The 111,220-nt window shown below is 70.3% G+C and carries 110 protein-coding genes, 2 tRNA genes and 1 pseudogene; 34 read left to right on the forward strand and 79 right to left on the reverse strand.

Annotated features, from left to right (window positions below; all coding sequences use genetic code 11):
* Positions 1-77 precede the first annotated feature (77 nt).
* The 4 genes from IE311_RS25870 to IE311_RS25885 all read right to left on the reverse strand — a co-directional run bounded on the left by IE311_RS25870 (position 78) and on the right by IE311_RS25885 (position 5,202).
* Positions 78-2,765, reverse strand: a complete 2,688-nt coding sequence (locus IE311_RS25870; RefSeq protein ID WP_189834222.1) for an ATP-binding protein — start codon at positions 2,763-2,765, stop codon at positions 78-80.
* A gap of 258 nt (positions 2,766-3,023) precedes the next feature.
* A complete protein-coding gene (locus IE311_RS25875; RefSeq protein ID WP_030210572.1) occupies positions 3,024-3,347 on the reverse strand; it encodes an STAS domain-containing protein in 324 nt (107 codons plus the stop codon).
* A gap of 126 nt (positions 3,348-3,473) precedes the next feature.
* A complete protein-coding gene (locus IE311_RS25880; RefSeq protein ID WP_189834223.1) occupies positions 3,474-4,322 on the reverse strand; it encodes a 3-hydroxyacyl-CoA dehydrogenase family protein in 849 nt (282 codons plus the stop codon).
* Positions 4,323-4,563: 241 nt separating this feature from the next.
* Entirely contained in the window at positions 4,564-5,202 is a 639-nt protein-coding gene (locus IE311_RS25885) for a TetR/AcrR family transcriptional regulator (protein WP_189834224.1), read from the reverse strand.
* 89 nt (positions 5,203-5,291) lie between these two features.
* Between IE311_RS25885 and IE311_RS25890 the strand changes: the two genes are divergently transcribed.
* Genes IE311_RS25890 through IE311_RS25900 form a run of 3 tightly spaced genes read left to right on the forward strand, consistent with a single transcriptional unit; the run spans position 5,292 to position 7,430 of the window.
* Complete coding sequence (locus tag IE311_RS25890; RefSeq protein ID WP_189834225.1) at positions 5,292-6,065, forward strand: ABC transporter ATP-binding protein; 774 nt, start codon at positions 5,292-5,294, stop codon at positions 6,063-6,065.
* A gap of 29 nt (positions 6,066-6,094) precedes the next feature.
* Entirely contained in the window at positions 6,095-6,844 is a 750-nt protein-coding gene (locus IE311_RS25895) for an ABC transporter permease (RefSeq protein ID WP_189834226.1), read from the forward strand.
* A 13-nt stretch (positions 6,845-6,857) separates the two neighbouring features.
* Positions 6,858-7,430, forward strand: a complete 573-nt coding sequence (locus tag IE311_RS25900) for a cob(I)yrinic acid a,c-diamide adenosyltransferase (RefSeq protein ID WP_189834227.1) — start codon at positions 6,858-6,860, stop codon at positions 7,428-7,430.
* Here the strand turns inward: IE311_RS25900 and IE311_RS25905 are convergent.
* Positions 7,350-8,030, reverse strand: coding sequence for a hypothetical protein (locus IE311_RS25905; RefSeq protein WP_189834228.1), 681 nt, complete (start codon positions 8,028-8,030; stop codon positions 7,350-7,352). The two genes, IE311_RS25900 and IE311_RS25905, sit on opposite strands and share 81 nt — an antisense overlap.
* A 152-nt stretch (positions 8,031-8,182) precedes the next feature.
* On the opposite strand from IE311_RS25905, the gene IE311_RS25910 reads away from it, so the two are divergent.
* The 3 genes from IE311_RS25910 to IE311_RS25920 all read left to right on the forward strand — a co-directional run bounded on the left by IE311_RS25910 (position 8,183) and on the right by IE311_RS25920 (position 11,997).
* Positions 8,183-9,379 carry a sensor histidine kinase gene (locus IE311_RS25910; protein WP_189834229.1) on the forward strand — a complete coding sequence of 399 codons (1,197 nt, stop codon included), beginning with the start codon at positions 8,183-8,185 and terminating at the stop codon, positions 9,377-9,379.
* On the forward strand, positions 9,376-10,032 hold the full coding sequence (locus IE311_RS25915; protein ID WP_189834230.1) for a response regulator: 657 nt from the start codon (positions 9,376-9,378) through the stop codon (positions 10,030-10,032). The genes IE311_RS25910 and IE311_RS25915 overlap by 4 nt, the downstream gene beginning before the upstream one ends.
* Before the next feature lie 120 nt (positions 10,033-10,152).
* The gene (locus IE311_RS25920; protein ID WP_373313971.1) at positions 10,153-11,997 is read left to right on the forward strand and encodes a glycoside hydrolase family 18 chitinase; all 1,845 of its coding nucleotides are present in this window, start codon (positions 10,153-10,155) and stop codon (positions 11,995-11,997) included.
* A 61-nt stretch (positions 11,998-12,058) separates the two neighbouring features.
* Here IE311_RS25920 and IE311_RS25925 read toward each other — a convergent pair whose 3' ends face one another.
* From IE311_RS25925 to IE311_RS26045, 25 genes are all read right to left on the reverse strand, one after another.
* Entirely contained in the window at positions 12,059-12,505 is a 447-nt protein-coding gene (locus IE311_RS25925; protein ID WP_189834231.1) for a DUF2550 domain-containing protein, read from the reverse strand.
* A 146-nt stretch (positions 12,506-12,651) separates the two neighbouring features.
* The gene (locus IE311_RS25930; RefSeq protein WP_033206798.1) at positions 12,652-13,026 is read right to left on the reverse strand and encodes a F0F1 ATP synthase subunit epsilon; all 375 of its coding nucleotides are present in this window, start codon (positions 13,024-13,026) and stop codon (positions 12,652-12,654) included.
* A 111-nt stretch (positions 13,027-13,137) separates the two neighbouring features.
* Complete coding sequence (gene atpD / locus IE311_RS25935) at positions 13,138-14,580, reverse strand: F0F1 ATP synthase subunit beta (RefSeq protein ID WP_189834232.1); 1,443 nt, start codon at positions 14,578-14,580, stop codon at positions 13,138-13,140.
* Entirely contained in the window at positions 14,580-15,497 is a 918-nt protein-coding gene (locus tag IE311_RS25940) for a F0F1 ATP synthase subunit gamma (protein WP_189834233.1), read from the reverse strand. Before IE311_RS25940 ends, atpD begins: the two co-directional genes overlap by 1 nt.
* A 20-nt stretch (positions 15,498-15,517) precedes the next feature.
* Positions 15,518-17,116 (reverse strand): F0F1 ATP synthase subunit alpha, encoded by a 1,599-nt coding sequence (atpA, locus tag IE311_RS25945; protein WP_189834234.1) that lies wholly within the window; start codon positions 17,114-17,116, stop codon positions 15,518-15,520.
* 139 nt (positions 17,117-17,255) lie between these two features.
* Positions 17,256-18,071 carry a F0F1 ATP synthase subunit delta gene (locus IE311_RS25950; protein ID WP_189834235.1) on the reverse strand — a complete coding sequence of 272 codons (816 nt, stop codon included), beginning with the start codon at positions 18,069-18,071 and terminating at the stop codon, positions 17,256-17,258.
* The gene (locus IE311_RS25955) at positions 18,068-18,613 is read right to left on the reverse strand and encodes a F0F1 ATP synthase subunit B (RefSeq protein ID WP_189834236.1); all 546 of its coding nucleotides are present in this window, start codon (positions 18,611-18,613) and stop codon (positions 18,068-18,070) included. Before IE311_RS25955 ends, IE311_RS25950 begins: the two co-directional genes overlap by 4 nt.
* A 38-nt stretch (positions 18,614-18,651) precedes the next feature.
* Positions 18,652-18,885, reverse strand: coding sequence for an ATP synthase F0 subunit C (gene atpE / locus IE311_RS25960; protein ID WP_010474382.1), 234 nt, complete (start codon positions 18,883-18,885; stop codon positions 18,652-18,654).
* 87 nt (positions 18,886-18,972) lie between these two features.
* Complete coding sequence (gene atpB, locus IE311_RS25965; RefSeq protein ID WP_189834237.1) at positions 18,973-19,782, reverse strand: F0F1 ATP synthase subunit A; 810 nt, start codon at positions 19,780-19,782, stop codon at positions 18,973-18,975.
* Between the two features lie 222 nt (positions 19,783-20,004).
* Entirely contained in the window at positions 20,005-20,418 is a 414-nt protein-coding gene (locus IE311_RS25970) for a hypothetical protein (protein ID WP_189834238.1), read from the reverse strand.
* Between the two features lie 262 nt (positions 20,419-20,680).
* Positions 20,681-21,994, reverse strand: coding sequence for an MraY family glycosyltransferase (locus IE311_RS25975; RefSeq protein ID WP_189834239.1), 1,314 nt, complete (start codon positions 21,992-21,994; stop codon positions 20,681-20,683).
* A gap of 118 nt (positions 21,995-22,112) precedes the next feature.
* Complete coding sequence (locus IE311_RS25980) at positions 22,113-23,360, reverse strand: serine hydroxymethyltransferase (protein ID WP_189834240.1); 1,248 nt, start codon at positions 23,358-23,360, stop codon at positions 22,113-22,115.
* Between the two features lie 104 nt (positions 23,361-23,464).
* Positions 23,465-24,112 carry an arsenate reductase/protein-tyrosine-phosphatase family protein gene (locus tag IE311_RS25985; RefSeq protein WP_187622533.1) on the reverse strand — a complete coding sequence of 216 codons (648 nt, stop codon included), beginning with the start codon at positions 24,110-24,112 and terminating at the stop codon, positions 23,465-23,467.
* Complete coding sequence (locus tag IE311_RS25990; RefSeq protein WP_189834241.1) at positions 24,109-24,756, reverse strand: L-threonylcarbamoyladenylate synthase; 648 nt, start codon at positions 24,754-24,756, stop codon at positions 24,109-24,111. The genes IE311_RS25985 and IE311_RS25990 overlap by 4 nt, the downstream gene beginning before the upstream one ends.
* A gap of 49 nt (positions 24,757-24,805) precedes the next feature.
* Entirely contained in the window at positions 24,806-25,651 is an 846-nt protein-coding gene (gene prmC, locus IE311_RS25995; RefSeq protein WP_015036198.1) for a peptide chain release factor N(5)-glutamine methyltransferase, read from the reverse strand.
* 57 nt (positions 25,652-25,708) lie between these two features.
* Positions 25,709-26,785, reverse strand: a complete 1,077-nt coding sequence (gene prfA / locus IE311_RS26000) for a peptide chain release factor 1 (protein WP_189834242.1) — start codon at positions 26,783-26,785, stop codon at positions 25,709-25,711.
* A 97-nt stretch (positions 26,786-26,882) separates the two neighbouring features.
* Complete coding sequence (rpmE, locus tag IE311_RS26005) at positions 26,883-27,101, reverse strand: 50S ribosomal protein L31 (RefSeq protein WP_189834243.1); 219 nt, start codon at positions 27,099-27,101, stop codon at positions 26,883-26,885.
* Positions 27,102-27,259: 158 nt separating this feature from the next.
* Positions 27,260-28,357 carry an LCP family protein gene (locus IE311_RS26010; protein ID WP_189834244.1) on the reverse strand — a complete coding sequence of 366 codons (1,098 nt, stop codon included), beginning with the start codon at positions 28,355-28,357 and terminating at the stop codon, positions 27,260-27,262.
* Between the two features lie 204 nt (positions 28,358-28,561).
* Positions 28,562-30,604 carry a transcription termination factor Rho gene (gene rho / locus IE311_RS26015; RefSeq protein ID WP_268257208.1) on the reverse strand — a complete coding sequence of 681 codons (2,043 nt, stop codon included), beginning with the start codon at positions 30,602-30,604 and terminating at the stop codon, positions 28,562-28,564.
* Between the two features lie 415 nt (positions 30,605-31,019).
* Entirely contained in the window at positions 31,020-31,937 is a 918-nt protein-coding gene (gene thrB / locus IE311_RS26020) for a homoserine kinase (protein ID WP_189834246.1), read from the reverse strand.
* Between the two features lie 336 nt (positions 31,938-32,273).
* A complete protein-coding gene (gene thrC, locus IE311_RS26025) occupies positions 32,274-33,344 on the reverse strand; it encodes a threonine synthase (protein ID WP_189834247.1) in 1,071 nt (356 codons plus the stop codon).
* A gap of 6 nt (positions 33,345-33,350) precedes the next feature.
* Entirely contained in the window at positions 33,351-34,640 is a 1,290-nt protein-coding gene (locus IE311_RS26030; protein WP_189834320.1) for a homoserine dehydrogenase, read from the reverse strand.
* Between the two features lie 137 nt (positions 34,641-34,777).
* Positions 34,778-36,169, reverse strand: a complete 1,392-nt coding sequence (gene lysA, locus IE311_RS26035) for a diaminopimelate decarboxylase (protein ID WP_189834248.1) — start codon at positions 36,167-36,169, stop codon at positions 34,778-34,780.
* A gap of 18 nt (positions 36,170-36,187) precedes the next feature.
* Positions 36,188-37,198: an ArgS-related anticodon-binding protein NrtL gene (nrtL, locus tag IE311_RS26040; protein ID WP_189834249.1), complete on the reverse strand. Its 1,011-nt coding sequence runs from the start codon at positions 37,196-37,198 to the stop codon at positions 36,188-36,190.
* A gap of 197 nt (positions 37,199-37,395) precedes the next feature.
* Positions 37,396-38,001: a response regulator gene (locus IE311_RS26045; protein WP_373313973.1), complete on the reverse strand. Its 606-nt coding sequence runs from the start codon at positions 37,999-38,001 to the stop codon at positions 37,396-37,398.
* Positions 38,002-38,050: 49 nt separating this feature from the next.
* Between IE311_RS26045 and IE311_RS26050 the strand changes: the two genes are divergently transcribed.
* Positions 38,051-38,122, forward strand: a tRNA-Arg gene (locus IE311_RS26050).
* A gap of 216 nt (positions 38,123-38,338) precedes the next feature.
* Here IE311_RS26050 and IE311_RS26055 read toward each other — a convergent pair.
* The 13 genes from IE311_RS26055 to IE311_RS26115 all read right to left on the reverse strand — a co-directional run bounded on the left by IE311_RS26055 (position 38,339) and on the right by IE311_RS26115 (position 45,697).
* A complete protein-coding gene (locus IE311_RS26055) occupies positions 38,339-39,712 on the reverse strand; it encodes a tyrosine-type recombinase/integrase (RefSeq protein ID WP_189834251.1) in 1,374 nt (457 codons plus the stop codon).
* Positions 39,709-39,879, reverse strand: a complete 171-nt coding sequence (locus tag IE311_RS26060) for a helix-turn-helix transcriptional regulator (RefSeq protein ID WP_189834321.1) — start codon at positions 39,877-39,879, stop codon at positions 39,709-39,711. Before IE311_RS26060 ends, IE311_RS26055 begins: the two co-directional genes overlap by 4 nt.
* Before the next feature lie 11 nt (positions 39,880-39,890).
* Positions 39,891-41,294 (reverse strand): replication initiator protein RepSA, encoded by a 1,404-nt coding sequence (gene repSA, locus IE311_RS26065; RefSeq protein WP_308439827.1) that lies wholly within the window; start codon positions 41,292-41,294, stop codon positions 39,891-39,893.
* Positions 41,295-41,299: 5 nt separating this feature from the next.
* Positions 41,300-41,479, reverse strand: coding sequence for a hypothetical protein (locus tag IE311_RS26070; RefSeq protein ID WP_189834334.1), 180 nt, complete (start codon positions 41,477-41,479; stop codon positions 41,300-41,302).
* A 91-nt stretch (positions 41,480-41,570) separates the two neighbouring features.
* A complete protein-coding gene (locus IE311_RS26075) occupies positions 41,571-42,119 on the reverse strand; it encodes a GGDEF domain-containing protein (RefSeq protein WP_189834252.1) in 549 nt (182 codons plus the stop codon).
* A 5-nt stretch (positions 42,120-42,124) separates the two neighbouring features.
* A complete protein-coding gene (locus tag IE311_RS26080) occupies positions 42,125-42,355 on the reverse strand; it encodes a hypothetical protein (RefSeq protein WP_189834253.1) in 231 nt (76 codons plus the stop codon).
* Position 42,356: 1 nt separating this feature from the next.
* On the reverse strand, positions 42,357-42,683 hold the full coding sequence (locus tag IE311_RS26085) for a SpdD-like protein (RefSeq protein WP_189834254.1): 327 nt from the start codon (positions 42,681-42,683) through the stop codon (positions 42,357-42,359).
* A gap of 12 nt (positions 42,684-42,695) precedes the next feature.
* Positions 42,696-42,851: a hypothetical protein gene (locus tag IE311_RS26090; RefSeq protein WP_189834255.1), complete on the reverse strand. Its 156-nt coding sequence runs from the start codon at positions 42,849-42,851 to the stop codon at positions 42,696-42,698.
* 19 nt (positions 42,852-42,870) lie between these two features.
* Positions 42,871-43,062 carry a mobile element transfer protein gene (locus tag IE311_RS26095; protein WP_189834256.1) on the reverse strand — a complete coding sequence of 64 codons (192 nt, stop codon included), beginning with the start codon at positions 43,060-43,062 and terminating at the stop codon, positions 42,871-42,873.
* A 5-nt stretch (positions 43,063-43,067) separates the two neighbouring features.
* Entirely contained in the window at positions 43,068-43,244 is a 177-nt protein-coding gene (locus tag IE311_RS26100; protein ID WP_189834257.1) for a hypothetical protein, read from the reverse strand.
* 23 nt (positions 43,245-43,267) lie between these two features.
* The gene (locus IE311_RS26105) at positions 43,268-43,933 is read right to left on the reverse strand and encodes a DUF2637 domain-containing protein (protein ID WP_189834258.1); all 666 of its coding nucleotides are present in this window, start codon (positions 43,931-43,933) and stop codon (positions 43,268-43,270) included.
* 79 nt (positions 43,934-44,012) lie between these two features.
* Positions 44,013-45,362 carry an FtsK/SpoIIIE domain-containing protein gene (locus IE311_RS26110; RefSeq protein WP_189834259.1) on the reverse strand — a complete coding sequence of 450 codons (1,350 nt, stop codon included), beginning with the start codon at positions 45,360-45,362 and terminating at the stop codon, positions 44,013-44,015.
* A 2-nt stretch (positions 45,363-45,364) separates the two neighbouring features.
* The gene (locus IE311_RS26115; protein ID WP_189834260.1) at positions 45,365-45,697 is read right to left on the reverse strand and encodes an SCO3933 family regulatory protein; all 333 of its coding nucleotides are present in this window, start codon (positions 45,695-45,697) and stop codon (positions 45,365-45,367) included.
* A gap of 153 nt (positions 45,698-45,850) precedes the next feature.
* Between IE311_RS26115 and IE311_RS26120 the strand changes: the two genes are divergently transcribed.
* Positions 45,851-46,645, forward strand: coding sequence for a GntR family transcriptional regulator (locus IE311_RS26120; RefSeq protein ID WP_189834261.1), 795 nt, complete (start codon positions 45,851-45,853; stop codon positions 46,643-46,645).
* Positions 46,642-47,322: a YdcF family protein gene (locus tag IE311_RS26125; protein ID WP_189834262.1), complete on the forward strand. Its 681-nt coding sequence runs from the start codon at positions 46,642-46,644 to the stop codon at positions 47,320-47,322. Before IE311_RS26120 ends, IE311_RS26125 begins: the two co-directional genes overlap by 4 nt.
* Here IE311_RS26125 and IE311_RS26130 read toward each other — a convergent pair.
* Together IE311_RS26130 and IE311_RS26135 are read right to left on the reverse strand one after the other, a co-directional pair.
* Entirely contained in the window at positions 47,315-47,689 is a 375-nt protein-coding gene (locus IE311_RS26130; protein ID WP_229902164.1) for an ankyrin repeat domain-containing protein, read from the reverse strand. The genes IE311_RS26125 and IE311_RS26130 overlap by 8 nt on opposite strands.
* A 649-nt stretch (positions 47,690-48,338) precedes the next feature.
* Positions 48,339-48,644: a hypothetical protein gene (locus tag IE311_RS26135; RefSeq protein ID WP_229902165.1), complete on the reverse strand. Its 306-nt coding sequence runs from the start codon at positions 48,642-48,644 to the stop codon at positions 48,339-48,341.
* 347 nt (positions 48,645-48,991) lie between these two features.
* On the opposite strand from IE311_RS26135, the gene IE311_RS26140 reads away from it, so the two are divergent.
* Together IE311_RS26140 and IE311_RS26145 are read left to right on the forward strand one after the other, a co-directional pair.
* Complete coding sequence (locus IE311_RS26140) at positions 48,992-49,396, forward strand: hypothetical protein (RefSeq protein WP_189834263.1); 405 nt, start codon at positions 48,992-48,994, stop codon at positions 49,394-49,396.
* An 87-nt stretch (positions 49,397-49,483) separates the two neighbouring features.
* Positions 49,484-49,573 (forward strand) — tRNA-OTHER (locus IE311_RS26145).
* A gap of 91 nt (positions 49,574-49,664) precedes the next feature.
* On the opposite strand, the pseudogene IE311_RS37460 reads toward IE311_RS26145, so the two are convergent.
* A pseudogene (locus tag IE311_RS37460) lies at positions 49,665-49,787 on the reverse strand (site-specific integrase); the annotation flags it as partial.
* Between the two features lie 277 nt (positions 49,788-50,064).
* Positions 50,065-51,651 carry an ImmA/IrrE family metallo-endopeptidase gene (locus IE311_RS26150; RefSeq protein ID WP_189834264.1) on the reverse strand — a complete coding sequence of 529 codons (1,587 nt, stop codon included), beginning with the start codon at positions 51,649-51,651 and terminating at the stop codon, positions 50,065-50,067.
* Between the two features lie 748 nt (positions 51,652-52,399).
* On the opposite strand from IE311_RS26150, the gene IE311_RS36840 reads away from it, so the two are divergent.
* Together IE311_RS36840 and IE311_RS26160 are read left to right on the forward strand one after the other, a co-directional pair.
* The gene (locus IE311_RS36840) at positions 52,400-52,888 is read left to right on the forward strand and encodes a hypothetical protein (protein WP_229902166.1); all 489 of its coding nucleotides are present in this window, start codon (positions 52,400-52,402) and stop codon (positions 52,886-52,888) included.
* Between the two features lie 498 nt (positions 52,889-53,386).
* Complete coding sequence (locus IE311_RS26160; RefSeq protein ID WP_189834265.1) at positions 53,387-55,294, forward strand: hypothetical protein; 1,908 nt, start codon at positions 53,387-53,389, stop codon at positions 55,292-55,294.
* Between the two features lie 48 nt (positions 55,295-55,342).
* On the opposite strand, the gene IE311_RS26165 is transcribed toward IE311_RS26160, so the two are convergent.
* The 14 genes from IE311_RS26165 to IE311_RS26230 all read right to left on the reverse strand — a co-directional run bounded on the left by IE311_RS26165 (position 55,343) and on the right by IE311_RS26230 (position 68,150).
* On the reverse strand, positions 55,343-56,392 hold the full coding sequence (locus IE311_RS26165) for a hypothetical protein (RefSeq protein WP_189834266.1): 1,050 nt from the start codon (positions 56,390-56,392) through the stop codon (positions 55,343-55,345).
* Between the two features lie 127 nt (positions 56,393-56,519).
* On the reverse strand, positions 56,520-58,007 hold the full coding sequence (locus IE311_RS26170) for a tyrosine-type recombinase/integrase (RefSeq protein WP_189834267.1): 1,488 nt from the start codon (positions 58,005-58,007) through the stop codon (positions 56,520-56,522).
* Positions 58,004-58,195, reverse strand: coding sequence for a helix-turn-helix transcriptional regulator (locus tag IE311_RS26175; RefSeq protein ID WP_189834268.1), 192 nt, complete (start codon positions 58,193-58,195; stop codon positions 58,004-58,006). The genes IE311_RS26170 and IE311_RS26175 overlap by 4 nt, the downstream gene beginning before the upstream one ends.
* A 330-nt stretch (positions 58,196-58,525) precedes the next feature.
* Positions 58,526-60,505, reverse strand: a complete 1,980-nt coding sequence (locus IE311_RS26180; protein ID WP_308439828.1) for a YfjI family protein — start codon at positions 60,503-60,505, stop codon at positions 58,526-58,528.
* Between the two features lie 86 nt (positions 60,506-60,591).
* Positions 60,592-61,050 carry a hypothetical protein gene (locus IE311_RS26185; protein ID WP_189834269.1) on the reverse strand — a complete coding sequence of 153 codons (459 nt, stop codon included), beginning with the start codon at positions 61,048-61,050 and terminating at the stop codon, positions 60,592-60,594.
* A gap of 3 nt (positions 61,051-61,053) precedes the next feature.
* A complete protein-coding gene (locus tag IE311_RS26190) occupies positions 61,054-61,662 on the reverse strand; it encodes a hypothetical protein (protein WP_189834270.1) in 609 nt (202 codons plus the stop codon).
* Between the two features lie 15 nt (positions 61,663-61,677).
* Complete coding sequence (locus tag IE311_RS26195) at positions 61,678-61,872, reverse strand: hypothetical protein (RefSeq protein WP_033206753.1); 195 nt, start codon at positions 61,870-61,872, stop codon at positions 61,678-61,680.
* 23 nt (positions 61,873-61,895) lie between these two features.
* Entirely contained in the window at positions 61,896-62,147 is a 252-nt protein-coding gene (locus IE311_RS26200) for a hypothetical protein (RefSeq protein WP_189834271.1), read from the reverse strand.
* A 139-nt stretch (positions 62,148-62,286) separates the two neighbouring features.
* On the reverse strand, positions 62,287-64,512 hold the full coding sequence (locus tag IE311_RS26205; protein WP_189834272.1) for a cell division protein FtsK: 2,226 nt from the start codon (positions 64,510-64,512) through the stop codon (positions 62,287-62,289).
* A 76-nt stretch (positions 64,513-64,588) separates the two neighbouring features.
* Positions 64,589-64,921 (reverse strand): hypothetical protein, encoded by a 333-nt coding sequence (locus IE311_RS26210; RefSeq protein WP_189834327.1) that lies wholly within the window; start codon positions 64,919-64,921, stop codon positions 64,589-64,591.
* A complete protein-coding gene (locus IE311_RS26215) occupies positions 64,921-66,012 on the reverse strand; it encodes a DNA cytosine methyltransferase (protein ID WP_189834273.1) in 1,092 nt (363 codons plus the stop codon). The genes IE311_RS26210 and IE311_RS26215 overlap by 1 nt, the downstream gene beginning before the upstream one ends.
* Positions 66,009-66,659 carry a GGDEF domain-containing protein gene (locus tag IE311_RS26220; RefSeq protein ID WP_189834274.1) on the reverse strand — a complete coding sequence of 217 codons (651 nt, stop codon included), beginning with the start codon at positions 66,657-66,659 and terminating at the stop codon, positions 66,009-66,011. The genes IE311_RS26215 and IE311_RS26220 overlap by 4 nt, the downstream gene beginning before the upstream one ends.
* Positions 66,656-67,672, reverse strand: a complete 1,017-nt coding sequence (locus tag IE311_RS26225; protein ID WP_229902168.1) for a DUF2637 domain-containing protein — start codon at positions 67,670-67,672, stop codon at positions 66,656-66,658. The genes IE311_RS26220 and IE311_RS26225 overlap by 4 nt, the downstream gene beginning before the upstream one ends.
* 184 nt (positions 67,673-67,856) lie before the next feature.
* Entirely contained in the window at positions 67,857-68,150 is a 294-nt protein-coding gene (locus IE311_RS26230) for a hypothetical protein (protein ID WP_189834275.1), read from the reverse strand.
* A gap of 712 nt (positions 68,151-68,862) precedes the next feature.
* On the opposite strand from IE311_RS26230, the gene IE311_RS26235 reads away from it, so the two are divergent.
* Together IE311_RS26235 and IE311_RS26240 are read left to right on the forward strand one after the other, a co-directional pair.
* Complete coding sequence (locus IE311_RS26235) at positions 68,863-69,633, forward strand: helix-turn-helix domain-containing protein (protein WP_189834276.1); 771 nt, start codon at positions 68,863-68,865, stop codon at positions 69,631-69,633.
* Positions 69,630-70,103, forward strand: a complete 474-nt coding sequence (locus IE311_RS26240; protein ID WP_189834277.1) for an NUDIX hydrolase — start codon at positions 69,630-69,632, stop codon at positions 70,101-70,103. Before IE311_RS26235 ends, IE311_RS26240 begins: the two co-directional genes overlap by 4 nt.
* On the opposite strand, the gene IE311_RS26245 is transcribed toward IE311_RS26240, so the two are convergent.
* The 5 genes from IE311_RS26245 to IE311_RS26265 form a co-directional block, all read right to left on the reverse strand.
* Positions 70,091-70,660, reverse strand: coding sequence for an HD domain-containing protein (locus IE311_RS26245; RefSeq protein WP_189834278.1), 570 nt, complete (start codon positions 70,658-70,660; stop codon positions 70,091-70,093). The two genes, IE311_RS26240 and IE311_RS26245, sit on opposite strands and share 13 nt — an antisense overlap.
* Before the next feature lie 11 nt (positions 70,661-70,671).
* Positions 70,672-71,118 (reverse strand): GntR family transcriptional regulator, encoded by a 447-nt coding sequence (locus IE311_RS26250; RefSeq protein ID WP_189834329.1) that lies wholly within the window; start codon positions 71,116-71,118, stop codon positions 70,672-70,674.
* A gap of 58 nt (positions 71,119-71,176) precedes the next feature.
* On the reverse strand, positions 71,177-72,103 hold the full coding sequence (locus IE311_RS26255) for a hypothetical protein (RefSeq protein ID WP_189834279.1): 927 nt from the start codon (positions 72,101-72,103) through the stop codon (positions 71,177-71,179).
* A gap of 1,123 nt (positions 72,104-73,226) precedes the next feature.
* On the reverse strand, positions 73,227-73,628 hold the full coding sequence (locus tag IE311_RS26260) for a DUF5958 family protein (protein ID WP_229902169.1): 402 nt from the start codon (positions 73,626-73,628) through the stop codon (positions 73,227-73,229).
* A 238-nt stretch (positions 73,629-73,866) separates the two neighbouring features.
* The gene (locus tag IE311_RS26265; RefSeq protein ID WP_189834280.1) at positions 73,867-74,340 is read right to left on the reverse strand and encodes a hypothetical protein; all 474 of its coding nucleotides are present in this window, start codon (positions 74,338-74,340) and stop codon (positions 73,867-73,869) included.
* Here IE311_RS26265 and IE311_RS26270 point away from each other — a divergent pair.
* Positions 74,339-74,734 carry a hypothetical protein gene (locus IE311_RS26270; RefSeq protein ID WP_189834281.1) on the forward strand — a complete coding sequence of 132 codons (396 nt, stop codon included), beginning with the start codon at positions 74,339-74,341 and terminating at the stop codon, positions 74,732-74,734. The two genes, IE311_RS26265 and IE311_RS26270, sit on opposite strands and share 2 nt — an antisense overlap.
* Positions 74,735-75,614: 880 nt before the next feature.
* Here the strand turns inward: IE311_RS26270 and IE311_RS26275 are convergent.
* Entirely contained in the window at positions 75,615-75,974 is a 360-nt protein-coding gene (locus tag IE311_RS26275) for a hypothetical protein (RefSeq protein WP_189834282.1), read from the reverse strand.
* A gap of 1,055 nt (positions 75,975-77,029) precedes the next feature.
* Positions 77,030-77,374, reverse strand: coding sequence for a hypothetical protein (locus IE311_RS26280; protein ID WP_189834283.1), 345 nt, complete (start codon positions 77,372-77,374; stop codon positions 77,030-77,032).
* Positions 77,375-77,654: 280 nt separating this feature from the next.
* Between IE311_RS26280 and IE311_RS26285 the strand changes: the two genes are divergently transcribed.
* The gene (locus tag IE311_RS26285; protein ID WP_189834284.1) at positions 77,655-78,098 is read left to right on the forward strand and encodes a DUF6325 family protein; all 444 of its coding nucleotides are present in this window, start codon (positions 77,655-77,657) and stop codon (positions 78,096-78,098) included.
* Positions 78,099-78,138: 40 nt separating this feature from the next.
* Positions 78,139-78,429: an SHOCT domain-containing protein gene (locus tag IE311_RS26290; protein ID WP_189834285.1), complete on the forward strand. Its 291-nt coding sequence runs from the start codon at positions 78,139-78,141 to the stop codon at positions 78,427-78,429.
* Positions 78,430-78,569: 140 nt separating this feature from the next.
* Here the strand turns inward: IE311_RS26290 and ku are convergent, their stop codons facing one another.
* On the reverse strand, positions 78,570-79,604 hold the full coding sequence (gene ku / locus IE311_RS26295; protein ID WP_189834286.1) for a non-homologous end joining protein Ku: 1,035 nt from the start codon (positions 79,602-79,604) through the stop codon (positions 78,570-78,572).
* A 59-nt stretch (positions 79,605-79,663) separates the two neighbouring features.
* Between ku and ligD the strand changes: the two genes are divergently transcribed.
* The 7 genes from ligD to IE311_RS26330 all read left to right on the forward strand — a co-directional run bounded on the left by ligD (position 79,664) and on the right by IE311_RS26330 (position 90,276).
* Entirely contained in the window at positions 79,664-80,560 is an 897-nt protein-coding gene (gene ligD / locus IE311_RS26300; protein ID WP_189834287.1) for a non-homologous end-joining DNA ligase, read from the forward strand.
* 149 nt (positions 80,561-80,709) lie between these two features.
* The gene (locus IE311_RS26305; protein ID WP_189834288.1) at positions 80,710-81,570 is read left to right on the forward strand and encodes an ATP-dependent DNA ligase; all 861 of its coding nucleotides are present in this window, start codon (positions 80,710-80,712) and stop codon (positions 81,568-81,570) included.
* 1,067 nt (positions 81,571-82,637) lie between these two features.
* Complete coding sequence (locus tag IE311_RS26310) at positions 82,638-84,758, forward strand: HEAT repeat domain-containing protein (RefSeq protein ID WP_189834289.1); 2,121 nt, start codon at positions 82,638-82,640, stop codon at positions 84,756-84,758.
* A gap of 332 nt (positions 84,759-85,090) precedes the next feature.
* Positions 85,091-85,873 carry a hypothetical protein gene (locus IE311_RS26315; protein ID WP_189834290.1) on the forward strand — a complete coding sequence of 261 codons (783 nt, stop codon included), beginning with the start codon at positions 85,091-85,093 and terminating at the stop codon, positions 85,871-85,873.
* Positions 85,870-87,144, forward strand: a complete 1,275-nt coding sequence (locus IE311_RS26320) for a sensor histidine kinase (RefSeq protein ID WP_189834291.1) — start codon at positions 85,870-85,872, stop codon at positions 87,142-87,144. Before IE311_RS26315 ends, IE311_RS26320 begins: the two co-directional genes overlap by 4 nt.
* Before the next feature lie 215 nt (positions 87,145-87,359).
* Positions 87,360-88,739 carry an FtsW/RodA/SpoVE family cell cycle protein gene (locus IE311_RS26325; protein ID WP_189834292.1) on the forward strand — a complete coding sequence of 460 codons (1,380 nt, stop codon included), beginning with the start codon at positions 87,360-87,362 and terminating at the stop codon, positions 88,737-88,739.
* Positions 88,740-88,800: 61 nt separating this feature from the next.
* Positions 88,801-90,276 carry a penicillin-binding transpeptidase domain-containing protein gene (locus IE311_RS26330; RefSeq protein WP_189834293.1) on the forward strand — a complete coding sequence of 492 codons (1,476 nt, stop codon included), beginning with the start codon at positions 88,801-88,803 and terminating at the stop codon, positions 90,274-90,276.
* A gap of 148 nt (positions 90,277-90,424) precedes the next feature.
* On the opposite strand, the gene IE311_RS26335 is transcribed toward IE311_RS26330, so the two are convergent.
* Both IE311_RS26335 and IE311_RS26340 read right to left on the reverse strand, forming a co-directional pair.
* Complete coding sequence (locus IE311_RS26335; protein WP_229902170.1) at positions 90,425-91,321, reverse strand: hypothetical protein; 897 nt, start codon at positions 91,319-91,321, stop codon at positions 90,425-90,427.
* A gap of 59 nt (positions 91,322-91,380) precedes the next feature.
* Positions 91,381-92,490 carry a ferritin-like domain-containing protein gene (locus IE311_RS26340; protein ID WP_189834295.1) on the reverse strand — a complete coding sequence of 370 codons (1,110 nt, stop codon included), beginning with the start codon at positions 92,488-92,490 and terminating at the stop codon, positions 91,381-91,383.
* Between the two features lie 203 nt (positions 92,491-92,693).
* Between IE311_RS26340 and IE311_RS26345 the strand changes: the two genes are divergently transcribed.
* The 4 genes from IE311_RS26345 to IE311_RS26360 all read left to right on the forward strand — a co-directional run bounded on the left by IE311_RS26345 (position 92,694) and on the right by IE311_RS26360 (position 96,362).
* The gene (locus IE311_RS26345; RefSeq protein ID WP_189834296.1) at positions 92,694-93,629 is read left to right on the forward strand and encodes an AurF N-oxygenase family protein; all 936 of its coding nucleotides are present in this window, start codon (positions 92,694-92,696) and stop codon (positions 93,627-93,629) included.
* Positions 93,630-93,724: 95 nt separating this feature from the next.
* Positions 93,725-94,447, forward strand: a complete 723-nt coding sequence (locus IE311_RS26350) for a TetR/AcrR family transcriptional regulator (protein WP_189834297.1) — start codon at positions 93,725-93,727, stop codon at positions 94,445-94,447.
* A 56-nt stretch (positions 94,448-94,503) separates the two neighbouring features.
* Positions 94,504-94,812 carry a hypothetical protein gene (locus IE311_RS26355; protein WP_189834298.1) on the forward strand — a complete coding sequence of 103 codons (309 nt, stop codon included), beginning with the start codon at positions 94,504-94,506 and terminating at the stop codon, positions 94,810-94,812.
* Positions 94,813-94,886: 74 nt separating this feature from the next.
* Positions 94,887-96,362: a C40 family peptidase gene (locus IE311_RS26360; protein ID WP_189834299.1), complete on the forward strand. Its 1,476-nt coding sequence runs from the start codon at positions 94,887-94,889 to the stop codon at positions 96,360-96,362.
* A gap of 129 nt (positions 96,363-96,491) precedes the next feature.
* On the opposite strand, the gene IE311_RS26365 is transcribed toward IE311_RS26360, so the two are convergent.
* From IE311_RS26365 to IE311_RS26385, 5 genes are read right to left on the reverse strand one after another with little or no spacing between them, the layout of a single operon-like run.
* Positions 96,492-97,727 (reverse strand): styrene monooxygenase/indole monooxygenase family protein, encoded by a 1,236-nt coding sequence (locus IE311_RS26365; RefSeq protein WP_189834300.1) that lies wholly within the window; start codon positions 97,725-97,727, stop codon positions 96,492-96,494.
* Positions 97,728-97,756: 29 nt separating this feature from the next.
* On the reverse strand, positions 97,757-98,479 hold the full coding sequence (locus IE311_RS26370; protein WP_189834301.1) for a GTP-binding protein: 723 nt from the start codon (positions 98,477-98,479) through the stop codon (positions 97,757-97,759).
* Positions 98,460-98,882 carry a DUF742 domain-containing protein gene (locus tag IE311_RS26375; protein WP_189834302.1) on the reverse strand — a complete coding sequence of 141 codons (423 nt, stop codon included), beginning with the start codon at positions 98,880-98,882 and terminating at the stop codon, positions 98,460-98,462. Before IE311_RS26375 ends, IE311_RS26370 begins: the two co-directional genes overlap by 20 nt.
* Entirely contained in the window at positions 98,879-99,370 is a 492-nt protein-coding gene (locus IE311_RS26380) for a roadblock/LC7 domain-containing protein (RefSeq protein WP_189834303.1), read from the reverse strand. The genes IE311_RS26375 and IE311_RS26380 overlap by 4 nt, the downstream gene beginning before the upstream one ends.
* Positions 99,367-102,432, reverse strand: coding sequence for a sensor histidine kinase (locus IE311_RS26385; protein ID WP_229902171.1), 3,066 nt, complete (start codon positions 102,430-102,432; stop codon positions 99,367-99,369). Before IE311_RS26385 ends, IE311_RS26380 begins: the two co-directional genes overlap by 4 nt.
* Before the next feature lie 359 nt (positions 102,433-102,791).
* Here IE311_RS26385 and IE311_RS26390 point away from each other — a divergent pair, with 359 nt between their 5' ends.
* Positions 102,792-103,589 carry a protein phosphatase 2C domain-containing protein gene (locus IE311_RS26390; protein ID WP_189834305.1) on the forward strand — a complete coding sequence of 266 codons (798 nt, stop codon included), beginning with the start codon at positions 102,792-102,794 and terminating at the stop codon, positions 103,587-103,589.
* On the opposite strand, the gene IE311_RS26395 is transcribed toward IE311_RS26390, so the two are convergent.
* Positions 103,573-104,064 (reverse strand): MarR family winged helix-turn-helix transcriptional regulator, encoded by a 492-nt coding sequence (locus IE311_RS26395; protein WP_189834306.1) that lies wholly within the window; start codon positions 104,062-104,064, stop codon positions 103,573-103,575. The two genes, IE311_RS26390 and IE311_RS26395, sit on opposite strands and share 17 nt — an antisense overlap.
* Before the next feature lie 476 nt (positions 104,065-104,540).
* Between IE311_RS26395 and IE311_RS26400 the strand changes: the two genes are divergently transcribed.
* Together IE311_RS26400 and IE311_RS26405 are read left to right on the forward strand one after the other, a co-directional pair.
* Positions 104,541-105,371, forward strand: a complete 831-nt coding sequence (locus IE311_RS26400) for a lysozyme (RefSeq protein WP_189834307.1) — start codon at positions 104,541-104,543, stop codon at positions 105,369-105,371.
* A gap of 190 nt (positions 105,372-105,561) precedes the next feature.
* Positions 105,562-106,440 (forward strand): lytic polysaccharide monooxygenase auxiliary activity family 9 protein, encoded by an 879-nt coding sequence (locus IE311_RS26405; protein WP_189834308.1) that lies wholly within the window; start codon positions 105,562-105,564, stop codon positions 106,438-106,440.
* 111 nt (positions 106,441-106,551) lie between these two features.
* On the opposite strand, the gene IE311_RS26410 is transcribed toward IE311_RS26405, so the two are convergent.
* Together IE311_RS26410 and lon are read right to left on the reverse strand one after the other, a co-directional pair.
* Positions 106,552-107,163 carry a DUF4240 domain-containing protein gene (locus IE311_RS26410; protein ID WP_229902172.1) on the reverse strand — a complete coding sequence of 204 codons (612 nt, stop codon included), beginning with the start codon at positions 107,161-107,163 and terminating at the stop codon, positions 106,552-106,554.
* Positions 107,164-107,289: 126 nt separating this feature from the next.
* On the reverse strand, positions 107,290-109,701 hold the full coding sequence (lon, locus tag IE311_RS26415) for an endopeptidase La (protein ID WP_189834310.1): 2,412 nt from the start codon (positions 109,699-109,701) through the stop codon (positions 107,290-107,292).
* 130 nt (positions 109,702-109,831) lie between these two features.
* Between lon and IE311_RS26420 the strand changes: the two genes are divergently transcribed.
* Together IE311_RS26420 and IE311_RS26425 are read left to right on the forward strand one after the other, a co-directional pair.
* On the forward strand, positions 109,832-110,470 hold the full coding sequence (locus IE311_RS26420; RefSeq protein ID WP_189834311.1) for a GNAT family N-acetyltransferase: 639 nt from the start codon (positions 109,832-109,834) through the stop codon (positions 110,468-110,470).
* A 106-nt stretch (positions 110,471-110,576) separates the two neighbouring features.
* On the forward strand, positions 110,577-111,188 hold the full coding sequence (locus IE311_RS26425) for a hypothetical protein (protein WP_189834312.1): 612 nt from the start codon (positions 110,577-110,579) through the stop codon (positions 111,186-111,188).
* The last annotated feature ends 32 nt before the right edge of the window (positions 111,189-111,220 follow it).

Below are 111,220 nucleotides of genomic sequence, written 5' to 3' on the forward strand. Positions count from 1 at the left end.
GGCCCCGGGTGCGGTGATCGCACCCGGGGCCGCCCCCGTTCTCCGTGCTGACGGACGTCCCTGCTCCGGTGCGTCCGTCAGGCGGGCGACTCCGAGCCGGTGGACCCGCCGGGGGCCGGGACGCCGCCGAGCGTCGACGAGGCGGAGTTGCTGGGGCTGTTCTCCTCCGTCGTCGGAGCGGTGGTCGGCGGGTCCGTGGTCGGCTGCGGCGGGGTCGTCGTCACCGGCGGCGGGGTCGTCGTCGTGGTCGGCGGCTTGACCGTCGAGGTCGGCGGCTTGGGACCCGTGGTCGTCGGCCGCGGCGGCCGGGTGACCGGGTTCGTCGGCGGGGCCGTCGTCGAGGGCGCCGTCGTGGACGTCGGGCCGCCCGACGACGAGGGGCTGCTGCCGGAGGGGTCCGTCGCACCGGGAGTACCCGAGCTGGACGGGTCCGACGGGGAGCCGCTCCCGGAGGCCGAGGGGTTCGGGGAGCCGGAGCGGGTGGCCGCGCCGGTCCTGCCCGGCTCCCCCGCCTCGCCGTCGTCCGGCTGCTCCTCGTCGTCGAAGCCGTCGTCGGTGGAGCCTTCGGTCGCCGTGCTGTCGGAGGTGACGCGATTGGTGGCCGGGTCCTCGCCGTTGCCGGAGGTGGCACCGAGGGTCACGACGGTGCCGAGGACGGCGACGAGCAGCGCGCCCGCGCCGACGGCGGCGAGATTGCGGCGGGCGCCGCCGATGATGCCGGCCGTGATCCCGGTGAGGCCACCGCTCTTGACGGTGTCGGGACGGGTGTCGGGGCGGGCGATGACGGTCGGGCCCTCGTCGGCGAAGCCGGGGAACGCGGGGAACTTCGCCTGGCCCGGGCGCCCGGGACCACCGGAGAGGGGAGCCGCCTTCACGGCTCCGCCCGGCAGCGGGGCGGTGACGGGCTCGGGCGCCGACCGCGCGGTGCGGGAGGCGGCGGGGCCGCGCAGGGCGGGGACGCCGCGCGGCGGGGAGACGGGCTCCTCGGGGCGAGCGGGGGCGGCGTGCTCCCCCGCGAGGTCGGCGACGAGGGCGAGCGCCCGGCGGCCGGCGACGGTGCCGCGCTTGTCGGCGAGCACCCCGCGCATGCCGATGGAGGCCTCCAGCTCGGCCCGGGCCCGCTCCAGGTTTCCGGAGCAGAGGGCGAGGACGCCGAGCTCGTGGTGGAAGTAGGCCTCCTCGGCGACCTCTCCGGTGAGGCGGGCGGCCTCCTGCCCGGCGCGCAGGGCGCGCTCCCAGGCGCCCCAGTGCAGCCCGGCGGCGAAGGCGGGGGCGGCGGCGCGGGCGAGGGCCACGGCGGTGGCGCGGTGTTCGGCGTCGGAGGCGCCGGGGGCCGTCCCTCCCGTGCCGCCGGCGACGAGGACGGAGAGGGAGGCGAGGAGGGCGTCGGACTCGGCGGCGGCCCGCTCGGGAGTGACGGAGGGGTGCGCGGTCCACCAGGCGTAGTGCTGGGCGACGGTGTGGGCGCGGTCGGCGCCCTCCGTGGCGTACCCCTGGGCGAGGAGCTGGGTGAGGACCCCGGCGGCGAGCCGGTAGCGGGGGCCGACCGGGGAGAGCAGGCCGCAGGCCATGAGTTCGCCGAGGGCCGCGTCGGCGTGGGTGTCGCCGACCAGGGCCGGCAGATGGGCCTGGTGGGGGACCTCGCCTCCGAGGGCGACGGCGAAGCGCAGGGCGGTCTGCGCGGAGCGGCTGAGCCGGGAGGCGAGGAGGGCGGCGGGCGCGGCGCCCTCGCCGAGGCTGGGCAGGGGTATCTCGCGCAGTTCGACGTCGGGGTCGTCGACCCCGTCGAAGGCCGCCGCCGCGGCGGCCGCGGCGGCGGCGGGATCGGTCGGTCCGAAGGCCTCTTCGAGGGCGCCGAAGGCGTCGAACTCGGCGGGGGTGACGCGCAGCCGGTCGCGCTGGCGGAGCAGCGCACCGGCCTGGACGAAGCGGAGCGGCAGGCCCTCGGACTCGAACCAGAGGTCGCCGGCCCAGTTGGCCTCGTCGTCGGTGAGGGTGCGGCCGACCGCGCTCTCCAGGAGCTTGAGGGCGGCGCCGCGGCCGAGGCCGGCCAGGTGGAGTTCCTCCACGTGGGCGTCGGCCGAGGGGGCGGGGACGTCGGGTGCCGCGGCGAGGAGGAAGGCGCACTCGGGGGCGGCGGCGAGGAGCTCGTCGAGGGCGGCGCCGCCGAACTCCAGGTCGTCGACGACCACGACGGCGCCGACCTCGCGGAGCCGGTCGAGGAGCGCGGCACGGCCGGGCCGGTGGTCCGGGGCGTACCGGACGGCGACGAAGAGCTCGTGGAGGAGTTCGGGGGCGGTGCGGTGGTGGCCGGAGAGCCGGACGACTCCGTCGGGGGCGATGTCGGCGCAGTCGGCGGCGACGGCGTCGAGGAGGGCGGTGCGGCCGGATCCCGCGGGGCCGGTCAGCCGGGCGGAGCGGCCGCGGCCGAGGATGCCGACGAGCCGCTCGCGCTCCTCCTGGCGTTCGAGGAGGGGCAGTGCGGGTGCTACCGGTCCCGGCGGGACGGGCGGGGCGGCGGCGCGGTCGGCCTCGGCCCGCTCCTCGGGGGTACGGGGGCGGACGGGCGCGGGTTCCTGCCCGGGCGGGCAGGGTTCGATCTCGCTGCCGTCGACGGGGTTGACGGTGACGAGCAGGTCGCCGGAGACGAGCCGGACGACGCGGGCACGCGCGGGTGCGGGCGCGGCCGCGCCGCGTCCCTGGCGGGCTTCGTCGCCCTCGCCGTCGTGTCCGTACTCCTCCGGCCCCCGGTTGATCGGGTCCATGGTCCAAGCCCCCAAGAAGCGGTGTCCGGTGCCCGCCGGGTGGGTCCGTCAATGTGCAGGCGACCGAACCCTAGACCGTGGTCAGGCGGTCGGGAACAGCTGGGGTGCCCCGGAGACCAAGACGTCACGGTCTTGTGAGGATTGAGTGTGACGCCTGGATCACACAGCTGCTTCACACGCACGCCGGTCCCGGCCGTCCCGCCGGACCCGTGGGTTCCTGTTCGTCCCGTACGTTCCCGGCCGGGGGCACCCCGGGTGTCACACCCGGGGCAGGGACTCCAGGGCGAGGCCGCCCTCGATGGCGAGGATGCGGTGCAGCCGGGTGGCGACGAGGAGTCTCTGCATCTGGGGCGGCACCCCGCGCAGGACGAGCCGCCGTCCGCAGCGGCCGGCCCGGCGGTGGGCACCCATGATCACGCCGAGTCCGGTCGCGTCCCAGGAGTCGAGGCCGGTCAGGTCGAGCACCAGGTCGCCGACTCCGTCGTCGACGGCCGAGTGCAGGACCGTACGGGCGTCCGCCGCGCTGCGGACGTCGAGGCGGCCCCCGACGACCAGCTCGACATGGTCGCCCCTGATGTGCATATGCGCTCCCCGAGAGTGCTCCGTCTTCGCAACAACTGACTGCCGCACCGGCAGAAGCGTTGCGCCTTGTCAGCGAACCGGTACCGAAATTCACCCCACGGGGTGATGCGGGGTGGCGGGTACGGCTCAGTACTTGTAGAAGCCCTGCCCGCTCTTGCGGCCGATGTCACCCGCGTCCACCATCCGGCGCATCGCTTCGGGCACCGCGAACTTCTCGTCCTGGGACTCGGTGTAGATGTTGTTGGCCGCGTTCACCAGGATGTCGATGCCGGTGAGGTCGGCGGTGGCGAGCGGGCCCATGGCGTGGCCGAAGCCGAGCTTGCAGGCGATGTCGATGTCCTCGGCGGTGGCGACGCCCGACTCGTGGAGCTTGGCGGCCTCGACGACGAGGGCCGAGATGAGGCGGGTGGTGACGAAGCCGGCGACGTCGCGGTTGACGACGATGCAGGTCTTGCCGACGGACTCGGCGAACTCCCGAGCGGCGGCGAGGGTCTCGTCGCTGGTCTTGTAGCCGCGGACGAGCTCGACGAGCTGCATCATCGGGACCGGCGAGAAGAAGTGGACGCCGACGACGGACTCGGGGCGCCCGGTCACCGCGGCGATCTTGGTGATCGGGATCGCGGAGGTGTTGGAGGCGAGGACCGCGCCGTCCTTGACGACCTTGTCGAGCGAGCGGAAGATCTCGTGCTTCACGTCGAGGTTCTCGAAGACGGCCTCGACGACGATGTCGGCGTCGGCGACGGCCTCGAGCTCGGTGGTGGCGGTGATCCGGCCGAGGGCGGCCTCGGCGGCGGCGGCGTCCAGCTTGCCCTTCGCGACGAACCGGTCGTACGACGCCTTGATGCCGTCGGTGCCCCGGGTGAGGGCGGCGTCGGTGACGTCACGCAGGACGACGTCCCAGCCCGCCTGTGCCGAGACCTGTGCGATGCCGGACCCCATGAGTCCGGCCCCGATGACGGCGAGCTTCCTGGCCACGATGTTCCACCCCTTAACGCCTGTTCACTTCTGGCTCTCCGGCGGAGATTAGCGGTCGGGAGGCGCCATGTGACCGCGAAGTAATGCGCGTCACGCCCTGTTTGACGGACGTCACACTCACAACACCCCCCAGCGCCCCGTTCGGGCGCCCCCGGCGCGCCGTACGCCCCCGGGGGGTATGTGATCGAGCGCACCTCGCCGAGGCCACCGCCCGGGAGCGGCCGCCCTCGCGCGGGGCGAGTCAGCCCTCCCGCACCGCGTAGCCGAGGACCCTGTCGCTCAGCAGCTCCTCGATCTCGTCGAGGAGCACGAGGGCCTCGCGGGAGACGGTGGTCGCCCTGCCGCCGGCGGTCATCTCGCGGGTGATGTAGCCGACGACGGTGCTCTCGATCCAGGCGAGCTGCCCGCCGACGAGCAGCGGCAGCGGGTCCTCGGCGGGTGCGCCGGTCTCCTCGCGGAGGGTGGCGACGACGGCGTCCTGGACCTGCTGCTGGAGGTGGAAGAGCCGGGCCTTGAGGGTGGGGGCGTGCTCGATGACGTTCATGAAGGCGTCGAAGCCGTCCATGAGTCCGTACGCGGGTGAGACCGCCCCGATGTCCTGGCGGAGTTCGCGCAGGACGGCGCGGGCGGCGGACTCCCCGCGGTCGCGGCCGCGGATCATCCGGGCGAGGCGCTGGGTGACGCCGTCCATCCGGTCGAGGAAGAGGTCCTCCTTGGCCGGGAAGTAGTTGTAGACGGTGTTGACGGAGACGTCCGCCGCCTCGGCGACGTCCGCGACGGTCACATGGACGAAGCCGCGCTCCAGGAAGAGCCCGGTCGCGATGTCGGAGATCCGCTGCTTCGTCTCGCGCTTCTTGCGTTCCCTGAGTCCCTCGGCCATGCGCCTCATCCTAGGCTCCCTGAAATTTCGGTGCCCATGAAATTTTGGTGACATTGCAAAATTGTAGTGACTCTGTTTTTGTAGTCGTCATGCCCATCATCAGTACGGCCGGGCTCGCCCGGACCTTCACCACGAAGAACGGCCCCGTGGAGGCCGTCCGCGGGATCGACCTCACCGTCCGGCCCGCCGAGATCCTCGGACTCCTCGGGCCCAACGGCGCCGGCAAGACCACCACCCTCCGGATGCTCACCACGCTCCTCCCGCCCACCTCCGGCGCCGCCACCGTCGCCGGCCACGACCTCGTACGGGACCCCGCCGCCGTCCGCCGCCGCATCGGATACGTCGCCCAGTCCGGCGGCCTCGACCCCCAGGAGACCGTCCGCTCCGAGCTCGTCCTCCAGGGCCGTCTGTACGGCATGAACCGCACCGAAGCGACGGCCCGCACCGAGGAGCTCGCGGCCGACCTCGGACTCACCGAACTCCTCGACCGCCCGACCCCCGCGCTCTCCGGCGGCCAGCGCCGCCGGCTCGACCTCGCGATGGGGCTCACCCACCGGCCGGAGATCCTCTTCCTCGACGAGCCGACGACCGGCCTCGACCCCGGCAGCCGCGCCGACCTGTGGGCCCTGGTGCGGCGGCTGCGCGACGAGCACGGCACCACCGTCGTCCTCACCACCCACTACCTGGACGAGGCCGACGCCCTCGCCGACCGCCTGGTGATCGTCGACCGGGGCACGGTCGTCGCCGAGGACACCCCCGCCGCCCTCAAGGCCGCCCACGGCGCGGCCACCCTCCAGGACGCCTTCCTCGCCGTCACCGGGCGCGCCCCCGCCCCCGCCGACACCACCCCCGTAGCCGTCTAGACCCGGCCACCCAGCCCCCAGGACATCCGATGCTTCTCCGCGACACGGCGCTGCTCTTCGGGCGCTACGCCCGCCAGACCCTGCGCTCCCCGTTCCAGATCTTCTTCGGCGCCCTGATGCCGCTGCTCTACCTGTTCTTCTTCGGACCGCTGCTCACCGGACTCCCGCTGGGCCGCGAGGGCGACTCCTGGCAGATCCTCGTCCCCGGACTCCTGCTCCAACTCGGCCTCTTCGGAGCCTCGTTCGCCGGCTTCTCGATCATCATGGAAAAGAACTGGGGGGTCTTCGACCGGATGCGCGTCACCCCGGTGAGCAGGCTCGCCCTGCTGCTCGGCCGGGTCCTGCGGGACGCCGCGCTCTTCGTCCTCCAGGCGGTACTGCTCGTCCTGGCGGCCCTGCCGATGGGCCTCAGGGCGCCGCTCACCGGCATCCTCATCGGCTTCGGCTTCGTGGCGCTGCTGTCGGTGGCGCTGGCCTCGCTCTCGTACGCCCTCGCCCTCAGGCTGCGCACCCCGCAGGAGTTCGGGCCCGCGATCAACACGCTCGCGATGCCGGCGATGCTGCTGTCCGGCCTGATGCTGCCGATGGCCCTCGCCCCCGGCTGGCTCGACGTCCTCTCGCGCCTGATGCCGTTCCGCTATCTGGTGGACGCGGTCCGGGAGGCGTACATCGGCCACTACACGACACCGACCCTGCTGTACGGGGTGCTCGTCGCCCTCGCGGTCGCCGCGGCCGCCGTGACGGTGGGCACACGGACGTTCCGGAAGGCCGGCGCGTAACTAGGCTGGGCCCATGGTCAATCTGACGCGCATCTACACCCGTACCGGCGACCAGGGCACCACGGCGCTCGGCGACATGAGCCGGACCGCCAAGACGGATCTGCGGATCTCGGCCTACGCCGACGCCAACGAGGCCAACGCCGCCATCGGTACGGCCGTCGCCCTCGGCCGGCTCGACGAGGAGGTCGTGAAGGTCCTCGTCCGGGTCCAGAACGACCTCTTCGACGTGGGCGCGGACCTGTGCACACCGGTGGTGGAGGACCCGAAGTACCCGCCGCTGCGGGTCGAGCAGAGTTATGTCGACAAGCTGGAGGCGGACTGCGACCGCTTCCTGGAGGAGCTCGAGAAGCTGCGCTCCTTCATCCTGCCGGGCGGCACGCCCGGCGCGGCGCTGCTGCACCAGGCGTGCACGGTGGTCCGGCGGGCGGAGCGCTCCACCTGGGCGGCCCTCGAGGTGCACGGCGAGACGATGAACACGCTGACCGCCACGTACCTCAACCGCCTCTCAGACCTGCTCTTCATCCTTGCCCGCACGGCGAACAAGGAGGTCGGGGACGTGCTCTGGGTCCCGGGCGGGGACCGCTGAGTCGTCCTTGCGGGCCGGAGCGCCGCCCTTGCGCGCCAAGGCACCGTCCTCGGCGGAGTCCTCGCCCTCCGGGGCCTTCTTCGGCCAGATCGCGTAGCTGAGCGCGATCAGGCCGTGGATGCCGGCGGCCCGCCAGGCGACGAAGATCCAGCCGTACAGCCCGTCGGTGTTCCCGTCGCCGCCGACGTACCGGGCCGCCAGGAGCAGCAGAGCCGAGGCGACGGCCGCCGCGACCACCGAGCCGAGCCAGACCGCGCCCTCGTGGCGCGCTCGGGCCATGCCGTACCGCGGCGGCTTCCTCGGCGGCGGGGCGCCGCCGAAGCGGTGGGCCGCGTGTCCGTCGAGCCACTTCACCGTGCGGTGGCCGTGGCCGACCGTGTAGCCGATGTAGAGGGCGGCGAGGCCGTGCTTCCAGCTGGGGTCCGCGCCGTTCTTGAGGTCGATCGCGGTGACGACCAGGAGCAGGACCTCCAGGAGCGGCTCGCACAGCAGCAGAGCCATACCCGTCCGGGGCATCCTCAGGAGGTAGCGGGTGGCGAGGCCGGCGGCCAGGAGGACCCAGAAGCCGACCTCGCAGACGATGATCAGCGTGACGATCACGACGGTTCCCCTTTCGGTTCCCCCTCAGCGTCCCGTGGCATCCGGCCCGATACGTCGTCGCGGGTGACGACGTACGCCTACATCCTTCGACGGAGGGACGGATCGGCCCGGACGAGGAGGTCGGGGCGGGTGCGGGCGTGTTGGATGAGTACGTGACGCTCCCCCGGCCGCACCGCCACGACCTGTTCATCGCCCTCGCGGGATTCGCCTGCGGGCTGCTCCTGTGGTCCTACGGGCTGTACACGACCGGCGACCGCGTCTTCGACCAGCGATGGGCGGCGCTGATCCCGCTCACGGCGATGGCCGCGGCGGAGACCGTGCGCCGGACGCTGCCGCAGACGGCACTGTTCGTCGGGACGCTCGCGATCGTCGCGGACCAGTTCACCAACGGGAACCTGGTCACGGTCCTGATGTTCACGGACATCGCGTACGCCGCCGTCGTGTACGGCTCGCCCGCGTCCGCCCGCCGCATCCCGTACACCACCGGGCTGATCACGGTCGCGGTGACGATCGGCTTCCTCGTCTGGTGGCAGAACGCGATCGCCCTGCTCATCGGGGTGCTCACGGGCATGATCTCCTTCATGCCCGCGGTGACCGGCTCCATCGTGCGCAACCACCGGGAGGCGGCCGAGGCCGCCAGGCTCCGGGCCGAACAGACGGCGCTGCTCGCCGAGATGGACCGGGCCCAGGCCGTGGTGGCCGAGCGGGCCCGGATGGCCCGCGAGCTGCACGACATGGTGGCGAACCATCTCTCGGCGATCGCGATCCACTCCACGGCGGCGCTCTCCCTCGACGAACCGGCCACCACCCGGCAGGCCCTGACCGTGATCCGGGAGAACAGCGTGGCGGGCCTCGCCGAGATGCGACGGCTCATCGGACTCCTCCGGGACAGCAGCGGGGACACGGAGCCGACCGCCGCGCCCACCCTCGCCGGACTGGACGCCCTGGTCGACCAGGCGCGGGCGAACGCCGGCCCGAGCGGCCTCGCCCTCGTCCTCGACGACACCCGTCAGTCGGTGGCGGGCCTGCCGGCGCCGGTGGAGCTGGCCGCGTACCGGATCGTGCAGGAGTCCCTGACGAACGCGCTCAAGCACGCGGCGCCCGGCGAGGTCCGGGTGGTGCTCGGCCGGGAACCGCGAGCCCTTACGGTCGAGGTGACGAGCCCGTACGGGGAGCGCCACGGGCCGACCGCCCCCGGTTCGGGGGCCGGACTGGTGGGGATGCGGGAGCGGGTGGCCCTGCTCGACGGAACGTTCGACGCGGGTCCGGTGACGGACGGCGGCGGACGCAGACAGTGGCGGGTCAGGGCGGAACTGCCCATGGACGCGAGTGACGAGGAGCGGGGATGACAGTGCGGGTGGTGGTCGCGGAGGACCAGTCCGCGGTACGGGCGGGGCTGGTGCTCATCCTGGGCAGCGCGCCGGACATCGAGGTCGTCGGGGAGGCGGCCGACGGCGAGCGGGCGGTGGAGCTGGCGCGCGAACTGCGCCCCGATCTCGTCCTGATGGATGTGCAGATGCCCCGGATGGACGGGGTGACGGCGACCGGGATCGTCGTGTCGGAGGGCCTGGCCGATGTGCTGGTCCTGACGACCTTCGATCTCGACGCGTATGTGTTCGGGGCGCTGCGGGCGGGCGCGTCGGGCTTTCTGCTGAAGAACGCGGAGGCGCGGGAGCTGATCGAGGCGGTCCGGACGGTGGCGCGCGGCGAGGGTCTGATCGCGCCCGCGGTGACCCGGCGGCTGATCGCGGAGTTCGCGGCGGCGGTACAGCCGGTGCGGGCGAGGACGGGGACGGATCCCTCGGTGCTCGACGTGCTGACGCCCCGGGAGCGGCAGGTGCTCTCGACGCTCGGCGAGGGTCTGTCGAACGCGGAGATCGCGGTGCGGCTGGACATGGCGGAGGCGACGGTGAAGACGCACGTCAGCAAGGTCCTGGGGAAGCTGGACTTGCGCAGCAGGGTTCAAGCGGCAGTCCTGGCACAGGAGTTGGGCGTCCAGTAGGAGTCGGCAACGTTGGTCTGGACCTCTTGACGATTGGTCCAGACCTTCCTACGCTCGCGGGGCGCGCGCATCTTCACGGACCACCCCCACCCTTGTCCGTCCGCAACTTGAGGAGCACCGTTGAGCACTCAAGCACCGACGCGCAGAACAGGGTTCAGACACCGGGCCGCCGCCGGCCTGACCGCCCTGATCCTGCCCCTGGCCGCCATGGTCGGCCTTGCCACCCCCGCCGAAGCGGCCACCTCGGCCACGGCCACGTACACCAAGACCCAGGACTGGGGCACCGGATTCGGTGCCAACTGGACCATCAAGAACACCGGCACCACCAGCATCAGCTCCTGGACCGTCGAGTGGGACTACCCCGCCGGCACCTCCGTCACGTCCGCCTGGGACGCCACCGTCACCAGCTCCGGCACCCACTGGACCGCCAAGAACGTCGGCTGGAACGGAACCCTCGCCCCCGGCGCCTCCGTCTCCTTCGGCTACAACGGCGCCGGCCCCGGCGCACCCACCGGCTGCAAGATCAACGGCGCGGCCTGCGACGGCTCCACCCAGCCGGGCGACAACCCGCCCTCGGCCCCCGGCACCCCGGTCGCCTCCGACATCGGCAACACCTCGGTGAAGCTCAGCTGGGGCGCGGCCACCGACGACAAGGGCGTCAAGAACTACGACGTCCTGCGTGACGGCACGAAGGTCACCACCACCACCGCGCTGACCTACACCGACCAGGGCCTCACCGCCGGCACCGACTACACCTACTCGGTCGTCGCCCGCGACACCATCGACCAGACCGGCCCCGCCGCCGGCCCGACCCCGGTGCGCACCACCGGGGGCGACACCCCGCCGCCGCCGAAGGCCGTCAAGCTGGGCTACTTCACCAACTGGGGCGTCTACGGGCGCAACTACCACGTGAAGAACATCGTGACCTCGGGCTCCGCGTCCAAGATCACGCACATCAACTACGCCTTCGGCAACGTCCAGGGCGGCAAGTGCACCATCGGCGACTCCTACGCCGACTACGACAAGGCCTACACCGCCGACCAGTCCGTCGACGGTGTCGCCGACACCTGGGACCAGCCGCTGCGCGGCAACTTCAACCAGCTGCGCAAGCTGAAGAAGGCGTACCCGAACATCAAGGTCCTCTGGTCCTTCGGCGGCTGGACCTGGTCCGGCGGCTTCGGCCAGGCCGTGCAGAACCCGGCCGCCTTCGCCCAGTCCTGCTACGACCTGGTCGAGGACCCGCGCTGGGCCGACGTCTTCGACGGCATCGACCTGGACTGGGAGTACCCGAACGCCTGCGGTCTCACCTGTGACACCAGCGGCGCCGCGTCCTTCAAGAACATGATGCAGGCCATGCGTGCCAAGTTCGGCGCGAACAACCTGGTCACCGCGGCCGTCACGGCCGACGCCTCCGCCGGCGGCAAGATCGACGCCGCCGACTACGCGGGCGCCGCGCCGTACTACGACTGGCTGAACGTGATGACGTACGACTTCTTCGGCGCCTGGGCGGCGAAGGGCCCGACGGCCCCCCACTCCCCGCTCACCTCCTACGCCGGCATCCCGCAGGCGGGCTTCAACTCCGCCGAGGCGATCGCCAAGTTCAAGGCGAAGGGCGTCCCCGCCAACAAGCTCCTTCTCGGCATCGGCTTCTACGGCCGCGGCTGGACCGGCGTCACCCAGTCCGCCCCCGGCGGCACGGCGACCGGCCCGGCGCAGGGCACGTACGAGCAGGGCATCGAGGACTACAAGGTCCTCAAGAACTCCTGCCCGGCCACCGGCACGATCGCGGGCACGGCGTACGCGCACTGCGGCACCAACTGGTGGAGCTACGACACCCCCGCCACCGTGAACTCGAAGATGGGCTGGGCCAAGAACCAGGGCCTCGGCGGAGCGTTCTTCTGGGAGTTCAGCGGTGACACCAGCAACGGCGAGCTCGTCGGAGCCATCAACTCCGGCCTGAACTAGCACCTACGACGAAGCGGGGGACGGCGCAGCACGCCGTCCCCCGCTTTCTCACGTCGCCGGGTCAGGCGACATTGACCCGCTGCCCCGGAGGCGCCGCCTCGAGCCAGGCCATGAAACCGGTCCGGGCGTCCTCGCTCATCGCGAGCTCCAGACGGACGCCCTCGTACATACAGGGCTGGATCACCGCGTCCGAGAGCAGCGCGAGCTCCTCCTCGCCCTCCGGCATCCGGCGCTCCAGAGCCACGATGGACGAGCGCTCCAGGACACGGCGCGGGCGGGGCGCGTACGAGAAGACACGGAACCAGGCGATCTCGTCACCGCTGTAGCGGGCGACGCCGTACACCCAGCCCTTGCCGCTCGGATCCGGGTCGTCCGGGACGTTCCAGTGCAGCGAACAGTCGAAGGTGCCTCCGGCGCGCTGGATCAGCCTGCGGCGCAGTCCGAAGACGAAGAGCCCGATCACCACCAGTGCGACGACCAGGCCGCACACGAGCAGAGCGAGGAACATCTTCACCGACCTCCTCGCTGCGTCCCGTAGCCGGCACCGCCGGCAGAACCGAATACAACCTGCATCTGCATCGCCTCAGCCGCGGCACGGTCCGGAAAATTCCGGACCGTGCCGCGGCTGAGGGCACTACTACTCGGCGCGGTCCGTCAGCGGACCGACACCGCGCGCAGCCGGACATCGGCGCGCCGCTCGGCGGCGGCGTCGGAATCCGACTTCGCACGCTCCAGCGCGCGCTCGGCGCGCTGGGCGTCGATCTCGTCCGCCAGCTCGCAGATCTCCGCGAGCAGAGACAGCTTGTCATCGGCGAAGGAGATGAATCCGCCGTGGACGGCGGCGACGACAGTCCCGCCTTCGCTCGTGCGGATGGTCACCGGGCCCGACTCCAGCACACCGAGAAGCGGCTGGTGGCCGGGCATGACGCCGATGTCGCCGGAGGTGGTACGCGCGATGACCAGGGTGGCCTCGCCGGACCAGACACTCCGGTCCGCGGCGACCAGCTCGACGTGCAGCTCAGCAGCCAAGGGTGGCTCCTCGGGTCACCACCCGGCGGTCGTGCCGGGTGTTGGGGTCAATTCTAAGGGGCGTGGTGAGGGGGGCGGAACGGATCCCGCCCCCCTCGGCGAGCACGGGGCTCAGGAGACGCCGAGCTCCTTGGCGTTGGCCTTGAGGTCCTCGATGCCACCGCACATGAAGAACGCCTGCTCGGGGAAGTGGTCGTACTCACCGTCGCAGATCGCGTTGAACGCGGCGATCGACTCGTCGAGCGGAACGTCCGAACCGTCCACACCGGTGAACTGCTTCGCCGCGTGGGTGTTCTGGGACAGGAAGCGCTCGACACGGCGGGCGCGGTGGACAACGAGCTTGTCCTCCTCGCTCAGCTCGTCGATACCGAGAATCGCGATGATGTCCTGGAGGTCCTTGTACTTCTGCAGGATTCCCTTGACGCGCGTGGCGGCGTCGTAGTGGTCCTGCGCGATGTAGCGCGGGTCCAGGATCCGGGACGTGGAGTCCAGCGGGTCCACGGCCGGGTAGATGCCCTTCTCGGAGATCGGACGGGAGAGAACCGTCGTCGCGTCGAGGTGGGCGAAGGTGGTGGCCGGAGCCGGGTCGGTCAGGTCGTCCGCGGGGACGTAGATCGCCTGCATCGAGGTGATCGAGTGACCACGGGTCGAGGTGATGCGCTCCTGGAGGAGACCCATCTCGTCGGCCAGGTTCGGCTGGTAACCCACCGCGGAGGGCATACGGCCGAGCAGGGTCGACACCTCGGAACCGGCCTGGGTGAAGCGGAAGATGTTGTCGATGAAGAACAGCACGTCCTGCTTCTGCACATCGCGGAAGTACTCCGCCATGGTCAGACCGGCGAGGGCCACGCGGAGACGGGTGCCCGGGGGCTCGTCCATCTGGCCGAAGACCAGCGCGGTCTTGTCCAGAACGCCGGCCTCGTCCATCTCGACCATGAGGTCGTTGCCCTCACGGGTGCGCTCGCCGACGCCCGCGAAGACCGACACACCGTCGTGCAGCTTGGCCACACGGACGATCATTTCCTGGATCAGAACGGTCTTGCCGACACCGGCACCACCGAACAGACCGATCTTTCCACCCTTGACGTACGGGGTGAGAAGGTCGACGACCTTCAGGCCGGTCTCGAACATCTCGGTCTTGGACTCGAGCTGGTCGAAGTCGGGGGCCTTGCGGTGGATCGTCCAGCGCGGCGCGTCGGCCACGGTGGAGGCGTCGGCGTTCAGCACCTCACCCAGCGTGTTGAACACACGGCCCTTGGTGACGTCACCGACGGGCACCGTGATGCCCGTGCCGGTGTCGGTCACCGGGGCCTGGCGGACCAGGCCGTCGGTGGGCTGCATGGAGATGGCGCGGACGAGTCCGTCACCGAGGTGCTGGGCGACCTCGAGGGTCAGCGTCTTGGTCGCGCCCTCCTCGGTCGGGTCCATGACCTCGACGTGCAGCGCGTTGTAGATCGCCGGCATCGCGTCGACGGGGAACTCCACGTCGACGACCGGGCCGATGACCCGGGCGACGCGGCCCGTGGCGGCGGCCGTCTCAACAGTGGTCGTCATTACTTGTCACTCCCCGCGGTCGCGTCGGCCAGGGCTGCGGTGCCACCGACGATCTCGCTGATTTCCTGGGTGATTTCGGCCTGGCGGGCCGCGTTGGCAAGTCGGGAGAGATTGTTGATCAAGTCTCCCGCGTTGTCGGTCGCCGACTTCATCGCGCGGCGCGTGGCGGCGTGCTTGGAAGCAGCCGACTGGAGCAGCGCGTTGTAGATCCGGCTCTCGACGTACCGGGGCAGCAGGGCGTCGAGGACGTCCTCCGCCGACGGCTCGAAGTCGTACAGCGGGCGGAGCGTGTCCGACTCGCCGGCCTCCTTCGCCACCTCGTCGAGGCTGAGGGGCAGCAGCCGGGCCTCGACCGCGGTCTGCGTCATCATCGAGACGAACTCGGTGTAGACGATGTGGAGCTCGTCCACACCACCCTCGGCCGTGTCCTTCTCGATCGCCTCGATCAGCGGAGCCGCGATCGTCTTGGCGTCGCCGTACGAAGGCTGGTCCGTGAACCCGGTCCACGTGCCGGCCAGCTTCCGCTCACGGAAGTTGTAGTGCGCGATGCCACGACGGCCCACCACGTAGATGGTGACCTCGCGGCCCTCGCCCTCCAGCTTCGCCGTGAGCTTCTCCGCCGCCTTGATGGCGTTGGAGTTGAAGGCACCGGCCAGACCGCGGTCGCTCGAGAGGAGCAGGACCGCGGCACGGATCGGGTTCTCCGCCTCGGTGGTCAGCGGGTGCTTGTCGTTCGCACCCGTGGCCACCGCCGTGACCGCGCGGGTCAGCTCGGTCGCGTACGGAGTCGACGCCTGTACCTTGCGCTGCGCCTTGACGACACGCGAGGCGGCGATCATCTCCATCGCCTTGGTGATCTTCTTCGTCGCGGTGACGGATTTGATGCGACGCTTGTAGACCCGGAGCTGCGCTCCCATGAGTCAGGTCCCTTCCGTCGTCACTTCGAGACGTTGACGGCGGCAGGAGCGTCCTCGCCCAGCAGCTTGCCGTCAGAGGTCTCGAACTGCTTCTTGAACTCCGCGATGGCGTCACCGACGGACTGCAGGGTGTCGTCGGACATCTTGCCGCCCTCACGAATGGAGGTCATGAGACCGGAGTGGCTCTGGCGCAGGTACGCCAGGAGCTCGGCCTCGAAGCGGCGGATGTCGGCGACCGGGACATCGTCCATCTTGCCGGTGGTGCCGGCCCAGACGGAGACGACCTGGTTCTCGGTGGGCATCGGCTGGTACTGAGCCTGCTTGAGCAGCTCGACCATGCGCTGTCCACGCTCCAGCTGCGCCTTGGAGGCCGCGTCCAGGTCGGAACCGAAGGCGGCGAACGCCTCCAGCTCACGGAACTGGGCGAGGTCCACGCGGAGGCGACCGGAGATCTGCTTCATCGCCTTGTGCTGGGCGGAGCCACCGACACGGGAGACCGAGATACCGACGTTCAGGGCCGGACGCTGGCCGGCGTTGAACAGGTCGGACTCCAGGAAGCACTGGCCGTCGGTGATGGAGATGACGTTGGTCGGGATGAACGCCGACACGTCGTTCGCCTTGGTCTCGACGATCGGCAGACCCGTCATCGAACCGGCACCGAGCTCGTCCGAGAGCTTCGCGCAGCGCTCGAGCAGACGCGAGTGCAGGTAGAAGACGTCACCCGGGTAGGCCTCGCGGCCCGGCGGGCGGCGCAGCAGCAGGGACACGGCGCGGTAGGCGTCGGCCTGCTTCGACAGGTCGTCGAAGACGATCAGGACGTGCTTGCCCTGGTACATCCAGTGCTGACCGATGGCGGAGCCGGTGTACGGCGCCAGGTACTTGAAGCCGGCCGGGTCGGACGCCGGGGCGGCGACGATCGTCGTGTACTCGAGCGCACCGGCCTCTTCCAGGGCGCCGCGAACGGACGCGATGGTCGAGCCCTTCTGGCCGACGGCGACGTAGATGCAGCGAACCTGCTTGTTCACGTCGCCCGAGCGCCAGTTGTCGCGCTGGTTGATGATCGTGTCGACACACAGCGCGGTCTTGCCGGTCTGACGGTCGCCGATGATCAGCTGACGCTGACCGCGGCCGACCGGCGTCATGGCGTCGACGGCCTTGTAGCCGGTCTCCATCGGCTCGTGCACCGACTTACGGGCCATAACGCCCGGGGCCTGCAGCTCGAGGGCGCGGCGGCCCTCGGTCGCGATCTCGCCGAGACCGTCGATCGGGTTGCCGAGCGGGTCGACGACGCGACCCAGGTATCCCTCACCGACGCCGACGGAGAGGACCTCGCCGGTGCGCTGCACCGACTGCCCCTCCTCGATGCCGCTGAACTCGCCGAGGACGATCGCACCGATCTCGCGCTCTTCGAGGTTCAGCGCGAGACCCAGGGTCCCGTCCTCGAACTTCAGCAGCTCGTTCGCCATGGCCGAGGGAAGACCCTCGACCTTCGCGATACCGTCACCGGCCAGGCTGACCGTGCCGACCTCCTCGCGCGAGGCCGCGTCCGGCTGGTACGACTGGACGAAGTTCTCCAGTGCGTCCCGGATCTCCTCCGGCCGGATCGTGAGCTCCGCCATCTGGGTTCCCTGCTCTCCTTGTTGGGCCCGAAGTTTCTTAAGGGGTCTGGGGGCCGACCCCCAGGAATCTTCTGCAATCTCTGCACGGCCCAACCGGGCCGCTAATGATGCTGTGATGCTGTGTTGCTGTGTGACTGCGTCAGCCGGCCAGTCGACGGGTCGCCTCTTCGAGGCGCTCCGCGATGGAGCCGTTGATGACCTCGTCGCCGACCTGCACGGTGATCCCGCCGAGGACCGAGGGGTCCACGTCCAGGTTCAGGTGCATGTCGCGGCCGTACAGCTTGGCCAGGACAGCTCCGAGGCGCTGCTTCTGCTGGTCCGACAGCGGCACCGCCGAGGTGACGACGGCGACCATCCGGTTCCGGCGCGCCGCGGCGAGCTTGGAGAGGGACTCGAGTCCCGCTTCCAGGCTACGTCCCCGGGGCTGGGTCACCAGACGGCCGACCAGACGCTCGGTGGTGGCGTGGGCCTTGCCGCCGAGCAGGCTGCGGAGCAGCTCGCCCTTGGCGGTGGCCGTGGCGGCCTTGTCCGTCAGCGCCGAGCGGAGCTCGGGGCTGGAGGACACGATCCGGCCGAACCGGAACAGCTCGTCCTCGACGCCGTCGAGCGCGCCCGCCTTCTGCGCCGCGGTGAGGTCGGCGATGTTCGCCAGTTCCTCGGCCGCGTCGACCAGGTCACGCGAGCGTGACCAGCGGGAACGCACCATGCCCGAGACCAGGTCGGCGGTCTCGCCGCCCACCTGACCGCTCAGGAGTCGCTGCGCGAGCTCGGCCTTGGCCTCGCCCGACTGAGCGGGGTCGGTCAGGACCCGGCGCAGCGACACCTCGCGGTGGAGCAGCGCGGTGACCGCGGCCAGCTCGTCCGCGAGCTTCGTCGCGTCGACCGAGGTGTTGTCGGTCAGCGCGTCGAGGGACTCGCGTGCGGAGGCCAGTGCCTCGCGGCTCGCTCCGTTCATCGGACGGCCTCGGCCTTCTCCTCGAGCTCGTCGAGGAAGCGGTCGATCGTCCGGCTCTGGCGGGCGGTGTCCTCGAGGGACTCGCCGACCAGCTTGCCGGCCAGGTCGGTGGCGAGCTTGCCCACGTCCTGACGCAGCGAGGCGGACGCGGCCTTGCGGTCGGCCGCGATCTGCGTGTGGCCGGCCGCGATGATCTCCTCGCGCTGGCGCTGGCCTTCCGCCTTCATCTCCTGGATGATCGCGGTGCCCTGCTCCGTCGCCTCCTGGCGAAGACGCGCGGCCTCGTGGCGGGCCTCGGCAAGCTGGGCCTTGTACTGCTCCAGCACACTCTGAGCCTCGATCTGGGCCGACTCGGCCTTCTCGATGCCACCCTCGATGGCCTCGCGACGCTGCTCCAGAACCTTGTTGATGTTCGGGAGGAGCTTCTTGGCGAGGAAGCCGAAGACGATGACGAAGGCGATCAGGCCGATGACGAGCTCGTCGAGATGCGGGATGAGCGGAGGCTGCTCCTCCGCCGCTGCCGCAAGAAGCAGAGCGTTCACATCAGTGCCTTCCGTAAAAGTTGGGCTGTCGGTCCGGCTTACTTGTAGACGAAGCCCATGACGATGCCGATGAGGGCAAGCGCCTCACAGAACGCGAAACCCATGATCTGGTTGGTGCGGATCAGGCCGGCAGCCTCGGGCTGGCGGGCGAGGGCCTGGGTGCCGTTACCGAAGATGATGCCGACGCCGACGCCGGGGCCGATGGCCGCGAGGCCGTAGCCGATCGAGGCGACGTTTCCGTTGACGGCGGCGAGAGTCTCGAGAGCGGACATGCCGGTTCTTCCTTCTCTTTCAAGGACCCGGTGGGGGTTGGCCACCGGACGACTGTTGGTAAGGGGGGTGGTGCTGCCGGTCAGGGCTCAGTGGTGCTCGGAGAGCGCGCCCTGGACGTAGCTGCAGGCCAGGAGCACGAAGACGTACGCCTGGACGGCCTGGATGAAGAGCTCGAAGGCGGTCATCACGAGGACCATCACGAACGAGGCGCCGGCGTAGACGAAGCCGAGTCCGTTCATGAGGTACCAGGTGGCGAGCGAGAACATCACGATGAGCAGGTGACCGGCGAACATGTTCGCGAACAGTCGGACCGCGTGCGTGAAGGGCCGGATCAGCAGGTTCGAGAAGAACTCGAGCACGACGACGAGCGGCAGGATCGGGCCGAGCGACTTGTCGTAGCCGACGATGTTCTTCCAGCCGCCGACGAAGCCGTGCTTCTTGAAGGTCAGCGACACCCAGAGCACGTAGACGATCAGCGCGAGACCGGCCGGGAAGGCGATCAGCGAGGTGACCGGGAACTGGGCCAGCGGGATGATCGACCAGAGGTTCAGCATCCACACGAAGAAGAACAGCGACACCATCAGCGGGACGTACTTCTCGCCGTCCTTCTTGCCGATGATCTCGTAGACGATGCCGCGCCGGACGAAGTCGTAACCGGCCTCACCGACCATCTGCATCTTGCCGGGGATCAGCTTGGGCTTGTTGAAAGCGGCCCAGAAGAACCCGACGACCACGAGCGAGCCCAGGATGGCGAGCAGCATCGGCTTGGTGAAGTCGAAGCCACCCACGGAGAAGATGGGCTCGTACATGAACGTGTGCAGGCCCGGCGCCGGGAAGCCACATCCGGTGAAGATGTGGCAATCCGGGTCGAAGGCAAGCGTCTGGTCAGCACTCACCGCGGGCTCCTTCAGCGTGGCGCATAGGTACGGCAACCTCGTTGTGTCGGCGCGGCACGCAGCCGCGGGTCGGCACTGGACTGGTCTTACGGATAAGGGGGCGGCGGTTCGGCATCGAGCCTCGCGCTGGGACAGGCGTCTCGGATGCCCGCGCCCGCAGTGCCGCAGTTGGCACCGGACGATAGCAGGAAGCCGAACGCGGCTTTATCCCGGCCCTACCCTTCACGACTTCGGCCCCGTCTTTTCGGGGTCGACGTACATGATCTTGGCCTTCATGTAGGCCCGGGCCTGCGCGGCGACCCACACCACGGTCGTCGCGAGCAGCGTGAAGGCGAAGGCCTTGAAGTCGAACAGCGTTGTGTCCTTGAACAAGGCCAAAAAGATGAAGAGCAGCAGCAGTTGGGCCACGTAGAGCATGAGCCCCATGGCCTGGAACAGCTGCGGCAGCGATCGCGCCGTCCGCTGGAGCACCACGAGCCCGACGCCCATGAAGAGGATCACGACCAGGGTGCCGGCGACTGCGCCGAGCGCTCCCTTGCCGCCTGCGACCACGCCGCTGATGACCGTGGCGAGTGCGCCGACGGCAGCGGTGGGGACGGCAGTGTGCAGCAGGGTGCGTACGTCGTTGGACGGCATGGCGGTGTCTCCGCTTGATGGAGGGGGCGATGGTGTCGTCATGGACGAGCGTAAGCCCGGTCCGAGGTGGGTCTCGGGGCCAACAGACCGTCGCACTACGGTCTTTCGGCACTGTCGCCGGGTCTCGTGAACGGTATCACAAACTATTTGAATAGGTCTTTACCCATAAGGTGTGCCAACTGTCACACCTGAGAGCTACACCGCGCGTGTGTGCACGACAGGGCGGCGCCTTGTCTGCTAATGGACGCGGATGCGGCTTTCGTCAACTTGGCGTTCCGGCCTTCCGCCGGTCGGTGAAGCGCGCCCGGTTGCCGATCGCGGTGGAGCCGTTGAGGCCCGCGGGCACCGGAATGCGCTCCTCCTCGACCGCGACGGGCTCCGGAGCGACCTCCACGACGGGAACCCTCTTGCGCCGCCGGTAGCGAGGCGGTACGACCGACTCGGCCCAGCGCGGCGCCCGCGGCGCGAAGCGCGGCAGCAGGAGCAGCACCAGACCGATCGCACTCAGCGCGACGACGCAGAGGACGATCCACATCGACGCCGAGTGCACCGAGTACGCCAGCGTCCCGAAGGCGATGAGCGCCGACCAGAAGTACATGATCAGGACCGCGCGGCTGTGCGAGTGCCCGATCTCGAGCAGTCGGTGGTGCAGGTGCCCGCGGTCGGCCGCGAACGGCGACTGGCCCTTCCACGTACGGCGCACGATCGCCAGGATCAGGTCCGCCATCGGGATCGCGATGATCGTCAGCGGCAGCACCAGCGGGATGAAGACGGGCAGGGCCGCGTGGGTGGCCTCGCGGGTCGAGCCCTCGAAGATCTTCAGCGCGTCCGGGTCGACCTGGCCGGTGATCGAGATGGCGGAGGCCGCCAGGATCAGACCGATCAGCATCGAACCGGAGTCGCCCATGAAGATCCGCGCCGGATGCATGTTGTGCGGCAGGAAGCCCAGGCACATGCCCATGAGGATCACGGTGAAGAGCGTCGCGGGGGCGGCCGCCTCGATCGTGTAGCCGTACCAGAGGCGGTACGCGTACAGGAAGAAGGCCGCGGCGGCGATGCAGACCATGCCGGCGGCGAGACCGTCGAGACCGTCGACGAAGTTGACCGCGTTGATGGTGAGGACGACGAGGGCGACGGTCAGCAGCGTGCCCTGCCACGGGGTCAGGGAGACGACACCCACACCCGGGATCGGCAGCCACAGGATCGTCAGACCCTGCGCCACCATGACGCCCGCCGAGATCATCTGCGCGCCCAGCTTGATCAGGGCGTCCAGCTCGAACTTGTCGTCCAGGACACCGATCAGCCAGATCAGGGCGGCACCGGACAGCAGCGCGCGCGGCTCGTTGGAGAGCTCGAAGACGCTGTTCAGGTTCTGCAGGTGGTCGGCGACGAGCAGACCCGCGCACAACCCGAAGAACATGGCGATGCCACCGAGCCGCGGAGTCGGTTCTCGGTGTACGTCGCGGGCGCGGATCTCCGGCATCGCCCCGGTCGCGATGGCGAACTTCCGCACCGGGCCGGTGAGCAGGTAGGTCACAGCGGCCGTGACACAGAGCGTCAGCAGGTAATCACGCACGGGCTGCCCCACAGGAATAGCTGGCCATCTCAGCCCCACACCCTAGCCGTGCCGTCCATGTGCTTGGAGACACCTGGACCACCCGAACGGTTGCACAGCGACTTTCCGTGATCTTCCCTCAGCGTCCATACGGGGGAAATCGCCCGGTCAGCGCCCGTACCTCCGCCCGTACCCGGGCCGTCTCGCCGGCGTCGTCACGCAGCGCCGATGTGAACAACGCCGCGATCCTGGCCATCTCCGGGGCGCCCATCCCCTGCGTGGTGACGGCGGCCGTGCCGAGCCGGATGCCGCGCCCCTCCCCGTACGGCAGGGCGCAGGTGTCCAGGACCATCCCGGCCGCCGCGAGCCGGGCGCGCGCGGTGCGGCCGTCGAGGCCGAGCGGCGAGGGGTCGGCGGTGATGAGGTGGGTGTCGGTGCCGCCGGTGGTCAGCGCGAAGCCCTCGGCGGCGAGCGCGGCCGCGAGCACGCGCGCGTGCTCCACCACCCGATGGGCGTACGCCGTGAACGCCGGGGTGGACGCCTCGCCAAAGGCCACCGCCTTCGCCGCGATCGTGTGCATCTGGGCGCCGCCCTGGGTGAACGGGAACACCGCCCGGTCGATCCGCCCCGCGAGGTCCTCGCCGCACAGGATCATTCCGCCGCGCGGACCGCGCAGCACCTTGTGGGTGGTCGCGCAGACCACGTCGGCGTACGGGACGGGGTTCGGCGCCGCTCCCCCGGCCACCAGGCCGATGGGGTGGGCCGCGTCGGCGATCAGATAGGCGCCGACCTCGTCGGCGATCTCACGGAATACCGCGTAGTCGAGATGGCGGGGGTACGAGATCGAACCGCACACGATCGCCTTGGGGCGGTGGTGGCGGGCGAGCGCGGCGACCTGCTCGTAGTCGACGAGTCCGGTCTCGGCGTCGACGCCGTACGGCACGAAGTCGAACCAGCGCCCGGAGAAATTGGCGGGCGAACCGTGGGTGAGGTGCCCACCGTGGTCGAGCCCCATGGCGAGGACCGTGTCACCGGGCCTCAGAAGGGCCGCGTACGCCGCCAGGACGGCCGAGGAGCCCGAGTGTGCCTGCACGTTCGCGTGGTCGGCTCCGAAGAGCGCGGTGGCCCGTTCCACGGCGATCCGTTCGGCGGCGTCCACGTACTCGCAGCCACCGTGGTGACGGGCGCCGGGATACCCCTCGGCGTACTTGTTGGCGAGCGGGGAGCCGAGCGCGGCGAGGACGGCGGGCGAGGTGAAGTTCTCGGCGGCGATCAACTGCAGGCTGTCGGCCTGCCGCCGCACCTCGCCGAGCAGCACATCGGCGATCTCCGGGTCCTGCCGGCGCAGGACGTCGAGATCCTCATCGGGGGGAGCGGTGACCGACATGTCACCAATGTAGGCACGCACTCCCCCGGCCGCCCGGCGAGCGCCGCACACCCCCGCCGAACCTCGGCCGCGCGCGTACACCCGCGCGCGTAGCCCCGCGACCGTCAGTCGCGCGCGCGTACACCCGTGAGCGCGGTCACCACGGGGTCCAGTGCCTGGTTGATCTCGTCGCCGATCGAGCGGAAGAAGGTGATGGGGGCGCCGTACGGGTCGTTGACCTCGTCCGCGTCCACCGACGGGGCCAGGAGCCACCCGCGTAGAGCCGCCGCCGCGCGGACCAGGGCGCGGGCGCGCTCCACCATGCCCTCGTCGTGGGCGTCGGGGAGCGTGGCCGGGTCGATCGCGCGGACCAGGCGGGTGAACTCCTTCAGGGTGAAGGTGCGCAGGCCCGCCGAATGGCCCATCGAGATGACCTGGGCGCGGTGGTCGCGGGTCGCCGTGAGGACCAGGTCCGCGCGGATGACGTGCTCATCGAGGAGCTCGCGCCCCACGAAGCCGCTGTAGTCCGCGCCGAAGTCGGCGAGGACCAGTTCCGCGTTGGCCTCCATCGGGGCGCCCTCGTGGCCCCAGGTGCCCGCGCTCTCCACGATCAGGCCACCGCCCAGAGGGTCGCCGAGGCGGTCGCTCAGGGCATGGCGGGTCAGCCGCTCGGTGATCGGCGAGCGGCAGACGTTGCCGGTGCTGACGTGGAGGATGCGGAAGGTGGTGCTGTCGTCGAACCCCGCTATGCCACGCCCCTCAGGGGCGGTCAATTCGCCACCTCGAGGTCGGGTACGACCTTCCGGAGCTCCTCCGGCGACAGCGCGCCCTCGCGCAGCAGCACCGGGACCTTGCCCGTGACGTCGACGATGGACGAGGGGACGATGCCGGGCGTCGGCCCGCCGTCGAGGTAGACGGAGACGGAGTCGCCGAGCATCTGCTGGGCGGCGTCGCAGTCCTCCGGGGACGGGTGGCCCGTGAGGTTCGCCGAGGAGACGGCCATCGGGCCGACCTCGGTGAGCAGTTCGATGGCGACCGGGTGCAGCGGCATGCGGATGGCGACGGTGCCCCGGGTGTCGCCCAGGTCCCACTGGAGGGAGGGCTGGTGCCTGGCGACGAGGGTGAGGGCGCCGGGCCAGAAGGCGTCGACGAGCTCCCAGGCCTGCTCGGAGAAGTCCGTGACCAGGCCGTGGAGGGTGTTCGGGGAGCCGATGAGCACGGGCGTGGGCATGTTGCGGCCCCGGCCCTTGGCGGCGAGCAGATCCGCGACGGCCTCGCTGCTGAAGGCGTCCGCCCCGATCCCGTACACGGTGTCGGTGGGCAGCACGACCAGCTCGCCCCGGCGGACGGCGGACGCGGCCTCGCGCAGACCGGTCACACGGTCGGTCGCCTCGTTGCAGTCGTATCGCCGTGCCATCAGTTCCCGGCCTCCTCGTACGCGTGGTTCGTCATGGCGGTCATGCCGGTCATGGCATGGCCTTGCGGGCGGTCGCGAAGCGCGGCCGGTTGTTCAGGTCCGGGTGGTCGGCGGCGTCGGCCCAGCCGGCCTCTTCGTTGAAGATCCACGGCACCTGCCCGCCCTGGGTGTCCGCGTGCTCGATGACGACGAGACCGCCGGGGCGCAGCAGCCGGTGGGCGGTGCGCTCGATGCCGCGGATGGTGTCGAGGCCGTCCTCGCCGGAGAAGAGGGCCATCTCCGGGTCGTGGTCGCGGGCCTCGGGTGCGACGTACTCCCACTCGGTGAGCGGGATGTACGGCGGGTTGGAGATGACCAGGTCGACCTGGCCGTCCAGCTCGGGGAGCGCGCTCAGCGCGTCGCCCTGGTGGACGGTGACGCGGGAGCCCTCGGCGTTCTTGCGGGTCCACACGAGGGCGTCGTCGGAGAGTTCCACGGCGTGCACGCGCGAGCGCGGCACCTCCTGAGCCATGGCGAGGGCGATGGCCCCGGAGCCGGTGCACAGGTCGACGATGAGGGGTTCGACGACGTCCATGGCGCGCACGGCGTCTATGGCCCAGCCGACGACCGACTCGGTCTCGGGCCGGGGCACGAAGACCCCGGGTCCCACCTGGAGCTCCAGGTACCGGAAGAACGCCCGCCCGGTGATGTGCTGGAGCGGTTCGCGGGCCTCGCGGCGGGCGACCGTTTCCCAGTAGCGGGCGTCGAAGTCCGCGTCCTTGACGTTGTGCAGCTCCCCCCGCTTGACGCCGTGCACGAACGCGGCGAGCTCCTCGGCGTCGAAACGCGGTGAGGGAACGCCGGCGTCGGCCAGCCGCTGGGTGGCCTGGGCCACCTCGGCAAGCAGCAGGTTCACGCTGGTCCTCCGTGGTGCGGGGTGGGGGCGGGGGGGAACTTACGCCACCGGGGTCGCTTACGCCGCGGCGAGCTTGGCGGCCGAGTCGGCGTCGACGCAGGCCTGGATCATCGGGTCCAGTTCGCCGTCGAGCACCTGGTCCAGGTTGTACGCCTTGAAGCCGACGCGGTGGTCCGAGATCCGGTTCTCCGGGAAGTTGTACGTACGGATCTTCTCGGACCGGTCGACGGTACGGACCTGGCTGCGACGGGCGTCGGCGGCCTTGGACTCGGCCTCCTCCTGTGCGGCGGCGAGCAGCCGGGACCGCAGGATGCGCATGGCCTGCTCCTTGTTCTGGAGCTGGCTCTTCTCGTTCTGGCAGGAGGCGACGATGCCGGTCGGCAGGTGGGTGATGCGGACGGCGGAGTCGGTGGTGTTGACCGACTGGCCGCCGGGGCCCGAGGAGCGGTAGACGTCGATGCGCAGGTCGTTGGCGTGGACCTCGACCTCGACCTCCTCGGCCTCGGGCGTGACGAGCACGCCGGCGGCGGAGGTGTGGATGCGGCCGGCCGACTCGGTCGCGGGCACGCGCTGCACGCGGTGCACCCCGCCCTCGTACTTGAGGCGCGCCCAGACGCCCTGGCCGGGCTCGGTGGCGCCGTTGCCGCCCTTGGTCTTCACGGCGACCTGGACGTCCTTGTAGCCGCCCAGCTCGGACTCGGTGGCGTCGATGATCTCGGTCTTCCAGCCGACGCGCTCGGCGTACCTCAGGTACATGCGGAGCAGGTCGCCGGCGAAGAGTGCGGACTCGTCGCCGCCCGCGCCCGCCTTGATCTCCAGGATGACGTCCTTGTCGTCGCTCGGGTCGCGCGGGACGAGGAGCAGTCGGAGCTTCTCGGTGAGCTCCTCGCGGTCCTTCTCCAGCTGCTTGACCTCGGCGGCGAAGTCGGGATCGTCGTGTGCCAGCTCGCGGGCGGTCTCGATGTCGTCACCGGTCTGCTTCCAGGCCCGGTAGGTGGCGACGATCGGGGTCAGCTCGGCGTAGCGCTTGTTCAGCTTGCGCGCGTTCGCCTGGTCGGCGTGGACCGAAGGGTCTGCGAGCTTCGTCTCCAGGTCGGCGTGCTCGCCGACCAGTTCCTCGACCGCCTCGAACATCGGGGGCTCCTGGGGTTTTCGTCAGTTGCTACGGGGACGGCAAAGCGCCGGTCCCGGCCACCCGCGCGGGGCGACCGTGGACCGGCGCAGGGGCTCGCTACTTGGAGCCGGCGGCCTTGCCGAAGCGGGCCTCGAAGCGGGCGACGCGGCCGCCGGTGTCGAGGATCTTCTGCTTGCCCGTGTAGAACGGGTGGCACTCGGAGCAGACCTCGGCACGGATGGTGCCCTCGGTCAGCGTGCTCCGGGTGGTGAACGACGCGCCACAGGTGCAGCTGACCTGGGTCTCGACGTACTCGGGGTGAATCTCGCGCTTCAAGGTGTCTCCTAGTTTCGGGAGGGCTCCGGGTCGCTTCCGCGGGTTGCGGGGAGCGTGAACCGGGGCCGACGTACCAGTCTGCCAGGACCGGCCGTATCTCCCAAAACCGGGGTCGGGCCGGAACTATTCCTGAGCTGCTCCGAGCGGCGCTTCCCGGGCTACTTCACGACGCCGTCGGCCTTGCCGGTGGCCGCGTCCTTCGTCGCCGAGGCGGGGATCGGCAGGTCCTTCTTCAGGGCCGTCCAGACCTGCTGCGCCTGGGCCTCCAGCGGTATGACCCGGTTGGGGTCCCGCGGGTCGTACTCGACGGGCATGGTGACCATGTGGACGTTCTGGGCGCCGATGCCGGAGAGGCCCTTGGCGAAGCCCATCAGTTCCTGGACCGAGTCGAGTTCGGAGTCGGGGGTGATGGCCTTGGTGGCGGCGTCGGCGAGGTCGAGGAGCTTCTTCGGGTTGGTGAAGACGCCGACGTCCTTGACCTGGTCGATGAAGGCCTTCATGAAGGCCTGCTGGAGCTGGATGCGGCCGAGGTCGCTGCCGTCGCCGACGCTCTTGCGGGTGCGGACCAGGCCGAGGGACTGCTCGCCGTCGAGGGTGTGGGTGCCCGGTTCGAGGTCGAGGTGGCTCTTGCCGTCCTTGATGGCGGCGGTGGTGGTGATCTCCACGCCGCCGAGCTTGTCGATGAGCTTCTTGAAGCCGGTGAAGTCGACCTCGATGTAGTGGTCCATGCGGATGCCGGACATCGATTCGACGGTCTTGACGGCGCAGGCGGGTCCGCCGACCTCGTACGCGGTGTTGAACATGGCCCGCTGTTCGCCGGCGACGGCGGCGCCCCGGGTGTCGGTGCACTTCGGCCGGTCGATGAGGGTGTCGCGGGGAATCGAGACGACGCTTGCCTTCTTGTGGCCCTCGTAGACGTGGACGACCATCGCGGTGTCGGAGCGGGCGCCTCCCTCGTCCTTGCCGTAGGCGCCGTTGTCGCCGGAGCGCGAGTCGGAGCCGAGGACGAGGATGTCCATGGAGCCGTTGTCGACGTCGTCGGGGCGGTCGGTGCCCAGCTGGGCGTTGATGTCGACGCTGTCGAGGTTGCCGTCGAGCTTGAAGTAGACGTAGCCGAGTCCGGCACCGCCGAGGACGAGGACGGCAAGGGCCCCCGAGACCAGGACGGCCGCCTTCCGGCTGCGTTTGGCGGTCGCCTTGCGGCGGCGGCCGCTTCCCGCGCCGCCTATTCGGCCGCTCTTGATCTGCTCGGTCATCCTCATCCCTCGGCCCTCGGTTCACCATGTGTGACGGTGAAGCACCCAAAAGGGTTGCATACGGGGCTGTGAGGTTTCGGTGAGCTTCCGCGGGAGCAGCACTGCGCCCACCGTGCGGGGCACGGTGGGCGCAGTGGTTTACGCAGGTCACGACGGGGTTACGAGCACGGGGCCCGAGGTGTGTCGTGTGACGCGGGTCTCGCGTCAGTCGTCGTTCTTGCCGCCCGGAGTCGTCTTCTGGATCTGGAGCAGGAACTCGCCGTTCGACTTCGTCTGCTTCATCTTGTCGAGAAGCAGCTCGATCGCCTGCTGCTGGTCGAGCGCGTGCAGCACACGACGCAGCTTCCAGGTGACGGCGAGCTCGTCGGCACCGAGGAGGATCTCCTCCTTGCGCGTACCCGAGGCGTCGACGTCGACGGCCGGGAAGATGCGCTTGTCGGCGAGCTTCCGGTCGAGCTTGAGCTCCATGTTGCCGGTGCCCTTGAACTCCTCGAAGATCACCTCGTCCATGCGCGAACCGGTGTCCACCAGGGCGGTGGCGAGGATGGTCAGCGAGCCGCCGTCCTCGATGTTCCGGGCCGCACCGAAGAAGCGCTTCGGCGGGTACAGGGCGGTCGAGTCGACACCACCGGACAGGATGCGGCCGGAGGCCGGCGCCGCGAGGTTGTACGCGCGGCCCAGGCGGGTGATCGAGTCGAGCAGGACGACCACGTCGTGACCCAGCTCCACGAGGCGCTTGGCGCGCTCGATGGCCAGCTCGGCGACGGTGGTGTGGTCCTCGGCCGGACGGTCGAAGGTCGAGGAGATGACCTCGCCCTTGACCGACCGCTGCATGTCGGTGACCTCTTCCGGACGCTCGTCGACCAGGACGACCATCAGGTGGCACTCGGGGTTGTTGGTGGTGATCGCGTTGGCGATCGCCTGCATGATCATGGTCTTGCCGGTCTTCGGCGGGGCCACGATCAGACCGCGCTGGCCCTTGCCGATCGGCGACACGAGGTCGATGATCCGCGTGGTCAGCACGCCCGGGTCGGTCTCCAGACGGAGCCGGTCCTGCGGGTAGAGCGGGGTCAGCTTGTTGAACTCGGGGCGGCCGCGGCCGGAGTCGGCGGCCATGCCGTTCGCGGAGTCCAGGCGGACCAGCGCGTTGAACTTCTCGCGGCGCTCGCCCTCCTTCGGCTGCCGCACGGCGCCGGTGACGTGGTCACCCTTGCGCAGACCGTTCTTGCGGACCTGGGCGAGCGAGACGTACACGTCGTTCGGACCGGGCAGGTAGCCGGAGGTCCGGATGAACGCGTAGTTGTCGAGGATGTCGAGGATGCCCGCGACGGGGATCAGGACGTCGTCGTCGGCGACCTGCGGCTCGCCGGCCTGGAAGTCGTCACGGCCACGACGGCCACGACGGTCGCGGTAGCGGCCACGACGCCCGCGGCGACCGCCCTCGGAGTCGTCGTAGTCGTCCTGCGGACCGGCCTGCTGGCCGCCCTGCTGGCCCTGGCCCTGGACCTGCTGGCCCTGACCCTGGCCGCCCTGGCGCTGACGCTGGCCGCCCTGGCCACCGCCCTGCTGCTCGTCGCCCTTGCCGCGGTCGCGCTGACGTTCACGGCGGTCACGGCGCTCGCCGCGCTCCCCGCGCTCGCCGCGGTCACGGCGGCCACGGCCCTCGGCGGTGTCGACGGAGGCCTCGGCCTTGGCGTCGGCACCCGCGTCGGTCCTGGTCTCGGTACGGGCCTCGGTCTTCACGGCCTGCGCGGCCTCGGCCTTGACCTCGCCCTCCGGCGAACCGGCGGGGGCGGTGGCACGGCGGCGACGACGCTCGCCCGCGGGCTGGTCGTCGGAGGCCGGCTGACCCGGGATGTCGATCTGCTGCTGGGCGACGGCCTTCTCGGCCTTCTCGGCCTTGGGCTCGGCGGCCTCGGCAGCGGTCTCGCCCGTACGGGCCTTGGTGGTGGCGCGGCGCTTCGGCTTGGTCTCGGCGGCGTCGGCGGCCTTGGCGGGGGCGGCGGAGCCGCCACCGGCCTGCGCCTCCTTGATGACCTCGATCAGCTGGCTCTTGCGCATCCGCGCGGTGCCCCTGATGCCGAGGCCGGACGCGACCTGCTGCAGCTCGGCCAGGACCATGCCCTCGAGGCCGGTGCCGGAGCGGCGGCGCCGTGCGGTGCCGCCGGTGGCAGCACCTGCGGCGGGCGCGGCGGCGTCGACACTGCTGTCGGCAGTCACGCCCATCAGATCGGTGGTGTCGCTCACGAAGGGTCCTTCCCTGGAGCGGACGTCGGCCATCTGGCTCGGCGACCGGTTGTGCTGTCCGGCATCGGTCCCGTGTTGGGTGGACCGTGTCCGGGGCGGTGGTCCCGCCGGGTACGGCGGAGAGAGAACGTGCTGTGGGTCCGGCCCGAGCGCCCCCTGCTCGGTCCTCGCTGCGGAAGAGCGAGGGGTGTCGTGCCGGTTCCGGAGCGTGCTCGAAACTGCTCAGGCAGGCTGCTCAGGCAGTTGGGGAGGCTCCCGGAAGAATCGGTGGTCCCTGATGGGGACACTCAGCACCGCGCCACAAAGGCGCCGGGTGCTGACTTGAGGTTAACACTACCGGCTCCGACAAACATTCCCCCTCTCCCTCACCGGCAATCTCCTGTCCGGACGCTGCCCGGCGTCCGGCCGCCGTGCGCTAGGGCGCCAGCGGCAGGACACTCGCTCCGGGCACGTCGAGGTCGAGCCGGTTCGCGGCCCAGCCCTCGCCCGCGAGACGGGCGACCTTGTCGGCCGTCCCGTGTTCGGCCAGCGCGAGCACCGTGGGGCCCGCGCCGGAGATGACCGCGGGGATCCCGTCCGCCCGCAGCCGGTTCACCAGGGCGATGCTCTCCGGCATCGCGGGAGCCCGGTACTCCTGGTGCAGCCGGTCCTCGGTGGCCGCGAGCAGCAGCTCGGGGCGGCGGGTCAGGGCCTCGACGAGGAGGGCGGCGCGCCCGGCGTTGGCCGCGGCGTCCACGTGCGGGACGGTGCGCGGCAGGAGTCCGCGGGCGGTCTCGGTCAGTACCGCCTTGCCGGGGACGAAAACCACCGGAACGATGGAATCCGAGGGGTCCATCCTGATCGCCCGCGCGGCGCCGGACTCGGTCCAGGCGAGCGTGAATCCGCCGAGGAGACAGGCGGCGACGTTGTCGGGGTGACCCTCGATCTCGGTGGCCAGTTCGAGGAGGGCGGCCTCGTCGAGCCGGGCGTCCCCGCCTATGGTCACGGCGCGGGCGGCGACGATGCCGGCGCAGATGGCGGCGGAGGAGGAGCCGAGGCCGCGGCCGTGCGGGATGCGGTTGGCGCAGACGACCTCGAGGCCGCGCGGCTGCCCGCCGAGCAGGTCGAAGGCCGTGCGCAGGGAGCGTACGAGGAGGTGGCTCTCGTCGCGCGGGAGTGTCTCGGCGCCCTCGCCTGCGATGTCGACGTGCAGCCCGGAGTCGGCGACTCGGACGACCACGTCGTCGTAGAGGCCCAGCGACAGGCCGAAGGCGTCGAAGCCCGGACCGAGATTGGCGCTGGTGGCGGGGACGCGCACCCGTACGGCGGCGGCGCGGAACGCTGGACCGGCCATCGCTCGATGACTCTCCTTGATTGCGGCAACGGGTTGTTCTGGAACAGCGGGTACTTCTGGAACAGCGGGCATTTCAAGAGAAGTACGGGAAACCCGGGGGCCGTTTCGGCCACGGGGGCGACAACGGCAACGACACCGCGCATATGCGTCGGGGCGGGTTCGGTACAGCCTATCGAAGGAAGGTTCTGCCGCGACATAGGGCGCACAGGAGGCGCACGATGCGTGTCGCGGGCCAACCTGTGCGCCTATGTACGTTCCTGATCGGGTTTCGATCAGTGCGCTTCCCCGCGAGCGGAAGGCGCGCTCGCGGGCGCCTTCCCCTCACGGGGGTGCGGATCAGGCCAGGCCGAGGCGTTCGGCCGCGGCGGCCGCGTCGACCGGAACGGTGACCGGCTGCGGCGCGCCTGCGACGGCCCAGTCGGGGTCCTTGAGCCCGTTGCCGGTGACCGTGCAGACGATCCGCTGGCCGGGGTCGACCTTGCCCTGCTCGGCGGCCTTCAGCAGACCGGCGACCGAGGCGGCCGAGGCGGGCTCGACGAAGACACCCTCCTGAGCGGCCAACAGGCGGTAGGCGCGCAGGATCTCACGGTCCGTCACCTCGTCGATGAAGCCGCCCGACTCGTCGCGCGCGGCGATCGCGTAGTCCCACGAGGCCGGGTTGCCGATGCGGATCGCGGTGGCGATCGTCGACGGGTCCTTGACGATCTCGCCGCGCACCAGCGGGGCGGAACCGGAGGCCTGGAAGCCCCACATGCGCGGGGTGCGCGTCGCCAGCTTGTCGGCGGCGTACTCGCGGTACCCCTTCCAGTACGCCGTGATGTTGCCGGCGTTGCCCACCGGGAGGACGTGGATGTCGGGCGCGTCGCCCAGCATGTCCACGATCTCGAAGGCGGCGGTCTTCTGGCCCTCGATACGGACCGGGTTGACCGAATTGACCAGCGCCACCGGGTAGTTCTCGGAGAGGCTGCGGGCCAGGGTGAGGCAGTCGTCGAAGTTGCCGTCGACCTGGAGGATCTTCGCGCCGTGCACGAGGGCCTGGCCCATCTTGCCGAGCGCGATCTTGCCCTGCGGCACGAGGACGGCCGACACCATCCCGGCGCGGACCGCGTAGGCCGCGGCCGAGGCGGAGGTGTTGCCGGTGGAGGCGCAGATGACGGCCTGCGCACCCTCCTCCTTGGCCTTGGAGATGGCCATGGTCATGCCCCGGTCCTTGAAGGAGCCGGTGGGGTTGGCGCCCTCGACCTTGAGGTGCACCTCGCAGCCCGTGCGCTCGGAGAGGACCTGAGCGGGTACGAGCGGCGTACCGCCCTCACGGAGCGTGACGACCGGCGTCGTGTCCGTGACCGGAAGGCGGTCCCGGTACTCCTCGATGATGCCGCGCCACTGGTGGGTGCCCTTGTGGGTCATGGGTCCTTACTCCCCTTCAACACGCATGATGCTGGCGACACCGCGCACGGTGTCGAGCTTGCGCAGCGCCTCGACGGTCCCGGAAAGGGCGGCGTCGGGCGCGCGGTGGGTGACGACGACGAGGGAGGCCTCGCCGTCCTTGCCCTGCTGGCGGACGGTGTCGATCGACACCCCGTGCTCGGCGAAGACCGTCGCGACCTGGGCGAGGACGCCCGGCTTGTCGGCCACGTCGAGGCTGATGTGGTACCGCGTCACGACCTCGCCCATGGAGCTCACGGGCAGCTGGGTGTACGCGGACTCGCCGGGGCCCTTGGCCTCGTTGAGCTTGTTGCGGCACACGGCGACGAGGTCGCCGAGGACGGCCGAGGCGGTCGGGGCGCCGCCCGCGCCGGGGCCGTAGAACATGAGCTGCCCGGCGGCGTCCGCCTCGACGAAGACCGCGTTGTACGCCTCACGGACGGAGGCGAGGGGGTGGCTCAGCGGGATCATCGCGGGGTGCACGCGCGCGGTGACCGAGCCGCCGTCGGCGGCCCGCTCGCAGATGGCGAGCAGCTTGATGGTGCAGCCCATCTGCTTGGCGGAGGCGAAGTCGGCGGCGGTGACCTCGGTCATGCCCTCGCGGTAGACGTCGTCGAGGCGCACGCGGGTGTGGAAGGCGATCCCGGCGAGGATGGCGGCCTTGGCGGCGGCGTCGAAGCCCTCGACGTCGGCGGTCGGGTCGGCCTCGGCGTACCCGAGGGCGGTGGCCTCGTCGAGCGCTTCGCTGTATCCGGCGCCGGACGTGTCCATCTTGTCGAGGATGAAGTTGGTCGTCCCGTTGACGATGCCCATGACGCGGTTGATCTTGTCGCCGGCGAGGGACTCGCGCAGCGGCCTGACCAGCGGGATGGCGCCGGCGACGGCGGCCTCGTAGTAGAGGTCCTGGCCGTGCCGCTCGGCGGCGGCGTAGAGGCTCGCGCCGTCCTGGGCGAGCAGCGCCTTGTTCGCCGAGACGACGGAGGCGCCGTGCTCGAAGGCGGTGGTGATGAGGGTGCGGGCCGGCTCGACCCCTCCGATGACCTCGACGATGACGTCGATGTCCCCCCGTTTCACCAGGGCGGTGGCGTCGGTGGTGATCAGCTCCGCGGGGATGCCCTCGCGGACCTTGTCCGGGCGGCGGACCGCCACGCCGGCGAGCTCGACCGGGGCGCCGATGCGCGCGGCGAGGTCGTCGGCGTGCGTCGTCATGATGCGCGCCACCTCTGAGCCGACCACTCCACAGCCCAGCAGCGCCACCTTCAGCGGACGCGTACGCATCATCCGACCTCTTTCTCGTACTACTTCGTATCTCTACGGTTTCGTATCTCTACGCGGAACCAGTCTCACTCACCGGACGAGGGTTTCAGCCCTCGGTCCGGATCCTGAGACATCGATTTCATCACTCGACTATTTCATCATCCGACGTCGAGACGCAGGAGATCTTCCTCCGTCTCGCGCCGGACGATCACCCGCGCCTCACCGTCACGGACGGCGACGACCGGCGGCCGGAGCGCGTGGTTGTAGTTGCTGGCCATGGAGCGGCAGTACGCACCCGTGGCGGGCACGGCGATCAGGTCGCCGGGCGCCAGGTCCGAGGGCAGGAAGGCGTCCCGTACGACGATGTCACCGCTCTCGCAGTGCTTGCCGACGACCCTCGAGAGCATCGGCGCGGCCTCGCTGGTCCGCGAGACGAGGCCGACGCTGTACTCGGCGTCGTACAGCGCGGTACGGATGTTGTCCGACATGCCGCCGTCGACGCTCACGTACGTCCGCAGCCCTTCGAGCGGCTTGATCGTGCCGACCCGGTAGAGCGTGAAGGCGGTGGGACCGACGATGGCGCGGCCCGGCTCGACGGAGATGCGCGGCGTGGCGAGCCCCGCGGCCTCGCACTCCCGCGTCACGATCTCGCCGAGCGCCTTGGCGATCTCGTGCGGCTCGCGCGGGTCGTCCTCGGAGGTGTACGCGATGCCGAGACCGCCACCGAGGTCGATCTCCGGCAGCTCGACACCGTGCTCGTCCCGCACCTCGGCGAGCAGCTGGACGACCCGGCGCGCGGACACCTCGAAGCCGGCCATGTCGAAGATCTGCGACCCGATGTGCGAATGGATGCCGATGAGCTCGAGACCGTCGAGCTTCAGCGCCCGGCGCACGGCCTCGGCGGCCTGTCCCCCGGCCAGCGCGATCCCGAACTTCTGGTCCTCGTGCGCGGTGGCGATGAACTCGTGCGTGTGGGCCTCGACGCCGACGGTCACCCGGATCTGCACGCGCTGGCGCCTGCCGAGGGACTGGGCGATGTGGGCGACCCGGACGATCTCCTGGAAGGAGTCGAGGACGATGCGTCCGACGCCGGCCTCGACGGCCGTACGGATCTCGTCCTCGCTCTTGTTGTTGCCGTGGAAGGCGATGCGCTCGGCGGGCATCCCTGCGGAGAGCGCGGTGGTGAGCTCGCCGCCGGAGCACACGTCGAGGTTCAGTCCCTCTTCCTTCAGCCATCGCACGACGGCCCGGGAGAGGAACGCCTTCCCGGCGTAGAAGACGTCGGCGTCCTTGCCGAAGGCCTCGGCCCAGGCGCGGCAGCGGGCCCGGAAGTCGGTCTCGTCGAGGAAGTAGGCGGGCGTCCCGAACTCCTCGGCGAGCTCGGTCACGCTCAGTCCGCCGACGGTGACGACACCGCGCTCGTCCCTCTCGACGGTCCGGGACCACACCTTGGGGTCGAGGACGTTGAGGTCGGCGGGCGGCGCCGAGTAGTGGCCTTCGGGAAGGACGTCGGCGTGACGGGGCCCTGCGGGGTGGGCGGAACGGCTCATGTCTGTTCTTCTGCTCTCTCAGATCCGGTCGGGTGCGCTGATGCCGAGCACGGAGAGGCCACCGGCGAGCACCGTCCCGGCGGCTTCGGCGAGCGCCAGCCGGGAACGATGGGCGGCCGAGGGTTTCTCGTCGCCGAGCGGCAGAACCGTGTGCTGGAACGCGAGCAGCGCGTCGGCGGTGGCTTCCAGGTGCCGGGCGACCCGGTCGGGGGCGCGATGGCGGGCGGCGGCGAGGAGGACGACGGGGTGGTCGCCGAGAACGCCGAGAAGTTCGGTCGTACGGGGGTGGGAGGCGGCCGCGCCGAAGGCGACGTCGGCGTCGGCTCCGTCCTCGTACAAGGGGAGGAGACCGAGCTGCCCACCGTTGACGAGGAGTCTCCGCACCCGGGAGTGCGCGTACCGGACGCGGAAGAGGGAGTTGCGCTCGTGCTGGACGAGGAGGGGTGGCCCGTCGAGGGGCCGGTCCTGGGGAGCGGGCCGGAGCAGGGCCCAGCGGGCGGCGTCGACACCGAGGGCGTCCACGTCGTACGCCCCGGCCCGTACGTGCATCCGCTCGGCACCGCCGAAACCGGCGTCGGCGCCCTGCATCCGGAGAAGCCGGACGACGGTCTCGGTGACGACCGAGGCCCGCGACTCCGTCAGGTCGGACGGACCGGCGAAACGGACACGGGTCCCGGCGAGGGCGGTACTGCTCCCGTACGCGCCGCCGGCCTCGCGGATCGCCCGCACGAGCTCGGCGCCGGCGTCACGGCGGAGGCTGAAGTTCAGGAACCCGGGCCCGGTGATCTCGACCTCCCGCAGCCCGGGGGCGTCACGGAGCCGCTCCTGGAGGATCCCGGCCACGTCGAGGGCGCTGCGTCCGGCGGGCCGGGCGAGGGTGAGGGCGATGTTGCTGGCGTACTCCCCGGAACCACCGGGCCGGGCCCGCTCAACCGTCACCCGCGGGGGCACATCGACCCGCAGCGCACCGTCGTCGACCGCACGGCGCACGGCGTGCAGCACGGTGAGGGAGAGGTCCGCGGGGGTCACGGGACAAGCCTAGGGGAGGAGGGGGGGCGGAACGCGAACCGGTTTCGCCATGCGGGCACCCGAGCGCCGGGGACCCGGTGACCGACTCAGGTGCGGGGGACACACGCACCGCGGCCGGACCGTCGCGCGCACCGCGGACCGAGACCGCGGCCGGACCTGCGACCCGCCTGCCGAACCGGACTCAATGCGGACCGGACTCAATGCGGACCGGTGGGACTCCCGGTCGGGCTGCCGGCGCATCGGGGCTGCTGCCGGCCGTCGACTGCGGCCGGTTCCTCTCCCCCGTCGGTCCCGGCCCCCTCCGGCCGCTCTCGCCGCTCGCGGTGCATCAGCTGACGTACGACACGCACCAGCTCGGCGGGCTCGAAGGGTTTGGCGAGGAAGGCGTCGATGTCGGACGCGGCTCCACCGGAGACCTCGTGCTCACCGCAGGCGCTGATGATCGCAACCGGCAGATGACTGGTCCGAGGGTCGGCCCGAAGTCTCTCGGCCGTCTTGATCCCGTCCAAGCGGGGCATGACGACGTCCAGGGTGACGACATCAGGCCGAACCCGATGTACGACATCCAGACACTCGGCACCATCGGCCGCGGTCACGACCTCGAACCCCTCGAGTTCGAGATTGACCCTGATCAACTGCCGGATCACCTTGTTGTCGTCGACAACGAGCACCCGACCGGACACGCCTGACACACGAACGAGAGTAGGCGGCCCCGAACGGCTGCGTCCGGGTTTTACCCACTTCTGACCCGTGCGGGGGACCCAGCCCCTGGTGACACCCCGGAAATACCTGTTCACAGCCACTCCCGAGGAGCTGGTAGGGTTCTACCCGTCGCCGCCGAACGCGGCGGACGCCCCCGTAGCTCAGGGGATAGAGCAACGGCCTCCGGAGCCGTGTGCGCAGGTTCGAATCCTGCCGGGGGCACTTCGCAAGAAGTGCCACACAGACCCCGTGATCAGCGGAAACGCTGAGAACGGGGTCTTGTTGTATGTGCAGCCGTATGCCGCTCTCAGCCGCCGTATGTCGGGGTCTGTGGACGAGGCGTGGACGGGATCTTGGGGGCAACACCCCAGGTGGCAAGGGCAAAACGACAAGGCCCCCGGGCAGGGTGCCAAGGGGCCATGAACGGGTCAGGTGCCGTCACTCGTACTCGCGGAGCAGGTCCTCGATGCGCCGGTTGGCGACGTCATGGCGCCCGTCGAGGCACTTCGCGTAGCGGGTCAGCAGAACCTCCACGCTGTTACCGGCCCGCTCGGCCACCTCGGTCGGATCGACACCGGCATTGAGCCATGTCGACAGCGCCGAGTGGCGGAGGTCGTAGGGCCGACTCGCGAGCGGCGAGGCAGCTGCGGCCGGCGGGAGCCCGAGAAGCCGAGCCTCCTGCCACACGCGGTAGTAGGTCGAAGACGGAACCACCGAGCCCTTCTCGCTGAAGAACAGGCGTCCGTCGTCCGCCGTGCCGAAGGTGTTCAGGTGCTCACGGAGAACGGCAACCAGGTGCGGCGGGACGGGTACACGCCGAACATCCTCGGCCGGTCGGTTCTTCAGCCCGCGGTCGTCGTGGGTCTCCCCCGAATCAGTCCACTGCTTACCGGCTGACGGCCGAGTCCGATGCAGGAGTGCCGAGCCCCAGCCCTTCTCGGGAAGGGTGAGGTCCGTCTCGACCAGGCCAACGGCTTCTGCCGGGCGAAGGCCACCGAAATACATCGCGGCGAAGAAGCCGACGAGTCGACGACCGCGAGCGCGCCGATATCCACCGACGTAGGAAACGGCCGTCAGGAGGTTGCGAGCCTGCTCCGGGTTGACGACGACGCGGGGGTCGACCTGGCTGGACACCTTCGGCTTCTGCCAGCGAACAGCCGTGATCGGGTTCTCCCGCAGCTCCCCCAGGTCCACCGCGTAGTTCGCAGCATTCACGAGGGTCCGCCGCTTACGCCGCACGGTTTCCGCAGCGGCCGCAGTGCCGTCGAGCTTGAGCTTCAGAGCGTCGAGCACCGCACGGGCCGTCGCAGGCTCGGCGAGATCACCGAGCGGCCGAGAGGCCTTGGACACCCAGTGAAGGACGTTCATCACCTCGTCCGGCACCTCTCGCTCGCCAGGCCGCGGAAGAACAAAGGCCCAGTTGCGCAGCGCTCTACGGATCGACTCGTCGGCCGGCCGCCCGGGGCGGTTCTCAAGGAGTTCCACCGTCACGCTGGTGAGCGATTCGTTGATGCCGTCTCGCGTATTGGGGGCGGCATGAGGCCATTTCATCGCGAGGTACCTGAGGGCGAAGTCGTACCAAGACACAGCCGACTTCTTCTCCTCCATCGAGGCAGGGAGACCGGACTCGGTATCGAACTCTTCGCCGTCCCGCATCGCTCGCATGAGCTTCGTGCGGTAATGATCGGCGAGCGCTTTGGTACGGAATGACTCCGAGAAGGCGTTGCCCGCCACGGACCAGCGGACACCGTACGAAGGCGTCTTGGTATCCCGCTTACGGACGCTCCAGACCTTCACATCGAGAGACTTCACGCAGCCGTCTCCAGTCCGCGGAGCCAGGTGTCGAAGTCACTCCGCCACACTCGAAGCTCTCCGTTGGGAAGCTTGAACGCGGTCGGCCCATGCCCCAACTCCCGCCAGCGGTAAAAAGTGCGCCGCGACACCCCGCCCAGGGCAGCGAGGATCTGTGGCACGGTCATCAGCTCGTCCTTCACAGCAGTTCATCCCCTTGGGCTTCGAGTTCGGCGCGGAGTTCGCGTGCGTGTTCGCGGTTGTGCTGGATGTCGCGGCGGATGTTGGCGGCGAGCCAGGATTCGCCGGGGGTGGCGCCGTGGCCGGCGTAGGCCCAGTGGGCGACGACGAGGACGGTGGACTCGGGGTGTTCGTCGGGGTCGGGGAGGCCGAGGGCGGTGCGTTGCTGGGCGGCGCGGTAGTCGGCGCGGACCTGGCGTAAGGCGCCGAGGGTGGTGGAGTAGGCGCGGGATTTGGTGGAGAAGTGGCCGCGGAAGCCGAGCATGTGGGCCCAGGCGCGGAGGCGCCGGTCGGGGTATGCGGCGTCGAGGTCCATGCAGGCTTCCATCAGGCGCCGGGGGTGGTCGGGGACGTCGAGGAGGATCAGGGCTTCCTTGTTGCCGACGCGTTGGTCGACGGCGCCGGTCGTTTCGGCGGCTTTGGTGGCGTACTTGGCGACGTAGGCGGCGACGGCCTGCTCGGTGAGCTCTTCGCCCTGGCCGAAGGCGCCGATGGGCTGGACGTCGAGCTGGGTGCCCCAGGTGAGCGTCAGGTCCTGGCCGACGCCGTGCGCGGGGGCGGCGGGGACGACGACCTGGACGCGGGCGGCGGCGGCGTGGATGGCGTCGGTGAGGAGGTCGAGGGCGGCCCAGGCCGGGGGCGGGGTGTGGGGGCCCCGGGGGCCGTCGAAGCGGATGACGGCGTGGAAGTGGACGGCGCCGCGTTTCTGGTACTCGGCGACTTTGCCGAAGGAGACGCGGGACTGTTCGCGGGCTGCTTTCTGGGTGAGACCGGCGCGGGCGGCGATCTCGCGGCGGAGGTAGATCGTGAAGTACCGCCACAGCTCGGAGGCGTGGTTGTTCCAGAGGACGGCGGCCGCGTAGTCGTAGGTGTCGGGGTGGAGCGGGGTGCCCAGTTCCGGGGCGACCTCGATGTGGCGGGTGCCGCAGCGGCAGGAGCGGGTGCCGGGCCGGTTGTGGACGGGGCCGAAGGACGGGGCGGTGAGGGTGGCAAAGACACGCGGGTGGTCGCGGATCGTGTCGGGGGTGCCCTTGTCGGGGTTACCGATGAGGCCGGCGCGGATGAGGTGGTAGGTGTCTCCGGCGTAGGTCCAGGCGCAGGAGGGGCAGCGGGAGGCCCGGCGGTTGCCGCAGGCGACGCGCAGGACGCCGCCCGGTTCGGCGTCGGTGTTGTAGGCGTGGAGGACGGTCTTGGTGGCGGGGTCGAGGGTTTTGGTGCCGCCGGTGAGGCGGATGGGGGCGGTGCAGCCGCCGGTGCGTCGGAGTTGTTCGGTGAGGCGGTCGAAGCCGGGAGACCCGGCCATCCGGAGCAGGTCGCTCAGGGTGGCCGGGTCCAGGCCCGCCTGGAGGGCGGCGTGGGTCAAGGTGGTCACTTCCCGGCGCGGGTGAGGGCGGCGGGGAAGGTGCGGCCGAGGCCCCGGCAGGTGGGGCAGTGGACGGGGATGGTGTCCCGGGTGCCGTCGGCGGTGGGGAGGCCGGTGGTGATGGTGGCGGTGGCGAAGCCGTCGCAGTCGCGGCAGACGCGCGGGGTCGAGGTCTGGGGCATCATGAGCTGTCCCTTTCGGGTCCGTTGGATCTGGGATGGGTTCAGGCGCCCGGGGCGGCGGAAGTTTGGCGACCGAGGCCGTCCCGGGGGCCGCTTAGCGTGTGTTGCGCCTGCCGTGGCCCTTGGCCGCGTACATCGCCGCGTCGGCGGCCGAGAGGGCGTCGGTGAGGACCGGCACCGGCAGGCGGTCGCGGTGGCAGTGGCCGACCGACGCGGAGACCGGCAGGACCCGGCCGTTGTGGGTGACCGGCTGGTCCAGGGCGGCGTGGAGGGCGAAGAGGCCGGCGGTGTGGCCGGGGTCGGTGACGATGGCAGCAAACTCGTCTCCGCCGAGGCGGGCGGCAATGCCGTGACGTCCGTACCAGTCGCTCAGACGCCGAGCGGTTTCGGTGAGGACCGCGTCTCCGGCGGCGTGGCCGTGGGTGTCGTTGGTGGCCTTGAAGTCGTCCAGGTCGACCAGGAGCACGAGCGCGTTCGCGTGCTTGGCCAGGAGGTGTTCGGCGCGGGTGGTCCATCCGGCACGGGTGTGGAGGCCGGTCAGGGGGTCGCGGCGGGCGGTGGCCAGGCGGCGCCAGAGCAGTCCTCCATGCAGGGCCCACCCGAGGGCCGGTAAGCCCGCGGCGGCAATCGTCTGCGTGTCCACGGGGGTCACCGTCCCTTGCGGCGGTTGCGGATGGGCGGGATGGCGTCGTAGGCGTCGCGGCCCTGCTGGAACGAGGCCCTGTCGGCGTCGCTGACGGGGGTGGTGCCGAGCTGGCGGGTGATGCGGCCGACGGTCTTGCGGTCGCCGTGGCGCTTGGCGATGGCGTACTCGCGGCCCAGTTCCGCCATCTGCGGGTTGGCCGGGGTGTCGTTGGACTTGCGGCTGAACAGGCCCATGTCAGTGCTTCCTTTCCTGGTTCATCAGGGACTTGAGGACGACGGCGCACACGGAGACGGAGACGCCGGTGATGGCGACGGCGAGGAGCATGGAGACCAGGACGGCGCCGACGACCAGGACGACGGCGCCACCGCCGGCGGCAAGGGCGAGCGCGCGGCCCGAGGTGAGCTGAACCGTGGTCCGGGGCGAGGTGACCGGCACCGGGGCGGGGGCGGGGGCGTGCCCGCCGGGCGTCGGCTCGACGGCGGTCGTGGGGGCGGTGGGCTGGAGGAGCGGGGTGACGATGCCGGTCGGGAGCGGGTTGACCGGGATGCGGGGCTGGAGCATGACTGGGTCTCCCTACTTGGTGATCGGGTCGATGAGCGGGGTGAGGAGGCTGTCGGCAAGGAGGTAGCCGCCGAGGAGGAGGACGGCAACGAGCCACCAGGGCGGGCGGATGAGCTTGATGCCGAGGCCGCCGACGACGATCAGGGCGAGCCAGAGCGGGACGTCCATGACGCGTTCTCCTTGAGGGTCAGCGGGCGGTGCAGCGGTGGGTGCGGGCGGCGAGTTCGGCGGCGGCACGGGTGTTGTAGTCGGCGGAGAAGTCGCAGCGCGGGGCGGTGCACACGGCGGTGTGCTTGGTCCGGCCCCGGCCGTCGTAGTGGGTGCCGACCTGGACCGGGCCGATGCGGATCACGTGGTGGAAGCGGTTCGGCCGCGGCATGGCGGTCAGCCCTCCTTGACGAAGTCGTCGGTGTGGTCGCTGAGCCACTGCCGGATCTCGGAGAGTTCGTCGTCGGTGGCCTGGTTGAACGCCGCTTCCGCGATGGCGACGGCATCCACAAACCGGTTGCTGCGGGTGAGTTCGGCCGAGCGCTCCAGAGCGCAGCGGATGGACGGGCGCATGAGTGGCTTCCTCTCAGAGGGGGTCAGGTGAGCTGGACAGCGATCGAGTCGGCCAGCGGTGCCGGGACGCCGAGGCGGGCGCGGAGGGTGGCCGCGTCGATCGGGGCACCGGTCTGTGTGTGATGGGCGTCCGCGATCTTCCGGGCGTGGTCGAGCAGCGCGGGCGGCACGGACGCGGCCGACGTCGCGGAAGCGGGCTCCGGGAGCACTTCCTGAGGTGTGGGTTCGGCCGGCGGAAGTTCGGGGGCCGGTTCCGGGACGCGTTCCACTGTGAGTTCCGACGTGGGTTCGGGATCAGGCTCGTCCAGGGGCTCGGGCTTTGGCGCCGGGGTAGGAGCATGGGCGAGGAGGGTGCCGCCGAGGAAGGCGAGGGCGGGCCACCCTGCGACGAGGATGCGCAGCCAGTCAGGGACGTCGCTCATGTCGAGGAGTCCGGCGGTGGCGACGTTGGCACCGAGCGATGCGATCAGGGCGATGGCGAACCAGAGCCAGGCGTCACGGCTGCTGCCGTGATTGCGCATCCGGCGCCAGGCGGCGACGAGGAGCAGGTCGACGCTGACCGGGTAAGCCCACGCCTTCCAGCCGTCCTGTCCTGCCGCGGCTGCCAGGTCGTGCAGGTGGGCGAAGGACAGGGCACCGGCGATGACGGCCTGGATGAGGACGGCGTCGAGGCGGAGGGTACGGAACACGAGGTCACCTCCTTTCGGGCATAGGTCGGGTAGGGACCTGGCGTGAGACGGTCACGCCGACCGAAGAGAGAGGTGGCAGCTAGGTGGTCGCCGGAATCGGCTTCAGCAGTGGGACAGGCCCAGGAGCCCCGGCGGCGGTGGGGACCACCGGCCGGAAGGGGGCGAGGCACGGAACGTCCGGAGTGAGGTGGGCGCACTCGGCGCAGATGGCAGCGGCGTCGGCCGTGCTCAGTTCGGGGGTGCGGATGCGGGACCAGCCGCCGGAGGTGTCTCCGGCCACGGCGAGGCCGGGCAGGTCGGGCGGGATCGAGGTCACGGCCACGACGGCGTCGGGGGCGATGTCGGCGAGGCCCATTTCGGCGGTCTGCTTGTCGTTGACGCGGTGCACCACGCGTCCGGTGAGCTGGGCGCGCAGGGCGGTGGCGCCCTTGCCGAGGTCGGAGCCGAAGCGCTGCCCGCAGACTTCGAGGAAGATGCCGGCGGCGCGGGCCATCTGCCCGAGGCGGATCAGCTGGGTGACCATCCGGTCCCGGCGTTCCTCGTCCTTCTTGGTCGCCACGAGGAACAGTTCCGCGACCTCGTCCACGAGCAGCACGACCGGCACCGGGCGGACGGCGTCGGGCAGTTCCCACACATCCGCGGCGCCGTGCTCGCTCAGCAGGTCGAACCGGTCTTCCATCTCGTCCACAAGCGCGTCCAGGAGACCGGATGCTTCCTCGGGTGTGATGGCGAGCGCGGACAGGCGGGGCGCGTATCGCTGCTGTTCGACGCCCCGCTTGCAGTCGATCCCGACCAGGGCGACCCGGAGCCGGGCGAGCCCGGCGATCAGGTTGCGCTGATACATCGACTTGCCCGACTGGTTCGCGCCGAGCGTCAGCGCGTGCGGGACCTTCAGGTAGTCGCGGACGAACGCGGTGCCGTCCTCCCGCAGAGCAACCGGAACCGTCATGGGACCGGAAGAGGCGGGGCGGGGCATCTTCACCCGGCGCAGGACGTCGTAGCCGGTCATCCGCAGCTCCACGAACCCCGGCTTCACTTCCGCCACGTTGACGGAGTGGACGCCCCAGGCGTGCCGCAGCCGCTCGGAGGCCGCGATCACGTCGGAGGGCTCCAGACCGGCCGGGAGGCGGAGGGTGACCCGCATGCCGGTCGAGGAACCCCGCACCCGGCGGACCTTCGGTGGCACCGGCTGGACATCCGCGCGGCGGGCCACGTTGCGGACCACGAACGCCCGCAGACGCGACGGCTGAACCGTCAGCCCGCACACGTCCATCGTGGAGCGATACGTCACCGCGAACCGGACCCGGGCCACCGGCAGACCCACCAGCGACCAGAACACCCGCGGCGCCCGGACCTTCGCGTAGCCGAGACCGCCGGCGGTTCCGGCGAGCGGGAGGCCGACCTCCCATAACGTCGCGACGTCGGTCATGGTCAGGACCCCATCGGGGTGACCGCGACCGCGCGGAACGAGATGCCGTGACGGGTCTGCCCGTTGAACGTGTTCTCCCAGTCCCGGGCCTTGAGGCCGATTACCGACACCGGCATGCCCGGCGCGAGCCCGTCGGGGAGACCGGTCTCCGGAACGGTCACCTGGTAGAGGTTGCCCTCCCCCTCGTCCGAGATCAGCAGACCCACCGTGGACAGCCCCGCACCGGTCTCCCGGTCCATGGCGCGCTCACCGGTCTGCTTGCTCACGAGCTTCGGCGCGGGAGCCGTGGCCACGAACACCACAGCGGTCGACGTGTCGATCTTGAAGGACGGCATCAGCACTCCCTACGTTGTTGGGCAGCCCGAACTGGAACCGCCGGCTCGCTGTCCTAGGACTGCGAGCGATTGAGTAGATAGTGGCCCGTAGTCCTAGGACTGTCAACAGTCCTAGGACTGTGTTTGACTTGTTCCTGTCGAGAGGGGTACGTGATGGCGCCCAAGTGGCGGGAGCTGGCGGACAAGCTGGCCGAGCAGATCAGGAGGGGTGAGTACAAGGCGGGCCAGTCATTGCCGCAGATCAGAGCGCAGGTCGAGGCAGGCGAAGGCTCCAAGGCCACCGTTCATGCCGCGTACAAGGCTCTGGAAGCGGAGGGCCTTGTCACCTCCACGCGGGGCCACGGGACTGTCGTGCGCCAGCAGGTGCCTCTCAAGCGACTCGGCATTGCCCGGTATGACAAGGCGAAGTGGCGTGACGGCGACGAGGTGGCGTTCATCGCGGATCGCGTGGCATCCGGACGGACGTACCGCCGCAACGAACAGACCCAGACGGTCAGCCTTGTTGACGCCCCCGCAGCGGTAGCGACTGCCCATGGGTTGGAGAGCGGAGCTCCGGTTTATGCCCGAGCCCGACTGGTGAAGGAAGGCGACCAGCCGACGCACACCCTGACCAGCTACTACCGCCCCGAGCACGTCGAGGGCACCCGCCTGATCGATCCCACCCCCGGTCCGGCCGGCCGAGGCGGCGGCTACCGAGTCCTGTACGACGCGGGTTACGAGATCGACCACATGAAGGAGTCGCTCTTCGCCCGCACCCCGACAGCAGACGAGACAAAGCTCCTCCAGCTCCCGCCGGGCGAACCCGTGGTCGAGCTACACAGGACGACGTACACGGCTGACGGCACAGTGGTCGAATTCGCCATCGGAGTACATGCGGCTTCCCGCTTCGCGTGGGAGTACGACTTCAAGGTCCCGGACTCGGCGAAGAACAGGAACAGCCAGCAGTGATCTCTACTCAGGACTGGGCCGACACGCAACGTCTGTGGGACTACCACCAGATGGGCCATACGCCCCGGCCTTGCTCAGTGGCAATCGGACTCGGCAGCCACGATCTGGGCGTGGCCGACGCCGCAGTCGACCTGTACAAGCGCGGCATGGCCCCACTCATCATGTTCACCGGGGCGACCAGCCCGACGACCCGGGAACGCATGCCCCGCGGCGAGGCCGTGCACTACCGGGAGCGCGCGATCGAGCTGGGCGTTCCCGCATCGGCGGTGATCGTGGAGCCACGGGCCCGCAACACCGGCGAGAACATCCGCTTCTCGCGGGACCTCCTGGCCGAGGGCGGCATAGAGGTGTCCTCAGTCCTGCTGATCAGCAAGCCCTACGAGGAGCGACGGGCGTACGCCACGGCACGCAAGCTGTGGCTCGAAGTCGAGATTGTCAGCGCTTCAAGTCCTCTGACGCTCCAGGACTACGTTGACTCGATCGGCGACGCCCGCATGGTCATCGACATGCTCGTAGGCGCTCTCCAGCGACTGCTGATCTACCCAGAGCAGGGCTTCATGATCAGCCAGACGGTGGGCCCCGAGGTGCTCGCCTCGTACGCGCGGCTGTGCCGAGGCGGATTCACAAGCCGTCTCCTCAGAGATGCCGGCGGGCGGATCCTAACGAGCACTAACTAGGAGAGCCGGGCCCATCCGCGGGCTTCGTGGCTCGGTCATGTTGTGCAGTGAACCGGTGGAGCAGCCGGATCGCCATGTCGTGGTTGTAGCGCCGGGCAAGCTCGTATGCGCTGGGCCTGTCTTCGAGCGTTGCAGCAGGGTCGCCACCGTAGGCAAGGACGATCGCGGTCAGAGCGCTGTCGATCGGCCGACCCGACTGAAGCGCCGAGTCCCCTTCCAGCTCGATGGCGTGCATCAGCAAGGTCATCCCCCCACAGACCTCGTTCACATCAGTTCCCTCATCCAGGAGACGCGTGAGCGTGGCGTGGTCGCTCGATTCCACGGCTTGGTGAGCGGGTGTCCAAGGCTCGATCTCAAGTATGTTCACCACGGCATGATGCCGGACAGCTCACGATCATGACCGGCCCAGCGGGTACAGCGAGGGGCTGTAGGGAGCTGTTACAGATTTCTCTACCTCATCAAGGCACCCGCCGCGCACGGCGCGGCGCGCGCGGCCCGTCGCCCGGGCCTGCGCTCCTGTCTGCCGCCCCGCTCCAGCCCGGCCGCCGTCCGCACGCCTGACAGCTTGGGTTGATGGGCAGCCAAAGCAGGCCGTCAAGCACGGCAACCGTCACATGGCACGCGTAGCCACGAGCGCTGCCGACTGCGGCCAAGACGGGCGACCAAAAAACGGCCAGCGGCGAGGGAGGGTGGCCTCTTGCGCACGGCCGGCCGACTGCCGGGCCTGAGGAGGGCCAGGCGCCGTACCCCCGCCGTCACGGATGACGAGAGCGTGAGGCGACCGAACCACCGGAGATGGGCGGGCGGGGAGCAGCTGCTGCCGCGAAGTGGCAGAGGCCGTCGTGGTCGCTCCGCGTCGGTACCGGTATCACCGTGGCCGATGAGCGTGTCGTCTAAACACCGGACCTGTGCACGCTCCACGGTATGTAGATCGACGGTAGACGGGATGAGAGCCAGGGCGAGTCTCTGGCGAAGGTCGACAAACCATGGCAGCTCCACCCCGAAGCCACGTCGACCTACTCCTGGATTGGCAGGTCTGGATGGGTAAACACGAAGAGCATGTACGCAACGGCCGCTGCCGTACCCACCGACGAGAGCGCCAGGCCGGTCAGAGGCTGCGCACGGCTGACGCCCTGCCGTGAGGCAGCGCGGTACTCGATAGCACCCAGGACGAGGCCCGTGAGGCCGAGCGGCAGGGCCAGAGCCCAGACGAGCATCCAGAACGGGCAGCAGAACCAGAACGCAACGGAAGCCCCGCCGAAAACGACGGGACGGCTCATCCGCCCAGATTTGTCGCCAGCCGGATCATCAGAGTGGGTCATGCTCTGATCAAAGCAGCAGGACAGGGAGGCTCAGCAGCCGCCCTGACCATCTCCGTGCCCCTCGCGTGCCCGATCCAGCGGGGAGTCACGGGGAACATCGGACTGTCACGCTGTCCGGACACGTGAATGGCCCCCGACCAATCGGCTGGTCAGGGGCCGTTCACCTGCGGTGGGTGTGGGACTTGAACCCACGGTGACTCGCGCCACGACGGTTTTCAAGCCCGTTTAGGTCTGGGTGGAGGCCAGCCAGGAGTGCCCGTGAGCATTCCAAGAACCTGCTAACGCCGTGTTGCTCGAATCTCGCCAACTGCTTCATCGCCAGACGTGAAGGTCGCTAGCGTGCGGGTATGGCAGAGACTCACGACCACTGGCAGGTCGCCTATGCGGCACTGGATAGTTCTACCCTCCTCGCTCTGCTCCCGGTGCTTCAGGCGGGCCGCGAGAAGGCTATGGAGATGCTGAAGATCGAGCTTCGGCATCATGAGCAGATGGAGGGAGCGGACGTCCACACAGCGGAGCTGTGGGGCGAAGCGCTCGTCGCCTTTGACGCCCGTATCGCTGCCGATGACCCTTCGCGGGAGAAGCTTGCGGACCTGCGCGACAAGGTGCAGCAGATGTTGGGCGAACAGGCGGGTCGGACTAAGCAGGCCAAGAGTGAAACTCGGGTCCATGAGTATCTGTGGGCCCATCAGCAGCGTGAGATCTGGATCAAGGAGGAGCTGACCCGGCGGGGTCTGTTGCCCACGTTCTAGAGCTTCACCGTCGTGCCACACGCGTGCCAGATCGTGCGGGGAGCCACGGGGAATGAAGGGCGTTGACGGGATCTGGGCTGTTGATCAGCTCCCGCAACATCTGCGCAGGTCAGCCGCAGCCCGCCCTCCCGCTCTCCTAAAGCGGGTGTTGCAGGTTCGAATCCTGCCGGGGCACCAGTTCAGAAGGGGACCACCTCGAAATCTCCGGAGGTGGCCCCCTTGTGACATCTGGATCCGCCATCAACGGCCGCGGTCGCTGACTACCGACCCGCCTCCCGAGCAGCCAGCCCACGTGGCTCATGACCTCGTGCTGCGTGTCCTGCACGACGTGCGTGTACGCGCCCATCGTGATGCTGATCTGGCCGTACCCGAGAATCTCCATCTCGGCGCGGCGCGTGCGGCCCGTCGTCGGGGCCGCCGGCCCCCGCCTGACGGCTTGGGTTGATGGGCGATGGACTCCGCGGTGGCTGGGGCTGTCGGCACCACGGCTTTAACCACCTCCCCCGGTCAGGGAACCGCGTCGAGCAAGACCAAAGGCCACTCGATCACATTGCGGTCAGGCTCAAGAGCTGACCGAGTTGCCAACCGGCGTATGGCTCCCTGATCCTGCTCGACCCCAGCCCGAGCAGGCCACCGACCGAACCCCTTCACCGACAGTTGGAGCAGGTTTAGGACGTCGATCGCCCAAGCAACCGCTCCTTTTCTTGCTCTGTCATGAATGTCTGATTGTATAGATGCTCGACAAGGGCAGTGAAATTGACTTTGAGTCGATGACACAGGAACTCGATTCCAGCCCGCTCCGTGATTGGGTGCGGAGAATCAGCGATGGCCTGCCTCAACAGGTGTGGCGGCATGAGGAACATGGCCGCGAACGCGTTTGCTCGACGCTCCAATGCCACCGGCGCCCAATTGCCACTCGCGATTGCCAGCCGCTGTCCGCTTGAGCGATCGTACAGGAGGTGGCAAAGTTCGTGCGCTAGCGTGAACCGCCGCACGGCATCCTTCTGGCCGCCAAAGTAGCTTGAATTGAGCGCAATCGTCGGCTTATGGAGAGGCCCGATCAGGCTGCATGCCCTAATGCTTGCATCTTCAAGAGTGGCGGATTTCACCTCAATCCCCAAGCTATCGATGAAGCTCGCCACATCCACAAACTCTCCCGACAATTCAACTTCGAGATCGTCATGCAGAGATTCGGCCAGCTCATACCCTTGCACCCAAGCCGGGATGTGGTCGACTACGGGAGCGCTCTCGAAGGAGTGAACAAGCCGCTCATGTGAAACACCGGACTCATCGAACTGATCAACGAGCATTCGGGAAAGGGCTAGCACATCCGGCTGGGTGACGGATGGGGCAACGCTGCCGAACAAAAGTGCAGCCTGGCAAGAACCCGAAATTACCAGTGGATCATGCCCGTCTGTTTCTAGGGCGGCGCGGGCGGCATCAGGCCGAAGCTGCTCAATGGTCTGCCGAACACCCAGCCATGCCTGCTTGGTCAGATCTCCAAGCCCTGCAGCCGCCTCGTGCTGCCACGTTTGCCAGCCAGCGCGGAGCCCGGCCATCCAGCCGAGTCTGTCCTCTTCCTGCGTCACGTCAGAAAGTCCTGACAGGACAGACGACAGCTTCTGCAGCCTGGCGCTTTCTGGGCGAATCCCCAGAAGGTATTCCGCAGCTTGAGATGTGACTTCAAATAGAGGTTTTGCGACAGCCGCCGGAGGCAGCATGGCTACTCCGCCTGTGGCATTGAAACGGAAGCTATCGCCAGAGCCAGCAAGCGGTTCGTCATCCCAGCTGATCTCGACGGAATCGCGAAGGCGCCGAAAAGTGACGCTAGGCAACAGTCCACCATCCCGCGCAGACCTAATAGAGTGACGCTCGCGCCACTCGTACCATTCTTCCTCCCAAGCGAGCGCTTCCATGTCTGTCGCCAGGCTGGGAGGTAGGCGGGTCGCGTCGAGGGACATGGAGGCAGAAAGGCCTACGTTTCTGTTTGGCAGCCTCTCCTCGTGGAGCAAGGGATTCCAAGAGTTGGCAACCCACTCAAGAAACGACAACAGGTACCAATGTGCACTCTGCAGCGTTTCAGCCTGGTCGGTGTGCGCACAGAGATTCTGGCCATCCACCCAAATTTGGAGCGCCCCCCAAGACTCACTCTCGTCTGGTTCGGCGCCTGCACCAGAATCGGGGTCCGGAATGAATGCCAAGCGGATGGCGAAGGCGTCGGTACTACCGCTAAACCTTTCCCATTTTACCGTCATCTCTAGTTTCGCCTTTTCATCGCTCTGCGTATCGTTCGTGCCGACACGAGATCCTCAGAAATCCACTTTGCTCTAAGTTTGGGCGGCACCTCTTCCCAGGTTACGGGATATCCATGCCACAGATTCCGCTCGACGCTGTGCTGCTGGGCACAGAAGGCTAGAGTGCCATCCGTTGCGTACCGCTTCTTCCCGACAAGGTCACTGGTTGACAGGAGCGTAGGCCCATTGGCGCCTTTGGGGCAGATCGAGCCGTGGCGACCTGGTTGAGGCAGCGGCTTGTGCTTGGCGTTGGGCTCGTAGGTAAGGGGAAGATCCTCTGCCGCCTGGCCCTCGTCGGTTGAATCACCCATCTGACTCCTTCCGCCCTCCCCTGCAAGTAGTCGCCAGGGCCAGCATGGCAGAGCGTCGCAAGAGGCGGCAGAGTTCGCCCCGCATGGCTCTCTATGTGCTTCAGATCGCAGCATGGCCAGGTCTCGGCGTAGAACCGGATAGCTCCAGGCCCTGGGCTGGTGGGTGCAGGGCCGTCTGTGGTCCGTGTGAGGGGACTCAAGGGTGACCGGTGGCGACCCATAGTGACGGGCCGCTACGAGGGTGATCCCGGAAGTCGCAGGTCAGCGGGCCCCACCTACTGGTTCGCCCGCCCCCAGGGTTGGCAGCAGACAACATGGGTGTCTCTCACCAGCAGGGTCCTGGCGCCCATTGGTGACGGGCATGCTCGCCCTGGGTCCGAAGCGGGAACGAGGGGGTCATGACCATCGACCAGAAGGCAGCACAGGAGTTGGCCGGCCGGGCTCATGAGGTGGGGCGGGCGTCTGGGCGGGAGCGTTGGCGCGACGTGCTGCAGCGGATGAGCCGCGGGCGGTTCGGGCGGCGACGTGGATGGGTGAGCGAGCCGGAGCTAGACACGCCTTGGCAGGACACCGCCTCTGGGGAGAGGCATGGCTGGCGTGAGCGTGCAGCCAATCTGGATGGCGAGGTCGCGTTCAGCGTCGATTACCTGGTCTGCCAGGACTGTCAGCTCGGGTGGGTCGAGCAGCCGTACACGCTGCCGGAGTACCAGCGGTGCGGTCTGGCCTCCGCCGGCCTCGCGGCGCTGCGCATCGAGCACGAAGGCTTGTCTTGGCACACCCTTGGTGGGCACCTCCGCAGTTCCAAAGAGTTCTGGGCGGCCGTAGGGGCCGACGTGTCCGGCGGGTACCAACAGCGCGTCCTCTGTCCCCACATCACTACCTGGTGAGGCCCAACAGCACCGTCGCGAGATGCGGCCTATTCGTGGACCGACAGGGCCTGGCCACCCACTCGTAGGCCGCTGACCTGCGCAGACACCTGAGACTCACGCGCCCTCCGGAGCCGTGTGCGCAGGTTCGAATCCTGCCGGGGGCACTCCAGCTCGGACAGCGTGATCAAGGCGCTGACCAGCAAGAGTGCCAAGCACAGAGACCCGGACTCAGTCCCACTGAGTCCGGGTCTCTGTCGTTGTGTGTCACTGATCGCGAGTGAGTGGCGAGTGAACCCCTAGGTAGGATCCCGGGTGCCTAGACGGCCCCTTGTAGATCTTGGTTCGCGGCATCGCCGCGGGTTCCCCGTCACCAGATGCCGTGTATGGCCACGCATGGAGGGCGCCTTGAGGATATTCGCTGGCACAGGCTGCCTTCGGCATCGATCCTGGTTCCAATAGATCGGGATGCCGCCAGCCGAGTCCACAGCTAGCGGTATGCGCGAACCGGGAGCACTGATGGACGCTGGAGACCGCCTCGCCCAGCAAATCGAGGCCATGCAACAGCTGCTCGTCGGCGCTGAGCCTGAGCCGCTGCGGTCCGGGTACCTCGCCGACCCATCGGCCGGCAACCCGGTGCTGCATGGATCGACCGTGACAGCTCTCGTCCCGCAATGGAACAAGCACCCCAGCGGGTTGTTCGTCCCCGCCTCGCTCCAAGCGCCAGCACCGATCGATCTAACCGCTGTCTTCCTCACCCCGGAAGAGATCCTCGGATTCCCGCTGCCTGCTGGCCACACCGAGAGCGAGCTGCAGCGCATCCCCCTGGATAGCGTCCTCCGTTTCTGCGCCATGGCTCTCAACGCCTTGGGCACTCCGGGCGCGTCCGGTGCCGCAGTCGATCGCGCATTTGCCAACCAGATTTTCAAGGAGCCCGTCCGCAGCCGTGTACTAAACCTGCTCCAAGACAACACGCGCCGCCTTCTGGTGCCCCAGGCCTTCATGCTCTTGGCTCGAATGGCCATGGAGACCTCACCTGAGGTCCTGCCCGAAGGAGCGAACGAAGGCGAAGTCGTGATCGCCCTGCTCGCCCTCACGCAGACGATGGGGCTGTTTCCCAACCCCGGCCCGACCGTCATCAGCGACAAGCCAGGCACCTTGGGTCGAGAGCTCATCGCTAACCAACACTTCAACCACAACTGGTCGGTTGCGGGCTTCCTCGCCCGCTATGCACGCCGCTGGCTTCAGATGCCGACTGAGTATCAGCATGATCCAGGCGTGGTCGACCTCGGGAAGGCGTACCGGGAGTGCACAGGCATTGAACTCGGGTCGCTGGCCGCGGTCGCCGGTTACCTGTGGATGGTCACCACCACCGGGCGTTTCGTCGTCCAACGTAGTGAGCTGGCCGACCTGAACATACCCGTCGAGCAGGTCGAGGCCGTGCTGTCGTTGATCAGCAGTGACCTGTCGAGCATGAGGGAGGCGATTCGTAGCGAGCATCCCGACAAGCGCACCGAATGGTCCTTCGACTCGTTCCAGCGCTGGCCAGTCCTCCGCCTGCCCGAGGACCGGTTGCTCATCCTCGACCCCCGCCATCTGCTCAACCGTGCATTCGGATGGCTGCCGATCTTGGACATTAAGTTCCCGCCGCGCGGGCGCACCAAGCCCGTCGGACACACGAAGCTGGCCGCACGTGCCGAATCAACCCTGCGTCACCTCAGCGAGGTCTACGTCAGTGAGGTCCTGCACAAGATCACGGGCGACGAAGGCGCGACACGCCGGGTCTACGACGATTCCGAGCTCAAGGCGGCCTACGCCGCACACGGGCAGCGCATCGCCGACGCGGCGATCGACTACCCCGGCACCTGGATCGTCATCGAGGTCACCACATCCCAGCTGCGCCGTGAGGCTGCCACCGCCGTGCCAGATGAATCACAGATCGAGGACATCGACAAACTCATCGAGGAAATCGACCAGATCGACGCAACCATTGCCGCGCTACGCCGCGATGAGACCGCGCTGACTGGGACGCCAGCTACTGGACATCGCCGCTACCTGCCTCTGCTCGTACTGCCCGAGGGCTTTCCGGTTAACCCGATCACGCTCACGGTGATCCGCGAACGCGCCCGCGCGCGTGGACTGCTACAGGAGCCGGACACCGAACCGGTGGAGATCATAGACATCGAAGAGCTAGAAATGATCGAAGGCATCCAGGAAGAGTCCGGTCCCAGCATGCTGGATATCCTTCGCGGCAAACAGTCCGGCAGTCTGAGAAACTCCGCCGTACGCGACCACATCTTCCATAATCTGCGATTGCATCCCAAGCGACCTGCTCGGCAGTCCGACCTTCTGGATGCGGCGCTGAAGCCGCTCGCAGACGTGCTGCCACACCAGCCCCAAAAACAGCCTCGCCAGCAGAAAGACTGACCCGGGGGGTCGGTTGGCCCCAGCACCCCTACAGGATCGGAGGGCAATTCAGTCTCCGAGGGACAGAGCACCATGCTGGAACGGCATGGTGCGAGGCGTTCCGTCCGGCATCAGGAACAGACCAGCGATTCCCCCTTGACGAACCAAGGCCTTTACTGAGGCGCCGATCAGGTTCCGGAGAATCTGATCGGCCGTCGCCGTTTGCCGCTCGGCATCGACAACCGACCCCAGCACGACCTGCCGGTGGATAAGCAACTGCCCATCAGGGACTCCGTGGAGGACAGGTAGCTGATCTTCACGCAGGAGTAGGGACCGATGCACGAGCAGGGCCCAGAGTGCCCGCACCTGGATGGGGTGCAGGGGTAGGCGGTCAGCCGTCGCGAACTCGCTTGTCAGACGAAGACTTTCCAGCGATCCGCGATCGTCGACCGCCCCCATGAGCGTGACCGAGCCGAGCCTCACCATTAATGGGTACGGCCATCCGATGGGCACAGCTAGGTCGAAGTCGCAGATGTTGCATCCGACCTGCTGCGACTCGAAGGCGAAGAACGTCGAATGCCCCTCGCTGAGCCCCACCACTCCCCGACACTCCTGGAGGAGTGTGTGCAGATGACTTAACTGCTTGAGATCGGAGGCTCTGGCGAGCATCGACGCCTCGGGGTCCCGCTGGACACTGCGTAGGCGCATATCGTGGCGCCGAAGACCGTAGGCGATTTTGGCAAACCAGATGCGCAGGGTTCGCTCAGGCAGCGCCCGTACGGCCTCCGCCCCACTCTTAAAAGCCCGAGAGACCTCGATCTCCACCTTACTGAGGTGCTCGTTGTTGCAGGGCTTGCAGGCAGGAATAAGAACCTTCGGCACAAGCAGCGAGTCATTGGGCAAGTGGATCTTCGGCTTGGGCTGTCGCGGTGGCATGATCTCGCGCTGCATCCAGCGAGGCAGCACGTCCTCGACTGTCCGGTTGCTGTCACTCAGCGCCGTCGCGCAGACGAAGCACTCGTCGTCGTTGAGGCCTTGGCTCTCCCAAGGCCTGTAGTTCACCCCTGCGGCCACCATCGCGTCACCAAGGGCTCCCCACCTCTCTGCGGAAGCTGTCACGTGGCAGAGTGTGACATCAGGACGGACGTGCGGCCCTCTGTTTTCCACAGTGTCATCGACTCGCCTCCACCCGGCGGGAGTTGAGACTCCCTTGGTGTCGATGGTCACGCAATTCCCATCCGCGAAATCACGCTAGGTCTGCCGCCCCTCGACCCTCGTCCGCCCAGCCCATGGCCTTTTCGATCTTCCTGTTATTCAGCTCCTCATGGCCGTCGATGCATCCCTCATACCGACGATGGATCACTTCGGGCGAGTTGCCTGCTCGGCGGGCAACCTCGGCAACTGGGACGCCGGCGTTCAACCAGTTCGTGATGCAGGTGTGCCGAAGGTCGTACGGTCGGTGCGCAAGCGGGGACTCCACCTTGTCCGGCGGCAGGGCGATCGGCCGGGCGTCCTGCCAGACCCTCCAGTAGCTGGATGTCCCGAGGACGGCGCCACGCTCGTTGGCGAAGATCCGGCCGTCCTGCGCCGTGCCGAACTCCGCTATGTGCGCGCGGAGCATGGCGACGAGCGTCGGAGGAATCGGGACGGGACGATCGGCCTTGGGCTCCCGGGACTTGAGCCCGCGCTTGTCGTGGCGCTGCCCTGAATCCGTCCACCGCTTGCCGGACACCGGCCGGGTCTCCTTGAGGGTGAGCGTCCCCCACCCCTTCTCGGGGAGGTAGCAATCCTTCTTCCTGAGCCCCACCGCCTCGGCCGGCCGCATCGCCGCGTACATCTGGCAGGCGAAGAAGGCGACTAGTCGACGTCCGCGGTTCCGGTGAACGGAGCCCACGTAAGAGACGGCCGTGAGGAGCTGCTCACCTTGGACGGCGTTGACCAGGACCCGGGGGTCAACGACGTCGCCCTTGTTGGAGCCCGCGCGCTTCACTCCCGCAAGCGGGTTCTCCTCCAGGTACCCGCACTCAATGGCGTACTCCATGGCCGTGTTGAAGCCGCGGCGCCGGCGCTTATAGGTCTCCCCCGCTGCCGGGGTGTCGTCCAGCTTGAACGAGAGCCGGTACTGGACGTCCCGCACCACCTTGGGGTCGGTGAGAGCCGAGAGCGTCAACGATCGGGTCCGGAGCCACGTGCACGCCGCTACGAGTTCCGGCGGCGGCTCCTCGTCCTCGTGTGCCGGTACCACCGCCCACCGCATCGCGAGCCGCGTCTCCTCCGGTGTGGGCGCCTTCTTACCGCCCTCCATCATCGCGAGCGCCACCGTGGCCAGGCTGTCGGCCAGCCCCTCACGGGTCTTCGCCGCCGCCGTAAGCCACCGGCTCGCCATGTACTCGCGGCTGAAGTCCCACCACGAAGGATCAGGCTTTTCGTTCTCCTTCGCGGCAGCCGCCCGGAGCTCCGACTCCGGCAGGCCGGACGCCACGTCGAACGCCTCGCCCTTCCGCATCGCCTGCCACAGCTCGGAGCGGCGGCTCTCCGCGAGGGCCACGGTGGCGAAGCTGGCGGCCTTCACCTTTCCGGCGACCGTCCAACGGATCTGATACGGAGCCTTCTTGCTCCGTACCTGGTTGACCTTCCACACCCGTACGTCCGTGGAGAGGGTCAGGTCTCCGGAAACGGGCGGGCGCCCGCTGTTGCGGGCGCCCGGGGTGGTGCTGGTCTTGCGGTAGGTCACGCGGCTTCCTCCAGGGTCTCAATCCAGCGCTCCAGGTCCGAGCGACGGATGCGGACCTCGCCGTTCGGGAGCTTGATGGCCTTCGGGCCCTTCTTGAGCTGACGCCACCGGTAGAAGGTGGCTCGGGGTACTCCGATCTCCTTCACGACCTGGGGGATCGTGAGCATCTCGTCACGCGTCGCGGACACGGGTCCTCCTCGACTGGCTACCGAAGACAGGGCGGGGCGCCGCAGAAACCGCAGAATCCGCAGAAACCTGCGAATCCGGGGCCTGACCTGCGGCGTTGGGGGTGTGCGGGCGACTGCCGCAAAAATCACGAGAATCGCCGCAGAAATGGACGGCGGTACCGAGGGTCGGGCGCCGCGAGACCGGCGACGGGATTTGTGCGGCGGTTTCGCCGATTTTTGCGGCTGCCGGACCGACGGGCCGTTTCCGCAGGTGGGCACGGCCACCCGGGGGTTTCTGCGGATTCTGCGGTTTGTGCGGCGGGGGTCCCACCCGAAGGCGGGTGGGGAGGCTCAGGCCTTGGGCTCGCGGACGCTCGGGTGAATCAGGTACCGGGGCGCCGGCGGGCGACCCCGTTTGCCGGTGCGGGGCGGGGTCTCGCTGCGGAGGTAACCGTGCTCCTCCAAGACGGCAGCGGCGGGATCCAGTTCGGCGATGGTGGGGAACTCGGAACGGGAGAGCTTGGCGAAGAGGTCCCGGCGGCTGACGCTCTCCCAGCCGTTGTCCTCCAGGACCGACAGCAAGCTCCGGGCGCGAGCCAGGGTGGCGTCGGCACCCATGAGGTCGAAGACGGTCAGGGCGTGGGCGGCGAAGTAGTCGGCCAGTTCGATCGCCGCGCCCATCGTTGTGGCGCTGATCGGGGTGTTGGTACCGCCGTCAATGTGCTCGGCGAGGTGGAGCAGACCGGCGATGCGGGCTGCGGCACCCACGAGCTTGCCGGCCCACTTCCCGATGTGTCCGAGACGCCCGCCCTTGGTACGGAGCTGCGGCTCCATGCGCTCGCCGTACGCCTTGAGGGCGGCATCGGCTTCGGGGCCCGCTTGGACCACGAGGGGATCGGTCCAGTCCGCGAGCTTGAGCGTGAGGGCGAAGACGTTCCGCTCGTACGTCGCCCCAACAGCGGGCGGAACGGGGTCCGGGTCAATCTTCCGGTAGCCGACCAGGGATTCCGGCAGGCAGTAGAGGAACCGGGCGAGCAGGCCGCGGCCGTCGAAGCCGCGGTTCTTGCCGATGTCCTCCAGGACGCTGGGCTGGACGGCGAGCCCCATGGTGAGCGCGGGCGCCTCGATGAACTCCTGGCGGGTCCGGCGGTCGACGCGCAGCCGGTCGCCGGCGTGGCCCTTGAGGAAGACCTCCATGTTGGGCACACCGGAGTACCGCCCGGCGATGATGTCGAAGATGCCGCCCTCGGCGGACATGACCGCGAGCCTGCCGCCCTGTTCGGCGAGCAGGGTGGTGACCGTCTCGGGAGTGGCATCGTCGGCGAGGAGCCGCGGGCGCGGCGGCACGGTCAGGGACTCGGCGGTCTGGGCGAGGCCGATCGCCTCCGCCACCAGGTTGTCCCGCTCGGGACCCTCGGCCTTCGCGGCTTGAGCGGCGGCCTTGTCGGCGGCCTCGCGCGCCATGCGAGCGGTGACCTCGGCCTCCACGATCGTGAGGTTGGATCCCTCCACGAGCGTGTTCTCCGCCTCGTAGAGCGGTGCGGTCATGGCGGCGAAGACGGCGGACTTGCGGTTGGCCGGGCCGAGGGCGACGACGACGAAGAGGTTGGTGGGCTCGCGCCACCGCCCGCGCACCTGGACGACGGCCCGGCCGCCGGCCGCGGTCGCGAGGACGGAGAGGGCGAGGGCGCCCGCGAGGTCCACCGGGGTCTGGGTCTCCTCGGCAAGCGCGACGACGAAGTCCGAGACCCAGCCAGGGAGGGCGTGCACGGGGAACGGCGGCAGCTTCGGCTGCCGGTCGAGCGGGATTGGCTCCGGCCACGCGGCCGGGACGGTCGTGGCGCCGAGCGCGAGGGCTTCGCGGAGGTCGTCCTCGGTGGCCTCGGCCGACATGCCGGCCTGGACGATGCGGGTGCCGACCTCGATGCTCCGGCGGCGCCGGGCGAGGACGTGGACGATCTCGGCGTAGTAGGTGGCGTTGGCCGTGGAGGGCACGGCCTGGATGAGGGTGTGGAGGTAGGGCCGGCCGCCCGCGCGGACGAGTTCGCCGGTCTGCTCCAGGTGGTGCCCGAGGGTGATCGGGTCGACGGGCTGTCCCTCGGCATGCAGGGCGAGGATCGCGCGGTGGATCGTCTCGTGGGCGGGCACGTAGTGGTCGCCCGGGTCCATCGAGCCGTTCACGTCGCCGATGACGCCGGGCGCGAGCATGAGCGCGCCGACGACGGCCTGTTCGGCTTCCCGGTCGTGCGGTGCCATCCGCTCCACGCCGCCGGGCACGCTGTGCAGCGGCACCACGGGGGCGTACTGCCCATGGGCGGGCTCAGGTGTCATGCTGGGGTTTCTCCTGTTTCTGTCGAAGGGACGGAGAGCCGGGGCGGTCGCGGTCTTGTGGTGAGAGGCGACCGCCCCGGGCACAGCTACTTCTGCTTGAGCCACCGCTCGTACTGCTGGCGGACGTAGGCGCGGGGCTCGCAGATGACCGTGGCGCTGTCGGTGTCCATGAGGCGGCGGGCCGCCTCGGTGGCCATCTCCGCCGCGTCACTGCGTACGCGCTCGCTCTCGTCGCCCAGCGCGATGCGGTCCAAAATCGCGGCCTTGCGGAGCCAGAACTCTCGGCCGATGTCCGTGCCGAACGGCTTGTCGGCGGCGGTGCGGGCGGTCCAGCCGATCTCGCTGATGATGCTCGGGGCGAGCGCGTAGGCGTCCTCGGGCGTCGGCCACTCCTCGGCCCGGAGGTCGGCGGTGAGGTAGAGGCGCTCGCGCTTGCCGTCGCGGGTGGCGTACTGGCGTACGGCGCCCGTGGCGAAGGCTCCGCCGAGCGCGGCGGTCACCCGGCCGGTGTCGTCGGGGTCACAGATGACACGGATCTCGAGCATGGGTCAGTACTCCTTGGTGCTCTCGATGGCGGGGAGTTCGGGCAGTCCGGCGCGGGTGAGGGCCTGCGGGTCGAAGCCGGGCAGGGCCGCGCGCGTGAGCAGGGCGGTGGCGAGCTGCTCGGCGTAGCGGGCGCCGGAGCGGGCGGCCTCGATCTGAGCTCCGGCGCGCAGGGCTTCCACGCGCTCGACGTGGGCGTGGTCCTCGCGCCGCTCGGCCGTGTGCCGCTCGTGCGCGACGGTGGCGCGGCGATCGGTGCGCCAGTAGCGGGCGGCGAGGCCGTAGGCGACGGCGGTGGCAAGCACCCACAGCAGGAGTGGGAGGGACAGTCCGTCGGCGTATCCGGCGACCCCGGCGAAGGCGAGGCCGCCCGAGGTCGCGAACGCGGCTCCGGCGAGGGTGCTGTCCCCGCGGTGTCCGGCCGCGGCGAAGGCGCCGGCCGTGGCCGCTCCGGCGGCGAGGACGACCATCAGGATGGCGTTGCCGACGGAGTGTTCGGCGCCGTTGGCGTTCCAGAGCCGGCCGAGGACGAGGACCGTGGACGTGGCGAGGGCGGGGGCCAGCTTCGGCGTGGCCGTGGTGAGCCAGTGCGGGGTGGTGATCGGCTCGTTCATCGCGGGCTCCTTCGGCTAGTTGGCGAGGTCGGAGAGGGCCGTGGCGGAGGACTGGACGAGGTTGGCGATCGGCTCGTACGCGCCGGTCCCGGCGGCGAAGAACCCGAAGAGGAAGAGCACGATGGCGGCGCCGGCGCCGGAGGACTTGCTCTTCACGGCGAAGGCGGACGCGGCGCCGAAGAGCAGGACGGCGGAGATCTCGAAGTTCATGTCAGGCTCCTGTCGTTGCGAGGTCAGCGGGTGCCGTCGCGGTGGACGCGGGCGGCGATGTTGAACAGGTGGCGGCCGACGCGGATGCGGATGCCGTGGCCCTTGCAGCGGCGGCAGGTCTTGCCGCGCTTGGGCTTGCCCTTGCGGTCCGTCGTGAGGGCGAAGCCGAGTCCGTTGCACTTGCGGCAGTTGCCGAACGGCGAGGCCGCACACAGGGCGGAGTAACCGATCGTGATGGCGAGCAGGAGTGCGCTAGCGGCGAGGAAGGGGGTCATCGGGGGCCTCTCCGGCGGTTTTCCGGGTATGCGCAGGTCAGCCCGCTAGGAACTAGCGTGCTGATCAGATGCGGTATGGGGTGCTAGCGGTGCCGCTAGACCTAGCGGGGTTTGCTGCTAGGTCTAGCGGCGATCCGTGTCAGCTCGCGTCCCGATTTCCGTCACGGTCCGTGATGGCGGCGGAGATGCGGGAGCGCTCGATGCCGCGCCGGTTGGCGCCCTTGCCGCTCTCGGTCTTGCCCCACACCTGGGTGGTGGAGATGCCGTGCGGTTTGAGGGCGGCGGCCAGTCCCTCGGGGTCCCAGCCGCCGTAGATGTCGGGGCGCAGCTCGGCGAGCCGGGCCACGACGACTTCGGACCAGACCTTGGGCTCTTCGGCGGGGACGACGGCGAGGATGTCGCGCAGCAGGTCGTACGCACTGGTCTCGCCGGTCTCGAACGACTCGCCCAGCGCGTGGCCGGAGAGGGTGCCGGCCTGTTCGCGGAGCTTGCGGGCCCGCAGGCCGATGGTCTCGGCGGTGGGGGCGTCGACGTAGACGGAGGAGACGATCCGGGCGTCCGATCCTTCGCCGACGAAGTAGTGGATGCCCTTGTCCTTCCAGGAGAACATCGTGGCCCGCACGCCTCGCTTGTACGAGGACGTGCCGAGGACCATGTCGTTCTCCAGCTGGCCCATGACCTTCAGGCAGAACCGGGCCGACGCGTTCGCGCTGATGCCGGTCGGCAGGGCCTTGGCGTCGGGGCGCTGGGTGGCGAGGAGCAGCACGATGCCGGTGGCCGGGCCGCGCTTGACGAGGTCGGTGCAGACCTCCTCGAACTCCGCCCCGTGCTTGGGGTGCTCGAACCACACCTGGCACTCGTCCACGCCGACGACGATCGGGTGCAGCCCCAGATTCTTCATGTTCGCCAGCTCGCTGGTGACCTTCGACTCCGGGCAGATGTCCCGGGGCAGGGAGCGGATCATCCTCGCCCGGCGCCGCAGCTCGTCCCGCAGTTCCCGCAGGTCGGCGAGGGCGTACTCGATGTCCTCGTCGTCGTCCCCGGCGCGGTGGCGGTGCGAGACGCGCTCGCCCACCGGGTCGAGGTCGCCGGTGCCCTTGAGGTCGTAGGTGTGCAGCTCGGCCCGCGGGTCGAGGGCGGCGATCAGGAGCAGCAGGCGCAGGAGGAACGTCTTGCCCATGCGGGGGATCGCGCCGATGACGGCCGCGATGTACATGAGCGTCATCTCCACCCAGCGTCCGCGCTGGTCGGTGCCGAAGCCGACCGGCTTGAACAGGTCCGTGGCCCCGCTCTTGAGCAGCGGCCACACGGGCTTCCGCGCGGTCGACATGTCCTGGTCGCCGACCCACAGCACCAGGTGCCCGGTGTGCTCCTCCGGTACGGCCTCGGGCCAGACGCAGCCCAGCGGGCGTCGCAGGCCGGACGCGAGCTTGTCGCGGCGCTCGATCACGTCCGTGACGGTGACGCCGTACGGGAGGTCTCCCTCCGCGCGCCAGCCGGGCCCGTCGCGGGTGATCGGGGCGGTGAACGTGAAGCCGTCCCGACCCTTGCCCTGTGCCTGGTTGATCGCCGGGATGCCGAGGGCCCCCAGCGCGCGCAGGACGATGTCGCTGGTGAGCTTGGGTGCCTTGGTGACCTCTACGGCCCGGTTGATGACCGGAGCATCTGCCTGGCCGCCGGCCGAACCGAGGGCGAGCAGCAGCGCGCCGACCGAGACGACCTGGAGCCAGCCGGGGGCGAGGACGTAGAGGGCGAGCGCGGTGCCCATGCCGACGAGTGCGGCAAGGGTGGCGACCAAGGTCCGGAGCCGGACGCGGCCGTCGCGCTGCCGCGAGAGCTTGAGGTACTCCGCCGCGTCCTCGCGCCGGACGGCGGCGAGTCGGACGGGCTCGCCCTCGCGGTCGGCGACCCAGCGCATGGTGCCGCCGATGAACTTCGCCGCGCCCCGCGGGGCCTGAAGGGCGAGGCGCCCGGCGTAGACCGGGGAGCGGAGCGCGTGGTACCCGGCGAGGTGGGTGTAGTGGCTGGCGACCCAGCGGGCGGCGGTCTTGAGTTCGGCCGTCGACCGCAGCCACGCGGGGACGATCCGTCGCCGCTTCGCGGCCGCGAGTCGGCCGAGGTATCCGGGCCCGGCGATCGCCGGACCGTCGACCAACCGGCGGACCGACGGGTCGCCCGACTCGTCGGCCGACCCGACCGCGTGGGAGTCGGGCGACGCGTCGGCGGAGGAGTTGGCCGACTCGGTCCGGGCGGATCGGGCCTTGTCGAGGTCGACCACGTCGGCCCCGGAGTCGGGCGACCCGGTGGTGGCCATGTCGGCTTCGAGTCGGTCGAAGAAGTCGTTCTCGTCGTCGGGGTGCTTCACTGAGACTCTTCCTTCTCTTGGGAGGGAGTGTGGGGTCCGGCCGCTGCCTTGGTCGGTCGTGACCGGACCCCGTGGCTCACAGGTCGAACAGGCCGCCTTGGTCGGCGTCGGGCGCCGCGGTGGCGCGCTGGGCGGCCCGGCGGGCGGCGGTGAAGCAAGGCGGGCACCAGGCGCGCAGCTCGTGCGCGGGAAGAGCAGCGGCCTGGCGGTCGGGAGTAAGCGGGTCCTCTGCGGCAGCCATGAGCCGGACCGGGCCGCCGTGCTTGCTCGCGTATGCGTCGTGCACCTTGGTGCAGCGGCCCTCGCCCTTGGTGTGCGGCTGGCCGCACTCGCCCTCGCACTGACAGCGGTGGCCGGCAGCCCCCATCACCGCTCGGAACAGCCCCGCGGCAGCGATCGGCTCGGACATCACGCAGCCCTCCCCCTGTGGGCGGCAGCTACCAGCCGGGCACGGAGAGCCTCCAGGGCGACCACGGCCTGCTGAGGTACGACCCCGTTCCCGAGCGCCTTGAGTTGCGCCGTGCGGGACAGCCCCGGTATGTCCGTGACGTGGCCAGCAGGCAGACCCATGAGCCACTCGACCAAGGGCGGGTTCAGCCGTCCCAGAGCGTCAACTGGCCCGGGGGCGGGCCGCCCGATGACTTGCGTCCATCGCGCGATGGCGGGCTCGTAAGGGCCCCACGCAATGTCGGGTTGCCGCGCCCGTATGTCGGGCTCTGCCGCTCGCCGTCGGCTGCCGCCGGGGTCGGCAACAGCTCGCAGACCTCGGCCGCCAGGCACTTCCCATGTGTCCCCGCCTCCTGCGAGGGAGTCCGCTTGGTCTGCCGGTTCTCGTTCGCCGACGCGCGTGGGGTCGGCAGCAGGGAGACGACGTGTCGCAGGTTCATCCCGCCCTGAGCCGCGTATCCCGCCCCGGTGCCCTCCGACGTCGACGGTGTCGGCAACAGCGAGGTGACGGCCGTCGGAAGCTGCCCCGTTTGCCCGCCGCCCCGCCAGTCCCTCGCGGCTGGTGTCGGCAGGCCAGGCGTAGAAGAACAGGCGGTTGCGCTGGTGAGCGGCACCGACGTCCGACGCGCGAAGAGTGCACCACTCCGCATCGAACCCGAGGCGGGCAAGGTCGGCGAGGACGGTGTCGAATCCGAGAGAAAGGTGCCCTGCGACGTTCTCAAAGACCGCGAGTCGGGGTCGAAGAACGCCAAGGGCACGGGCGATGTGGGGCCAGAGGTGTCGGGCATCGTGCACTCCCTTCCGCTTGCCCGCGGTGCTGAACGGCTGGCACGGGTAGCCGCCGATGACGATGTCGACCGGCTCCAGGCCGTGCCAGTCCACGGTCGTAAGGTCACCGAGGTTCGGCACGTTGGGGTGGTGATGGGCCAGGATGCGGGACGCTCCGGGGTCGTTGTCCGCCACCCACGAGAGCGTCCCGCCGAAGACGGTCTGGACGGCCATGTCCAGACCGCCGTAACCGGTGCACAGCGAACCGATCCGCAGCCCGCTCATGCCGCCGCCAGGATCGCGGGAGCGTCGGTGCGGGCGCCGCGTCGTCCGGAGCGGCGGCCAGCCACGGCGGCGAACAGCCGCTTCAGCCCCGCCCGCCGGACCCCGGCACGTGCCTGCTTGGCCGCGTACATGGCCTCGTCGGCCCGGCCGAGGAGCGCGGAGAGGTCTTCGCCGGGGAAGTCGGCGGCGCGGACCCAGCCGAGGGACACCGTGGTGGCCACGTGCGGGTTGGCCTTGTCGGCGGGGCGGGCCAGTACCCCGTGAAGGACCGCGAGCAGGTCCGCGACCGTTCCGTCGGTGTCCAGGACGACGGCCGCGAACTCGTCGCCGCCAAGGCGCCCGGCGATGCCGTTCGGGCCGACGTAGTGAGCGAGGCGGTCGGCGGTGGCCTTCAAGAGGGCGTCGCCAGCCGCGTGGCCGTGGCGGTCGTTGATCTGCTTGAAGTGGTCGACGTCCGCGAGGACGACCACCGCCCTGTCGTCGCGCAGGAGCGCGTGGGCCCGGCGGGTGAAGCCCTCGCGGGTTCGCAGCCCGGTGAGCGGGTCGCGGCGGGCGGTGCGGAGCCGACGGCGCAGCCACAGCACGTGGCCGGACCATCCGGCCGCGAGCGGGCCGGTCGCGGCGAGGATCGTGGCGAGCGTGTTCATGCGGCGACCTCCTCGGCCGTCTCGGCGGACTCGTCCGTGTCGCTGCCGTCGTTCGTCTCGACGGAATGGAGATCCGGGCGACTGGCCCGCTCGACGAGCAACTCGTCACGCAGTACGCGAGAGTTGGCTGCCGAACAGTGCAGTGCGGTCCGGATCGCCTCAGCGTTGATCCCTGCCAGCGGCCAGTCGCCGGTCAGCTCGCGGGCCTCGACCAGCAGCTCCGCCGCCGAGCGGGGCGGTTTCGCCCCCTTGGGCTTCTGGCGGTTGGTGCGCTTGCGCGGCTTCCGCTCGTCCTGTTCCTCGGCCGGCGGCGGCACGGCGGGCTCCTGCTCCGGCTCCTCTACGGCCCTGTCGGGGGCAAGCTCCCCGAGCCTCAGGAGGACGCGCTCACGGCGCGGGGTCTTCGACCGCCACCGCCATCCGTAGGTCTCGCGCAGGTCAGCGCGGGCGAGCTGCCGCTCCTTCTCGCGGGAGAGCGCATCAGCGTAGGAGGTGATCTCCCAGAGGGTCATCCGGCGCCACAGCGAGAAGGTGGAGGGGAAGGCGAGCAGCCACCGCGAGGCCCGGATCTTGTCCATCCGGCGGCCGGTCGCGGCCCCGATCCGTACGGCGTAGATGTGAGCGCCAATCTCGGAGAACACCACCCACAGCAGCGGCATCGTGCCGTGCGCGAGCTTGGCCCACATGCCATGCCCCGCGGCCACGTTCAGACCGCAGGTGATCAGGGTCAGGACCCAGGGCACGAACCGCACCCACGCAAGGGCCATGTCCATCCGGATCAGGAGGAGGTTGGCCACGGTGAAGACCGGAATAGCCACGTCGATGCCGACCGGCAGCATCCACGGTTCGCCGAAGCCCCACCGCAGCGCGGCGGCCGACACGGCGTCGAAGGAGGAGATGAGCCCGAGGGCTCCGACGCCGGCCGCGGCGAGCGCGCCGATACCGGCGAGGCCCATCTCCGGACGCGTCAACGGCGGAACCGCCGAACGCTCGTTGGTGATCGCGGTCGTCATCGCGCACCGCCGAAGAGCTTCCGGTTCCGAACGGCCCATCCGATGTGCTGGAAGAGGAATCCGAGAACCGCCACGACGAACAGCCACGCCTGATGGGCTACAACAGCGCTCGCGGCACTGGCCGCCGCGATTAGCGAGCCAAGCCAGACGAGAGCCAGCTCCGAGCCCCAGGGCACCCGGGCGCTCATGCCGCCGCCCCCTTCCGGGAGCGGGAGCGGCGGGCCGCCGGCCGTACCAGCGGGAGGACGTTGAACAGCTCCGGCGCGAACGCCTCGATCGCCTCGGCGGCGACTCGGCTCACCTCGTCCGGCAGGTTCGGGTTGTCCGCGAGGATGTCCCGCGCCGCGTCCAGACGGGCCGCGCGCTCCTCCTCGCTCTCGCCCTCTACCCCGAGCCACAGTTCCACCGGGGTGCCGAGGGCGAGTTCCACGAAGTCGTTGGCGCTGAGGGCCTGATGGCCGCCGATGAATGTACGCATGGCTGATCGCTCCTGAACTTGTCGAAGGGGCGCTGGGTGGCCTCGGTCCGTGGTGAGAGGCAGCCACCCCAGCGCGGCGGGGTCGGAATCCCTCCGGCTCCCCCTGCCTCGCCCGTACAGCACCCCGTGCGGGGCCCGGACGGGCGAGGGAGGCAACCGGCCGCAGCAACCGCTGCGCAGGTGACCTGACGTCCGCGAGTCACCGGCTGTCCCGGTGCATCGAACCGGCGGATCAGGGGACGCGGTGGGCGTGGTCGCCGTGCCGGTCGAGCACGGGCGACGCCCAGAGTCTTCGTCGATGCATGGAGACCCCCTCGGTCGGTTGGATCGGATGAAGCACTGCAAGGGGGACCTGTGTCCCCACCCTCCGGCCGTTGCTCGCGGTCGCCGGGCCACCTCGCCAGTACGGGCCGAAACCCTGTTCCACCTGGCCTTTAGCGGGATTGCAGCGTCCCCGCCCTGTGCTTGCAGACAGCACCTCTCTTCGGGCCGAAGCCCGATGAGGTACATGTATCACTTGTTCCTCATCATGGAGAGGCGGGTTGGGGTCGTCAAGTCCCTTGGTTTTCAAGGAGGTCGTGAACCCGCCCCGCTCGATGCCTCAAGCTTGGCCTGATCAGGGCAGACGCTGGACTCCACACATGTACGGCTGCGGGACGACTTGGCTACGGTGAAGTCGTCCCAAGTCGTCCCGCAGGTGGGAGAGTGCGGCATGGCCAACGAACGACTGCGCGGCGCCATCATCGAGAGCGGCATGACGCTCGATCAGGTCGCCGAGCGGCTCGGGGTGTCGGCGAAGACAGTCGAGCGCTGGATCAACGATCCCAAGCGCCAGCCGTACCGCCGATTCAAGTACGCGACGGCCTCGCTCCTTCAGCGCGAGATGTCTTACTTATGGCCTGAGGAGCGGACGTCCGCAGAGGTCACCGAGGCGGGCAACGCCGAGCTGATCAAGCTCTACCCCCACCGCTCGGTCGTGCCGAATCGGCTCTGGACGCAGCTCTACGCCAGCGCTCAGCGGTCCTTCGACGTCTTGGTCTACTCGGGGTTCTGGCTCACCGAGGACGCGGCCTTCCACCAGGTCGTCAAGGAGAAGTCGGCCGCCGGCATCCCGGTCCGGTTCATGCTCGGCGACCCCGACTCAGCTGCGGTGGCAGTGCGCGGAGCCGACGAGGGGATCGGCGGGGCCATGGCAGGCAAGATCCGAAATGCCCTGGTCAACTATGCGCCACTCTTCGGACTCCCCGGCGTGGAGTTCCGCCTCCACTCCACCACGCTCTACAACTCCCTCTATCGCGCCGATGACCAGATGCTTGCGAACGGGCACCTGTACGGCGTCGGCGCATACATGGCGCCGGTGCTGCACATCCAGCGAGTGGCCGGCGGCGAGCTCTTTGACGCTTACGCCGAGAGCATCGAACGAGTCTGGGAGAGCGCCCGCCCCATCACCTCACCCACCGACCTGGGAGGCTCGGACGCATGAGCCGTATCGACTACTTCCGCGACCCCGCCGCCCCAAAGGCCAACTCGGTGGTGCCGTCTGTGACGGTCGTCGTACGCGACGACAAGGGGCGGCTCCTCCTCATCCACAAGACCGACAACGACCTGTGGGCTCTCCCTGGTGGGGGGCACGACATCGGTGAGCGAATCGGCGGCACCGCGGTCCGGGAGGTGCGGGAAGAGACGGGGATCGAGGTGGAGGTGGACAACATTGTCGGCCTCTACACGGACCCAGACCACGTCCTGGCGTACGACGACGGAGAGGTCCGTCAGCAGTTCTCCATCTGCTTCCGAGCCCACCCGGTCGGCGGGTCCCTCCGTACGAGCAGCGAATCGAAGGAGGTCCGCTGGGTGAACCCGGCGGACCTCGATGACCTGGACATCCACCCGTCCATGAGGCTGCGCATCCGGCACGGCCTGGACGAGTCGCGACGGGAGCCCTACCTCGGCTGAGCGTCCGCCGCGGCAGCGGCCATACGGCGCTCCACCCGCTCGTTGGCGGCGTAGATCTCGGGCGCCGCGCGCTGAATGAACCGCCCCACGATGGTGTCCGGCCCGTACCGCTGCACGATCTCGTCCAGCCGGGCGACCGGGGTGGTGTGCCCACCGTCGGGAGTCGTCGTCATGTCGGAGACGATCAGCGCGTCCACCAGCTCGGGCCGCTCAAGCTCGAACTCCGTCTCAAGCTCATGCCGGAGCCCTCGCTCCTCAGCCTCCAGGAGCGCACAGGAGTGATGCGCCACGAGCCGCACCACACGCTCATCGGCGCCCTCCTGGTCCCGCAGGAACCAAGCCCCATCGAGCGGGTGGAACCCAGTCGTCGCAATGGCCGGCGAGTACCCAACGTCGTGCAGAACGGCCGCGGCCTCCAGCAGCTCGGCGTCGGCGCCGAGGATCGGGCTCAGAGACCGAGCCCGCTTGGCGACGCCGAGGGAGTGTGCCCAACGACGCGGCAACGGCTCGGACAACATCGATTCGGAGAGCGAGTACGCCCACTCGGTAAGCCCCATGGACGCCAAGGCTACGACTGCCCTTCCGAATCGGGGAGAGCCCGCACAGTCCGCCCCCTGCCTTGCACAGTGTTAAGCAAGCCGTTCCCCTCCATCTGTGCCAAAACGCGACGAACAGCAGTGCGTGAAACACTAAAACGTTCACAGAGCCGGGCCTCCGAGGGAAACGGATCACCGACGGTCAGTGCGTCTTCGGAGATCACAGAAGTCACGCGGGCCGCGAGAGACTGGCGGTCGCCACCTTGAGCGATCCGCCAACCGATACCCGGTGCCGACTCTACGCGACCTTCAGCTTCGAGTATCTTCAATGCTCGGCGAACCGTGTTCCGGGCAATGCCGAACTGGCGCATTAGATCGGCTTCCGAAGGCAATGCACTGCTACCCTCCCCGGACTCAATGGCCAATCTGAGTGCCGCCGCGACGATCAAATACGTTCCTCGCGCACTAGCTTGCGACACACCTACTCCGTTCAGCAAATTGAACAAGGTTCACCATTGATCGACACAAAACCGAAGGCTAAATCTTGCGCTTACGCCCCTTCTGCGGCGGATTGGAGTTTTTCCAAACCAGCACCTTGAATTCAGGAAACGGCTCATCAGAACCATAGATCGGCTCACAAATCGGAAGCACCCCTTGGGCCTCAAACTCTCTGAGCATTTCCCCCTGCTGTGCTCGAATAGCATGAGCCCAGTCAACATCACCATTAGCCCGCACCGGGTCACCAAAGAGAGGAAGGCGAACCAAAGAGCTTCGCTTGAGCAGTTTCTCCAGCTCGGACCAGATGTACTTGTACTTATTGCCTTCAAATGACCCAATGGCAACGAACAAGCCCCCCGGAGTCAGGCTTCTGGCCAGATTCGAAATCTCCACCTTGAACGCCTCTACACTGTCCCTACTTGTCAGAAAGTTGCAGGTGACAATCAAGTCATAGGCACTTGGCTGGCGCACTCCATCACTCTGCGCTTGCTCGCGCGCAAGACTTTCAGAAATATAATCGTCACCCCTGTCATACTCGTCAACTATGCGGGCTACTTCTTGTTCCAACTCCCGAACATGCTCGGCAATCGTGGAGAATCCATTGAGATCCAGATGCCTAACCGCGAACGGCAGAGAGCCAGAGTGGGAATACTTTTCACCGCGTCGGACCAGTATATTTTCAGAGAGGTTGTGAAGCAGATGCGACCATGCCTTTCCTCGGTCTAGCGCGTCCGCTACTACTACTGGGGCAATCCTGACGTCTGGCGTTGCCGCTGCGGCCCACGAAATCAGATCAGCATAGAAGTCGCGGATGGCATAGAGGGCAGGCGCTGGCCCCGCTCCGACTTCAAGCACCGTAAGGCCGCGCTGCCGTATTGGCAGATTACCAGCAGCGAAGAGGGCTTCGAGGACCTGTGTCACTCTGCCGTATCGATCGGCTAGGTGCTGCAAGGTATAAGCAGCCACCTCAGCGGAACTATCAAAAGTTAGATCGTTACATGCCTCTCGAGTGGCGCGCAATTGGCTAGCCGTAGCGCTAGGCTCTCGCCCTATTTGCCAGACAGTGTCATTCACAGCCCGACAGAGAGAACGAAGATTGCTCAGCGAAGCACTGACCTCCGAGCGCCGCCACTCCTCAAAACTCCGAGCGTTCTCCAATTGCCAGCGCCGAGCCGACCACCGTGCAATTGACTCATCCTCGCCACCGTGAACCATGCCCCACCCCTCACGTATCGCCGCACTGGAGATGCCGCAGAGACTTCTGTGACCGCTCAACCGCGATCTCGGCATACAGCATGCATCAGCTGTCACCAGCCGGGCCAGCCTTACGGGAGGCCAGGCAGGGAAGCGGAACTCACCGGGCTACCCGAGCGGCAGAAGCCCTGCGCCCGGCGCGACTCCGGGTCGCACGACTGGCCCATTTCTCGAACACTTGATCGACACAATCGGCTCCGTGAGTCACGCCCGGCGGTGCCGCAGCGTCGACACGCCAGCCCTTGCCGACCCCAAGTGCTGAGCAATCAAGGATCACTTTCGGGATTATGACCGGATAGCTCCGAGTGAGTGGCGAGTAAAACCCCTGGCGCGCTCACCAGCCAGCACCGTTCTTGCAGGTCAAGAGGCTCGATGTGCCACAGTTGCGCATGCCCTCCGGAGCCGTGTGCGCAGGTTCGAATCCTGCCGGGGGCACTTCGCAAGAAGTGCCACACAGACCCCGTGATCAGCGGAAACGCTGAGAACGGGGTCTTGTTGTAGGTGCAGCCATGTGCCGTCACATGGGATGCGGAGCCGCGAGCGCTGCCGACTGCGGCCAAGACGGGCGACCAAAGGACAGCCAGCAGTGAGGGAGGGGTGGCCTCTTGCGCATGGCCGGCCGACTGCCGGGCCCGAGGGGGGCAGGGCGCCGTGCCCTTCCCGTCACGGATGGCGGGAGCGTGAGGCGACCGCACCACCGGGAAAGGGCGGGCGGGGAGCAGTTGCTGCCGCGAAGTGGCAGAGGCCGGTGTGATCGCTCCGCGTCGGTACCGGTCTCGTCGTGGCTGATGAGCGCGTCGTTCGGTCGTCCTCGGTATCCGCCTGTGGCAGTGCCCTAGGTTGGATCTTGTGGCTGAGCTGACAAGTTGTGCCACTCATGGCCGCATCCGCCAACGCAGTGCAGCGCCCGCCTGCGAGTATCGGCGATGCCGAAGAGGGCGACTAGCAGGCGAAACGACTTCGTGAGTTCGTACGCCGGAAGGGATGCCATCCCGAAGCGCCACTTCGCGAGCATGACCGCGGGCGTGTGGGTGGGGCGAATGCCAGAGCGTGCGATGCTCTCAGGCACATCGTCCTCACGGGCGCGAGCCTGACCACAGAACAGCACCAGGGCATGCACGGCCTTGCGCTTGTCATCCTCCGACAGGCCCTCGAACCACTCGATCCCCTCAGCCTTCGATCTGAGACCTTGTGCGAGTTCGTTCAGGATCACCTCGTGTGCGTACAGCACAGCCATCCACCCCCTTTGCGACCAGGCCGACGGTACCCCCGTGGGCGCCGGCGAGCAGCACAGTTTTGCGGGCTACGCATGCCCCTTGCCTGCCCGATCGGGCGGGAAACTGCGGGGATCGTCGGGTAACGAGGGCAACCGGACAGGTCAACGGCCCCTGACCGTCGAGCCTGGTCAGAGGCCGTTTCGCCTGGCGGTGGGTGTGGGATCTGAATTCACGGTGACATCGCTGCCGCGACGGTTTTCAAGACCGCGTAGGGATCGACGCTCCCAAAGCGTCGAGTGCCCCCACGGCCGCGTGGATGTGACCCGGGCCGCGACGCAACCGTTCTCCCGCGCACCACCAGGACAGTCGCTCCTCTGTGTCCTCCTCCAGATGCATGCCCAGGCCATGCTCGGGGCACAGGGGCCACGCCTGCCACAGAAGCTCCATGACGGTGTCCTGCGCGGCATCGGCGACGCTCGCCAGTGCGGAGGCAAGGCTGTCCTGTGAGGTCGGGTCCAAGTGGTTGCCGTGCCACTCGCCGTTGGCCATGGCGACGGAGACGTTCTCCGGCTCATCCGCGTCGTAGGACGGAACGGCCAGCAGCTGCAGGGGTTCCAGCTGGGGAAGCGTCACCGCCAGGTCCCGGTTCAGAAGGGCGAGAGCCTGGTCCCACACGGGGTACTCGCCCGGCGAGACACGGCGAGGCTCAGGGGGGTCGAAGAGAGCGCACATGAGCACCATCCTCCGCCATGCCCGGGGCAGCCCCGATCGCTCAACAGCCTCGCCCCCCTGCAACGACCGCGTGCGGGGGCTGACATCAGCGGCTGACATCCACCATGGGTCGCACGGGACCGTCGTCACCATCGGCACCAAGCGGGTCCACGTGAAGATGGACAAGGCCGCGTTCGAGAGCCATGACGGGGAGGTTGCAAACTTCCTTCCCGCCGATCTGGAGCCTGGGCATCTCGGTACCCCCCGAAGCTCAGACCGGATGAACGATGCCTTCACCGCCTTCAAGCTGGCGGCTGGCACTGACCTCGTGACCCTGGCGTTGGACGCGGAGATCATCACCGCCGAACAGGGGGAACAGATCAAGGCTGCATGGGCCGGCCACTTGGAGAACTGACAAGTGCGGCCATGCCCCGGCTCAAGCCGTGCTCAGGGTGAGTGTCCAACTGCGTGACGACGCCGACGAACAGCGGCGTACACCCACGAACTCCTGCGGACCACCAGCTCAGATGAGAAGCGCCGCAGCGCACGGGAGCTCCGCCGCCCGAGTTGCTTCGGGACGAAGAAGTCGTGGGGCCAGGTCGCGGGTTGCTCCATGAGGAGCCAACTGGTCTGGAAACCATCCACGCCGAGACCTCAGGCACTGGCATGCTGGCAGCTCAGGGGGCCGGCCACTGCGATCGTGAACACGATCGTGCTCGATTCTTCGAGGCCTGGCGCGACGCCTAACCTGAAAGCGCCCTGCATTCAACACCGACAGGCCAGCGTCTCCCGTGCCACAACCGCGCCGGTTGGGACGGGGAACCCCGGCGCAGGCGGGGCGTTCCAGCCCGCGCCATGTCGAAGGCCCAGGGGTTTGGCAGTACGGATGGGGGAACCGTGTCGACGTCGTTCGCGGCCATGCTGCTCCCGGTGATGGTCATCGTCGTCGGGCTCTGTCTCACAGGCGTTGTTCTTGGTATCCATGCCTTGCTCCTCGGACGTCTACCAAGCCGAAGGCTTGCGGGGTGGGTCCGTCGGCCCAGGCTCTGGGGAAGCGGCGCAGTGCTTGTCGCCTGCCTTGGGTTCGGTAGCCCCACCGTGTTCGTGGTTGGGCTCGGGCTCATCGCTCTGGGGCATACCGTCAAGGCCTCCCGCTGATCGGCTTCTGGCCGTGCCGCACCCGTGCCAGAACGAGCAGGAGAGCACGGGGAACAGAAGGCACTGGCGGGTGTCCACGGCACATCCACAGGCATCTTCCTGTCGCAGATCAGCCGCGGAGTCGCCCAACCGCTCTCCTAAGGAGGTGGCTTCCTTGCAACCAGCGGCAGGGGCCAGCTCGCGCAGGCCACCAGCGCGCTGCCGTCCTCGGTGAGGAAGAGCAGGGTGAACCGTGTCCGATTGCCAGGGTCGATCAGTGCGGTGCGCACGGGCCGGTCGTGCTCCCTGATGAGCTGCACCGCTCGTGCCAGCCCAGGGGGTTCGAATCCACGCATCCGCATGCGCTGAAGTCGGCGGCTGAAGACGCCGGTATGCGCACCAGTGGGCTGCACCCGCTCTTCCACCGAGTACGGAGCGCCGCGGCGCAGGGCGGCCAGAGCTGTCGCGGACGCCTCGTCATCACCGATCAACAGTGATTCCAGCACATGCCGTTCCATGACCACCCCCGTTTGGATCGTGCGGTACAGCAGCCAGGTACCGCAACCCTGGTGCCCTCAGCCCTCCAGCCACTACAGCGTTCTGACGAACCCGGAAATCGGTTCGTTCGTCGCGCGGTGCACAGGCTGCCGGGCAGGCTATCCGCGCCCTTGGGTGGCTCCGCAGGGCACGCCGATGCCCTTCGAGTGGGCTCGCGACTGCGTGGGTTCCGGGCCGTCCGCGGGCCGTGGAAGGGCGAGCGGTGGCGGCCGAGCGTGACAACGGGTGACCGCTCGACCGCAGGTCAGAGGTCGCCAGCCGGTCAGTGCCCCCGGTCGGATCAAGAACCCGGGCAAGAAGTCCGTGCCGACCTGACACCGATCACCAGCCGCCCAGTCGGTCTAGAAGGCGGTGCCTAAGCCCGGTACGTTGATCCCATGACTGACAACCGAAAGGGCAATGCCGCGTAGGCGCCCCTCTCACGTGCGGGCCGGCATCCCCATACGGAACCGCGACCGCCGACGTCTCTATCCAGCGATCGACCGCCTGTCCGGAGCCTGCGCAGCCGACATCCGCCGACTGGATCAGCGTCGCTACTGGTCTGAGGCCACAGCCGGAGCCCTTTGGCACTGGGCTGCCCTGGCCCACGGCCCTCTGAGGCGGCTGGCCAGTCCGCGCACCGAAACCCGATGCGACATCCGCGAATGCGGCTGCGATCCCTCCCTCTACCGCGACCACCTTGAAGAGGTCCTGCACGCCCTTCCTGCGAAGTCGGCCCGCGAGCTGCGACGACGCGTGAGGGCTCTCGACTCGAAGATCCTGGCCCGTGCCAAGGTCATCCCCGCCGACTCTCCCGACGTCAGATGGTGGCCAGGCCAGTTCTAGCCACCGATCGGTCGGAGATCACGGACTGCCCCACAGACCCCGTGATCAGCGGAAACGCTGAGCGCGGGGTCTTGTTGCAGGTGCGGGCGTGTGCCGTTCGTGGATGGAGTCTCGGCGCATCGGCGCACGTCCGTCCGGAGAGCGGCGAAGGCCCCCGGACGGCTCCGGGGGCCTTGCCGTCGGGGGTGGATCACCCTCTGATCTCTCGTACCAGGACGTCGTTCTCATCGGTCAGTTCCAGCTCGTGGGGCAGCCCGAAGCCGTTGAGAAGACGTCCCAGTTCGTCGAGGCGGGCAGGGTCCACGACACCGTTGAGCAGGACGGCCGCGTCGTCGGTCGGATCGATCTCGATCCGGCACCAGCTGGTCTCCAGCTCGTAGCCGTGCCAGGACGACGAGCGGGCCCTCCAGCCGGCGCCGGCGAAGCGAGCAGCCACGGCGGAGGCGTCACGGCAGCCGCGGAGCGTGCCGCACACGTTGTTGCCCAGGTCGATCCACTGTCGACCGAGCCTCTGCCTCTCGTCAGGTATGTCCACGTCCGGAGTATGCGGCAGGTGGGCGACCGTGCTCACTCGTGTTCTCTCGGGGATCTTCGGCGCGCCGATTCTCGATCTCCTGACGGCCGTTGAGCCACTGCTCCCAGAACCCCTCAGCGCCCCTCGGCCGACCCGGAGCAGGGCTTCCTGGAGAGCCGCCGCACCGAACCCGAGCCCTGCTCTGACGGCGTATCGCCGGAGCCGGCGGCCGACATGCGGGGTGACTCGCCCGGTGATGCAATGGAGCCACTGAGAGAGCCACGACATCAGGGGTTGCGCCGTGAACGACGAAGCCGAAGAGCTGGGACCCATCGACTATCTGATCGTGGAGTTCCCCGGCAACCGAATGACCGGCGAGGGTCTGCCCCTCCTGGTCGATCTCGTGGACCGTGGCCTCATTCGCATCCTCGACCTGACCTTCGTCAGGAAGGAGGAGGACGGCTCCGTGAGCGGCCTCGAGATCGCCGACCTCACCGGTGACGGCGAGCTCGACCTGGCCGTGTTCGAGGGAGCCTCCTCCGGACTCATCGGTGAGGACGACCTCGAAGAGGCCGCGAACGCCCTGCAGCCGGGCAACTCCGCCGGGATCCTCGTCTACGAGAACCGTTGGGCCGCGCCTTTCGCCGCAGCCCTGGCCCGGGGTGGTGCCCAGGTGGTCGCCTCCGGGCGGATCCCCGTACCCGCCATCCTGGCCGCGCTCGACAGCGTCGACGGCGCTTCCTGAGCGTCGGCCGGCCCCAGTCGAGGAACAGAAGGGAATCTCCATGCCAGGCCTTCTCCGCGGGGTCGCGCGTACGGCCGTCGTCGCCGGAACCGCCACCGCCGTGTCGAACCGAGTGAGCCGCCGCCAGCAGGGCCGATGGGCTGCCCAGCAGGAGCCGCAGGAGCCGCAGTACGCGGCTCCGCCCCCGCCGCCCGCACCCGCCGCCCCTCCCGCGGGCTCCGACATGTCCAGCAAGATCGATCAGCTCAAGCAGCTCGGTGAGCTCAAGGACCAGGGCGTTCTCACCGAGAGCGAGTTCGAGGAACAGAAGCGCAGGATCCTCCAGGGCTGATCCCTACGCCGTGCCGTGTCCGCCGCCCCGATCCTCGGGGCGGCGGATTCGGCGTTCTCCGCCCGCTCCCCCACCCTCTCGCAGCAGGGCCCCCGGGGCGGAGAACCCGGGGGCCGCCTGCTGCGAGGGCGGGATGCGTGTTACGCCGTGCGCTTGCGCGGCGGCGTCTTCTTCGCCGTCGCCGTCGTCTTCTTCGCCGCCGTCTTCTTCGTCGTCGACTTCGCCGTGCTCTTCTTCGCCGCCGCCTTCTTCGTCCCCGCGCCGGCCGTCGACGTCGACTTGCGGGCCGGAGCCGCCTTCTTCTTCGCGGGCGCGCGCGACGTCGACTTCTTGCCCCCCGTCTCCTTCGGCGTCCCGCGCGGCTTGAGCTCGGTCACCACCGCGTCCTCGCCCCGCGCCTCCTTCGCCGCGCGGACGCTGTTCTCCAGCGCCGCCATCAGGTCGATGACCTGGCCGCCTCCCGGTTCCTCACCCGCGCTCGGGGCCGGCACTCCCTCGCCGCCCTCCGCCTTCGCCGCGATCATCTCCTCGACCGCCGTGCGGTAGTCGTCGTGCAGCGTGCTGATGTCGACCTCGCCGAGCGTGGCCATCAGGGCGTCCGCCAGGTCGAGTTCGGCGTCCCGTACGCTCACCGGGCTCTCCGGCGCCACGCCCTCCGGCGCGCGGATCTCGTCCGGCCAGAGCAGGCCGTGCATCGCGATCACGTCGTCCACCACCCGCAGCATGCCGAGCCGTTCCCGCCCCCTGAGGGCGTACTTGGCCACGGCCACCTTCTCGCTGCGCTTGAGCGCCTCGCGGAGCAGGGTGTACGGCTTCGCCGCGGGTACGCCGTTCGCCGAGAGGTAGTACGCGGCGTCCATCTGGAGCGGGTCGATCTCGCCGGCCGGTACGAACGCGACGATCTCGATCGTCTTCGCCGTCGGGAGCGGCAGCGTCGCCAGATCCTCCTCGGTGATCGGGATCATGGACCCGTCGGCATCCTCGTACGCCTTGCCGATCTCCGCCTGGGGGACCTCCTCGCCGTCCAGCTCGCACACCTTCTTGTAGCGGACCCGTCCGCCGTCCTCGGTGTGGATCTGGCGGAAGGAGACGGACCGGCTCTCCGTGGCGTTCACCAATTTGATCGGGATGCTGACCAGGCCGAAGGATATGGCGCCGTTCCAGATGGATCGCACGTTCTTTCCCTCCGGGTGGGATCAGGGCGATTTATCGCCAATCGTGGGATTCTCATCGTATGACGCCTCTCACAGAGGTGGAGGGGCGGCGCCTCACCCTCAGCAACCTGGAGAAGGTCCTCCACCCGGTCACCGGCACCACCAAGGGCGAGCTGCTCCACTACTACGCGACCGTCGGGCCCGCGATCCTGCCCCATCTCCGCGATCGCCCGGTGTCCTTCCTGCGCTACCCGGACGGTCCCGACGGGCAGCTGTTCTTCACCAAGAATCCGCCTCCCGGCACACCCTCCTGGGTGAGGACCACCCCCGTACCCCGCTCCGAGGACCCCCGGGCCCGCCAGGTCGTGGTCGAGGACCTTCCCTCGCTCATGTGGGCCGCGAACCTCGTCGTCGAGTTCCACACGCCCCAGTGGCGGGCCTCCTCCCCCGCCCTCGCCGACCGCCTCGTGTTCGACCTCGACCCCGGGCCTCCCGCGACCGTCCTCGAGTGCTGCCGGGTCGCCCTGCACCTGCGCGAGCGGCTCTCGGCGGACGGCCTCACCGCCTTCGCCAAGACCTCCGGCTCCAAGGGGCTGCACCTGCTCGTCCCGGTGACTCCGACGCCCTCCGCCCACGTCTCGGCGTACGCCCGCCGCCTCGCCGTCGAGGCGGAGGCCGCGCTCCCCGATCTCGTCGTGCACCGGATGGCCAAGGCCCTGCGGCCCGGGAAGGTCTTCGTCGACCACAGCCAGAACGCCGCCGCCAAGACGACCGCCACCCCCTACACCCTGCGGGCCCGGGCCCTCCCCTCGGTCTCCGCGCCCGTCACCTGGGAGGAGGTCGAGGAGAGCGCCCGCCCGGACGCGGACCCCGATGCCCTGGTTCTCCTCATGGACGACATCGCGCCACGTCTGGAGCGGTACGGGGAGCTCCTGGCGCCCCTCTTCGCGCCCGAGCTCGCGGGGAGTGTGCCGTGAGGGGGCTTGGGGGTGGGACCGGTGGGACCGGTGGGGCTTGGGGAAGGGGCGGGGCCGGGGGGATCCTCGGCGGGTCCGGGAGCGCCGGAGGGCTTGGGGGCGCCGGAGGGGTTGGGGGCGGGGCCGTCGTTCTTCCGCCCGTCGACGTCATGCGGCCCCGGTCCGCCGACGAGATCCCCGAACAGCGAGAGCCTCCCCGCGAGCTCCAGTACTCCCTCAAGCTCGACGGCTTCCGCGCGCTCGCCTTCGTCCTCGACGACGGGAAGGTCGTCCTCCAGTCGCGTTCGCGCCGGGACCTCGCTCCCGAGTTCCCCGAGATCGCCGCGCACCTGCGGGACCAGTTGCCGGTCGGGATCGTTCTCGACGGTGAGCTGTGCGCGTACCGGGAAGGGCGGCTGAGCTTCACCGACCTCCTCCGCTCCCACGCCGACCGGACCCGCACCGGCGTCCCCGTCTCGTACATCGCCTTCGATCTCCTCGCCGTCCCCGGGCGCGACGTACGGGGCCTGCCTCTCCGTGACCGGTGGGAGCTGCTCGGTACCGCCCTGCTGGACGCCGAGCCGCCGCTCCAGCGCGTGCTCGCCACGCTGGACGAGGAGACCGCGCGCGGCTGGTTCCGTGACCTGCGGGACGCGGGGGTCGAGGGGATCGTCGCCAAGGCGCTGAACTCGACCTACCGGGCGGGTTCCACCTGGGCCTGGCGCAAAATCCGCCACATGGACACGAGTGACGGGCTCCTGCTCGGTGTCCTCGGGCCGCCCGACCGGCCCCGGACCCTGGTCGTACGGCTCCCCGACGGGCGCACCGTGACCACCTCGCCCCGGCTCACCCCGGCGCAGGCCCGCGAGGTCGGCGCTCTGGTGGGCGACCGCGCGGGGCCGCTCGCCCAGGACCCGGAGCACGGCCCGGTGCGATGGGTGGACCCGCCGCTCCCCGTCGAGCTGCGGCAGATCGCGGGGCGGCAGCGGCAGGAGAACGCGACGTTCGTCCGCGTCCGGTCGGAGGGCTGAGGAGTGAGGGGTGGGGGGTGGGGGTGGGGAGTGCTGGGCCGAGGGCTGCTGGGCCAGGGGGTCGGGGGCTGCTGGGCTGCTGGACTGCAGGGCTGAGGAGTGAGGGGCCGCCGAGGGCCGCCGAGGGCTGCCGAGCCGCCGAGCCCCCGAGCCGCGCATCGGGGGCCGCCGCCCGGGCGCCCGCCCGGCCGCCCGCGGCCCCCGCCTCCCCGTGAAGTGCCCGCGCCGCGAGAAGGGGCCCCCTGGCCCCCGTACCGCTCGACTGCGGCGCCAAACCGTCCCGGATACCGTTCCGGCCACTCCGCAGCCGTTCCTTCGGCGGGGAACGGCGCGCCTTCCGGCTCGGGACCCGCGTCCGCGCCGCGGAGGCCGGCGTCGTCGAGGCCGGGCGCCGCATCGCCCTGCCACCCGCCCACCGCCCGTTCCTCACCGAGGTGGGCCGGTCGGGCGCCGGGCCGTACCGCGGACTTCTCCCGCCGGACCGGTGTCGGCTCTTCACCGGTCCACGGCCGTCGGCTCCCGACCGTCCGGGAGCGGCGGGGGTGACGCGGGCTCCGGGAACGCCCTGCCCCGCCGGCCTCCGAACGCCCGCGCCTCCCTGCCTCCCGGCCGCCCCGTGCGGCTTCACCTGCGCGTCACCGTCCGAGCCGGGTCGTGGTCGCTCCCCGCTCGTCGTCGGGACGGGCTGTTCGGACCCGCGCCTCGCCGGTGTCAACGGCCCGCTCAGCGGTCGGGTGATCACGGGCGGCGCCGACGGTTTCCGCGAGCCGGACGTCTCCTTCGCCCGGGAGTTCCCCACCCGGCACGGTCGGTGACTCGACCATCCGGCGGACGGCCCCGACGACCGTGCCCCCGAAAACGGCCTCTCCTCGCCTCACCGCCCCCTCCCCCGGGGCCCCCACGGGCGTGCACTGAGCGCAACTGCCCTGCTCCGCACCGTACATGGCGCAAAGAGGCCGCAACTCGGGTTCCTGGCAGGTCCGGTGTCGCCGGTAAGGCCTTGCCGCCCTTCCCGTGGTGCACACTTGCTGACTGTTACAGCGCTCACGGGGAAGGCGGCCTGGCCAATGCTGACGGGGATCGAGGAGGTCGACTGGGCCTCGTTGGGGCACGCGTACGGCCCCGCGGACGACGTGCCGGAGCTGCTCCGCGGACTCGCCTCCGCCGATCCCGCGGAGCGCGAGACCGCCCTCGACGGCATGTACGGGGCCGTGCACCACCAGGGCGACGTCTACGACTCCACCCTCGCCTGCATCCCCTTCCTCCTCGAACTCGTCGCCGACCCCGGCGTCCAGGACCGGGGCTGCATCGTCGAGCTGCTCACCAGCATCGGCGGGATCGAGCTCGACGACGACGAGGAACTGGACGAACTCGACCCGGAGGACGAGGAGTTCATCCCCGCCGCCAACTACGCGATGGCCGCGGCCGCCATCGCCGCGGGCGCCGACGTCTTCCTCGGGCTCGTCTCGGACCCGGACCCCGAGGTGCGGCTGGCCGCACCCTGCGCGCTCGCCTCGCTGCACCCCGAGCCCGCGCGGGTGCTGGGACTGCTGCGGGAGCGGCTCACCGTCGAGCGGGACACCGAGGTCCGGCTCGCCCTGGTCGCCGCCGTCGGGCGGATCGCCCTGCGGCACGCGTCGCTGCGCGCCGAGACCGTCGACTGGCTCGGCTGGCTCGCCCGCGCCGCGCAGGACCCGGGACTCCGTCTCGCGGCCCTCGCGCAGCGGGCCCGCTGCGCGCCCGCCGACATCCCGGACGACATCGTGCCGTGGGTGACGGGGCTCCTCGAGGAGATCCGGACCTCGGCGCAGGGTCCGATCGCCGCCGGAGCCGAGCGGGCCGCCACGCCGACTCTCATCGGGCAGGTCCGCGAGCTCCTCGAGGAGCATGCCGCCGGGCGTCCCGCCCCCTGGACGGAGGAGCTGCTCCGGACGCTGCACGCCGCGCTCGACGACCGGGTCGACGACCGCATCGCGCTGATCGTCGCGCAGCTGCGCAGCCCCGACTGGGGGCAGCGTTCGGACGCGATCTGGCTGTGCGGCGGTTTGATACGGATCTGGCGGGGGCGGTACGAGGAGGTCGTCCGGCTCGTCGGGGCGCAGCTCCACGATCCCGAGCCGCGGCTCCGGGAGGCGGCCACCTCGTTCCTGGAGCGGCTCTTCGAGCTGGGCGCGCCCGCCGCCGACGCCCTCGTGACCCGCCTCACCACCGGCCCGGTCGTGGGACCGGGCGGCGGTGGCGGGCACGGCGGTGGTGGTCAGGGCGGCTTCGTCGGGCGGTCCGGGCGGGACGGGGCGCTCCTCGCGCTGGCCCGCGCCGGCGACACCCGCGCGGTCCCGCTGCTCGCCCGCGCCCTGGAGGAGCACGAGGTGCGGCGGGAGCTGCTGTACGCGATGGACGGCCTGGGGCCCTCGGCCGCGATGCTCGCCCCGCTGCTGCGGCGCAGGCTCGCCGAGGTCGAGCTCGACGAGCGCCTCTACGACCGGGCCGCGCCCCTGCTGTACGCCCTGGCGGCGGTTCGGGGCAACCAGGCCGTACCGGAGGTCCTTCGGGTCCTGCGCGGGGCGCCGTCGAACCGCCGCGACTGGGTGCGGGAGGCCGCCCTGCGGACGCTGGCGGCCTTCGGTCCCGCCGCCCAGGAGGCCGTACCGGAGATGCGAAGACTCCTGGCCGCCGAATCGGCCGCGGTCGCCACGACGGCGGCGCGTGCCCTGTGGGCGGCCGAGGGCGACCTGGGCGAGGTGCTGCCCGCGCTGGAGCGGTGGCTGCGGCCGGGTGCCTCGGGCGCGGACTGGTGCGCCGCCGCCCAGGCCCTCGGCGAGATCGGCCCGGCCGCGGCCGTGACGGCTCCCGCCCTCCGGCCGGGTCTGGCCTCCCGGGACCTGTGGGTACGGGTCCGCAGCGCCGCGGCCCTGTGGCGGGTGTCCGGGGACGCGGCGACGGCCCTTCCGGTGCTGCTCGCGGCCTGGGAGGAGAATCGGCACGCGCGCGTGGACGTCGCCGAGTGTCTGGCGGAGATGGGGCCCGCGGCGTCGGAGGCCCAGTTGGTGATCCTCACCGAGCTGACCCGCCGGCGGCGTCACAACGCCCGGGAGGGCGCCTCGGGCAGCCATGACATCCACCTCGACGAGAAGCTGCTGACCTTGTGCCGGGCGGCTCTGGCGAGGATGGAGCGGGGCGCGTTCTAGGACCTGTCGTCACACTCCCGTCGTCGCCCGCGGGGCGGACGGGAGTCCGACGACAGGGCCCAGGGGTGGGTCTGTTCCACGGGTCGGGCCCCGCGTCAACGGTCCGCCCGGCCCGTCCGCCCTGCCGATCCGCCCCGTGGGCGCGGGTGAAGGGCGCCGAGGACGCCGAGGCCGGTCACCCCGGGGCCCTGCGCCCAGGGCCCTGCACCCAGGGCCCGGGCCCGGGCCCGACAACCCTCCACATAGACAAAAAGGACTTCTCCCCGAATAAGGTCTACTGGGAGTGGGCGCCGACCGGCCCCGCCCCGTCGTCCGACCGAACGAGGAGCAGTGTGAGACCGCGCGGAGTGCCGATCGCCGCCGCCGGTGTCCTGTGTGCCCTCGCGCTCGGCGGCCTCGTCGGCTGCGGCAGCGTTGAGGGCGGGCTCCAGAGCGCCGGGACCACCCCCACCGCCGTCGGGCCCGTGCGGCTCTGGCCCGATCTGCCGCCCGCGACGAATCCGCCGATCGACTACGGGGAGTCGGACACCCAGCGGGTCCCCGGCATCGACGTCCCCGACAACGACGTCCGCTCGCTGAACGCCGTGACGGTCGTCCAGGCGGAGGTGCGCGCCCACCCCGACACGTACTCCGGTGGCGACGGGCTCTACGAGGAGACCGCCCACGCGATCGAGGCCTGCGGCACCGCGCCCGCCGGCTGTCCGGTCATGCGGCCGTACTACCGCGACCTCACCGGCAACGGCCGGGACGAGTTGATCGTCGGTATCCGGATGCCGGACCAGCAGGTCGGGATCCGGGTCTATCTCGCCGAGAACGGCGGGCTCACCCGCATCATGTCCACCGTCGACCAGGTCATCAGCGTGGAGCTGGCCGGCCGGGACCTGATCATGCGGGTGGGTTCGGCGGGCATCCCCGGGTACGAGTACCGCACCGCCTGGTCCTGGGACGAGCAGCAGCACAGCATGCTCCCCACCCGCGACGAGATCGTCCGCGTGAAGCCCCCCGGCGCCGGGCCCTCGACGGTGCCCGCACCCCGCCTGGTGAGCCCGACCCCGACGCCGACGCCACCGGACGGGCCCGCGCCCCTCCCCCTGCCCCTCGAGCCGAGCCCGTGAGGGCGCCCCGGCTGCCCGCCTGGACCGCGACCCTCACCTGGAAGGCCGCGGTCTTCATCGCGGTGATGTGCTGCGCCCTCGCCGCGCTGCTCGGCGTCCTCGTCCATGTGTCGGTGACCGGGCAGACCGTGAACGACTCCCGCGAGAAGGCCCTCGCGCGGCTCACCGACGTGACCCGGCTGTACGAGGCGGGCGAGCCGATCCCCCGGTTCGCCGGGATCGACCCGCCGGGACTCCCGGGATCTCTCCGGGCACTCGCCGTCCGGGGCGAGCGCGGCACGGTCGTCGCCGACGACGTCGGGGGGCGGCCGACGATGTGGGCGGCGGGCCCCGCGGACGGCCGCGCCCTCGCCGTCCGCGTCGACTACACCCAGAGCGCCGAGACGATCGACGCGCTCGACCGCTCGATCCTCGGCTCCTCCGTCCTCGCGATCGGGGCGACGCTGCTCGTGGGCGTCTTCGCCGTCACCCGGGTCACCCGGAGGCTGCACCTCACCGCGCAGGTCGCCCGCCGGATCAGCGCCGGCGATCTCGACGCGCGCGTCGACGACCCCCGTACGAAGGATCCCTCGCGTCCCCAGGACGAGGTGGCCACGGTCTCCGGGGCGCTCGACACGATGGCGTCCTCGCTGCAGAGCAAGCTGCAGAGCGAGCAGCGGTTCACCGCCGATGTGGCGCACGAGCTGCGCACCCCGCTGACCGGGCTCTCGGCCGCCGCCGAACTGCTGCCGGAGGGGCGGCCGTCGGAGCTCGTACGGGACCGGGTCCGGGCGATGCGCGGTCTCACCGAGGACCTCCTGGAGATCTCCCGGCTGGACGCCCGCAACGAGACCGTCGACCTGGCCGTGCACGAGCTCGGCCCGCTCGCGGAGCGGGTGGTGCGCGCCTCGGGCACGGAGACCGAGGTGCGGGTCGTCCGGGACGCGACGGTGGAGACGGACCGGCGGCGCCTGGAGCGGGTGCTCGGCAATCTGGTCGCCAACGCGCACAAGCACGGGGCCCCGCCGGTGGTGGTGACCGTGGACGGGCCGGTGGTGTCCGTACGGGACCACGGGCCCGGCTATCCCGGCTATCTGCTGGAGTCGGGGCCGCAGCGGTTCCGTACGGAGAGCGGGGGCAAGGGGCACGGCCTCGGGCTGACGATCGCGGTGGGACAGGCGGAGGTGATCGGCGCCGAGCTGGTCTTCGCCGGGGGTGCGGGCGGCGGCGCCGAGGCGCTGCTGCGGCTGCCCGAGTACGTGGCCTTCTCGGACCCGACGCCGGTGGACTGAGGAGCCGTCCCGGGACGGGGCGTGTGACGGCGCTCCGCCACAGGGCGAGTGGCGGCGCTCTCCCGCAGGTGCGCGAAGGTGGTCCGCCGCGAGGCACGGAACGGTGCCCCCCCACATGGCTCGGAGCGGCGTTCCACGCGCCGTACGGAACGGTGCTCCACGGCACACCGTCACACAAAAGGGACATAGGGCATACCGCTTGCTACGTTGCGGCCATGACCGCACCGCGCACGGACGCACCCCCGCCCGGGGTCCGCATCCCGAAGCGCCGCGGCGTGGAACTCTCCCTCCTCGTCTGCGCCGTCCTCATCTCCGTCTACGGCTACGCCGAGGTCGGACTCGCCCGCAGCGGCGCCGTACCCCCGGACGCCGTGCGCTACGGCGCCGGCCTCGGTCTGCTCGCGCTCGTCGCCCATCTCGCGGTCCGCTTCCGCGCCCCGTACGCCGATCCGCTGCTGCTGCCGATCGCGGTCCTGCTCAACGGCCTCGGCCTGGTCCTGATCTACCGGCTCGACCTGGAGACGCCGAACGACCAGGCGGCGGCGACACAGCTGGTCTGGTCGACGCTCGGCGTGACGCTCTTCATCGTGGTGGTCCTGCTGCTCCGTGACCATCGCACCCTCCAGGGGTACGCGTACGTGTCGGTGGCCGCGGCGCTCGCGCTGATGATCCTGCCGATCTTCTTCCCCGCGGTGAACGGCGCCAAGATCTGGATCCGGCTCGGCGGTCTCTCCTTCCAGCCGGGCGAGTTCGCCAAGATCCTGCTCGCGGTCTTCTTCGCCGCGTACCTCGCGGCCAACCGCAACGCCCTCGCCTACACCGGCCGCCGGATCTGGAAGTTCCAGTTCCCGACGGGACGGGTGCTCGGGCCCATCGTGGCGATCTGGCTGCTGAGCGTCGGCGTCCTCGTCCTCGAACGGGACCTGGGCACCTCGCTGCTCTTCTTCGGCCTCTTCGTGATCATGCTGTACGTGGCGACCGGGCGCACCGGCTGGATCGCGGTCGGGCTCGTCCTCGCCTCCGCCGGGGCCTTCCTCGTCGGCTCCCTCGAACCGCATGTGCACAGCAGGGTGGAGGACTGGCTCGACCCCTTCGCCTCGATCCGCGCGGGAGACGGGCCGGGACAGCTCGCGCAGTCGCTGTTCGCCTTCGCGGCCGGCGGCATGCTCGGCTCGGGACTCGGCCTGGGCCATTCCGTCCTGATCGGCTTCGCCACCAAGTCGGACTTCATCCTCGCCACGGCCGGCGAGGAGTTGGGGCTCGTCGGCCTGACCGCCCTCTTCCTTCTGTACGCGCTGCTCGTCGCCCGCGGCTACCGCGCCGGTCTCTCCCTTCGGGACCCCTTCGGGCGGCTCCTCGCGATCGGGCTCGCCTCGATCGTGGCGCTCCAGGTCTTCGTGATCGCGGGCGGGGTGATGGGGCTGATCCCGCTCACCGGTATGGCGATGCCGTTCCTGGCGCAGGGGGGTTCCTCGGTGGTCACCAACTGGGTGATCGTCGCCCTCCTCATCCGGGTCAGCGACTCGGCGCGCGCGCCGCAGCCGGACGACGCCGACACCGGGACCCTCGCGCCGGTCAAGGAGGGGGCCTCGTGATCCGGCCGAACGCCCCCGGAGGGACGCAGGTGATCCCGCCGTACGCCCCGAAGGGAACCTCGTGATCCGGTACGCCCGGCGGGCCGCCGCGCTCTGTCTCGTGCTGCTCGTGGCACTTCTCGTCAACTCGGCGCGCGTGATGATCCTCGAGGCCGAGTCGCTCGACGACAATCCGGCCAACCGGCGGATCGCGATCAACCGCTACGCGCAGCCGCGCGGCGCGATCGTCGTCGACGGGAAGCCGGTGACGGGATCCCGCGACAGCGGGCAGCAGCTCCGCTGGGAACGGACCTACCCCCAGGGACCGTTGTACGCGCCGCTGACCGGCTACGCCTCGCAGACCTACGGCACGACCCTCGTCGAGCACGCCGAGGACGCGATCCTGGCCGGCACCGAACCGATGCTGGCGCCGCTGCCCCTCTGGAACGACCTCACCCGCGGCCGGCAGCCTGGCGGTGACGTCGTGACGACGATCCGCTCCTCGATGCAGCAGGCCGCCTTCCGGGGTCTCGACGGGAAGCGCGGCGCGGTCGTCGCGGTGGAGCCGCACAGCGGCCGGATCCTGGCGCTCGTCAGCTCGCCCTCGTACGACCCCGGGGTCCTCTCCGGCACGGGCCGGAAGGTCAAGGACGCCTGGGAGCGGCTCAACACCTCGCCGAACCAGCCGATGCTGAACCGGGCGCTGCGGCAGACCTACCCTCCGGGCTCCACGTTCAAGATCGTGACCGCCGCGGCCGCGCTCGACGCGGGGGCGGTACGGGACGTGGACGCGCCCACGGACACCCCGGACCCGTTCGTCCTGCCCGGCACCCGCCAGGTGCTGCCGAACGAGGCGACCGGCTGCGGCGACGCGTCCCTCGCGTACGCGATCCAGTGGTCGTGCAACACGGTGATGGCCGGCCTCGGGGTGGAGGTCGGTCTGGACGGGATGGTCGACGCGGTGGAGAAGTTCGGCTTCAACGACACGGGGCTCCGGGTGCCGTCCTGGGTGGCGAAGTCCAACTTCGACCGGGAGATGAGCCCGGACCAGCTGGCGCTGTCGTCGATCGGGCAGTTCGACACGACGGCGACGCCGCTCCAGATGGCGATGGTGGCGTCGGCCGTGGCCAACAACGGGGAGATCGCCCACCCGTATCTCGTCGACCGCACGACGACCTCGGGCGGAACGACCGTCGACCGTACGGGCCGCCGCAGTTACCGGCAGGCGATGAACCCCTCGACCGCCATGCAGCTCCAGCGTCTGATGGTGAAGGCGGTCGAGGACGGCACGGGCACGAACGCGGCCATCCCCGGCGCACGGGTCGGCGGCAAGACGGGCACGGCCCAGCACGGCTTCGGCAACACCGGCACCCCGTACGCCTGGTTCATCGCCTGGGCGCAGGCCGAGGACGCGGCCCAGCCGGCCGTCGCGGTCGCGGTGGTCGTGGAGGACGCGGAGGCGGCCCGTACGGACATCAGCGGGGGCGGCAGCGCCGCCCCGATCGCGAAGGCCGTGATGGAGGAGGCGCTGCGACTGGAGGCGGAGGCGCGGCGGTAGCCCGGAGGGTGCGGGGAGGGATGGAACCGGGGGATGGTTGCCGGCTGACGGGTGACGGCGTCGGGTGTCGGCGGACGGCGCCGAGTGTCGGGACGGCACCGCGTTTCGGGACGGCGCCGTCGGCGGTGCCGGGCGCCGCCCGTGGGCCTCAGCCGGTCGGCTTGCCGGTCGGCTCACCCGCCTGCTTGCCGAGCGGCTGCCGGACCTCCGCGCGGATCTTGGCCGTGGTCTCGGCGAGTGCGGCCAGATCGATGTCCTTCGGGTCGCCGGTGGACGATTCGGCGGTGACCAGCGCCACGGCGGCCGCCGTGCTGTCGTCGCCCCAGGCACACATGGGGAGCGTGGTCGTACCGAGGGCGTCCTTGGACCGGGTGACCTGACAGCTGATGGTCACGCCGTACCCGGCGGGGGTGAACTTCCGGGGCCGGACGACGAGCGTGGAGCCCTTGTCCGTCGCGGCGCCCCTGAGGATGGACGAGCGGGCGTCCTCGGGGTTCTTGATGCGCCCGTACATTCCGGAGAGGACGAGGACGGCCCCGTCCTCGCCGCTGTACTGCCCGACCGCCGCCCTGGCGTCCTTCACGCTCAGGTCGGGGGTGTCCTCGATCTCCTTGCCCTGGGTCTCGGAGAGGTCGGAGACCAGGTCGTACTTCCCTGCGAGGAGGGTCTTGGGGACGACGAGCCGGTGCGTCGCCTCGGGGAAGCCGCCGGTGATGCTGTCGAAGCCGGCCTTCACCGCGTAGCCGAGACCGCCGACGAGGGCCAGGGATCCGACGACGATGGCGACGATCGCCCCGGTCGACATCTTCTTCTTCGGCGGGGGCCCCATGGGCGGCTGCCCCCAGCCGCCGACGCCCGGCCCCGGGCCCGTCCCAGGACCCGGGTACTGCGGCGGAACGCCCTGCTGGGGGTGGTTCTGCGGCCAGTGGTTCCGCGGAGCACCGAACGCGCCGGGCTGCTGCGGGGGCGGCACGGGTCCGCCGTACGGGCCGTGCGGCGGCCGAGGGGGCTGGGGCGGAAGGTTCGGCGAGGGCGGCATGCTCATGACGGTCACGCTACGTCACCCCTCTGACAGCGCCCTCCCCCGGCCCGCCCGCTCCCCGCCTACTCCCCCGCCGCCCCCTCCGCGATCGCGTCCGCCACCTCCGTCACCCTGGCCCGTTCCTCCTGTGCGAAGCGCTCCGCGTCGAGCCGTTCCGCGATCTCCTCGTCCTGGGTCATCAGCAGGTCGAGGTTGGAGTCGCCGAGGTCGAAGACGCCCATGTCGACATAGGCCTTCTGGAGGCGCTCGCCCCAGAGGCCGATGTCCTTCACGCAGGGGACGATCCGGCTGAAGAGCAGCTTGCGGAAGAGGTGCAGGAACTCGCTCTGCTCGCTCAGCTCCTCGGCCTCCTTCCGCGGGATGCCGAAGTTCTCCAGGACCTCGACGCCGCGCAGCCGGTCGCGCATCAGATGGCAGCCCTCGATGACGAACTCCTCGCGCTCGCGGAGTTCGGCGTCGGACAGCTGCTTGTAGTAGTCGCGCAGGGCCATCCGGCCGAAGGCCACGTGACGGGCCTCGTCCTGCATCACGTACGCGAGGATCTGCTTGGGCAGGGGCTTGTCGGTGGTGTCGCGGATCATGCCGAACGCGGCGAGGGCCAGCCCCTCGATGAGGACCTGCATGCCGAGGTAGGGCATGTCCCAGCGGGAGTCGCGCAGGGTGTCGTCGAGCAGGCCCCGCAGGTTGTCGTTGATCGGATAGAGCATGCCGATCTTCTCGTGGAGGAAGCGGCCGTAGATCTCGGCGTGCCGTGCCTCGTCCATGGTCTGGGTGGCCGAGTAGAACTTGGCGTCCAGGTCGGGCACGGACTCGACGATCCGGGCGGCGCAGATCATGGCGCCCTGCTCGCCGTGGAGGAACTGGCTGAACTGCCAGGCGGAGTAGTGCCGGCGCAGGTCGCCCTTGTCCTTCTCGGTCATCTTCGCCCAGTGGCGGGTGCCGTGGAGGGTCAGGACCTCGTCGGGGGTGCCGAGCGGGTCGTACGGGTCGACCTCCAGGTCCCAGTCGATCCGGGTGGCGCCGTCCCACTGTTTGTCCTTGCCCTTCTGGTAGAGGGCGAGGAGGCGCTCGCGGCCATCCTCGTACTCCCAGGAGAAGCGGGCGGCGCCGGTGGCGGGGACCTGCCAGCTCGGGCTGGACGGGGCCGTGGTGTACAGGTCGCGCGTCGACACTGACGCCTCCTTGGGGGGTCGGGCCTTTCCCGTGGTGCGCTGCTGTGGTGCGGGCCTTGCGAGTCCTTCGGCCAGGCTCACACGGTGGTAGACGGATCGTCAACAAGTCGTGCGCAGGGGATTGACGACACTACTGACGGGCAGTCCGATAAGAGGTGACCGAAGGTAACGCGACAACGGCGAGCACAGTGAGGTGCGCGACCATGACCCCCTTCACCGAGCCCGACTTCAGCCTCCTCCGGGACGCCCTGGGGCCGCTGCGCGACCGGGAACAGGTCGCCGAACGCCTCCTGGAGTCCTCCCGAAGGCACTCCTACGACCCGGACACCGAGCTCGACTGGGAGGCGCCCTTCGAGGACGGCAAGTGGTTCTGGCCGCCCGAGCTGCTCTCCCTCTACGACACCCCGCTGTGGCGCGGGATGTCCGAGGAGCAGCGGATCGCGCTTTCGCGGCACGAGGCCGCCTCGCTCGCCTCGCTCGGCATCTGGTTCGAGATCATCCTGATGCAGCTGCTCGTCCGGCACATCTACGACAAGTCGCTGACCAGCCATCACGTCCGCTACGCGCTCACCGAGATAGCGGACGAGTGCCGGCACTCGATGATGTTCGCCCGGCTGATCCGGCAGGGCGGCACCCCCGCGTACCCGGTGCCGAAGCTCTACCACAACCTCGCGCGCCTGCTGAAGACCGTCTCCACCACCCCCGGTTCCTTCGCCGCCACCCTGCTCGGCGAGGAGATCCTCGACTGGATGCAGCGGCTGACCTTCCCGGACGAGCGGGTGCAGACCCTCGTCCGCGGGGTGACCCGCATCCATGTCGTCGAGGAGGCGCGTCATGTGCGCTACGCCCGCGAGGAGCTGCGCCGCCAGATGGCGACGGCTCCCCGCTGGGAGCAGGAGTTCACCCGGCTCAGCTGCGGGGAGGCCGCGCGGGTCTTCTCCACCTGCTTCGTCAACCCCCGGGTGTACGAGGCGGTGGGCCTCGACCGGCGCGAGGCGGTGGCGCAGGTGAAGGCGAGCGGACACCGGCAGGAGATCATGCGCTCCGGCGCGGGCCGTCTGACGGACTTCCTCGACGACATCGGGGTGCTGCGGGGAGTGGGGCGACGGCTGTGGAGGTCGTCGGGCCTGCTGGCCTGAGCCGCCGCCCCCGCCCGGGCGGCACGACCGCCCGCGGCAGGGGTCCTTCGGACGATGCCGACCGCTCCGCAGGGGGGCGGGGCTACGCTGCGGGCATGACAGGTGCCGTCACTCCCGCGTACCGCAGGCTCAGTGTCGAGGAGCGGCGCGGGCAGCTCCTCGAAGCCGCCCAGGAGCTCTTCGCCCACAGGTCGCCCGAGGACGTCTCGCTCGACGACGTCGCCGAGGCGGCCGGTGTCTCGCGCCCGCTCGTCTACCGCTACTTCCCCGGCGGCAAGCAGCAGCTGTACGAGGCCGCCCTCCGCTCCTCCGCAAACGCCCTGAACCACTGCTTCACCGAGCCGCCGGCCGGTCCGCCCACGGAGCGGCTCGGCCGGGTCCTCGACCGCTACCTGGCCTTCGTCGACGAGCACGACGCGGGGTTCAGCGCCCTGCTGCGGGGCGGCAGCGTCGCCGAGACGTCCCGGACCACCGCCATCGTCGACGAGGTGCGGCGGGCCGCCGCCGAGCAGATCCTCGTCCACCTGGGGGTGGAGCGTCCGGGCCCCCGGCTCGGCATGCTGGTCAGGACCTGGATCGCCGCCGTGGAGGCGGCCTCCCTCATCTGGCTGGACGAGGACAAGCGGCCCCCGGCCCGGGAGCTGCGGGAGTGGCTCGTCGACCATCTCGTCGCCCTGCTCGCGGCGACCACGGCGAGCGACGAGGAGACGGCTCGGGTCGTCGGGCGGCTCCTCGCCCAGGAGACGTCCGAAGGCCCGGTGGCGAGGCTGGCCCGCCGGGTGATCCCGGTGGTGGGCGAGGCGGCCCATCTGCTCTGAGGGGCGGGAGCCCGGCGGGCGGGCGGACCGGAGGGGGCGGAGGGGAGACTGGTGGGGTGAGAAGCGAGAACACCCCCTTCCGTGGCGGCCCCCTCGACGGCCGGGTCCTGCCGATCCTGCTCGGCCCGACCGGCCATCCGCCGAAGTGGTACGAGGTCCCGGTCCCGGCCCACGACGGTCGCCCGCCGACCCTGTACACGTACCGGCGCGAGCCCGCGGGCTACAGCAAGCGGCTGGGGCTCCAGCGGGGCTGGGTCTACCAGTACGCGCCCGAGGGCCGCGAGCGCCGGGAGCTGAGGTGGCCGTGGTCGCGACCGAGCGCCCCCGCGGCTCCGCCGTCCAAGGATGCTGAGCCGAACGGGTGAGGCCACCGGGCGCGCCCCTATTCGTACGGTAATCAGATGAAGTGAGGCGTCATCATCCCCGTGGAGGTGGTGACGTGTCGCGACGACTGCTGCGTACGGTCTGCACGGGGGCGCTCGCCGCGGTGACGGCACTCGCGGGGCCCGTCCCGGCGGGCGGGTCCGCGCCGGAACCGCCGGCCGACCCCCCGGTGGAGGCGCCGATCGCCTGGGCGGACCCCGCGGCCGAGCCGGTGGGCCCGGTCGACCCGGAGGCGGGGACGGGGGCGGGGGCGACGGAAGCCCCTGCTGATCCGGCGGACACGGCGGGCACGGCCGATCCGGTGGACACGGCAGACACGACAGATCCCGCAAGCCCAGCCGGTCCGACCGACCCGACCGATCCTCTCGGCCCAGGGGCGGACGCGACCGCCCCGCGTCCCACCGCCCCTCTCGCCCCCGAGACGGACCCGACCGTCCCCGGAACCCCCACCACCCCCGCTCCCCCCGCCGCCGTCCCGGACGACGACGCCGCCGCTCTCCCTCCCCCCGGTGGGGACTCCGTCTCCGCCCTGCTGACCCGGTTGCGGACGCTCTACCAGCAGGCCGAGGAGGCGACCGAGCGGTTCAACGCCGCCGAGGAGGCGTTGAAGCTCCAGACCACCGACACCAAGAAGGTGACCGCCCGGCTCACCGCCGCCCGTACCGCCCTGGCCCAGGGCCGTGCCGCGGCCGGCCGGATCGCCCGCGACCAGTACCAGGGCAGGTCCGAGTTCTCCTCCTACCTGCGGCTGCTGTTCGCGCCGGACCCCCGGTCGGCCCTGGACCAGGGGCATCTGATGGCCCGTGCCTCCCGTGAGCGGGCCTCGGCCGTGTCACGGCTCGAAGGGGCCGAGCGGCGGGCCGGGGCGCTGGCGAGCGCCTCCCGCAAGGCGCTCGACCGGCAGCAGACCCTCGCCGCCACGCAGCGCACCCGGCGCGACGAGGTGCGCGCCCGGCTCGCGGAGGTGGAGAAGCTGCTCGCCTCCCTCTCCCCCGACCAGGTGGCCCGGCTCACCGAGCTGGAGCGGGAGCAGACGGCGGGCGCCCAGCGCGAACTGCTCGACTCCGGGGTCCTGGACGACCGGCACACCCCGTCCCCGGCGGGCGCGGAGGCGCTGCGGTTCGCGGTGGAACAGATCGGCAAGCCGTACGAGTGGGGGGCGGAGGGTCCGGAGACGTACGACTGCTCGGGTCTCACCCAGCGGGCGTGGGCGGCGGCGGGCCGTGAGGTGCCGCGGACCAGCCAGGAGCAGTGGGCGACGCTTCCCCGGGTGTCCCTGTCCGAGCTGCGCCCCGGGGACCTGGTGGTCTACTTCCCGGGCGCGACGCATGTGGCCGTCTATCTCGGCGAGGGTCTGGTGGTGCAGGCGCCGCGGCCGGGCGGGAAGGTGAAGGTCTCGCCGATCGCGGCGAACCCGCTGCTCGGGGCGGTGCGCCCGGATCCGGGCGGGACCGCGCTGGCCTCGTACACCCCGCCGGAGCTTCCGGCGGGGGCGAGGGACGGCGGGGACGAGGGCTACGACCGCGGCTGAACCGCGCGTCCATGCCCATGCCCGTGCCCACGCCCATGCCCATGTCCGGCCGTCGCCGACGAGAGGGCGGTGGCGGCGCCTGGAACGGGGGCCGGCCGCCCTCGGGCAGCCGGCCGTGTGCCTCGGCCGTCAGCCGCCCGCGACCTCGGCCAGGTACGCGGACGTCTTCTCCGGGTCGAAGAAGAAGTTCTCGAAGTCCGACGGGTCGTTGAAGCCGTTCGCGAAGCGGTCGGCCACCGGCTGGAGCTCGCCCGCGGCGCCGAGCAGGTTCAGGACGTGCTCCGGCGGGACGCCCAGCATCGCGTTGGTCCACTTGGTGACGTGCTGGGCCGTGTTCCAGTAGCGGTCGAAGGCGGACTGCATCCACTCCTCGTCGAACGGCCGGTCGCCGTGCTCGACGATCGCCGCCAGGTACGCGGCGGCGCACTTCGACGCCGAGTTGGAGCCCTGGCCGGTGATCGGGTCGTTGGCGACGACCACGTCGGCGACGCCGAGGACCAGACCGCCGCCGGGCAGCCGGCCGATCGGGTTGCGGACCGTCGGCGCGTACCGGCCGGCCAGCGTGCCGCCCGCGTCGGTCAGTTCGACCCTGGTGGCGCGCGCGTACTCCCAGGGCGTGAACTTCTCCATCAGCTCCAGGGTCAGCGACAGGTGCTCCGCCGGGTCCTTGACGCCCTGGAAGGCGTCGAGCGGGCCGCCGGGAACACCCTCCCAGAAGAGGATGTCGGCGCGGCCGCCCGTCGTCAGGGTCGGCATCACGAAGAGTTCGCCGACGCCCGGGACCAGGTTGCAGCGGACCGCGTCGAAGTCCGGGTGCTCGGGGCGCGGGCCGAGACCGTGGACGTACGCGACGGCCAGCGCGCGCTGCGGCGCGTCGTACGGCGAACGGGAGGCGTCCCGGCCGAACATGGAGACCAGCTCGCCCTTGCCCGCCGCCACCAGCACCAGGTCGTAGCTGCGGGAGAAGTAGTCCAGGTCGCTCACCGCGGCGCCGTGTATCACCAGCTGGCCGCCGCGCTGGGCGAAGGTCTCCATCCAGCCGGCCATCTTCACCCGCTGGTCGACGGACTGCGCGTACCCGTCGAGCTTCCCGACCCAGTCGATCGCCCGGCCGCCGTCCGGGGCGGCGACGGAGACGCCGAGGCCCTCGATCCTCGGGGCCTGGGACTCCCAGAAGTTGAGGCCGAGGTCCCGCTCGTGCTGGAGCGCGGTGTCGAACATGCACTGGGTGGACATGACCCGGCCGGACCGGATCTCGTCCGCCGTCCGGTTCGACATGAGGGTGACCTCGTACCCCTGCGACTGGAGTCCGAGAGCGAGCTGCAGACCGGACTGGCCGGCGCCGACTATGAGTATCTTCCGCATGGGTGGTGCTCCTGGCGTGACGGGGAGGACTATTCGGGGGTGGCTTCGAGGGCGTGCGCGACCATCGCGAGCAGGCTCTCGACCACGCTGTACCGCTTGCGCGCGTCCATGATCACCACGGGCACGTGCGAGGGCACGGTCAGAGCCTCCCTGACGTCGTCCGCCTCGAACAGCTCGGTGCCCTCGAAGTGGTTGACGGCCACGATGTACGGCAGTCCGCAGCTCTCGAAGTAGTCGAGCGCCGGGAAGCAGTCCGTGAGCCGCCGGGTGTCGGCGAGCACGATCGCGCCGATCGCCCCGCGCACCAGGTCGTCCCACATGAACCAGAAGCGCTGCTGTCCCGGCGTACCGAAGACGTACAGCACCAGGTCGTTGTCGAGCGTGATCCGGCCGAAGTCCATCGCCACCGTGGTGGTGAGCTTGTCCGGCGTGGCGGTGAGGTCGTCCGTCTCCTCGCTCGCCCGGGTCATCAGCGCCTCCGTCTGGAGCGGAGTGATCTCCGAGACGGCGCGGACGAAGGTGGTCTTGCCCACGCCGAAGCCGCCCGCGACGACGATCTTCGTGGCTATCGGGGCACGGGTGTGGTCGAGCTGCCAGTCCTGGGCGCCGTCCTCGGCGTCCGGGGCGGAGGCGTTCGCGCCGTCGGTATCCCGTTGGAAGAGATCGACCTCGGGAGCCTGGGGCTGTGCGGGAATGCCCGTCACCGCCGGTGAATCGGAGACGGCGGAGGCGTCAGAGACGACGGAGTCCACTCAGCACCCTTTCGAGGAGCGCGCGGTCGGGCTGGCCGGTGCCGTGACCGGTCCCGTACACACGGATCTTTCCCTGGTCGGCCAGGTCACTGAGCAGGACCCGGACGACCCCCAACGGCATCTTCAGAAGCGCCGAGATCTCCGCGACCGTCCGCATCCGGCGGCAGATCTCGACGATGGCCCGCATCTCCGGCATCAAGCCGCGGGCGCCGGGCCCGCCGTCCGTCAGGACCTTGCGCACGACGGGCGCTTCCAGCGCCGCCACGAAGGTCTCGACGAGCAGGACATGGCCGAAGCGGGTGCGCCCGCCGGTCAGCGAGTAGGGGCGCACGCGTGCGGGGCGGCGCCCGTCTCCCCGTATCGGCAGCCGGTGGGCGTGGAACCCCGGGGAAACAGACGTCACTGGGTGCTCTCCAACGATTTGCGCAGCTCGCTGCGGACTTCGGGGGTGAGTACGTGACCGGCGCGGCCCACGAAGAGCGCCATGTGGTACGCGACGACGCTCATGTCGCAGTCGGGCGTGGCGTGCACGCCGAGCAGCGAACCGTCGCTGATCGACATCACGAAGACGCTGCCCTCCTCCATCGCCACCATCGTCTGCTTGACCCCGCCACCGTCCATCAGCCGGGCGGCGCCGATGGTCAGGCTGCCGATCCCGGAGACGATGGTGGCCAGATCGGCGCTGGAGCCGCGTGGCCCGTCGGGACGGCCGGCTTCGGCGGCGACCGTCGTGCTCTGCTGGGCGGCCGGGTCGGACGAGAGCAGCATCAGGCCGTCGGAGGAGACGACGGCGACCGAGCGGACGCCGGGCACCTCCTCCACCAGATTCCCCAGCAGCCATTGCAGGTTGCGGGCTTCCGTGCTCAGTCCGAACGTTCCCGTCGCAGTCAACTGCGTGCCTCCTCGACTGTGTCCCCCGTCATCTCCTCTGTACGTGCGGTACTGCCGGCTTCTATCTGAGCCGTGTCCAACTCCGCCTCCACGTCGCGGCGCCCGGCCTTGGCGCCCTGGTGGAAGCCGCCGAGGCGGCGGCGCAGGGCCTCCGCGTCCACGCCGCCCTGACGGGGGGTGGCGGCGGCGCCGGCGGGACGGACCACCTGCGGGGTGCGCTTGGGCAGGCCCTTGTCGGTGACCCGCTCCCACTGTGCGGAACGCGGCCCGGGAACCGGCTGGTCGGGGACCGGCTCCTGGACGGACGGGGCCGTGGGCTCCGTGCGGTGCGGCTCGGGTTCCGTGTGTACGGGTTCCGCGTGTACGGGCTCCGCCTGCCGGGGTCCGGCGTGCGGCGCGGGGTCTGCGGCCACGTCGACGGCGCGCTCGTGGGCGTCCGGCTCCGGCGGCGGGTCGGGCAGCCGGACCTGGAGCGTGGTCTCGGAGACGGACTCGCCGAGGGCCGGGGGCTCTTCGTACGCGGGCGCGGGCTCGTACGCCGAAGGCTCCGTCGGCTCGTACCCGGGCTCGGGCTCGTACGCGGGCTCCGGCTCGTGCGGGAGCTCCGCGGACGGCTCCGCGGCGGGTGCCTGCTCCGGTGCGGGTGCGGGCGTCACGTCCGGGGCCGGCTCCCGCTGCTCCTTCGCCGCGTTCACCTCCGCCGCCAGGAACGCCCGCTCCGCCGCCTCCACCAGGGGGTCGATCCCCGGGTCCGCGAGCGGGTCGCGGTTCCGGGACTGCAGCGTGTTGGAGTTGGCCTCCGCGACCGAGCCGGGCAGCTGGATCGCGGGGGCGCCGCCCGACACCCGTACGGGCTCCGACACGGAGGTCGGCGGGGAGGTCGGAAGCAGGGGTTCCGGCAGGACCACCACGGCCGCCGTGCCACCCGGCTTCTGCTCCCGCAGCTCGACGCGGACGCCGTGGCGGGCGGCGAGCAGCGCGATGACGCGCATGCCGAGCCCCTCGCCCTCGAAAGCGGCCGGATCGGCCTCGGCCAGGCGCGCGTTGAGCTCGGCGAGCCGGGAGGCGGTCATGCCGATGCCCGCGTCCTGGACGGAGAGCATCACCTCGCCGGTCTCCAGGAGCCAGCCGGAGAGCTGGACCTCGGCGTCGGGCGGCGAGAAGGAGGTGGCGTTCTCCAGGAGTTCCGCGATCAGGTGGCTCAGGTCGTCCGCGGCGAAGCCGGCGATCTGGGCGTGCGGCGGCAGCGACTGGATGGTGACCCGCTCGTACCGCTCGATCTCGCTGACGGCGGCGCGCAGGACGTCGACGAGCGGGACCGGCCCCGCGTGGCCGTGGACGTGCTCGTGGCCGGCGAGGACGAGGAGGTTCTCGCTGTGGCGGCGCATGACGGTCGCCATGTGGTCGAGCTTGAAGAGGGTCGCGAGGCGGTCCGGGTCCTGCTCGCGCTCCTCCAGCTTCTCGATGACGCCGAGCTGCCGCTCGACGAGCCCGAGGCTGCGCAGCGAGAGGTTGACGAAGGTGTGGTGGACGGTGCTCCTGAGCCGTTCCAGGTCGGCGGTGAGGAGCGCGACCCTGCCCTGGAGTTCGGCCCGCTGGGTGGCGAGCTCGGCGCCGAGGGACTCCTTGGCGGCGGCCAGGTCGGCCCGGTCGTCGGTGAGGCGCTCGGTCCGGGCGGCGAGCCCGGAGAGCTTGCCGTGCAGGGTGTTGAGGGAGCGGACGACCTGGGCGAACTCGTCGTTGCGGCCGGTGAAGCGGACCGGCTCCGCTTCCGGCTCCTGCGCGGCGGCGAGCCGGGCGGCGCCGATGCGCAGGACGGCGAGCGGCCGGGTGAGGGTCCGGGCGACGTAGGTGGAGATGCCGATCGCGACGATCAGACAGCCGCCGAGGAACGCGATCCGCAGTTCGAGGGCGGTGACGTCGTCGTCGCGGAGCGCGCCGAGCCGTTCGACCCGCTCGGTGGCGAGGGCGGACTCGACGCCGCGCATCTGCTCGATGCGGGCGGAGAGGGCGGACTCCAGGCCGGCCGGGTCGGTCTCGCGCTCGGTCTCCGTCAGCCGGGGCTGGTCGGTGAGGGAGGCGAGCGAACGCTCGGCGCTCTTGACGTCGGGGCCCGCCACGGTGGCCGCGAGGGAGTCGCGGGCGGCGGAGCCCGCGGCCTGGTCGAAGTCGCCGAGAGCGGCGAGCTCGCGGACCCGGGCCTGCTGGGCGGCGGCGGTGAGGGCGTCGCGGGCCCGGTCTGCCTCGGCGGCGCCCTCGGGCACGTCGGGGACGTAGGTGCCGGTCTCGGGGTCGTAGTGGACTTCCCCGGTGGGCTCGGGCTGGTGCACGGAGAGCGCGGCGAGGAGCAGACCGCGGGCGGCGGAGGCCTGCTCGACGGCCCGGCCGAGGGCGGCGGGGGCACGGGTGGCCTCGGTGAGCGCGGCGTCGGAGGCGCGGGCCGGGGTCTTGTCGGCCAGTTCGTCGGCGAGTGCCTGGAGCTTGGTGATGACCTCCGAGTACGCCCGGTGGGCCTCCAGGGCCGTTCCCTTGCCCGTGAGGGCGGTACGGCGGACGGAGGGGACGCCCGCGAGGTCGCGGCGGAGCTCGGCGGAGGCGCCGGGGCGGATCTCGTCTATCTGCCGGTCGACCCGGGTGGAACGGGTGCTGGTGACCTGGCGCTTGTTCTTGGCGTCGCCGCTCTGGTTGTCACGGCCCGCGGCGATGTAGGCGACGACCTCGTCGCGCTCGTCGGCGAGGGAGTGGGCCAGGGTGACGGCCTGCCGGTCGAGTTCGGCGAGGGTGACCAGGCGCTGGGAGTCCGTGAGGTCGGCGGAGGCGGCGAGGATCGCGGGGGCTCCGGCGGCGAGGACCGTGATGCCGACGAGGGCGACGCCGGCGACCAGCCGGTTGCGGACGCGCTTGGGGCGTCCGGCGGGAGGCTGGGGCTGGGCCGTGGCCTGGGGGTGCGCCTGCGCGGTGGGCGCGGTCACGGCGCCGTCCGGGGTCGGCGCTGCACCGGGGGTCTGGCTCCGCGTGCCGTTCTTGCTCCGAGGCCGCTTCATCTGCACCGGTGCTCGCATTCTTGACTCGTCCGCCCACAAAGCAGAGGTGACGGCCGGTCACATGGAGCGCCCCCACCCCTGGTACGGCTTCCGACCATTCCAGCGCTTCTGGGAAGGGGGCGCGCATCGGCCGCTCCGCCACCCGAACGAGTGAACAACACTCATGAGTTGGCGAACAACTTCTCCGGGCGGCCTCCGGGGGTCCCGGAGGGCCCCCGGTTGGATCTTCCGGGCGGGCTTTGGCAGGATGCCCGCCCGCAGCTCCACGGAAGTGGTAGTTCCGCCTCCCTCGCGGCCCCGGCCGGTTTGGTACAGGCCTTTTCCCCTCATTTGCAGGTCCGGTGAAGGAGTGTGGCGGGCCGGGCACACTGGTTGCCATGCGCAGCGATGTCGCCTCACTCCCCGGCAGCCCCGAACGCCCCAACGAGGACTGGGTGGCCGCCACTCCGCCCGCTCCGGGCGGCGGGGGAGCCGTCGTCCTCCTCGACGGCGTCACACCGCCCGCCGGTGATGACGGTTGTGTGCACGGCGTGCCGTGGTTCACCGCGCGGCTCGGTGGGGCTTTGACCGAACTGTCCGCTTCCCGGCCGGACATGCCCCTGTCCGGGATCCTGTCGCTGGCAATCCGGCGCACCGCGGACGCCCACCGCGACACCTGTGACCTTTCTCACGTGCGTACGCCTCAGGCGACCGTGGTGCTCGCCCGCTGGGACGAGACCTCGGTCGAGCACCTCGTCCTCTCCGACTCCGTCCTTCTCCTGGAGTCTCCGGACGGGGAGGTGCGGGCCGTCCTCGACGACCGGCTCGACCGGGTGCCGGACGAGATCCTGCGGTCCCTGGCGGCGACGGACCGGCTGCGGAACCGGGAGGGCGGCTTCTTCACGGCGGCGGCCGACCCGGCGGTCGCGGCGCGGGCGGTGACCGGAACGACCCCGCGGGCGGAGGTACGGTCCCTGGCCGCGCTCACGGACGGGGCGAGCCGCTGGGTCGAGCTGTTCGCCGAGGGCGACTGGACGGACTGCCTCACGGTCCTGCGCGAGGAGGGAGCGCCGGGCCTGCTGCACCGGGTGCGGGCGCTGGAGGCGGCGGACGAACAGGCGGGCGGGGCGCGCCGCTGGAAGCTGCACGACGACGCCTCGGCGGCCTACGTGGAGCTGCTCAGCCCTCGGACCTGACGTTGAAGTGGTTGAGGAGGCGGGCGAGTTCGGCGACCTCGGCGCGGTCCCAGTCGGCGAGCTTGCGGACGTACCGCTCGCGCCGGGCGTCCCGTACGTGCCGGAAGCGGTTGCGGCCCTCCTCGGTGAGCCGGACCAGCGAGGCGCGTCCGTCGGCGGGGTCGGGGTCGCGGGCGACGAGCCCGAGGTCCTCCAGGGCCCGGAGCTGCCGGCTCATGGTGGCCTTGCCGACCCCGAAGTACCCGGCGAGTTCGGTGGCCCGCTGGGGGCCGGCGTCGTCGAGCCGGACGAAGAGCCCGTAGGCGGCGGGTTCCAGCTCGGGGTGGACCTCACGGGCCATCTCGCCGGACTGGGCGCGGGCGCGCCGCAGGAACACGGCGAGCTCCCGCTCCAGTGCGAGGAACTCCCGGTCGACCCCGCCGGCCGGGGCGCCCTGCCCTGCCGGGGCGGCCTGCCCGCCCGTGACGGCCGGCACGTCCGGTCCGGCCCCCACGGCGGCCGGGACGCCAGGTGCACGCTCGGCGGCCCGGACATCCGGTGCGCCCCCGGCGGGCGGGACGTCCGGTCCGCCCCCGGCGGCGGGGACATCCGGTCCGGCCGCTCCGGGCGGGACGCCCGGCCCCACCGCCCCGGCGGGAGGGACGCCCCGGCCCTCGCCGGCGGCCCGGGGGACCCGGCCTTCACTTCCCGTACCGCTTCCGCGCACGTCAGCACCTCCCACACGTCCTCCGGCGACCTCCCGACGGCTTTCCGGCCGCTGAAAGTTTCTTCCGGCCGAGGCCATCGCCGCAGCTCCTTCAGTATTTCGCAGGAGTAGACCAACGGCGGCATCCGGACCCCCTTCCGCCCACCGGGTCTACGTGCGTAGCGTCGTCCCCGGCGTCAGCGCTGACATGTCCACACCAGGACTGTCGACATCGCTCCCCCCACCGAGCCTTTCGGAGGCACGCAATGCGTGTGCACAGATCCGGAACGACCCTCGCCGGTGCCGCCCTCGCGGCACTGGCCCTCCTCCTCCCCCTCGCCGGGCACGCCGGAGCCGTCCAGGACCCGGGCGTCCGGAAGGTGCCCGCGCGGGGCACCGCCAGCATGGGCATGGGGGTTCTCGCGCACGACGGCCAGGGCTCCTCCCCCGGCGGCGTCTCGGTCCAGGCCGTCCAGACGGAAGGTGTGGACGTCTCCAGCCACCAGGGGAACGTGGCCTGGTCCACGCTGTGGAACAGCGGAGTCAAGTGGGCCTACGTCAAGGCGACGGAGGGCACGTACTACAAGAACACCTACTTCAACCAGCAGTACACCGGCTCGTACAACGTCGGCATGATCCGGGGCACGTACCACTTCGCGACCCCCGACACGACGACCGGTGCGGCCCAGGCCGACTACTTCGTAAACAACGGCGGCGGCTGGTCGAAGGACGGCCGGACCCTGCCGGGGGTGCTCGACATCGAGTGGAACCCGTACGGCGCCACCTGCTACGGCAAGACCCAGGCCGGGATGGTGGCCTGGATCCGCGACTTCGTGAACCGCTACAAGGCGCGCACCGGGCGGGACGCCGTCATCTACACGGCGACCAGCTGGTGGACCCAGTGCACCGGCAACTCATCCGCCTTCGCCGCGACCAACCCGCTGTGGATCGCGCGGTACGCCGCTTCGGTGGGCGAACTCCCGGCCGGCTGGCAGTACTACACGATGTGGCAGTACACCTCCTCCGGCCCGACGGTCGGCGACCACAACCACTTCAACGGCGACCTCTCGCGGGTGCAGGCGCTCGCCAACGGCTGACGTTCCCGCACGTACGACGGCTCCCGGGTGTGCGGCACCCCGGGGGCCGCTTCGGCTTTTCCGGCCCACCCCCTTGCCTATTGGTATGGACCAATGCGAGGCTCTACGGCGATCGCCCGGGATTCAACTTCCGTGTGCTCAGCGCGCGTTGCTCGTCCGTCCTCCCCCACGCACGAGAGAGAGCCCCCCCATGCAGTCCACCCGTCGCACCGCCGCCGGTGTCGCCGCCCTGTCCGCCGCCGCGGCGTTCGTCGCCCTCACCCCCGGCACCGCCGGTGCCCACGGAGCCGTCTTCAACCCCGTGAGCCGCGTCGCCGCGTGTTACGCGGAGGGCCCCGAGACCCCCAAGTCACAGGTGTGCAAGGACCTCGTCGCCGACTCCGGCACCCAGCCGCTCTACGACTGGAACGAGGTCAACATCGCCAACGCCGCCGGGCAGCACCAGGCCCTCATCCCGGACGGCAAGCTCTGCTCGGCGAACCGCGAGAAGTACCGTGCCCTGGACTGGGCGCGCACCGACTGGCCGGCGACCGCGGTCGCCGCGGGCTCCTTCGACTTCAAGGTCCGGGTGACGGCCGCCCACTCCGGCACCATGACCGTCTACATCACCAAGCAGGGCTTCGACCCCACGCAGCCGCTGAAGTGGTCGGACCTGGACGCGACCCCCGTCGCCGTCCACAACACCACCCGCACCGCCACCGACGGCTACTACAACTTCACGGGCAACCTCCCCGCCCGTACCGGCCGCCACATCGTCTACAAGGTGTGGCAGCGCAACGACAGCCCCGAGGCCTTCTACAGCTGCTCGGACGTCACCTTCGGCGGTACGGCCGCGCAGGCGTCCACGGCCAAGGCCCCGACCGAGGCGAAGATCGCGGCGGGCGCCGACCTCTCGACCGTGAGCCACGCGGGCCACGGCGGCGACGAGCAGGCGCCGGCCCTCTCCGCGGAGACCACCGCGACCCCCACCTCGCCGCTCCCCATGGCCCTCGCGGGCGCGGGCGCCCTCGCCACCTTCGCCGCGGGCACCCTGCTCCTGGGCCGCCGCCGGAACTCGTCCGCCTCCTAGGCGGTCCCTTCCGGATCCTGCCCGGCCGCGTCGCACCAGGCCGTCCGGCCGCAGACCCGTCCGGCTCGTCCGGCGCCCGGGAACCCGTCCGGTTCCCGGGCGCCGGGAGTCTTATGAGCCGGACGCACCGAGCGGGAAGAGGGCGGTGAGCCGGGGGATCGCCACCCCCTCCGGGCGAGCCCCCCGGGCCTCGCCGCCCTCTTCCCACTCGTCCGCCGCCTCACCCGAAAGCTCGTCCGCGAGCTCCTCGGTCATCTCCTCGACGGCGTCGAGGAACTCCTCGCCGTCGTCGTCCTCCTGGCCGGTCAGCTCGTCGTACGCGTCCTGCGCGACATAGTCGAGCTCCTCCCACTCCGGCCACTCCTCGTCGTCCCACTCGTCCCGGAGCCGCCCCACCAGGGCCCGCACCTCCGGCACGTCGGCCAGCGCGTCCGGGTCGGCGACCACCGTCTCGTACACCTTCCGCCCCTGCCCGACCAGCCAGAGGGTGAAGTAGTGGAAGCCGTCGTCGGTGCAGCCGCCGCTCTCGATCCGGTCCACCGCCCGCCACATCGCGCGGGTGCCCGCGACCTCGCACGCGTCCTCAAGGCGCACCTGGAACTCCACGCTCTCGGCGGCCGGGCGCCGGAGCAGCTCCGCGCGCAGCCACTCCAGCCGCTCGTCCCGGTCGTCGGGACGGCGGCTCAACTCGTCGATGAGAGCCCAGAAGGCGTCTTCGTTCATGCGTACGAGCATGACAGCCTCCACCGACATCCGGGTCACGAATTACCCGCGGGTATCCCGGTCGCCGGGCACGACGGAGCGGGGTGCCCCCGCAGGTCGGGGGCACCCCGCTCGTCGGGGGGGCCGTTACGCCGCCACTCCCACCGGTACCGCCGCCGGGGCCAGCGCGATCTCCAGGACCTGGCGGACGTCCGTCACCGGGTGGACCTCCAGCTTCTCCAGGATCTCGGCCGGGACGTCGTCCAGGTCGGCCTCGTTCCGCTTGGGGATCACGACCGTCGTGATGCCCGCGCGGTGCGCGGCGAGGAGCTTCTGCTTCACTCCGCCGATCGGGAGGACCCGGCCGGTGAGCGAGACCTCACCGGTCATGGCCACGTCCGTACGGACAAGCCGCCCGCTCAGCAGGGAGGCGAGGGCGGTCGTCATGGTGACGCCGGCACTCGGGCCGTCCTTGGGGACCGCGCCCGCCGGGAAGTGGATGTGCACGCCCCGGTCCTTCAGGCCGGTGACGGGCAGTTCCAGTTCCGCGCCGTGCGAGCGCAGGAAGGAGAGCGCGATCTGCGCCGACTCCTTCATCACGTCGCCGAGCTGACCGGTGAGGGTCAGCCCGGCCGCGCCGGTCTCCGGGTCGGCCAGGGAGGCCTCGACGAAGAGGACGTCCCCGCCCGCGCCGGTGACGGCGAGGCCGGTGGCGACACCCGGTACCGCGGTGCGGCGCTCGGCGGGGTCCTGGGCCGACTCGGGCACGTGGTGCGGCCGCCCGATGAGGTCCCGGAGGTCGTCCGGGGTGACGGTGAACGGCAGCTCGCGGCCGCCCAGTTCGTGCTGGGCCGTGATCTTCCGGAGCAGCCGGGCGACGGCGCGCTCCAGGGTGCGGACGCCGGCCTCCCGGGTGTACTCGCCGGCGAGCTTCCGCAGCGAGGCGTCCTCGAGGACGACCTCACCGGGCTCCAGGCCGGCCCGCTCCAGCTGCCGGGGCAGCAGGTGGTCGCGGGCGATGACGACCTTCTCGTCCTCGGTGTAGCCGTCGAGCCTGACGAGCTCCATCCGGTCGAGGAGGGCCTCGGGGATGGCTTCGAGGACATTGGCCGTGGCCAGGAAGACGACGTCGGAGAGGTCGAGTTCGACCTCCAGGTAGTGGTCGCGGAAGGTGTGGTTCTGCGCCGGGTCGAGGACTTCGAGGAGGGCCGCCGCCGGGTCGCCCCGGAAGTCGGAGCCGACCTTGTCGATCTCGTCGAGCAGGACCACCGGGTTCATGGACCCGGCCTCCTTGATGGCGCGGACGATCCGGCCGGGCAGCGCGCCCACGTACGTACGCCGGTGTCCGCGGATCTCCGCCTCGTCCCGTACGCCGCCGAGGGCGACGCGGACGAACTTCCGGCCCATCGCGTGGGCGACGGACTCGCCGAGCGAGGTCTTGCCGACGCCGGGCGGGCCGACGAGGGCGAGGACGGCTCCGCCGCGGCGGCCGCCCACGACGCCGAGGCCGCGCTCGGCACGCCGCTTGCGCACGGCGAGGTACTCGGTGATCCGTTCCTTCACGTCCTCCAGGCCCGCGTGCTCGGCGTCGAGGACCGCCTGGGCGCCCGGGATGTCGTACCGGTCCTCGGTGCGCTCGCTCCAGGGCAGTTCGAGGACGGTGTCGAGCCAGGTGCGGATCCAGGAGCCCTCGGGGGACTGGTCGCTGGACCGCTCCAGCTTCTCGACCTCCTTGAGGGCGGCCTCCCGGACCTTCTCGGGCAGGTCCGCCGCCTCCACACGGGCGCGGTAGTCGTCGGACTCGTCGCCCTCGGCCTCGCCGTTGAGGTCGCGGAGTTCCTTGCGGACGGCGTCGAGCTGGCGGCGGAGCAGGAACTCGCGCTGCTGCTTGTCGACGCCCTCCTGGACGTCCTTGGCGATGGTCTCGGCGACGTCCTGCTCGGCGAGGTGCTCGCGGAGCTGGGCGGTGGCGAGCTTGAGGCGGGCGACCGGGTCGGCGGTCTCCAGGAGGGCGACCCGCTGCTCGACGGTGAGGAAGGGCGAGTAGCCGGAGTTGTCGGCGAGGGCTCCGACCCCGTCGATCTGCTGGACGCGGTCGACGACCTGCCAGGCTCCGCGCTTCTTGAGCCAGGTGGTGGCCAGCGCCTTGTACTCCTTGATCAGGTCGGTGACCTGACCGGGCAGCGGGTCGGGCAGGGTCTCCTCGACCGTGCTGCCCTCGACCCACAGGGCCGCGCCGGGCCCGGTCGTGCCGGCGCCGATGCGTACGCGGCCGACGCCGCGGATCAGCGCGCCGGGGTCTCCGTCGGACAGCCGTCCGACCTGCTCGACGGTGCCCAGGACGCCGGTCCCCGCGTAGGTCCCGTCGACGCGGGGCACGAGCAGCACCCGCGGCTTGCCCGCACCGGGCCGCGCGGCGGCCTGGGCGGCCTCGACGGCGGCGCGGACGTCGTTGTCGGACAGGTCGAGCGGCACCACCATGCCGGGCAGCACGACCTCGTCGTCGAGCGGCAGCACAGGCAGAGTGAGCGGCACGGACGGCTTGGAGTCAGAAGCCATGATCTCCCCTTCGGCAGTCAAGTTGAGCTATGCCGACTCAATGCATGTGAGCCCATGAATGTTCCCGGACGCCTGTTCGCTCTGAGCGATCACTCTTCCACGAGCCGCTTTCAGTCGATGTAATCCCCCTATGGACATTGCAGCTATTACGTCGGCATGGGTGGCGGGCTGGACCGCCTCCCGGGGAACCCCGGCCGCCGTCACCGAGCCCTGGGGCTACCGGATCGACGTGGGCCTGCCCGAGCACGTCGTGCGCCATGTCCTGCCCGCCCCCGACGCGGCCTCGGTCGGCACGCTCTGCGCGCGGCTGACCGCCCCGTACAGCTGGCTCAAGATCATGGCCGGCCCCGAGGAGGCGGCCGCGTGGATCACCGAGGGGTGGACCGTCCCCGACGACCCGGGCTTCATGATGGTCAAGCGGCTCGACCCCGGCGCCCGGCCCGCTCCGCCCGAGGGGTACGCCCGGACCACCGAGGTCCGGGACGGCGTCATCCGGGTCAGGATCCTCGCCGCCGACGGCACCCTGGCCGCGCGCGGCCAGATCGCCCCGACCGGCTCCACCGCCGTCGCCGACCAGATCGAGACCGACCCCGCGCACCGGCGGCGCGGCCTCGGCGCCAACGTCATGCGCACCCTTGAGGCCGCCGCGGCCCAGGCGGGTGCCGAGACCGGAGTGCTCTCCGCGACCACGGACGGCCTCGCGCTGTACGACTCGCTCGACTGGCAGTACCGGGGGCCGCTCACCGGAATCGTCCGGACGGGGGTCTGAACGAACGGGCGGCCGCGCCCCCGTCCGACGGGAGGCCGCGCTCCCGCGGACGGGAATCCCGGCCGTCCGGCTGCGCACCCCGCCCCTCACCGGGCATGCTCGGTCCATGGTGCGAGGCGTACGGGGAACGTGGTGCGGGGCCCTGCTGCTGGTCGGGGTCCTGGTCGGCGGAGTGAGCGGATGCGGGCCCGAGACCCCGCCCGCGCCCGGCGGACCACCGTCGGGGGTGAGCGGACCGGCCGTGCCGAGCGCCACGGGCGGGCCGGCCGTGCCGAGCGCCACACCGACCGCGCCGACCACACCGAGCGACCCGACCGCGCCGGGTGCCACGACCACTCCGGGCACCCCGGGAACGCCGACGGCCGACCCCCGGCCGAACGAGGTCCTCGTCGAGGTGGTCGTCAACGGCGGGCTCGCCGGAGTCCGCAACCGGCTCGTCGTCCACTACGACGGCTCCTGGACCAGCCGCTCCGGCACCGAGCCGCCCCGCACCGGGCAGCAGACCCCGGCCGAGGCCGCCGAACTGCGTGCCGCCCTGGAGGACCCCGCGTACGCGAAGGTCCCGGAGCGTCCGACGGGCAGCCCGATCGCCGACGGCTTCCAGTACTACGTGACATACCGTCACCACCTCGTCGTCGCCGACGACGGGGACCGCCCGCCCGCCCTCCGGCGGGTCTTCGCCGCCCTCCCGGAGGGCGGCCCGCCGACCAGCCCCTGAGGGGGCGCCGGCTCCCCGGGACGGTCCCTCGG

Source organism: Streptomyces zaomyceticus (assembly GCF_014656215.1).
In the GTDB taxonomy this organism is placed as follows: Bacteria; Actinomycetota; Actinomycetes; order Streptomycetales; family Streptomycetaceae; genus Streptomyces; species Streptomyces zaomyceticus.

What these genes read in the sequence shown, in the direction of transcription:
- IE311_RS25870 (WP_189834222.1), bottom strand. Translation starts at nt 2,765, where the DNA reads ATGGACCCGATCAACCGGGGGCCGGAGGAGTACGGACACGACGGCGAG.
- IE311_RS25875 (WP_030210572.1), bottom strand. Translation starts at nt 3,347, where the DNA reads ATGCACATCAGGGGCGACCATGTCGAGCTGGTCGTCGGGGGCCGCCTC.
- IE311_RS25885 (WP_189834224.1), bottom strand. Translation starts at nt 5,202, where the DNA reads ATGGCCGAGGGACTCAGGGAACGCAAGAAGCGCGAGACGAAGCAGCGG.
- IE311_RS25890 (WP_189834225.1), top strand. Translation starts at nt 5,292, where the DNA reads ATGCCCATCATCAGTACGGCCGGGCTCGCCCGGACCTTCACCACGAAG.
- IE311_RS25895 (WP_189834226.1), top strand. Translation starts at nt 6,095, where the DNA reads ATGCTTCTCCGCGACACGGCGCTGCTCTTCGGGCGCTACGCCCGCCAG.
- IE311_RS25900 (WP_189834227.1), top strand. Translation starts at nt 6,858, where the DNA reads ATGGTCAATCTGACGCGCATCTACACCCGTACCGGCGACCAGGGCACC.
- IE311_RS25915 (WP_189834230.1), top strand. Translation starts at nt 9,376, where the DNA reads ATGACAGTGCGGGTGGTGGTCGCGGAGGACCAGTCCGCGGTACGGGCG.
- IE311_RS25925 (WP_189834231.1), bottom strand. Translation starts at nt 12,505, where the DNA reads ATGTTCCTCGCTCTGCTCGTGTGCGGCCTGGTCGTCGCACTGGTGGTG.
- atpD (WP_189834232.1), bottom strand. Translation starts at nt 14,580, where the DNA reads ATGACGACCACTGTTGAGACGGCCGCCGCCACGGGCCGCGTCGCCCGG.
- IE311_RS25940 (WP_189834233.1), bottom strand. Translation starts at nt 15,497, where the DNA reads ATGGGAGCGCAGCTCCGGGTCTACAAGCGTCGCATCAAATCCGTCACC.
- atpA (WP_189834234.1), bottom strand. Translation starts at nt 17,116, where the DNA reads ATGGCGGAGCTCACGATCCGGCCGGAGGAGATCCGGGACGCACTGGAG.
- IE311_RS25950 (WP_189834235.1), bottom strand. Translation starts at nt 18,071, where the DNA reads ATGAACGGAGCGAGCCGCGAGGCACTGGCCTCCGCACGCGAGTCCCTC.
- atpE (WP_010474382.1), bottom strand. Translation starts at nt 18,885, where the DNA reads ATGTCCGCTCTCGAGACTCTCGCCGCCGTCAACGGAAACGTCGCCTCG.
- IE311_RS25970 (WP_189834238.1), bottom strand. Translation starts at nt 20,418, where the DNA reads ATGCCGTCCAACGACGTACGCACCCTGCTGCACACTGCCGTCCCCACC.
- IE311_RS25980 (WP_189834240.1), bottom strand. Translation starts at nt 23,360, where the DNA reads ATGTCGGTCACCGCTCCCCCCGATGAGGATCTCGACGTCCTGCGCCGG.
- IE311_RS25990 (WP_189834241.1), bottom strand. Translation starts at nt 24,756, where the DNA reads ATGGCACGGCGATACGACTGCAACGAGGCGACCGACCGTGTGACCGGT.
- prfA (WP_189834242.1), bottom strand. Translation starts at nt 26,785, where the DNA reads ATGTTCGAGGCGGTCGAGGAACTGGTCGGCGAGCACGCCGACCTGGAG.
- IE311_RS26010 (WP_189834244.1), bottom strand. Translation starts at nt 28,357, where the DNA reads ATGACCGAGCAGATCAAGAGCGGCCGAATAGGCGGCGCGGGAAGCGGC.
- thrB (WP_189834246.1), bottom strand. Translation starts at nt 31,937, where the DNA reads ATGGCCGGTCCAGCGTTCCGCGCCGCCGCCGTACGGGTGCGCGTCCCC.
- thrC (WP_189834247.1), bottom strand. Translation starts at nt 33,344, where the DNA reads ATGACCCACAAGGGCACCCACCAGTGGCGCGGCATCATCGAGGAGTAC.
- IE311_RS26030 (WP_189834320.1), bottom strand. Translation starts at nt 34,640, where the DNA reads ATGCGTACGCGTCCGCTGAAGGTGGCGCTGCTGGGCTGTGGAGTGGTC.
- lysA (WP_189834248.1), bottom strand. Translation starts at nt 36,169, where the DNA reads ATGAGCCGTTCCGCCCACCCCGCAGGGCCCCGTCACGCCGACGTCCTT.
- IE311_RS26060 (WP_189834321.1), bottom strand. Translation starts at nt 39,879, where the DNA reads ATGACCGTGCCACAGATCCTCGCTGCCCTGGGCGGGGTGTCGCGGCGC.
- IE311_RS26070 (WP_189834334.1), bottom strand. Translation starts at nt 41,479, where the DNA reads ATGATGCCCCAGACCTCGACCCCGCGCGTCTGCCGCGACTGCGACGGC.
- IE311_RS26080 (WP_189834253.1), bottom strand. Translation starts at nt 42,355, where the DNA reads ATGGGCCTGTTCAGCCGCAAGTCCAACGACACCCCGGCCAACCCGCAG.
- IE311_RS26085 (WP_189834254.1), bottom strand. Translation starts at nt 42,683, where the DNA reads ATGCTCCAGCCCCGCATCCCGGTCAACCCGCTCCCGACCGGCATCGTC.
- IE311_RS26090 (WP_189834255.1), bottom strand. Translation starts at nt 42,851, where the DNA reads ATGGACGTCCCGCTCTGGCTCGCCCTGATCGTCGTCGGCGGCCTCGGC.
- IE311_RS26095 (WP_189834256.1), bottom strand. Translation starts at nt 43,062, where the DNA reads ATGCCGCGGCCGAACCGCTTCCACCACGTGATCCGCATCGGCCCGGTC.
- IE311_RS26100 (WP_189834257.1), bottom strand. Translation starts at nt 43,244, where the DNA reads ATGCGCCCGTCCATCCGCTGCGCTCTGGAGCGCTCGGCCGAACTCACC.
- IE311_RS26110 (WP_189834259.1), bottom strand. Translation starts at nt 45,362, where the DNA reads ATGACCGACGTCGCGACGTTATGGGAGGTCGGCCTCCCGCTCGCCGGA.
- IE311_RS26115 (WP_189834260.1), bottom strand. Translation starts at nt 45,697, where the DNA reads ATGCCGTCCTTCAAGATCGACACGTCGACCGCTGTGGTGTTCGTGGCC.
- IE311_RS26120 (WP_189834261.1), top strand. Translation starts at nt 45,851, where the DNA reads ATGGCGCCCAAGTGGCGGGAGCTGGCGGACAAGCTGGCCGAGCAGATC.
- IE311_RS26135 (WP_229902165.1), bottom strand. Translation starts at nt 48,644, where the DNA reads ATGACCCACTCTGATGATCCGGCTGGCGACAAATCTGGGCGGATGAGC.
- IE311_RS26140 (WP_189834263.1), top strand. Translation starts at nt 48,992, where the DNA reads ATGGCAGAGACTCACGACCACTGGCAGGTCGCCTATGCGGCACTGGAT.
- IE311_RS26150 (WP_189834264.1), bottom strand. Translation starts at nt 51,651, where the DNA reads ATGACGGTAAAATGGGAAAGGTTTAGCGGTAGTACCGACGCCTTCGCC.
- IE311_RS36840 (WP_229902166.1), top strand. Translation starts at nt 52,400, where the DNA reads ATGACCATCGACCAGAAGGCAGCACAGGAGTTGGCCGGCCGGGCTCAT.
- IE311_RS26160 (WP_189834265.1), top strand. Translation starts at nt 53,387, where the DNA reads ATGGACGCTGGAGACCGCCTCGCCCAGCAAATCGAGGCCATGCAACAG.
- IE311_RS26180 (WP_308439828.1), bottom strand. Translation starts at nt 60,505, where the DNA reads ATGACACCTGAGCCCGCCCATGGGCAGTACGCCCCCGTGGTGCCGCTG.
- IE311_RS26185 (WP_189834269.1), bottom strand. Translation starts at nt 61,050, where the DNA reads ATGCTCGAGATCCGTGTCATCTGTGACCCCGACGACACCGGCCGGGTG.
- IE311_RS26190 (WP_189834270.1), bottom strand. Translation starts at nt 61,662, where the DNA reads ATGAACGAGCCGATCACCACCCCGCACTGGCTCACCACGGCCACGCCG.
- IE311_RS26195 (WP_033206753.1), bottom strand. Translation starts at nt 61,872, where the DNA reads ATGAACTTCGAGATCTCCGCCGTCCTGCTCTTCGGCGCCGCGTCCGCC.
- IE311_RS26200 (WP_189834271.1), bottom strand. Translation starts at nt 62,147, where the DNA reads ATGACCCCCTTCCTCGCCGCTAGCGCACTCCTGCTCGCCATCACGATC.
- IE311_RS26210 (WP_189834327.1), bottom strand. Translation starts at nt 64,921, where the DNA reads ATGTCCGAGCCGATCGCTGCCGCGGGGCTGTTCCGAGCGGTGATGGGG.
- IE311_RS26215 (WP_189834273.1), bottom strand. Translation starts at nt 66,012, where the DNA reads ATGAGCGGGCTGCGGATCGGTTCGCTGTGCACCGGTTACGGCGGTCTG.
- IE311_RS26220 (WP_189834274.1), bottom strand. Translation starts at nt 66,659, where the DNA reads ATGAACACGCTCGCCACGATCCTCGCCGCGACCGGCCCGCTCGCGGCC.
- IE311_RS26225 (WP_229902168.1), bottom strand. Translation starts at nt 67,672, where the DNA reads ATGACGACCGCGATCACCAACGAGCGTTCGGCGGTTCCGCCGTTGACG.
- IE311_RS26230 (WP_189834275.1), bottom strand. Translation starts at nt 68,150, where the DNA reads ATGCGTACATTCATCGGCGGCCATCAGGCCCTCAGCGCCAACGACTTC.
- IE311_RS26235 (WP_189834276.1), top strand. Translation starts at nt 68,863, where the DNA reads ATGGCCAACGAACGACTGCGCGGCGCCATCATCGAGAGCGGCATGACG.
- IE311_RS26240 (WP_189834277.1), top strand. Translation starts at nt 69,630, where the DNA reads ATGAGCCGTATCGACTACTTCCGCGACCCCGCCGCCCCAAAGGCCAAC.
- IE311_RS26245 (WP_189834278.1), bottom strand. Translation starts at nt 70,660, where the DNA reads ATGGGGCTTACCGAGTGGGCGTACTCGCTCTCCGAATCGATGTTGTCC.
- IE311_RS26260 (WP_229902169.1), bottom strand. Translation starts at nt 73,628, where the DNA reads ATGGCTGTGCTGTACGCACACGAGGTGATCCTGAACGAACTCGCACAA.
- IE311_RS26270 (WP_189834281.1), top strand. Translation starts at nt 74,339, where the DNA reads ATGAGCACCATCCTCCGCCATGCCCGGGGCAGCCCCGATCGCTCAACA.
- IE311_RS26265 (WP_189834280.1), bottom strand. Translation starts at nt 74,340, where the DNA reads ATGTGCGCTCTCTTCGACCCCCCTGAGCCTCGCCGTGTCTCGCCGGGC.
- IE311_RS26275 (WP_189834282.1), bottom strand. Translation starts at nt 75,974, where the DNA reads ATGGAACGGCATGTGCTGGAATCACTGTTGATCGGTGATGACGAGGCG.
- IE311_RS26290 (WP_189834285.1), top strand. Translation starts at nt 78,139, where the DNA reads ATGCCAGGCCTTCTCCGCGGGGTCGCGCGTACGGCCGTCGTCGCCGGA.
- ligD (WP_189834287.1), top strand. Translation starts at nt 79,664, where the DNA reads ATGACGCCTCTCACAGAGGTGGAGGGGCGGCGCCTCACCCTCAGCAAC.
- IE311_RS26305 (WP_189834288.1), top strand. Translation starts at nt 80,710, where the DNA reads ATGCGGCCCCGGTCCGCCGACGAGATCCCCGAACAGCGAGAGCCTCCC.
- IE311_RS26310 (WP_189834289.1), top strand. Translation starts at nt 82,638, where the DNA reads ATGCTGACGGGGATCGAGGAGGTCGACTGGGCCTCGTTGGGGCACGCG.
- IE311_RS26325 (WP_189834292.1), top strand. Translation starts at nt 87,360, where the DNA reads ATGACCGCACCGCGCACGGACGCACCCCCGCCCGGGGTCCGCATCCCG.
- IE311_RS26335 (WP_229902170.1), bottom strand. Translation starts at nt 91,321, where the DNA reads ATGAGCATGCCGCCCTCGCCGAACCTTCCGCCCCAGCCCCCTCGGCCG.
- IE311_RS26345 (WP_189834296.1), top strand. Translation starts at nt 92,694, where the DNA reads ATGACCCCCTTCACCGAGCCCGACTTCAGCCTCCTCCGGGACGCCCTG.
- IE311_RS26350 (WP_189834297.1), top strand. Translation starts at nt 93,725, where the DNA reads ATGACAGGTGCCGTCACTCCCGCGTACCGCAGGCTCAGTGTCGAGGAG.
- IE311_RS26365 (WP_189834300.1), bottom strand. Translation starts at nt 97,727, where the DNA reads ATGCGGAAGATACTCATAGTCGGCGCCGGCCAGTCCGGTCTGCAGCTC.
- IE311_RS26385 (WP_229902171.1), bottom strand. Translation starts at nt 102,432, where the DNA reads ATGCGAGCACCGGTGCAGATGAAGCGGCCTCGGAGCAAGAACGGCACG.
- IE311_RS26390 (WP_189834305.1), top strand. Translation starts at nt 102,792, where the DNA reads ATGCGCAGCGATGTCGCCTCACTCCCCGGCAGCCCCGAACGCCCCAAC.
- IE311_RS26400 (WP_189834307.1), top strand. Translation starts at nt 104,541, where the DNA reads ATGCGTGTGCACAGATCCGGAACGACCCTCGCCGGTGCCGCCCTCGCG.
- IE311_RS26405 (WP_189834308.1), top strand. Translation starts at nt 105,562, where the DNA reads ATGCAGTCCACCCGTCGCACCGCCGCCGGTGTCGCCGCCCTGTCCGCC.
- IE311_RS26410 (WP_229902172.1), bottom strand. Translation starts at nt 107,163, where the DNA reads ATGAACGAAGACGCCTTCTGGGCTCTCATCGACGAGTTGAGCCGCCGT.
- lon (WP_189834310.1), bottom strand. Translation starts at nt 109,701, where the DNA reads ATGGCTTCTGACTCCAAGCCGTCCGTGCCGCTCACTCTGCCTGTGCTG.
- IE311_RS26420 (WP_189834311.1), top strand. Translation starts at nt 109,832, where the DNA reads ATGGACATTGCAGCTATTACGTCGGCATGGGTGGCGGGCTGGACCGCC.
- IE311_RS26425 (WP_189834312.1), top strand. Translation starts at nt 110,577, where the DNA reads ATGGTGCGAGGCGTACGGGGAACGTGGTGCGGGGCCCTGCTGCTGGTC.